The organism is Micromonospora andamanensis (assembly GCF_016863495.1).
GTDB classification, from domain to species: Bacteria; Actinomycetota; Actinomycetes; order Mycobacteriales; family Micromonosporaceae; genus Micromonospora; species Micromonospora andamanensis.
In genome coordinates this window covers 57672-152615 of the sequence record NZ_BOOZ01000023.1, presented here as the reverse complement: position 1 = coordinate 152615, position 94944 = coordinate 57672, and the positions used below count along the sequence as shown (strand labels likewise).

The following is a 94944-nucleotide window of genomic DNA, read 5'->3' as shown; positions in this document are numbered from 1 at the left end:
CTAGACCTGTAGCCTTCTTTGTAGGGCGGGAAGCCCTTGTCGAGCGGATGATCGTCAGGAGTCGAGTCGTAGCAGACTCGGCACCGGTCGTTCATCTGATCGACGGGATGGCGGGAAGCGGCAAGACGACCCTCGCCGTGCATGTCGCCAGACGGCTGGCGACTTCGCACCCGGATGGCCAACTCTTCATCGACCTGCGTGGTCACGACGAGGGCAACGTGATGGATCCGGCGACCGCCCTCGTGGTGCTACTCCGCCAGTTGGGTGTGCCGGCAGCCCGAATTCCAGTGGATTTGGACGAGCGACGAGGGCTGTGGCGCAGGGAACTGTCCGTACGCCGTGCGGTCGTCGTTCTCGACAATGCGGCTGACAGTGAGCAGGTGACTCCACTGTTGCCGGTCACGGCGTCGTCGGTCATTCTGATCAGTTCCCGTCGGCGACTTCTCGACCTTGATGTGGGGCCTCCTGAATCCCTGTCCGTGCTGTCGTCCGAAGAGGCTGTCCGGCTGCTCGCGGTCAGCGCTGGGGAGGAGCGGGTGCACGCAGACCCTGAATCCGCCGCAGAGATCGTGCACAGCTGTGGTTACCTGCCGCTGGCCATCCGGCTGGTCGGGTCGCGACTAGCTCACCGGCGCAACCGCCGACTGGTTGACGTAGCCGCGCGTTTGGCCGCGAACGAGTCAGGGTTGGCCAGCTTCGGAACAGGTGAGCGCAGCGTCGCTGCGGCCTTCGCCGCCTCGTATGAGCCGTTGAACGAGGTGAGTAAGCGGGTGTTCCGCTTACTTGGTCTACATTCTGGGCACTACTGCATCAGCATGGTAGCGGCGATGTCCGGGTTGTCATACGCGAAAGCTGCTCAAACTCTCGACGAGCTGGTCGACCGTCATCTGATCGAAGAATCGGAGGTCGGTCGTTACCGGATGCACGATCTGGTTCGACAATACGCTCGCGAAAAGTGCCTGGAGACAGATTCGGACAAGGTGCGAGGTGCTGCGCTTGCCAATTTGCTTGACCAGGTCATGCAACTGTCGATCGTCGCTACGAAATCATTGAACAGACTCGTCGACATCTACGGCGACATTGGCGACGTGGTACCGGAGCGGCCCGATCTCGTGCCCGGACCCGAGGCGGTCGACGTCGATTGGGTCGAGCGGGAGCGTGGTAACTTAAATCTCTTCATCGAACTGGCTGCGAAGGACTCTTTTCATGGGTACACCTGGAAGATGGCCCGCGTACTTTGGCGCTTCTACTACGTGCGGGGTTATTTTGAGGATATTCAGCTTACGCACGAATTGGGGCTTGCTGCCGCACAACAGTCGGGGAACGGCCGGGCGACCGGCATCATGAACAATTATCTCGCCTCGGCGCTGACCAAGACCGGATCACATCAACAGGCGGTGCAGTGCTTGAAGGCTGCGCTGGCGGTGGCCGAGGCGAGCGGAGCCCGTGGTGACATCGCCAGGATTCGAGGAAACCTGAGCGTGGTCTATTGCGTGAGAGGCGATTTTCAGCAGTCCGCTGATCTTGCCATCGCCGCCCTCCGTGATCTTCCGAGGCGTCTGATCGGTCAGGTTCGGGTACACCTGCCGAACGTCGGTATAGCCCTCAACTGGTTGGGCCGCTACGAGGAAGCGCTGCGAACGCACCGCCTTCATCTGCTCTGGGCCCGGGTGGAAGACGATCGCTATCAGATCGCCAACGCGTTGAGCCACATCGCCGCCGTACGGGTGCGCTTAGGGGAGCACGCTCAGGCGCTGCGGCTGCTGCGGTCCGCCATGGTGCTATACGCACAGACCGGTCACCGGCACGGAGAAGGGGACGCACGTAATGCCATGGCCGTTGCGTACCGGGGTGCAGGCCAACTTGCGGAAGCCCGGCGGCAGCACGAGCTTGCGCTGGAACTTACCTCCCTTTCGGCCGAGATGCAGGCGGAGTGCAGTGCGCTGAACGAGTTTGGCCTGACGCTGGCGGCTGACGGCGACATCGACGCTGCTGTGCGGGCACACAAGCGAGCACTTGATCTATCGGTCCGGATCGACAACAGGTACGAGCAGGCCCGGGCGCTTGCCGGTTTGGCCGAGCACCTGCTGAGCACGGACCCGACCGAGGCTCGCCGGCACCTGGAGCGCGCACTTGTGCTCATCGTGCCAACCGGCGCACCGGAGCGGTTCGAGATCGAGCGCCGTCTCGCCACGCTGAAGCAGAGCACACCGACTTGTTGAGGTGCATGCCTCCCCGGCCGGACAGGATCTGACAACAGTCATCGGCCCATCGGATTGGTTCCTTATCGACTTCTTATCGCCGGGCTCGCTAGCGTCCGGGACGTTCGCCGACGGGGGGAGATCCGACAGTTGCCGGATCTCGTCGCGACCCCTGCCCCCGGGTCTACCCCAGCAGCCCGAGGCAGGCTGGTGAGGAAGGAGCGGCGTCCCCGCGCCGCTCCTTCCGAGCTACGGAACCGTCCCGTCACACCGCAGCGATAGGCTCGCGACCGTGACCGAACCCGCCCAGCTCACCCACGTGGACACCGCCGGCGCGGCGCGCATGGTCGATGTTTCCGCCAAACAGGTCACCGGTCGTGCGGCGACGGCCGCCGGCCGGTTACGGACCACCCGCGCGGTGATCGACCTGCTACGCGGGGAGGGTCTGCCGAAGGGCGATGCCCTGGCGGTCGGGCGGCTGGCCGGCATCATGGGCGCCAAGCGCACCCCCGACCTGATTCCGCTGTGCCATCCGATCGCCCTGCACGGCGTCACTGTCGACCTGACGCTCACCGCCGACACCGTCGAGATCACCGCGACCGCCCGCACCGCCGACCGCACCGGGGTGGAGATGGAGGCCCTGACCGCGGTCGCGGTCGCCGGACTCGCTCTTGTCGACATGGTCAAGGCCGTTGATCCGGCGGCCAGCGTCGACGCGGTCCGGGTGCTCCGGAAGGAAGGCGGCAAGACCGGTCTGTGGGAACGCCCGGAGGATCGACAGTGATCCGCGCCCGGGTGGTGGTGGCTTCCAACCGGGCCGCAGCCGGTGTCTACGCCGACACCAGCGGCCCGCTCCTCGTCGCCGGCCTGCGCGAGTTGGGCTGCACGGTCGACGAACCGGTGGTCGTACCGGACGGCGAGCCGGTCGGCCGGGCAGTCGCGGCGGCGGTCGCGGACGGCGTCGACGTGGTGCTGACCAGCGGCGGCACCGGGGTCACCCCCACCGATCGCACGCCTGACGTGACCCGGGCACTACTCGACTACGAGGTGCCCGGCATCGCCGAGGCGATCCGCGCGCACAGTCGCGACAAGGTGCCCACCGCCATGCTCTCCCGCGGGGTGGCCGGGGTGGCCGACCGTACGCTCGTGGTCAACCTGCCCGGCTCGACCGGCGGGGCGCGGGACGGCCTAGCCGTGCTGGGGCCGATTCTGGCTCACACCGTCGACCAGTTGCGCGGTGGCGACCACCCGGCGGCCGGTTAGGCTCGGCCGGTGAGAACGGAAACCGCCTCCACCGACGAGGTCTCCGCGTCACCACCGGCCGACTGGGCGCAGGCGCGCTCCCGGGTGTACGCGGCCGGCCTGGCCGCCGCGCTGCCCGCTGTCGAGCGGCCGGTCGCCGAGACCGACGGGCACACCCTCGCCGCACCGCTCACCCCTCGGACGGACCTGCCGGCGTTTCCGACGTCGAGTGTGGACGGCTGGGCGGTGCGTGGCGGCGGCCCGTGGCAGGTCGTCGGGCGGGTCCTCGCGGGCGGTGAGGCCGCCCCGTTGACCGAGGACGGGACGACTGTCGAGATCGCCACCGGGGCGATGGTGCCGGCGGGTGCCTCGGCGGTGCTGCGGGTGGAGGAGTCGAGACGTACCCCGGAAGGGTTTGTCGACGGCGTGCCGCGCGCCACGCCGGAGTGGCGACAGCCCGGCGAGGAGGCGGTCGCGGGTGAGGAACTGCTGCCGGCCGGGACGCCTATCGACCCGGGCGTCATCGGCCTGGCCGCCTCGTGCGGTTACGACACCCTGCGGGTTCGCCGGCAGCCCCGGGCCGCGCTGCTGGTCTTCGGCGACGAACTCCTCACGGCGGGTCCGCCGGGTGCCGGGCGGGTCCGGGACGCGCTGGGCCCGGCGGTGCCGGGCTGGCTGCGCCGATACGGCTGCCGGATGGATTCGAACGCGGTGGTGGGCCCGGTCGCCGACACGCTGCCTGCCCACCTGGCCGCGCTGCGTGCTGCCCTGGCCGACGCGGACCTGGTCTGCACCACGGGTGGCACCATGCACGGCCCGGTCGACCACCTGCACCCGGCGCTGGCGGCGTTGGACGCCGACTACGTGGTCAACACGGTAGCGGTGCGTCCCGGCTTCCCGATGCTGCTGGCCCGGCTGGTCGGTGCCGACGGGCAGGTCCGGTTCGTCGCCGGGCTGCCAGGTAATCCGCAGTCCGCCGTCATCGCGATGGTGTCTCTTGTCGCCCCGCTGCTGGCCGGGCTCGCCGGTCGGCCGTTGCCGGTGCTGCCGCACGCCGTCCTCACCGAGCCCGTCCCCGGTCGTGGCGACCACACCCACCTGGCGCTGGTCCGACTCGACCGGGTCGCCGGAACGGCTCATCCGGTCCGGCACGTCGGCTCGGCCATGTTGCGGGGGCTCGCCAACGCGGACGGGTTCGCCGTGATCAGTCCGGGCACCACCGGCTCGGTGGGTGACCGGGTGCCGATCGTGCCGTTGCCGTTGCTACCTGGGGAGCGGGCATGGTGACAGTCGTCAGCACCGTCACTGACCAGCCGTTGGATCTCGCCGCGCACGAGGCGGCGGTCGCCGACAGCCGGGCCGGTGCGGTGGTGTCGTTCGCCGGGGTGGTGCGCGACCACGACCACGGACGGTCCGTGACCAGCCTGGAGTACGAAGGCCACCCGAACGCCGGCAAGGTGCTCCAGGAGGTCGCCGACGAGATCGCCGCCGACCCGGACGTGTACGCCGTGGCGGTGTCGCACCGGATCGGCCCACTGGCCATCGGCGACGTGGCTCTGGCAGCGGCGGTCAGCACCGCCCACCGGGCCGCCGCGTTCGCTGCCTGCGCACGTCTGGTGGACGAGGCGAAAGCCCGGCTGCCCATCTGGAAGCGGCAGGTCTTCGCCGACGGCACCGAGGAATGGGTCAACTGCCCCTGACCGGAGGGCCTAGCGCCGTCCGTACAGCATCGAGGCGCGAGCCGCCCGATCGGTGTGGAAGGCGGGTTCCGCGCCGGGCCGCCAGGGCAGGGCGGCGACCAGCACGATCAGCGCCAGCGCGAGGGAGTTCTCCATCAACGCGCCGAACAGCCCGTCCTCGTAGTGGGAGACCTCCGGCAACTGGTGTTCGTACGGCCAGATGGGGGAGATCAGGAAGAGCAGGTAGAGCCCGATGGCGGCGATGCCGTGGCGGAACCCGGTCAATGTCGGGTACCAGATCGGCGGCCGGAGGGTGGACACTGCCGGCGGCCCGCCGTAGGTCCCTGGCGTGGAGCGCAGCACCGGTCCCCGGCTGGCGTCATGCCGCCGGATCGCGGCGTCGGCCAGGATGATGATCGCCGGGATCACCCAGACGAGGTGATGCGTCCAGGAGATCGGGCTGATCACGTTGGCGGTCAGGCCGACGAGCGTGAAGGCGGTCAACTCGTCGCCGTCGGAGTGGGCGTTGGACGCCCGGGACAGGCCGAGCGCCAGCACCAGCACGGAGAAGGCGAGCCAGAGCAGGCCGGGGGTCTCGATCGAGTCGTAGAGCCGGGCCAGCAGGCCGGCCAGCGACTGGTTCGGCGTCATGTCGGCGGCACCCACCCGCTCGGTCTGCCACAACACGCTGCCGAAGTAGTCGCGGGACTCCGCACCGACGATGCCGAAGCTGCCGATGGTCACTGCGACGGCGGTGCCGATGGCAGTGCCGGCGACCCGCCACTGTCGAGTGATCATCAGATAGAAGATGAACAGTGCCGGGGTCAGCTTGACGGCGGTGGCCAGGCCGATGCCCACGCCGGCCCAGGCGCCGCCGTAGATGAACCGCAGCAGCGGGCCGTCGTTCTCGGCCTGATGGGTGCCCCGGCGGGACCGCCAGCGCAGGGCGATCAGGTCGGCCAGGATCAGCGCGAACAGCAGCAGATTGACCTGCCCGTAGCCGAGGGTTTCCCGGGTGGGTTCGATGGCGGCGGCGAGCGGCGTGGCGATGGCCACCGTGTACCACAGTGGCCAGCCCAACCGGTCGACGATCGGGCGCAGCAGCGCGGCCAGCACCACGGCCAGTGCGGCGATGCTGACCGTGGCGTTCACCAGCCCGGCCAGGGTGACCGGCAGGTGCGCCATCGGCAGCATGGCCAGCCCGGCGAAGGGCGGGTAGGTGAAACCCAGGGTCGTGTCGGGCGCGACGAACTCGTACAGCTCGTGACCGCTCGCCCACCAGACCACCGCGCCGTGGTAGATCTTCATGTCGAAGAAGTTGTACGGACGCCCGAACGCGCCGATGGCAAGCCATGCGGCGTAGGCGACGGCGGCGACGATGCCCGCCCGTACGACTGTCCTACGATCGATCCCACGCGTTACGCGACGGACTGTGGCGAGGCGGTCCAGCCCTCTACCGACGATCGTCGGCATGGCGTGGCCACCCCCGTACCAAGGTCGTCCTACCCGTCCAGGTCCAGTACGGAGCCTAGAACGGCGCCTCACGTCAGTGCCTCCCGCGTTATGCGACCGTGTCCGATCCCACACATTCTTTTGACATTTCCACCGCGTTAACGCCTACCGGGCGGTTCAGGTGATTCGCGGTTTTAGCGGGGGTGGGGATGGACGATCCGCAGCTCAGCCGGGGAGTCGCCGAGCGGTGGAGGCGGACCGCATGGCGATCCGGGCCTCCCGGCGTGCGGTCCGGACGGCACGGCGTACCGACCGTCGGGAGTGGCCGATCCGGTGACCGGCCCGCCAGCGTAGCCCTGGCTTACCCTCCGTGTCGGCCGCCGCGAGCAACAACCCACCGAAGAGACCCAGGTTCTTCAGGAAGTGCACCTGGTTGTTGTTCTTTGCGACCGGGTCGTCGTTGCGCCAGAAGGGGTGCCCGGCGAGGGTCACCGGGATCAGCGTGCCGGCCAGCACCAGCGCCGCCGGCCGGGTGAAGCGCCCGGTGGCCAGCATCAGCCCGGCACCGAACTGCACTGCCGAGTTGGCCCGGATCAGGGTTTCAGTGTCCGTGGGGATCCGCGGATCCGCGCGCTCCAGCAGCGGAGTCACCCGATCGGTGACTGGTTTCGCGGTGGGCACCAGGCGGCCGGGGTTGGCGAAGTTACGGGCGCCACTGACCACGAAGATGCCGCTCAACATGGCGCGGGCGAGGGATCGTACGGGCGTCATGGAACAGTCATACCCTGTCCGGGGCGTTGGTACGCCCCGCAACGGGGGATGTCGATCGATCGGGTGCTCGGCGACGCCGCGCCCGGGTTGCCCGACCGTCCCGGATGGACGTGCTGTCGGGTGTACCCTACGCCGCGTGACGACGCTGCGGCTGCGACCCGAGGACCCGGCTGACACCGGCGCGATCCGCCGGGTACTGGCTGCGGCCTTCGCCCGGCCCGACGTGGCGGTACCGCCTGAGGTACGCCTCGTGGACGAACTGCGCGGCAGCGAGGCGTGGCTGCCGGAGCTGGCGATGGTGGCCGAGTACGGCGGTGAGATCGTCGGGTGCGCCCTGCTCACCCGGGTGCATGTGACCTCGGGCGCGACCAGCACACCGGCACTGGCGATGGGCCCGGTGGCGGTGGCGCCGCACCGGCAACGGATCGGGCTCGGCGCCTCGGTGGTGCAGGCCGCGCTGGAGGCGGCGACGGAGCTCGGCGAGCGGCTGGTGGTGGTGCTCGGCGACCCGGCCTACTACCGGCGCTTCGGCTTCAGCCGAGCGGACCAGTTGGGCCTGACCAGCCCCTGGTCCGGCCTTGGGGAGCCCTGGCAGGCGCTGGTCCTGCCGCCGGCGACAAGCGGCGAGCCGCCACCGCCGCAGGGTGAGGTGGTCTTCCCGCCGCCCTGGTCCAAGGTCTGACTGCCTCAGGTGGTGCCCGGTTCGGAAACGTGGACAGTTCCCGTTGACGACGAACGCGAACTGTCCAAGATTTAGTGGGGTTGCCCGCTCCGTCTACGTTGACCGGGCGCTTATGCGGGAGCAGTGCGCGCACCTGGTGGCGTGCGCCGCGCAGCCCACCACGTCGATCCACGTCGTGCCCGCGTCGGTGGGGATGTACCCAGGTCTGGGCGGGCCCTTCACCCTCGCCGAGCTGGACGACGGCAGCGTGCTCGGTCACGCCGACAGCCAGGCGGAGGCGAAGATCATCGATCAGCCTGCGGAAGTTGCTACCCTGGCCCGCAGGTGGGAACGCATCCGTGGTGAGGCGCTGTCACGGGCGCAGTCCCTGGCACTCCTCAGGGAAGCGGCAGCAGCATGGACATGACCGGCGCGCAGTGGCGCAAGAGCAGCAAGAGCGGCAACAACGGCGGAAACTGTGTCGAGGTCGCCGACAACCTTCCCGGCGTCGTCCTCGTCCGGGACACGAAGGACCGTGACGGCGGGACGCTCAGCTTCCAGCCGGCGGCGTGGCGCGGCTTCGTCGAGGCGGCGAAGACCGGCCGCCCGACCGCCTGACGCACCTCACCAGCAGCCCTCGGTCACCGGCCGAGGGCTGCTGTCTGCGCCGACCGCCAGTCAGCCCGTGCCGCCAGTCGGATCTGTGGCAGCGGAGCAACCCCAGCCCCGGCGTGTCGGACACCTGCACTGTCACAGATCGGGCGGCTCACGGCCCGGGTCAGGCGGGTTGGGTGCGCAGGTAGCGGCCGAAGTGCGGGACAGTGAAGGCGACAGTGCCGCGCTCACCGGAGTAGATCAAGCCCTTCTTGATCAACGCATCCCGGGCCGGTGAGAGGCTGGCGGGCTTACGGCCCAGCGCCCGGGCGATCTCGGCGGTCGGCACCGCCGCATCCATGTCGTCCCGGCCGCCGCCGTCGGTCTCCCCTTCGACGAGCGACAGCATCGCCATCGCCCGCATGTACTCCCGCTCGGCGGGAGTGGCCCGCTCGAAGCGGGAACCGAAGAAGCCGACAGCCAACTCCGCCTCGGCCTCCGGTGCGGCGACGCGTACGTCGGCCGGGGTGATCGGTGACCTGGGGGCGTGGTCCCAGGTGGCCTTCCCGTACGCCTGCACGAAGTACGGATAGCCGCCGGACTTCTCGTAGAGCAGGTCGAGCGCTTTCGCCTCGTACTCGACGTCCTCCCGCTCGGCCGGCGCGCAGAGCGCGTGGTCGGCGGCGATCCGGTCGAGACGGTCGATGCGCTGGTAGCGGAAGAGCCGCTCGGAGTACGACTTGGCGGCGCTCAGCACCGCCGGCAGGTGTGGCAGGCCGGCGCCGACCACGATCAGCGGCGCGCCGAGCTGGGAAAGCTCGTGGCAGGCGGCGCAGAGCGCGGAGACATCCTCCGGCCCGAGGTCCTGCATCTCGTCGATGAAGATGGCCACGCCGGTGCCGACGTCGCTGGCGACCGATGCGGCATCGGTGAGGAGTTCGACCAGGTCGATCTCGATGTCGCCGGAGTCGGCCCGCCCACTTGCCGCCGGAACGTCGATGCCGGGCTGCCAACGGTCACGCAGTTTTGGGGCGGCCCCACCGCGCCCGGTCGGAGCACCCCGTTGGGCGAAGGCCTTGAGCACCCCGAGGAAGGCGTCGATCCGCTCCGGTGCGCGGTGCCTCGGTGCCAACTCCCGAACGGCCATGTGCAGCGCGGCTGCGATCGGCCGGCGTAGCGACTGGTCCGGCCGTGCCTCGATCTTGCCGCTGCCCCAGAGCCTGTTGATCGCCTGGGAGCGCAGCGTGTTCAGCAGGACGGTCTTGCCGACGCCGCGCAGGCCGGTGAGCATCAGGCTGCGCTCCGGTCGACCCCGCGCGATGCGTTCCAACACGATGTCGAAGACGTCCAGTTCCCGCCCCCGCCCGGCAAGCTCGGGCGGACGCTGGCCGGCGCCCGGCGCGTACGGGTTGCGGACCGGATCCACGCATCGCAGAGTATCGGGCCGTCTAGAGGAGAGGCTAGACATGGATAGACGGCGGTACCGGCGTGTTGCCCTCGACCAAAAACTAGTGCTGTCTAGCCTCCAGGCTAGACAGCACTAGTTTTGGTAATCGGTGGTCAGCCGCGCTGCTTCAGGCAGAGTACGAAGTCCAGGGAGTCCAGCTCGCTGTCGTAGAAGTACCAGTTGGTGTAGCCGTCCACAGCGGCGCACTTCTCCTCGGCATCACGCTCGCCGCTGGTCTTGCCGTCGAAGCGCCGCAGCACCTCGTAAGACCGTGGCTCACACTCACTGAGCAGCAACTTGGGCTTGCCGCCGGCGGCGGCGTCGTTGCGTACGCACTGCCCGGCCTCCACGAAGCGAGGATCGGTGGACGATGCGGGGGCCGGATCGTCCGACGGGGTCTCCGCGTCCTGCGCGTCAGGTGCGGGTGCCGCCTCGTTCGTCGGCGCGGACACTGGGGTCGGTGTCTCGTCGTCCTGCCCGACCAGGTAGAACGCTGTCGCACCGCCCAGCACCAGCACCAGCGCTGCGGTCAGGACGAGGAGCATCCGTCCGCGTCGGCGCTCCGACGGCGGCGTGGGTGTCCCTGCGTACCCGGTCTCGGTGGCGTGCTGCTCGGTGTGCTGCGGCCACGAGTCCGGTGCCTGTGGGACGTGTCCCGGCCCGGTCGTGTCGTACCGACCGCCGCCCTGACCCCCAGGCTCGTAGGACTCGCCGCCCCGGTAGCCCCGCCCGGGCCCGTATTCCTGCCCGGGCCCGTAGCCCTGCCCGGCCCCGTATTCCTGCCCCGCCCCGTAGCCCTGCCCGGGGCCGTAGCCCTGGCCGGGCCCGTGGACCGGCCCTGAGGTGTGACCATGGGACGGGTCACCGTAGGGATGGGCGGACTCGTAGCTCCAGCGCGGATCGTGCGGCGGCTGCGCCTCGGGCGGCTGACCGTGACCGTGCCACTGGCCGGCCTGCGGCTCGTGCCACGGCTGCTCACCGGGCTGCGGCTCGTGCCACGGCTGCGAGCCTGAACCCGATGGTCCGTAGTTCGCCATGCACGCCCTCCTGAGCCTTCGGGTGGAACCGGGTGACCTCGCGCCTGCCGGAAGGGTAGCGGGCACCGATGTGACCCACAGTGGTTACCGGTGAACAGGGCCCGTCGTGCCGACCGTACCGTTCGGCCGACCGTCAGATGAGGCGTAGCTGACGGTCCTTGGGTCGTCGGGGGCCCTCGCTGTCGCCGAGCCGTTCGAACAGGCCCGGGTCCACCACGTCGAGGAACGGCGACGGACGGCAGTCCCGCTCCGAGCCGTGCCGGAACCGGCGGGCGGCGTGACTGACGTAGAGCCGGTCCTGGGCGCGGGTCAACCCGACGAAGAAGAGCCGCCGCTCCTCGGCCACTGCCGCCTCGTCGGGCGCGGTGCCGGGCCAGCGCAGTGGCAGCAGGCCGTCCTCGACACCGACCAGGAAGACCACTGGAAACTCCAGCCCCTTCGCGGCGTGCAGGGTCAACAGGGTGACCGCCTCGGCACGCGGGTCGAGCGCGTCCACCTCCGCGCCGGTGGCGAGCTGCGACAGGAACGTCTCCAGGTCGTCACCGCAGCGACGGGCCAGCGGCGTCAACAGGTCGACGGCGGTCCGGACATCCTCCGGGCGTACCCCGCCGGAACCGTCCAGGGTCGGTGTGGCGAACCGGTCCGCGAGCACCTGGCCGGCGAGGCGTACCCGTGCGGGCAGGGCACCCTCGACACCGGGGGCGTGCCGCAGCTCGCGAGCGATGGCGGCCACCCCGGGACGGTCCCGCAGCCGGTCGTGCGAGCGTTTCTGCACCGGGATGTTGGCCCGGGCCAGGGCGTCCACTATCGGCGCGGCCTGCGAGTCGGTGCGGTACAACACGGCGATGTCCGAGAAGGACAGCGTTGTCGACCGTCCGTCGATCCGCCCGGAGTCCAGCGACCTGTGGGACAGACCGCCGACCAGCTCGTCAACTGTGCGTACCACGAAGTCGGCCTCGTCGGCGACGGCGGCCGCGGCGTACCGGCCGACGAGCGCCGCCTCCGGGTCCAGGCGGGCCGGATCCAACCGGCGGCCCCGCACCAGCGACGACGGCGCGATGGCCTGCACCGCAGCGGCCAGGATCGGCGCGGAGGACCGGTAGTTGCGGTTGAGCCGGACCAGCCGGGCGTCGGTGAAGTCCTGGGAGAAGCGCAGGAAGTATCCGACGTCGGCGCCCCGGAACGAGTAGATCGCCTGGTCCGGGTCGCCGATCGCGCACAGGTTCCCGTCGGCCGGACTGAGCAGGCGCAGCAACTCGTACTGCACCGCGTCGACGTCCTGGTACTCGTCCACGAAGATCCACCGCCACCGCTGCCGGTACCTGTCGACTAGCCTGCGGTCCTCCCGCAGCAACGCCACCGGCAGGGTGAGCAGCTCGTCCAGGTCCACCAGACCCTGCTTGCGCAGCAGCGCGGTGTAGCGGGCCGGGTCGTCCCCGGCATCGGTTCGCGCGGTCGTCCGCTCAGTGTCGTCGGCGATCCGGAAGCTCTCGGTCAGCCCGGCGGCCTCTGCGTTCTCACGCAGGATTGTCAACCCGAGGGAGTGGAAGGTGCCGACTGTGACATCCTCGGCGACCGGGCCGAGTAGTCCGTCGAGGCGGTGACGCAGTTCCTCCGCGGCCCGCCGGGTGAACGTGATGGCCAGACACTGCTCAGGAAAGACGTTCAGCTCGGCGCAGAGGTACGCGATGCGGTGGGTCAGGGTCCGCGTCTTGCCGGTGCCCGGACCGGCGACGATAAGCAGCGGGCCACCCGGCGCCGAGGCGGCCACCCGCTGCATCGCGTCGAGCCGGTCGAGCAGGCCGGTGCCGACCTCCTCCATGCCGGCGAGCATCGGTTCGAAGGGCTCGTGCGGCGAGGGCGCCGGCGCGATCGGTGGTGCCGGGGCCGCCGGCTTGCGCTTCGGCTCGGGCTTCGCCGACGAGCGCTTCGCCCCGGCCTCCGCCTTCACCGCAGTCTCCGGCGCGCGTCGCTGAGCGGGCACCGGTACGTCGAACAGCGTCTCCTGACCGGCGGAGACTCCCGCCCCAGCCAGTTCGGTCGGGTCGAACAGGGTGATCACGCCGTACTCGCCGTCGTAGCCCGGCACCCGGCGGACCTCGCCGCGACGGAGCCGACCGATGCCCTCGGCGAGCAGCTCGCCGCCGACCCGGCCGATCTCGTCAAGCGGTACCCGGGTCAGGATCTCCAACTCGGGGCCGAGCGCGGCGACCAGTTCGGTGAGCTTCCCCTCGACCCGCTTGGATCGCGGACCGACCTTGTTGAGCTCGCCGAGAATCTCGGCGAGCTGGATCAGGTGGGTGACCTCGGGCGCGTGCTGCGGCCGGTACCCGTCGGGCCGGTCGGCCAGATCCTCGACCCGGCTCAGTACCCCCACCGTCAACGGCTTGCCGCACTCCGGGCAGCGTCCGCCGGCCTCCCGGGTGCGCTCCGGAGCCCAGTTCACCCCGCAGAGCCGGTGGCCGTCGGCGTGGTACTTCCCCTCCTCCGGGAAGAACTCGATGGTCCCGGCCAGCCCGTCACCGGTACGCAGCGCCTCCCGGATGCCGAAGTAGTCCCGGGCCGAGGCGAAGACGGTGGCCTCGCGGGCGAGCGCGGGCGGCGAGTGCGCGTCGGAGTTGGAGACCAGCCGGTAGCGGTCCAGGCTGCCCACCCGCCAGTTCATCTCGGGGTCCGAGGAGAGCCCGGTCTCCACCGCGAAGATGTGGTCGGCGAGGTCGGCGTAACAGTCGGCGATCGCGTCGAAGCCGGACTTCGAGCCGAGGGCCGAGAACCACGGGGTCCAGATGTGCGCCGGTACGAGGTACCCGTCGCTGCTCGCCTCCAACGTGATCTCCAGCAGATCGCGCGAGTCCAGGCCGAGGATGGGGCGGCCGTCCGAGCCGAGGTTGCCGATCCGGCCGAGCGCGGCGTTGAACCGGCCCACCGCGTCCAGGTCCGGCAGGTAGATCAGGTGGTGGACCTTGCGCGTCCGGTCGTCCCGTTTGTAGATCGTGGAGATCTCCACGCTGAGCATGAACCGGACCGGATCGTTCTCCGCCTCGCTGGCCAGCCTGGGCGGCAGTCGACGGGCGATGTCCCGTTCCGCCTCCGGAGACAGCCGGTACAGGCCCGGCTCGGCGGGGTGCAGTGTCTCCCGCAGGTGGTCGTACCAGGCGGGATGGGTGAAGTCGCCGGTGCCGAGGACGGCGATGCCCTTGCGGCGCGCCCACCAGCCGAGGTTGGGCAGGGTCAGATCGCGGCTACAGGCCCGCGAGTACTTCGAGTGGATGTGCAGGTCCGCGACGAAGGGCGGAAGGCCACCGGGGGGTACGACGCTGAACGGGGGCACGCCGCATCCTGCCACGACCGGCCGCGCTCCCGCTCGGCGCCACGCACGGAGGTGAGCTGCGCTATGCCGAGCGGCGGAGTTCGACGAGGGTGACCTGAGGCTCCGCACCGACCCGTACCGGCGGCCCCCAGAAGCCGGCGCCGTTCGTCACGTAGACCTTCGTCCCGTCCACCTCACCGAGCCCGGAGACCACCGGCTGTTCGAGCCGGACCAGCAGGTTGAACGGGACGATCTGGCCGCCGTGGGTGTGGCCGGACAGTTGCAGGTCGACCCCGTACCTCGCCGCCTCCAGCGCGGCCACCGGCTGGTGGGCCAGCAGGACCACCGGCCGGGACGGGTCCCGGTCGCCGAGCGCGGCGTCGTAGTCCGGCGGAGCGGAGACGCCGCTGCCGACGGCGGAGACGTCGTTGACGCCGGCCAGGTCGATCACTCCACCGGGAGTGATGATCTCCAGCCGTTGATTCTGGAGCACCCGCAGCCCGAGCCGGTCGACCTCGGCCACCCACTCCTCCACGCCGGAGTAGTACTCGTGGTTGCCGGTGACGAAGTAGCTGCCGTACCGCGAGCGCAGGCCGCGCAGCGGTGCCGCGTCGTCGCCCAACTCGGCGACCGTGCCGTCGACCAGGTCGCCGACGACGGCGACGAGGTCGGCGTCCAGCCGGTTGATGGCGGCCACGATCCGCTCGGTGTGCGCCCGGCCGGTCAGCGGCCCGATGTGGATGTCCGACACGGTGGCGATGCGCAGACCGTCCATGCCGCGGGGCAGCTTGGCCAGCGGGATCTGTACCCGGTCCAGCCGGGGCGGGCCCATCGCGGTGCGTACGCCGTAGCCGACCAGGCCGGTGGCGGTGAGCCCGGCGAAGATCGCGGCACCACGGGCGAGCAGCAGGCGGCGGCCCGGATCGTGGTCGGGACCGACGGCACCGGCGGCCGGCGGAGTCGCCGGAGTGTCGCCGGCCGGCTGGGGTGGCTCGGCCGACTCGTCGATACCGGTCGCCCGCTCCGTCGACGCGCCGGGCCCGGCCGGGCCGACGAGTACGGGCTCCGGGGCGGCCAGTCCCGACCGACGGCGCAGCACCAGCCGCGTCACAAGCATCGGGACTTCCAGTACCACGAGGAGCACCAGCAGGTAGAACATCAGCGCGAGCCACAGGTAGCCCGGCCAGGCGAGCCAGTACATGCCGGCCCGCGTGCCGATCATCGTCGCCGGCACCAACAGGGCCAGCACCACTGCGGTGACCGTGCCGGCCCGCCGCCACCCTCCGGCGGCTGTGGTGTCCTTCACCAGGCGTTTCCACAGGTAGAGGTGGATCAACCCGGTGATCACGGCCAGGGTGGCGACGAAACCGAGAACCGCGAACACGTATGGATCCCCCTCAGCCGCCGGCGAAGGGAGGCAGGACGTCGATCGTCGCCCCAGCCGGCAGCGGCTTCTGCCGATCATGACAGGTCACGCCGTCGATCAGAAAACTCGACACCGCCAGCACCGACACCAACCGCCCGCCGTGCCGCTCGGCCAGCTCGGCAAGTAACTGGTCAAGTGAACGGCCCGCTGGGGTGACCTCCTCGGCGCGACCGGCCGCGGCCCGAGCACCGGCGAAGTAGCGGACGGTGACGTGCGCCATTGTCAGCCTCCGATGGCCGACATCGGCCGGGTCGGTTGCAGGAAGGACGGATCGTCGATGCCGTGCCCGGCCCGCTTGCTCAACGTCGCGGCCCGCCAGCGGCGAGCAAGCTCCTCGTCGTCGGCTCCGGCCCGCAACGCGCCGCGCAGGTCCGACTCCTCGGTGGCGAACAGGCAGTTGCGGATCTGCCCGTCGGCGGTGAGCCGGGTCCGGTCGCAGTCACCGCAGAACGGTCTCGTCACAGTGCCGATGACGCCGACCCGGGCCGGGCCGCCGTCGACCAGCCAGGTCTCGGCGGGAGCGGTGCCGCGTTCGGTCGGGTCCGGACTGAGGGCGTACGCGGCCCGCAACTCGGCCAGGATCTCGTCGGCGGTGACCATGGCAGCGCGATCCCAGCCGTGCTGTGCGTCAAGCGGCATCTGCTCGATGAACCGCAGCTCGTAGCCGTGGTCGAGGGCGAAACGCAGCAGCGCCGGTGCCTCGTCGTCGTTGACGCCGCGCATCAGCACAGCGTTGATCTTCACCGGGGTGAGCCCGGCGGTGGCCGCGCCGGCCAGGCCGGCCAGCACGTCGGCCAACCGGTCCCGGCGGGTGAGCCGGGTGAAGCGCTCCCGGTCCAGCGTGTCGAGTGAGACGTTGACCCGGTCGAGGCCGGCGGCGCGGAGCGCGGGGGCGAGCCGGTCCAGACCGATGCCGTTTGTGGTGAGCGAGATCCGGGGCCGCGGGTCGAGGGCCGCGACGGCTTCGACGATGCCGACCAGGCCGGGACGGATGAGCGGTTCGCCGCCGGTGAACCGCACCTCGTCGACCCCGAGCCGGCCCACCGCGACCCGGATCAGCCGGACCACCTCGTCGTCGGTGAGCAGTTGCGGCCCGGCCAGCCAGGGCAGGCCCTCGGCAGGCATGCAGTAGGTGCAGCGCAGGTTGCACTTGTCGGTCAGGGACACCCGCAGGTCCCGGGCGACGCGGCCGTACCTGTCGACGAGGCCGGTAGGCGGGGGCAGGCTCACCGCTCGACGGTAGCGCGGCAGGTCCCGTTCAGGGCGTCCCGGGCACTCCTGGTTACCAAATCGCGGTATGCGGCGCCGAAGAGCGCGGTGTGCACGAGCAGCAGGTGCAGCTGGTGCAGCGGCACCCGCTCCCGCCACCCGTCGGCAAGTGGCCAGCTCTCCTGGTACGCCGCCATGATCCGATCCTGGTGCGGAGGGCCACCGAAGAGCGCCAACTGGGCCAGGTCGGTCTCGCGGTGCCCACCGTGCGCCGCCGGGTCGACAAGCCAGACCCGGCCGTCACCGCCCCAGAGCAGGTTGCCCGGCCAGAGGTCGCCGTGGACGCGGGCGGGCGGCTCGTCGCCACCGAACTCGCCGATCCGGTCGATCACCTGCTCGACCAGGATGGCGTCGGCGCTGGTGAGGGCACCACCGTCGACCGACAGGCGCAGGTACGGCAGCAACCTTGCCCGGGCGAACCAGTCCGACCACGGGCCGTCATCCGGGGTGTTGTCCGCCGGCAGCGCACCGATGAACCCCGGCCACTGGGCGCCGAACGCCGACGCGCCCGTCCGGTGCAGCTCGGCCAACTCCCGCCCGAAACGGTCGGCCGCCTCGGGACTCGCTTCCCCCGGCTCGACCCACTCCAACGCCAGCAGTTCCGGCAACGCGACAAGCACCTCCGGTACGGCCACGGCACCGGCCTCGCGTAGCCAGCGCAGCCCGGCCGCCTCGGTGGCGAAGAACCCCTCCGGCACCGCCCGCCCCGCGTGCTCCGGCCAGGTCTTCGCGAACACCGAGTGACCGTCGTCAAGGGTCAGCCGGGAAGCCGCGCAGATGTCGCCGCCCGAGACCGGCGTCTCCCTGATCCGCTGATGGGTCAGGAAGGTGGGCAACTGCTCGGGATGCGCCCGCAGGTACGCCAGATCCATGCCCGCAAGGTATCGCTACCGGACTGCTCACCGGCTCCTGGACGGTCGCCGATTGGCCGTAAGCTGCGAAACTACGCCCGGTAACTGTGGATAACCCGCGTGTCGTCCACAGGGGCAGCGGGTCGCACCCGACGGCTCGCAGGCTGCCTGCATGAACTCGACAGACCTGCCCCGACTGTCCGTACGCTCTCCCGCCGACCTCATCGCCGCCGTGCCGTACCTGCTCGGCTTCCATCCTGCCGACAGCATCGTGGTGGTGGCGTTGTCCGGTAAGCGGATCGTCTTCGCCGCGCGCGGTGACCTGCCCGGCGACGCCGACCCCTATGAGCCAGGCCAGCACATCGCGGCGGTGACTGCCAGGCAGGGCGCCGACGCGGCCACGGTGATCGGCTACGGTCCGGCCGCCCGGGTGACCCCGGCGGTGGACGCGGTCCGGGCCGCGCTGGCTGAGGCAGGGCTGGCCGTGCTCGACGCGTTGCGGGTCACCGACGGGCGGTGGTGGTCCTACCTCTGCGACGAGCCGGAGTGCTGCCCGCCGGAGGGCACCCGCTACGACCCGGAGGCCAGCGCGGTGCCGGCGGCGGCGGTCTTCGCCGGCCAGGTGGCCCTGCCCGACCGGGCGGCCCTCGCCGCGCGGGTGGCTCCGGTCGGTGGGGAGGCGATGCGGCGGGCGGTCGAGCGGGCGGAGCAGCGGCTCACCGAGCTACTGGCCGGCGCGCCCGCCCCCGACCTGCTCGGCGCTCGGGCGCTACGGGCCGCCGGCACGGCGGCGGTACGGGCCACGATGCGGCGTCACCGGGACGGCGAACGGCTGACCGACGACGAACTGGCCTGGCTGGGCCTGCTTCTGACCCACCTTCCGGTGCGCGACCACGCCTGGGAGCGCACCGACGGCCGGGACGAGGACGTCGCATTCTGGGCCGAGGTGTTGCGTCGGGCCGAGCCGGAGCTGATCGCCGCGCCGGGCTCGCTGCTCGCGTTCGCCGCATGGCGGGACGGGCAGGGTGCGTTGGCGGCGGTGGCCCTGGAACGGGTGCTGGCCGAGCATCCGGACTACTCACTCGCCCTGCTGCTGGACGATCTGCTCCGTCGGGGAGTGCCCCCGTCCCGGCTGGACGGCTGGCCGGCCACCGGCCTGCCGAGAGCACGTCGTCGGGCGAGGCGGCGGGCGCGACGACGTCCCTGACGCCGGTTCTCCGAGCCCAGCCCAGTCGGCAGGTGTCGATGGCCGCTGCTCCGATGCCGGCGTCACGCCAGACCTGCGAGGCGGTGCGGGCGACCGGCGGGGTCACGGCCAGCAGGCGGCTGGCGGATAATCGCCGCATGTCCGAGCTCGGCCCTGGTGCGGCATGAGCGTTGCCCTGCTGCTGTCCCTGGCCGGGCTGGCGCTCGTGGACAGCACCAGCATCGGCACCCTGTTCATCCCGGTGTGGCTGCTGCTCGCCGCCGGGCCGGTGAGTGTCCGACGGGTCCTGACCTACCTCGGCACCATCGCCGGCTTCTACTTCGTGGTCGGGTTGCTGCTGTACTTCGGCGGCAGTGGCCTGGCCGAGTCGTTGGGCGGTGCGCTGGACAACCGGCCGGTGCTCTGGGGTCAACTGGCGCTCGGGGTCGGTCTGTTCGTGCTGAGCTTCCGTTACGACGGCAAGCGCGGTGCCGGTACGGGTCGGGTGCTCCGGTGGCGGGACCGGGTGACCACCGGTGACTCGTCGTCGCGTTGGCTGGTCGGGCTGGCGCTGTTCGCCGCGCTCGCCGAGGTGGCGACGATGCTGCCGTATCTCGGCGCGTTGGGCCTGCTCACCAACTCCGGACTGGCCGCGTCGACAAGCGTGGCGTTGCTCGCCGGCTACTGCTTGATCATGGTGCTTCCGGCGATGTTCCTGCTGGGCGCGCGGGTGGCCTGGCCGGGGCGGGTCGAGCCGGTGCTCGCCCGGCTCAACGCGTGGATCGTCCGCTCCTCGGGCAGCATGCTCGGCTGGGTTCTGGGCATCGCCGGCTTCCTGATCGCCCGCGACGCCGCGGTCCGGCTGGAACTGTTCGAGCTGCTGGCCCGCCGCTGACCGGTGGGTTCGGGGCGATCTCAGCTGGTGACCCGGTGCCCACCGGTGTAGACGTTCATCGTCCGTCCCCGGAGGAACCCGACAAGGGTCAGCCCTGCCTCGGTGGCCACGTCGACCGCGAGGGTGCTCGGCGCGGAAACCGCAGCGAGCAGCGGCACACCCGCCATCCACGCCTTCTGGGTCAGCTCGAAGCTTGCCCGACCCGACACGAGCAGCACGTGCCCGGCCAGCGGCAGTCGGTGTTCGCGTACCGCCCAGCCCACCACCTTGTCGACCGCGTTGTGTCGACCCACGTCCTCGCGTAGCACCACCAGTTCGCCGTCCGCGTCGAACAGGCCGGCGGCGTGCAGTCCGCCGGTGCGGTCGAAGCCCCGCTGCTCGGCCCGCAGTCGCTGGGGCAGCTCGGCCAACAGCTCCGCGGGCACGCTGAGCGGATCTTCGCTGACATCGAATAGCGACCGGGTACGCACCGCGTCGATGCTCGCCTTGCCGCACACCCCACAGGCGCTTGTGGTGTGGAAGTGCCGGGTCACGTCGCTGACCGGATCCGGCACTCCGGGAGCGAGGGTCACATCGACGACGTTGTAGGTGTTCGGGGTTTCCGTCCCGGCACACAACTGCGCGGTCGACACGTCGTCCGCCGAGCGGATCAGTCCCTCGGTGACGAGGAAGCCGATGGCCAGGTCGAGGTCGGCTCCGGGGGTACGCATGGTGACGGTCAGCGGCGGACGTCGCCCGGGTCCGGCGGGGCCGACCCGGATCTCCAACGGCTCCTCGGCGGCGAGCGTGTCCGGCCGCCGGACCCGGCGCCGGCCGGCCTCCGCCGCCTCCAGGTCCACCCGCACCACACCACGCCGCTCTGAAGCCCGTCCCACGTCCTCCATCCTGCCCCGCGTCGCCGGAATCGCCCCACGCCGCCCCCAACTCCCGCCCGCCCGGTGTTTCCGCGCTGCCCGGTGCTCCCGGGCAGCCCGGTCTCCCGCACCGGCCGGTCGGTGCTTGCAACTCGTCCTGTTGCCCGGCAGGGGGTCCCGCCCCACGCGGGCCCGTCGATCTGCCAACCTGACCGTCGTGGCCTGCCGAACCGCCTGCCGAACCGCCGGCCGCCTGACGTCCGTGCCATGTGGCACCCGGATACTCTCGGCGCACGCTGTCGAGCTGACCCACCTGTGCCGTCAGCCAAGCTGATCCACCTGTTCGTCAGCCGAGCGTTCGAGGCGCGATCCGTCTGTGCGCTCAGCTCGACAGGGCCCGGCGCCATGGTTGCCCGCCGCTGTCGTTGTCGGGGCGGTGCGGGCGGCTAACGTGGCGCAGATGACGGCGTACGCGGCGGTGGTGCTCTCGGGCGGTGCGGGACGCCGGATGGGCGGGCGGGACAAGCCGGTTTTGCCGGTGGGTGGGGTGCCGATGCGTGAGCGGGTGCTGGCCGCAGTGGCCGATGCGTCGCCTCGAATCCTGGTCGGCCCCGGACCGGCGATCACCGGCGTACGACTGACCCGGGAGGTGCCGCCGGGCGGTGGACCGGTGGCCGCCGTCGCGGCCGGGCTGGCCCTGCTCGACACCGACGTACCCGCCGTCGCCCTGCTCGCCGCCGATCTGCCCCTGCTGACCCGGTCAGCCATCGGTGAGCTGCTGGACCATCTGCACCGCCTCGACGGGGTCTGTTACGTGGACCGGTCGGGGCGGCGGCAGACCCTGTGCGGGGTGTGGCGGCCGGCCGCACTGCGGGCCGCTCTGGATCGCCTCAGCGTTCGGCGCGGCGGTGACGTTGCCGGTGCACCGTTGCGTGAGTTGGTCGCCGGCCTGGCCGTGCGTGACGTGACGTGGCGCGGTGACGGCCCGGAGCCCTGGTTCGACTGCGACACTGAGCGTGACCTACGCCGGGCGGAGGAGTGGACGCGATGACGGTGATGGACGACTGGGTCACGGCCGCCTGCGCGGAACTGGATCTCGACCCGGCTCAGGTGCCGGTGCCAACCGTGCTCGACCTGGCCCGGGATGTTGCCCACCAGGTGCTGCGGCCCGGTGCGCCGGTCACCGCGTACCTGCTGGGGCTGGCCGTCGGGCGGGGCGCGGACCCGGCCGTGGCGGCGGCCCGGCTCTCCGGGTTGGCCGGCACCTGGCCTGTGGAACTGGGTGGCGACCGGCAGCCTCGTTCGAACCCGGCCGGACCGAATGGCGGGACCGACTGACGGCAGTTGTCTGATCACGGTCCGCGCTGATCCGCGCCGGCAGCGGGCTGGGTAGGGTGACCGGAACGGACGGAGGCGATCATGACGGCTGACCACCCCTCGGCACCGCCCGGCACGCCGGTGCACCACGAGTCGATCCTGCTCGACGAGCCGAGCACGGCCGACCTGCGGGCGAAGGTGACCCAGGCGTGGCGGGAGTTCGCCCGGGCCCTGGCGGAGCGGTTGTCCGCGTTGCCGCCGGGCGCGGAGGTGGCGTTGACCCTCGACCCGACCGCCTCCGGCACCGATGACGCCGTCTACTCCGTCTATGTCGAGGTACGTACCGACGGCCGGTTCGCCGCCCGGGCGGTGGGCAACGCCACCCTGCCGTCGGGTTACCGGCTGGATCGCGCGGCGGTCGCCGACATGGTCGCGCTGGGCTGGTCACCGCCGGGTGTGGTGGACGGTTCGGGGGACCAGTTCGGGTTGGATTCCCCCGCCGACGAGGCCCCCCGGTTGGCCGCGCTGCTCTCCCGCACCATGCGCGACGTCTACGGTGCCCCGCATCCCGCCTTCCTCGTCTACGCGATCGAGGACGGCAAGGGCGAGCCGATCCCCGGCGAGGCGCTGGGGACCGCCCGCAGCGAGACCAACCTGGCCCGGGAGATCGGCACCGAGTTGGAGAAGGCGCTGGCCGTCACCGACGAGGCTGGTGCGGACACCGAGGTGCTGGATCTGGCCGAGCGGGTCCGTACGGTCGTCTCGACAATGCTCAAGTCGGACTTGGACCGGCTCCAGGTCGACTCCGACGGCGACATCAACATCCGGGCCGGCTCCGCGATGGTCTTCGTCCGGGTGCGGGACAATCCGCCGCTTGTCGATGTCTTCTCGCCGGTGCTGACCGAGGTCGAGCCGACCGAGCGGCTGTACGTCAAGCTCTCCGAGTTGACCAACCGGATGCCTATCGGGCGCCTCTACTGCGCCGACGACACCGTGTGGGCGTCGATCCCGGTCTTCGGCCGCAACTTCCAGCCGACCCACCTGATGCTGGCCGTGCAGGTGATGACCGGGCTGGCGGACGAGTTGGACGACCGGTTGCACGGCGAGTTCGGCGGCAAGCGGTTCTTCGGTGAGGGAGACAAGCCAGGGCGCGGCGAGCACCGCACCGGCATGTACCTCTGACCGGGTCAGCGCACGTCCAGCAGGGTCTTGCCGATAGTCGAACGGGCCTCGATGGCCGCGTGCGCCTCGGCCGCCAGGGCCAACGGGAACCGCTGGCCGATCACCGCGCGTAGCCGACCGGCTGCTCCTTCCGCGAGCGCCCGCTCGGTGTACGCCCGCAGCTGGGCGGGCGTCGGTGCCGGCCGGACCACTGTCACGCCACGCTCGGCGGCGGACTCCGCGTCGATGCCGGCCCACTCGCCGCTGGACAGCCCGAAGCTGAGCATCCGACCGCCCCGGTCGAGCAGCTCGAACGCGTCCCGCCCGGTCGCGCCCCCGACCCCGTCGAAGACCACGTCGACCGCGCCGACTGCCGACCGTACCCGCCCGACCCAGTCCGGCTGCCGGTAGTCCACGGCGACCTCGGCGCCCATCGAGGGCAACTGAGCCACCTTGCGCGTACCGCCGGCCAGTCCGACCACCCGCGCTCCGGCGCGTGCCGCGAGTTGGACGAGCAGGCTACCCACCCCGCCGGCGGCGGCCTCGACCAGCACCCGGTCGCCGGGCCGCAGTTCGGCCGCCTCGGCCAGCATCAACGCCGTACGCCCGTCGGCGAGCAGGGCCACCGCCTGGTCGAGCGGCAACCCGTCCGGCACCGCCACCGGCAGCGTCGCGTCCACGACGACCCGCTCGGCGTACGCACCGGAGCCACCGGTGCTGCTGACCACCCGTCGGCCGACCAGTCCCGGGTCGACGTCCGGACCGACCGCGCTGATCAGTCCGCCGACACCGTTGCCCGGGATCACCGGCAGTGTCGCGCCCGACGGGCCGAAGCCGGTCGCCCGGAACTGGGTCTCCACGAACGTGATGTTTGCCAGCAGCACGTCGATCAGCACCTGCCCCGGCGCGGGTACGGGATCAGGCGCGGTGCCCGGCACCAACTTCTCCGGACCGCCGAACTCGTGGATCCACACCGCCCGCACGTCTCCCCCTCACCGCCGCTTCCCGCCGAGTCGATCACTTGAAGCGTGGTTGAGGTCAAGGCGGGTGGGGCCCGGAAACCCCGAGAAACCGGGCCCCACCCGCGGGGAGGAAGGTTCAGGTGGCGGCGATCCAGGCCAGGCTCCGGGCCGAGGCGGGATCGGTGGCGCGCAGGCCCGCCTCGGAGACCGTCCAGAGCACATCGCCTATCACGAGTGACCGCCGTACCGATGGCCCCCACTGCCGTCGGCTGCTGTCGTTCCCGACCGGGTGGGTCACCTCGCCGATCTCACTTATGGCGTCGCCGCTGACGCGCAACAGCCGGACACCGGCGTCGACCGGCAACGCCACCAGGCCGGTGTCCGGGCGGTACAGGAAGGCGTGCGGGTCGTGCTCGGCCTGGGTCCACCCGCCGGGCAGGTGCCACTGGTCCAGCCGGGCCGGCCGGCCGGGGTCGCGGACGTCGAAGAGGGAGACCTGCACGCCCTCGGTACGTCCCTGACTGTCGGCCTCCTGGCCGACGCCCAGCAGGCGTTGATCGGGCAGCGGGTGCAGGTACGCGGAGTATCCGGTGATCTTCAGCTCGCCGGTGACCGCGGGCGCTGTCGGATCGGCGAGATCGAGGGCGTAGAGCGGGTCGGTCTGCCGGAAGGTGACGACGTAGGCGACAGGCCCGAGGTAGCGCACCGAGTAGATGCGTTCGCCCCGCCCGAGGCCGCCGACCATGCCGACAGGCACCAGCGACCCGTCGTCGCGACGTAGTACCCGAACCGCCGACTCGGAGGCCGTGCCCTCAGACCAGGTGTCGCCTGTGGTGGTGGCCACCCGCAGGTGCCCGGCCCACTCGGAGAGCGCGTACTGGTTGATCAGCCAGCCGGGCACCGAGCCGGCGGCCAGGAAGCGGGGACGACCCGGCGCGGCGGTGTCGAACTGGTAGATGTCGGTGATCTGCTCGGCCGACGACGGCCGCCAGCGGGGCTTGCTGCCGGTGACCGGCACCGGACGCTGCCCGGCCAGGTAGAGGCTGGTCGCCGTGCCGTAGACGGTGTCGGCGTCGGCGGCCACCGATACCGGGTCGCCGTCGCCGAGCCGGTCGGCGGTGAGGTCGAAGCTGAGCACGGTGAGGGTGGACGAGCCGGTCATCCGGTCGGGCCGGCTGAGCCGGTCGCAACCGACCCGCCCGGTGTGCCGTTCCGGTCCGGCGGTCCACTCGTACTCCGGCAGCCACGCCTCGACCCCGGCCCGGGCGATCACCTTGCGGTTCCGTTCGGTCCGCACCTGGTCGTTGCCCTCGGACGCCAGCGGGAACTCCAGCCGGGCCGACGCGCGGACCGCCACCCGGACTGTCTCACCTGTCAACCGGGCGTCGACGGTGCTGCCCTCGATCCGGTACGTGCCGAGCACCAGGGGACGGCCGGCCAGGTCGACAAGCAGCAGGCGGGTCGCGCCGGGGGGCCTGATCGAGCGGAGTGCGTCGGCTGGGCGCGGCGGGTCCTCGCTGAGCACCAGCGCGCGGTCGCCGAGCAGCAGCAGTCGATGCTCCTGCCAGCGCAGCTCCTCCCGGTCACCGGCCAGGTCGAGTCGCCCGGTGACGCGCCGGCTCACCGGATCGACCACCCGCAGCACGCCGCCGGTGACCGTGACGATCCGTCGGCCGTCGGTCTTGACCAGGTCGGGTTCGTCCGCGCCGGCCTCGTGGTTGTTTGTTGTCGAGTGACCGGCGCCGGTGTCCCGGCCGGCGGCGTCACCCGGCGCTCCGGCGAACGTACGGGCCATCGACTCCGCGCCACCGGCTGCCGCCACCCGGTCGCCGAAGAGCACCGCGTCCCCGGCGAAACCGTACGGGCCGACTGATGCTCTGGCCGCTGCGCGCAGCTCCGCCAGAGCGTCGGCACAGGAGTCGAAGGAGACCAGGCCGACCGGCACCATCGGTGCTTCGGTGGTGCCGGGCCCGGCCGGCGGAGACTGTGACACGGCCATGCTGCCGGCGAGTAGCGCGAGCGCGACAAGCGAACCGCCGGTCGTTGCGACCTTGGTGCCCCGTTTCATGGCCGGTTCGACGCGGTGGCTCCGGGTCCGGTTCCACCCCTCGGGGGAATGGTTCCGGGTTCAGCCGGTGGAGGGGCCCACGCCTGGGGACTCGACCAGCCGGGAGAGCACGATGGTGCTGCGGCTGGAGGTCACGAACGTCTCGGCCCGCAGCCGCTCCAGCGCCTCTTCCAGATGCGCGATGTCGGCGGCCCGCAGGTGCACCAACGCGTCGGCCTCGCCGGAGACGGTGTACGCACCGACCACCTCGGGATGGCGGCGCACGGCGGCGCTGATCTGGGCCGGGGTGGTCCGGCCGGCGCAGAACAGCTCCACGAAGGCCTCGGTGGTCCAGCCGACCGAGGCCGGGTCCACGATGGCCGTGAATCCCCGGATCACCCCGGCGGACCGCAGTCGATCGACCCGCCGCTTCACCGCCGGAGCGGAGAGCGACACCCGGGTGCCGATGTCGGCGTACGACGCCCGAGCGTCGGCAACGAGCAGCGCAATGATTCGCTGGTCAACGGCGTCGATCTGCAATGTTCCGCCTCTGGGAAGCAATGTTTGCGGCTGTTACCAAAGTTCTACCGTACCTACCCTTGGTCACCGTGAACCAGCAGCGAGTGCCGCGAAAGCGGACATATCTCATGTGCTCCCCCGAGCACTTCGCGGTCGAGTACGCGATCAACCCGTGGATGGACGTGACCGCCCCGGTCGACGCGGAGCTGGCGGTCAAGCAGTGGGACCGGCTACGGGAGACCCTGGTCGGCCTCGGCCACGAGGTGCATCTGCTGGTGCCCGAGCCCGGCCTGCCCGACATGGTCTACGCGGCCAACGGGGCGTTCATGGTCGACGGCACGGTCTACGGGGCCCGGTTCAAGCACGAGCAGCGGGCCGCGGAGGCGGCCACGCACCGGGCCTTCCACGAGTCGCAGGGCTGGCGGTTCATCGCGCCGAACGAGACGAACGAGGGCGAGGGTGACTTCGCGTACCTGCCCGAGGCGCACGGCGGGCTGGTCCTGGCCGGGTACGGCTTCCGGACGGAGTTGCCGGCGCACGCCGAGGCGCAGGAGGCGCTCGGCCGGCCGGTGGTCTCACTGCGGCTGGTCGACCCCCGCTTCTACCACCTGGACGTGGCGCTCGCCTCGATCGACGACGGCAACGTCGTCTACTACCCCGGCGCCTTCTCCTCCGCCAGCCAGCGGGTGCTCAACCAACTTTTCCCGGACGCGGTGCTGGCGGACGACGAGGACGCCCTCGCCTTCGGGCTGAACCTGGTCAGCGACGGCGCCAACGTGGTGCTCAACAGCGAGGCCACCCGGCTCGCCGGTCGACTCAAGGCGGCCGGCTACACCCCGGTGCCTGTGGAACTGGCCGAGCTGAAGAAGGGCGGTGGCAGCGTGAAGTGCTGCATCGCCGAACTGCGTTACTGAGACCCGCCGAGCGACGGGGCCGCTCCCACCCCGAGGCCGGCCCCTGCCCGGGGCCGGCCTCGCTGCTCGACTCAGCCGAGCGTGGCCAACTCGTTGACAAGCACGTTCGACACCACCTGACCGTCGCGCTGCACCTCGCGCAGGTACCACTTCTGCTGGGGCGTACGCGGCTGGTTGAACTGCCAGGCACCGCGGGGGCTGTCGATCTGCCCGATCCGGCCCAGGGCGAGGTTCACCTGCTGCGCGGTGGGGGCCGAGCCGGCGAGCCTGATCGCCTGGTCGAGCACCTTTGCCGCGTCGTACGAGGCCATCGCGTACGTGGTCGGCGAGGTGTTGTGCTTCTTGCGGTACGCCGAGGCGAACCGGCGGTTGGCCGCGTTGTTGAGGTCGGCGGAGTAGTTCAGCGCGGTGCGGATGCCCAGTGCGTCGGTTGCCGGCCGGATGTCCTCCAGCACGGAACCCTCGGTGAGGAAACCGGGGGCGTAGATCCGGCCCCGGAACCCGGCGTCGCGCAGTTGCATGATGAACTCCACTGCCGCCGCGCCGGAGTAGAAGCAGAAGACGACAGCCGGGTTGCCGACGAGCGCGCGGTTGATGTCCGAGACGTAGGCGGTCCTGCCGGGGCTGCTGCTGCCGGAGGTCCAGACCACCTGGCTGGCGATGCGCGGGTCGGCCTCGCCGAACTCCTCGCGGAAGCCCCGCAGCACATCCTCGACACCGACGACCCCTTCCGGCAGGATCGTCGCGATCTTGTCGGTGGGGGCGAGTTCGTCCTTCAGGTAGCGACCGAGCGCCCGGCCAGCCTCGTCGAGCACATACGACGTACGCCAGATGTAGACGACGCTCTGCAGGCTCGCGGGGGAGGCGTTGGAGCCGATCAACGGAACCCGGGCCTGTTCCACGATGTCCTTGATGCCGAACATGACCGACGAGTTAGCCACCCCGGTCAGGGCGAGCACGCCCTGCTTGAGCAGTCCCTCGACGGCGGCCTGACCGGACTTGACGTTGTCACCCTCGTCGGCCGTGATCAGGTCGACCGGGTGGCCGCCGAGACGCCTCTCGTTGAGGTCGAGGTACAGCTCGAAGCCGTTGCTGAGTTCGTCGCCGATGGCCTTGCTCGCACCCGACTGTGGCGCGATGAGCCCGATCTTGATCGGACTCTCCGTGCCGGTGACCTCCGGCTCGGCGTCGGAGCCGCACGCGGCGACGAGTCCGCCCGTACCGAGCGCGGCCAGCAGCTGGAGTGCCCGCCTGCGGTTCATCTGCGACACCGGGTTCCCTTCGAATGTGTTGCCGGGCGCATCCGCCCCTCCGGCGTTCTACCTGCTCGGCGACGCTGCGTCAATGGCTAATGATCTTCGTGCAGAGACCGCAACGCGCTGGTTACCTCCGGCCATGCCGAGGAGTCCGGCGCGATTAGCCCGAAATGCTCGCATTCTGGCAGCTCAATAAGGCGGATATCGGCACCCGCGGCGCGGGCGAGGGCGACGTAATTTCGAGAGATGTCGATGGGGACCTGCTGATCCAGCGTGCCGTGCATCACTACCGTCCGTGGCCGCAGCGGGACCAGTGACCGTGGATCCGTGGCCGCGTACCGCTCCGGGACGTCGGCCGGTCCACCGCCGAGCAGCGCGGCCACGGCCCCGGCGTCCAGATCCAGCCGGTACGCCTCGGCCAGGTCGGCGACAGGTGCGAGGGCCAGCACCCCGGCGACCGCGCCGGGTGCGTGGGCCGCCGCGTACAGCGCGAGGTGCCCGCCGGCCGAGTGGCCGACAAGCACCGGCGGCGTCGAGGTGACCTGCCCCGGCAGGGCGGCCTCGGCCAACCCGGGCAGCGCGGAGACCCCGGCCAGTACATCGGTCAGGGTGCCCGGCCAGCCACCACCCGGCTGCCCGGTACGCCGGTACTCCAGCTGGGCTACCGGGTACCCGAGCGCGGCCAGCGCGCTCGCCAGCGGCCCGGTGTGCCGCCTGTCGTACTCCGCCCGCCAGAAGCCTCCGTGCACCACGACCACCAGCGGCTGGGGCGGCCCGGAACCGGCCGGACGGCGCAGATCGGCGATCTGGTCCGGGTGTTCGCCGTAGGCGACTGTCGCGTCCGGTTCGGGCGCGGGGCGGGTCAGCACCGCCCGGGGATCGGAGGGCATCCGGCGACGGTAGCGCGGTTCACCGACCTCCGGGGGGTGGGCATCGGCCCGGGGAGTACCGGACCAGCGGGCCGGCGGGCGCTCACCGGTACCGCTGGGTAAAGATGGAGGGCATGACCGAAGCGCGCTCCGCTGGAGAGAACGACGAGCCCGGCCGGGACGGTGCCGGGCACTCCGGAACCGTGGTGGTGGTCGGGCCGGACGGCCGCCCCGTCGGCACCGTGCAGACCGACGACGGGCCTGGTGAGGATCCGTCGCGCCTGGTCGAGCAGCCGGCCAAGGTGATGCGGATCGGCAGCATGATCAAACAGCTGCTGGAAGAGGTCAAGGCGGCTCCCCTGGACGACGCCAGCCGGCACCGGATGCGGGAGATCCACCAGCGGTCGATCGTCGAGCTGAAGGAGGGGCTCGCCCCCGAGCTGCGTGAGGAACTGGAGCGGATCTCGCTGCCGTTCTCCGAGGACCAGGCACCGAGCGAGGGCGAGCTGCGGATCGCGCACGCCCAACTGGTCGGCTGGCTGGAGGGGCTGTTCCACGGCATCCAGGCGGCCCTGGTCGCGCAACAGATGGCGGCCCGGGTGCAGTTGGAGCAGATGCGCTCCGGCCGGCAGGCGCTGCCCAGCGGACCAGCCGGCCCGGTGCTGCCGGGGATGCCCGGCATGGGACAGCCGAGTGGTGAAGGACACAGCACCGGTCAGTACCTCTGATCACCCGGTCCGGGGTGCGGCGCGCTCGTCGCGCCGCCTCCGAACGGGCTCAGTCCGCCCCGAAGACCTTCTCCAGGTACGCGGCGACGCCGTCGGCCGAGTTCGGCGGGGCCACCTCGTCGGCGATCGCCAGCACCTCCGGATGTGCGTTCGCGACCGCCACTGCCCGCCCCGCCCAGGTGAGCATCGGCAGGTCGTTTGGCATGTCGCCGAAGGCGAGCACGTCCGGGGCGGCGACGCCGATGCGGTGGCAGTACCAGGCCAGGCCGGCGGCCTTCGTCACCCCCGCCGCGGAGATCTCCACCAGCCCGGAGTGTGAGGAGTGGGTGGCCTCCGCGAGCCCGGTGAGGGCGGCGGCGACCAGTCGGGTGAACCGGTCCGGGTCCTGCTCACCGGCGCGCGCCAGCAGCTTGACCGCTGGTGCCGACAGCAGCTCCTCGGCGGTCTCCACGGCCCGGATGGCCGCCTCGTCGGCGTCCCAGCGCAACGGGTAGTGCGCCTCGTGGCGCATCTGCCGGCCGTCGACGATCTCCACGGCCAGGCTCACGTCGGGAATCTCGGCCCGCAGGCGTCGGACCACCTCGGCGAGCAGCTCCGGGGCCAGCGGGTCGGCCCGCAGCACCTCGTCATTGGTCGGGTCGTAGACCACCGCGCCGTTCGCGCAGACCGCCGGCAGCGGCTCGGCCAGCTGTTCGTACACGAGCCGGAGCCAGCGGATCGGCCGGCCGGTGACAAGCACCACAGGCGTGCCCTGGGCGGAGATCCGGGCGAGCACGGCGGCGGTCCGAGGGCTCAGGGTGCGGTCGTCGCGCAGCAGCGTCCCGTCGATGTCGCTGGCGACCAGGTGCGGCGTGGAATCCATCACCGGGACAGTAGCCGGTCGAGGTAGACAGCCACCCCGTCGTCGTCGTTGCGCAGAGTCACCTCGTCGGCGACCGCGCGCAGGCTCGGATGGGCGTTTGCCACGGCCACCCGCCCCCAGCCGGCCCACCGGAACATCGGCAGGTCGTTAGGCATGTCACCGAAGACCAGCACGTCGGCCGGGTCTACGCCGAGGGTCTGCGCGATCACGCTGAGCCCGGAGGCCTTGTCCACCCCGGGCGGGCAGATCTCGATGAAGCCCAGACCCGCCTGCGTGAGCGTGGCCAGGTGCGGCGGGACGATCTCCAGGGCGGCGGCCAGCAGCTCGTCCACGTGGTGGTCGGCGGTACGCGCGAACGCCTTGATCACGTCACCGGCGAGGCACTCGGCGCGGCTACGTACCTCGAAAGCGTCCTGGTAGGGCCACTCGGGGTGGTAGTCGCCCCAGAGTGGGGCGTCGTGTTCGTCAGACGCCTCGACCATGACCGTCAGTGGGCCGACCGCAACCTCCAGCTCGGCCAGCAGGACGGCGAGCACCTCACTGGAGAGACGCTCGTCCCGCAGCACCACAGGTCCCTCGGGGTCGCTCTGGTCGACCACCCGGCCGCCACCGGCCAGGACCAGGAAGTCGGCGGCGCGGATGTCGTTGCGGGTCAGCTCGGTCAGCCGGGGACCGCGCCCGGTGGCGCCGACCACCGGGATACCGGCGGCGCGTACCCGGTCGAGAACCTCGTGGGTGAAGGCCGACACGGTGTCGTCGCTGCGGACGAGTGTCCCGTCGAGGTCGGTGGCGATCAGCTTGGGCAGGCCCGGGCGGTTCATCGTTCCTCCTTCGCCCGCCGCCGTCGCGACCAGCCGTTCACCTTGTCGAGCGGTGACCCGGGTGACGGCGGGCAGCAACCGTACCTCGCAGAACCGGTCGCAACCATGGCTTCCAGGCGAATCGGGTGCCAACGGGCGACGCACCGGAGGTGACCGCAGGGCCGGCGGATCAGTCGGGCGGTGCCTCCCGGGCGAAGGGCACCGTCGGCGTGACGGTGATGTCCGCGGGTGGGCGGTCCCCCTCCGGCTCCGCCTCCTCCGACGGTCGTCGGCTGCGCCGTCGCGACCCGTCCGACACCTGTCGTGCCTCGGCCGCTCCGGGCGAGGTCCGGGCGAGCGCGGCGGCGAACAGTCCGACGGCGACGAAGGCGACGATCAGTCCGCGCTCGTACTCGACGACGAAGGTCAACTCCGGGTTGAAGTACATGCTCCGCCGCATCGTGTCGCCGAGGGACACGGCTGTCGTCGCGAGGAGCGCGAGCATGCCGGCGACCAGCGCCAGGCCGGCCACCCGGGCATTCGCCCGGACCGGGTCCGTACCGCGTAGCGCGAGCGCCACCGCGACACCGAGGGCGAGGAGCCCGACCAGGTACGCGGGCCCCAACCCGAGGTTGGCGACTCCGCTCGTCACCTGGAGCGAGGTCTCCGGGTCGGGCCCGCCGTTGGGAATGGTGATCGTCGACCACTCGCCCAGCAACGAGGCCAGGGCCGCCACCGCGCCGAGCCCGGCCAGCAGCACCGGAATCCGATGGTCCCGACCGAGACCACCGAGAGACCGACGGAACCGGCCCGCCGCCGGTGACTCGTCCTCCGTACCCCACTCGATGACGCTGGCGCCGTCGGAGCGGTCGTCCTGACGGGGAATGGGGAGGTCGTGGGTCATCACTCACCCTCTCCTGGTGGCCGGGACGCCGTGCGTCCGCCGCGCCGTGGGGTCCGGTCGCATCATGACACAACCGGCTGGTGACGCCGAGGAACAGCACGGCGCCGGGGCGGTCGGTCGCCTGCCGGCTTCCGGTGGACTAGCGTCAGGTCCATGCCTATCCGTACCGCTTCCGCACTCTGGCAGGGCAACCTGACCGAGGGGTCCGGCACCATCCGCACCGGCAAGGGCGGGCTCCAGGGGAACTACTCCTTCAAGTCGCGCTTCGAGGAGGGTGAGGGCACCAACCCTGAGGAGTTGATCGGTGCCGCGCACGCCGGCTGCTTCTCGATGGCCTTCTCCAAGGCGCTCGCCGACGCCGGCACGACGCCCACCTCCGTCGAGACCACCGCGAAGGTGCACCTCGACAAGACCGACGCCGGGATGACCGTGACCCGGATCGAGCTGGACACCGTCGGTGAGGTGCCCGGCATCGACGAGGCGCAGTTCGCCAAGCTTGCCGAGACCGCCAAGCAGAACTGCCCGATCTCCCGCCTGCTCTCCCCCGGCGCCGAGATCACCCTCACCACCCGCCTCACCTCCTGACCCACCACCTCAACCTCACGCCGATCTTGCACTTTCGGTCTCCGCTATGGGGCTTCTGTCCTGGTTCGCGGCGACCGGAGGTGCAAGATCGCGGGTGGGGTGGGGGAGAATGGGGGTGTGGCGGTGGAGATGGGGCGGGAGCGGTTCGAGGAACTCGTGGGGGAGGCGCTGGACGAGGTTCCGGAGGAGCTGCTGGCGCTGATGAGCAACGTGGTGATCCTGGTTGAGGACGATCCGCCGCCGGGTGAGGATCTGCTCGGGCTCTACGAGGGACACGCGTTGACCGACCGGGGCTGGGACTACGCGGGTGTGCTGCCGGACCGCATCCTCATCTACCGCAACCCCATCCTGCGCATCTGTCACAGCGAGGAGGACGTCGTCGACGAGGTGGCGGTGACGGTGGTGCACGAGATCGCCCACCACTTCGGCATCGACGACGCGCGCCTGCACGAACTGGGCTGGGGCTGAGGGCTCCCGCCGTCATGTCGTCTGCGGGCCGGTTGCGGGCTGGCCCTACCGTCTCGGCCAGGTACGGCGAGTACGGGAGGAACCCATGCGCAGTGAGCTGTTCTCGGCGGAGAATCTGGAGCGTGAGTCGGCGCAGCCCGGCATGCGGTTGCAGAACGCCAAGATGTTGAAGATCGAACTCGCCGGCGAGGCGATGGCCCGGGTCGGTTCGATGGTCGCGTACCAGGGGCAGGTGCAGTTCCAGGCGCTGGGCTCCGGCGGACTGGGCAACTTCCTCAAGCAGAAGCTCACCGGCGAGGGCGTACCGCTGATGAAACTCACCGGACGCGGTGACGTGTTTCTCGCCGACTTCGCCAAGGACGTGCACCTCATCGACCTGGAGCCGGGCGACGCCCTGTCCATAAACGGCTCCAGCGTGCTGGCCTTCGACAGCACCCTGCGCTACGACATCAAGATGGTCGGCGGCGCGGGCATGGCCTCCACCGGCCTCTTCAACTGCGTCTTCACCGGCCACGGCAGGATCGCCGTCACCACCCGGGGCACCCCGGTCGTGCTCAACGTGGATGCGCCCACCTACGTCGACCCGCAGGCTGCCGTCTGCTGGTCGGCGAGCCTCCAGACCGGCTACCACCGGGCCGACCAGATCGGGCTCGGCACGCTGCTGGGCCGGACCACAGGTGAGGCGTACACGATGAGCTTCGCCGGCCACGGCTTCGTCGTCGTACAGCCCTCCGAGGAACCGCCGATCATGGGCAGCGGGCAGCAGGACCAGGGCGGCGTGCTCGGCGGCCTGTTCCGGTAGGTCGCGCGCCGGGGGCCGGCGCAGCCGCGCCGGCCCGCTCAGGTCAGCTCGCCCGCGCGCAGGCGGGCGAGCCAGGCGGCGGCGTCGGTGTAGTCGGCGTCGGAGAGGCCCGCCGGGGCGGCCACCGGCCGTTCCCTGGTCGGCCCGTCCCACCGGTGCCGGGGGTACGAGCCGAGGAAGCGCACGTCGGCGCAGACCCGGCGCAGCCCCTGCAACGCCTCGCCGAGGCGGACGTCGGCAACGTGACCTGTGCAGTCGAGGAAGAACACGTAGCGGCCGAGCGCCTCGCCCGTCGGTCGGGACTCGATCCGGGTCAGGTTGACTCCCCGGACCGCCAGTTCCATGAGCACGGACAGCAGCGCACCCACCCGGTCGTGCGCGATGTAGACGGCGAGCGACGTCACGTCGTCGCCGGTGGGCGGCGGAGGCGGACCGGGCCGCGACAGCAGGGCGAAGCGGGTCACCGCGTCGGGGTGATCGGCGATCTTGTCGGCCAGCACGGCGAGCCGGTGCCGGGTCGCACCGATCGGGGCGCAGATCGCCGCGTCGTACTCACCGTTGGCCGCGCCGGCCGCCGCCGCGCCGTTGGACAGCACGTCCACCACGACCGCGTCGGGCAGGTGTGCCCGCAGCCAGCCCCGGCACTGGGTGGACGCCTGCGGGTGTGCGGCGATGCTGCGGATCGACGGCAGCGGGGTGCCCGCCCGCGCCCCGAGCACGAACTCCACCGCAAGGATGACCTCCCGGGTGATGACGAGCGGTTCCCCCTCGGCCAGCTCGTCGAGGGTCACCCCGACCGCGCCGCCTATCGAGTTCTCCAATGGCACCAGGGCCGCGTCGGCCTCCCCGGCGCGGACGGCCTCCAACGCCTCGCCGACGCTGCGGGCCGGCGTACGGCTGCCCCGCTCGGCTGCGGACACCGTACGCAGTGCCTGCTCAGCGAAGGTGCCCTCGGGCCCGAGGTAGACGAAACGAGTCGGCGGCGTTCCCGGCATGCGCCAAGCCTACGCACCCGGAGTTGGCGATGAGCCCGACGGCGAGGGCGAGGGTGTCGGCACCACGGGCGACGGGGTCGGTACCGGCACCGGTACGCCGCCGCCGTCACTGCCACAGGCAAGCGTCTGGATGCCGGCGGGACTGGCGACCCGCACCTCGGCCGTGCACACGTCCGTCCCGGCGGTCACCAGACGCAGGGTCCCGGCCCGGTCCCGGGTCACCACCTGAAGCGGCTCGTACCCGGCCACGTCGAGGGTGGTCAACTGCCAACCGGCGGCACACAACGGGCCGTTGCGGACGCTGACCCGGGCGTTGCCGGGCAGCAACCCACGACGGCCCCGCACCAGCTCGATGATCTGCTTCGCCGACGGCTCGCCGGTGCAGGCAACCGCGACCAGCCCCGGGTCGGCCGACGGAAGGGTCGGACCGGCACTCGGCAGTGCGCCGAACGACGGTGTGGCGGGACTGGCCGGGCTGCTCGGCGTCGTGGTGGCCGCCCGGGTCGGCAGACCGCCGCTGTCCCGCGCCTCCGGGGGCGCGCCGCACCCGACCATCAGCAGCGCGGTCAGCACGGCAACACCTACCAGCCGGCCGTAGCGCCGGCAGGTGACGTCGCCACCGGACCAGGAGCCAGCGGTCGGGCGGTCGGGGTCGGCGGGGGGCGGCGAGGTGGACGGCACGGGGTGGTCCTCGGGGCGGGTGACTCGCGGGTGGCAGGTGGCCGAGCCAATGGTAGGAGGAAGTCAGACCTCGGAGAAGAAGGTGAGGGAGCCGGCCACCTCGCCGTCGGCGAGCACGGGTGTGGAGATGGCGTCCACTGTCGCGTCGGGCGCGTCTTCCGTGGCCGCCTCGATCCGGAGCAGACCACGGGCCAGCCGCCCGGAGGTGAGCGCCAGCAGCGGCGGGATCTTGTCGACCTCGGGCTCGGCCAGCTCGCCCCGGTAGGCGGTGAAGTCCAGGAGTCGCAACCCGCCGTCGAGCAGCGGCAGACCTATCACGTCCTCCGGCGCGCCGAGTTGCAGCAGTTCGCACCCGGCCGTGGAGACCGCCAGCACCCGGGTCTCGGCGTCGATCAGCAGGCACGGCTCATGGGCGCTGGAAACCGTGGCCGACCAGCGGCCGATGTTGTCGCACCCAGGCTCTGTCGGTGTCCCCCCGGAGGGCGCGAACACTTCCGAGAGCGAGAGTTCGACGTGGGCCACCGAGCCTCCTATGCACACCGACGGTACGTCCACGCTAGCCGGTCGCGGTAGCGACCGCCGACCGTGTTGGGCGTACGGTGCCGTCGGTGTTGATAGGTGCCCGGTCGGCGACGGCGCGGGCCGGCGGGAGCTGAGCCGTGCCCGGCCGCGTGGCGTCGCCGCTGACGTTACCGGCGGCCGGCCGGCTTGTCAGCGGCCATTCGGCCGTCCTCGTACCACCGGTAGTCGGCGGCCGGCGGGTAGCTGCCGTTTCCCCAGGTGCCGGGGTGCTGCGCGACCCGGGACAACTTTTCGGCGGTGGCCGGGCTGATCCGGTTGCCGCCGGCCACGAGCAGCCGGTCGAGCTCCCGGTGGGTGGCCATGAGGCAGTCCTTGGGCAGGCCGTAAACGCTGATGACCCCCGAGCCGACAAAGGTGAGCACCGGAGTCACCGGGATCGGGTGGCCGACGGCAGCGGTCAGTGCCTTGCTCGCTCGCCGGGCGTCGCGGCGGGCTTCGGCCACGTACGGCGGGCGCTTGCCGTTGATCTGCACCACGTCACCGGCGACCAGGACGCGGGCGCGGCCGTGGTCGGCGATGGTGACGGCGAAGAGCCCGCTCGGACCGATGGCCAGGAAGCCGGCCCGGTTGTCCGCGTGGTCGTCGAGCAGGACGTCAGCCGCGTCGGTGCGGGGCCAGTCGATGACGTGCCACGCCGGCCCGAGATGGTCGAGCTGACCGAGTGCGCGGGCACCTGCCGCCTCCAGCCGCCGTGCGCCCCGCTCCGCCCGGCGACGGCGGGCCCACTCCAACGGCGATGGGCGAGGTGTCGCGACCACCCCTGGCGACTCGACCCGAGGGTGCGGTACCGCCACTGGCGGCAGCGCCCGGGCGGACGGTACGGCTCGACGAGCGGGGAAGACAGTCATCGCGACCTCCGGCAAAAGGTCCCTCGAAGTTACGTTCTCACTACCCTACGTTGCTAGTCCCGGTGGTCGGCAAGCCGGAGCGCCGGAATGACTGTGGATGAATGCCATATTCACCCACGGTTGTTTTACCGGATACCGCCAAACCCTGCCCTACGCTGCGAGGGTGAGCCACTACGTGGACAGTGAGGTCGGCCGGCTCGGCACCGTCCTGTTGCACCGCCCGGGGCCGGAACTCGCCCGGCTCACCCCCCGCAACAACGACTCGCTGCTCTTCGACGCCATCCCGTGGGTGGGCCGGGCCCAGGAGGAGCACGACGCCTTCGCGGCGGCGCTGCGCGAACGCGGTGTCGAGGTGCTCTACCTGACCGACCTGCTCACCGAGACGCTTGCCGTGTCGGACGCCCGGACGGAGCTGACCGACGAGGTGCTCAACTCGCCCCGGCTCGGCGACACCCTGCGCGCCCGGGTCGCCGGGCACCTGGCGTACCTCGATCCGGCCGCGTTGGCCGGCGTCCTCGTGGCCGGCCTGGCCCACGAGGAGCTGCGGCTCGGTCGGGACCGCCGGGGTGGTCTCGTCTACACCCTGATGGACAGACACGACTTCATCATCGACCCGCTGCCCAACCTGTTGTTCACCCGTGACTCGTCACTGTGGATCGGTGACCGGGTCGGGGTGACGAGTCTGGCGATGCCGGCCCGGCGGCGGGAGACCACCCTCACCGACGCGATCTACCGTCACCATCCCCGGTTCGCCGGCACCGAGTTCGTCTACCGACCGGGCCTGGAGCCGCTGGAAGGTGGCGACGTACTGCTGCTGGCACCCGGCGTGCTGGCCGTCGGTGTCGGCGAGCGGACGACACCCGCCGGTGCCGAGCGGCTCGCCCGCCGGGTCGTCGCGGCCGGTCTGGCGCACACCATCCTCGTCGTACCGATCGCCCAGGAGCGGGCGACAATGCACCTGGACACGATCTGCACGATGGTCGACGTCGACGCGGTGCTGATGTATCCGAACGTGGCCAGCACGCTGTCGGCGTACACAGTCATCGCCGGTGCCGACGGCGAGGATCCGCGGGTCGACGGGCCGGCACCGTTCCTGCGCGCCGCCGCCGACGCGATGGACCTGGACCGGCTACGGGTGATCGACACCGGGCTCGACCCGGTGACCGCCGAGCGGGAACAGTGGGACGACGGCAACAACACCCTGGCGCTCGCGCCCCGCCTCTGCGTCGGCTACGAGCGCAACGTCGAGACCAACGCCCAGTTGGAGCGGGCCGGGATCGAACTCATCCCGATCGCCGGCTCGGAGCTGGGCTCGGGGCGGGGCGGCCCCCGCTGCATGTCCTGCCCGCTGCTGCGGGAGCGGGAGCGTAGCCGCTCCGCCTGACCGGCGTGGATCAGCGCAGGGTGAGTTGGCGGCCCAGCAGTCCCTGCCGGGACCGGCGGGCGGCGGCGTCGAGAGGGCCGGTCTCGGCCAGGGCGTCGGCGTACCGCTTGGCGAAGTCGGCGACCTGCTGCTCCCAGTCGTCGGCCGGGGTCTCCTCGGGCAGGTCCCAGACCGGCACCAGCCGCCCGTGGGCGCGGAACATACCGGCGAACCTGGTCTCCTCGCCGAGGGTCAGCGAGCCGGCCGCGCCGAGCCGGGCCAGCGCGTCCAGGGCGGCCTCCTCGGCCTCGGGCAGCACCCAGCGGACGTGTGCCTTGCCCGTCACCTGGCACCAGTACGCGGCCCGCGCGGCAGTCAGCCGCACCGTCGGGTAGATCGCCGCGTTGGCCCGCTCCAGGGAGGCCCGCACGGTCGGGTCCTCGGCGGCTTCCGGGGACAGCCAGAACTCGAAGCCCTCGTGCAGGCTGACCTCCAACGGGCCGTCGACCAGGATGTCCTGCAACCGGGGACCGGGGCCGGGCAGCGGCGGCACCGCGACCTGGGCGCCCGGGTCGGTGCGCAGTGCGCAGAGCAGCGACTCGGCCAGGTCGCGAGAGACGTCACCGGACTGAAGGTGGCGCTGGAGCCCGATGAAGATGTGACCGTCGTCCCGGCTCATCGCGGGAGCGGCCATCGGCAGCACGGTGGCCAGGGTGACCGGCCGGTCGCCGTACTCGTCGACGAGTGCCGGGGTGAGCCGCAGCGGTGCGGAGGCGGCTGGCACCAGCTCCCGCAGAGCGATCCACTCGGGCTCGTCGACAAGCCCTTCGAAGGGCCGGGGTACGAAGACGTCCCGGATACGCTCCCGCCTGCCGGAGGGAGTGGCGGCTCGCTGGTTCTTTCGACGCTTGCTCACGGCGACACAGCCTAGAGTGCTCCGGCGGCCGGTGGGGGCCGGACCCGCCCTTGCCGCGCCAGTCGGTGGACCGAGTGGTTCAGCCTGCCGGCACCAGCGCCGGCCGGTCACCGGCCGGGTCGAAGTCGGCCCAGACGCTCTGCCCGAGGCCGTCGCGCTCCACCCCCCAGCTGGTTGCCAGGCCGGAGACGATGTGCAGGCCACGGCCGTCGGCCGCGTCCAGGTCCGGTGGCCGGATCCGGGGGCTGCACGCGGCACCGCCGTCGGTCACCCGCAGCCGGAGCTGTGGCCCCCCGGCCGTGGACCGCAGCCGCCAGGCGACCCGGACCACGCCGCCCGGCAGCGGGTCGGCGTGCCGGACCGCGTTACCGACCAGCTCGGCCAGGACCGCCACCAGATCCGCCAGCATCGGCGGCGAGACGGCCCCGCCGAGTTCGGCGGCGAGCCGGTGCCGGGCGATCCGCGCCCCACTGGCATGGTGCGGCACCACCACGCACCACGACCGTTCGACAGCTGTCGTCGCCACCTCTGCCCCTCTTTCGCCCCGTGACCCCCACTGTCACCTGCGGGGCAGCCGCACCTCTGCGACCGTACCCCCACCACTTCTCGGTCGAAGGGATACCCACCCATTCTGTTGTTCAACGATCCGGCGGACGAGATAGAGGCCGAGACCGGTGCCGGGATAGCGACGCCGGTCGCCGGAGTCACCCTGCCAGAACCGGTCGAAGGCCCGTTCCACGTGCTCCGGGCGTACGCCGATGCCCCGGTCACTGACCCGGAAGCAGACGGTCTGGCCGTCGGCACCGGCGGCGACGTCGATAGGCGAATCGGGTGGCGAGTACTTGCCGGCGTTCGTGACGAGTTCGGTGAGCACGGTGGCCAGGCTCTGCCGATGCCCGATCGCCCGGGGCAGCTCGGCCGGCACCTGGAGGCTGGTTCGCCGACGCAGATCCGTGGGCAGGTCGTCGATCGCGACCCGCAGCGTCGTGGTGAGGTCGAAGGCGGCCGGGGGCCCGTCGCCCGGCCATGCCTCGGCCGCGGAGGAGAGCAGCCGGTCGAGCAGCCGGGCCAGCTCGTTGGCCCGCTGGCCGATCACCCGGGCCGCCTGCCGCCGGTCGGGCTCGCTCAGCGACTCCCAGTGGTCGGTGAGGGTGTCCGCGTAGCCCTTGATGACCGTCACCGGGGTACGCAGTTCGTGACTGGTGACCGCGACGAAGAGGTCCCGTTCGTGGTCGTGCCGCTGCTGGTCGGTGGTGTCCCGGAAGGTGACCACCCGCAGGGCGCCGGGTCCGGGCAGCTCACCCGAGGTGATCCGCAGCCAGCGCCCGCTCGGCAGGCGGTGGTCGAGGACCTGCCCGGACGGGGGGAGTGGAAAGGGCAGCGGCTTGTTGATCGCCTCTTCGGTGGACCGACCGGTCACCTGCGCGGCGGCCGGATTCCAGAGCCGTACGTGGGCGTCCCGGTCGACCACGGCCAGCCCGTCGGCGAGCGCCGCGACCACCGGACCGTCGCCGTGCACCGGCAGGCCGCTCTGGTCGCCGTACATGTGGGCGATGCAGGAGCCGAGGTACCCGATCACGCCGCGTTGCTCGGCACCGGGCTCCTCGTCCTCGGCGGGGTAGAGGGCGTGCAGGCTGCCGACGGTGTGGCCACCGATCTCGGCCCGGGAGACGACCATCCGACCCAGGCCGCGCTGGGCCAGCTCGCTGGCGAGCGGGTTGGTGAACCGGTCGGTGCGTACGCACTGCACCCGGGGACCGGCGAGCAGGCAGATGGTGACCGGATCGTTAGCGGGCAGCGGTCGGCCCACTGTCCACTCGGCGGCCCCGGTGGCGGCGATCACCCGGCCGCCGCTGGGCGCGAACTCCACGAATGCCATCCCGGCGGCCCCGAGCGCGGGCTGGGCAACCCGGAGCAGCTGGGTCAGGACCGGCAGACCCGCGTCACCGGAGTTGATCATCTCGATGACGGCGGTGTGCCCGGCGATGAGAGCCGAGTAGTCGGTGCGGTCCGGCATGACCCGAGTGTGCCTGCCGTCGGCGTTTCCGGGCACCCCCGAGTGGCCCAGGGCCGCCTCGAAGTCCCCGACCCGCACCGCCGACACCGACGGTGACCAGTCGTCCTACCTGTGCAACCGGGCGAGCGTGTGTGCCGGGCGGTCGGTGATCACCCCGTCCACCCCCGTCGCCAGTACCAGGTCGAGGTCGGCCGGCTCGTTCACGGTCCACACGTAGACCTGGTTGCCGGCCGCCCGCAGCGCCGGCACCAGGGCGGGACGGGCGCGGACCAGTGCGATCCCCGGTCCGGCGATGCCGGCGCCGAACGGTAGCCGCCCCATGGGCAGCCAGCGTGGCAGCACCTCCAGCAGGAGCACGGTCGGCAGCGCGGGCGCCAGCATCCGGATCCGCCGTACCGCGAGCGGGGAGAAGGACATCACGGTGACCTGTACGGGGGTGTCCGGGCCGGGCTCGGCCAGGCCGTACCGGCGCAGCAGGGCGACCAGGCGGCGCTCCACGTTGCCGCCGTAGCGGGACGGATGCTTGGTCTCCACCAGCAGCCGGACGGAGCGACCGGCGGCGAGCACGGCCTCCAGCAGCCGTTCGAGGGTGAGCAGCCGGGTGTGCGAGTCGTCGAGCACCTCGTTGCCGTTGGCCGGAACACCCCCCGGGTGCCAGGAACCGAAGTCCAACTGCTCCAACTCGGCGAGCGTACGGGCGCTGACCAGGCCGCGGCCGTTGCTGGTCCGGTCCAGCCGTCGATCGTGTACGCAGACGAGATGCCCGTCGCGGGTCAGCCGGACGTCGCACTCCAGCCCGTCGGCGCCCTCGTCGAGGGCGCGCAGGTAGGCGGCGAGAGTGTGCTCCGGAAGGTCGTACGAGGCGCCACGGTGGGCGAATACGAGGGGGCCGTCCACCGCTCGCCGCCTACAGGACCCGGCCGGGCTGCCCGTCCGAGCCGACCACCTGTCGGCCGGCCGCCGCCCAGTCGCCCATCCCGCCGGCGACATTGCTCACCTGCTCCCAACCGTTGCGCAGCAGGTAGGCGACGACCTGGGCGGAGCGACCGCCGGAGCGGCAGATGACCGCCACGTCCCGGTCCGTCGGCACCTCGGCCAGGCGGGCGGGTAGTTCCATCATCGGCAGGTGGTGGGCGCCGGGGGCGTGACCGGCGGTCCACTCGTCGTCCTCCCGGACGTCGAGCAGGTACGTCTCGTCGCTGATCTCGGAAACGGTCACTGTGGGTATCTGAGGTCCGAACACGGGTACCAAGCCTAGAACCTCGTCGCGCGGCTGCCCGAGACCTCCCGCCGGGACGGCTGCCGGCAGGTCTTACAACCGGGTCACCCAGCGCGGATGGGCACCGGCCCAGCCCGGCATCCGGCTGCCGCGTACCGCCGCGAACAACCCGTCACTTTCGGTGTCGAGCCGGACGTAGGAGACCTGGTCGATCATCTGGGGGTAGGACGGCACCTGCACTCCCCGTAGCCCGTCGGTGGCCAGGCCGTGCAGCGCGAGCAGCAGTTCCTCCACCGGCACCCCGTTGGTGTCGACGGTCAGCGAGTCGCCGACGGCCCCGATCAGCCGGTGCAGCCGTACCGGGTCGGTGCGCAGCCGGGTTTCACCTGCCTGCGCCAGCATGGCTCCCAGCAACTGCTGCTGGTGGGTCTGCCTGTCGTAGTCGCCGCCGGGCAGGTCGTAGCGCTGGCGCACGTAGTCCAGCGCCTGCGCGCCGTCCATCCGCTGGCAGCCGGGATGGAAGACCCGGTCGGTGTGGATCGACCGCACCTCGGTGCGTACGCACATGTCGACGCCGCCGAGCAGGTCGATCACGTTCCGGAGGCCGGCGAAGTCGACGAGGGCGGCACCGTCGAAGCGGATGCCGGTGAGCCGGGCCAGGGTGGCCGAGAGCAGGTGTGCGCCGGCCTGGCCGCCGCCACCGTACTCGTACGCCGTATTGATCTTGTCTTCGCCGCCCGGGTAGCCGCCGCCGGGCGGGATGGTCACCAGCAGGTCGCGCGGCACCGAGACCAGATAGCCCTCGCGCAGCCCGGGCGGCACGTGCACGATCAGGATGGTGTCGGTGCGCTGCTCGGTGCCGGCGTCACCGGGCCGCCGATCCGAGCCGACGAGCAGGTAGTTGAGCGGGCCGTCCAGGTCGGTGCGGTCGACCCGGGCGCTCGGGTCGAGCAGTTCCGCCCGGGTCATCGTGCGTTCGTACCTGTCGGTGAGCACCCGGAGGCCGACCACGGCGAGCGTGGCCAGCAGCATCGCCGTCAGTCCGATGCCGAGCAGTACGCGCGGCCATCGCGGTCTCCGGGTGCTCCCGCCCGGTGCCCGCTTTCCGCCCGTACGCCGCGTCCTGGCCGTGACGTCCCTCCCGTGCACCTGACATGAATACGACTCACATCAGGTTACGAAAGTTGTACGAAGCGTGATGGCAGTTCCGGCTACCGCGACCCGCTGCCCCGTCACTTCCGTGAGGAGATCACTTCGGGGTTGTAGAAGACGAACTCGCCGAGCTTGTCCTTCCGGACCGCCTGGAACATGTCGAGGGTCTGCTCGCTGAGCGCCTCGTTGCCGTTGCCCTTGGCGTTGTACGTGCCGCCGTTGGTCTTCAGCATGATCAGTTCGTTCCCGGTGACCCCGCGCATGGTGAACACGAAGTCCTCGATCGAGACCCCGCCGGTGTCCAGGATGAACGCCTTGCCGGCCGCCTTGATCAACTCGTTGAGCTTCGTCAGGTTGGTCAGGCTGCCGTTCTGGGTGGCCTTCTTGGCCATCGCCTTGATCAGCTGCTGCTGGTTCTGCTGGCGGTCGTAGTCGCTGTTCTTGAGGCCGTACCGCTGGCGGGAGAAGTCGAGGGCCGCCCAGCCCTCCATCTCCTGGCAGCCCTTCTTGTGCACCACAGGGGTACGGGGCTTGCCGGTCTTCCGGGCGTCCGCGTTCCACATCGGCTTGCCGTCGACGTACGACATGTGGATCGACTTGACGTCCTGCTTCGGGCAGATCCGCACCGAACCCAGGGAATCGATCACGTTCTTGAAGCCGCCGAAGTTGATGATCGCCGCACCGTCGAAGCTGACCCCGGTCATGCCCTTGATGGTCTGCGCCATCAGTTGGGCGCCACCCTCCCAGCCGCCACCGTTCTGCGCGCCCGCCTGGAAGGCGGAGTTGATCTTGCCGACCCCACCCGGGTAGCCGGTCTTGTCGAAGGCCGGGATACGCGCCTCGGTGTCCCGGGGGATCGAGATCAGGTACGCCTGGTCGTGGGTGGCCGGGATGTGCAGCACGATGATGCTGTCCGCGCGTACGTCGTCGGCCGCCCACCGCTCCCGGGCGTCGACGCCCAGCAGCAGCATGTCGATCGGGCCCTTGAGGTCGGCGCCACCCTCCGCGGAGGTCTTACCCGCGTCGCCGAGCAGGTTGCGCTGGGCGATGCTGCCGGTGGCCTGACTGATCACCGCCTTGCTGCCGACGATCGCCACACCGCTCGTCATCATCAGCGCGGCACCGAAGATCACGGTGAGCCGGGCCCAGAGCGGGTCCTTGCGTCGGTTGCGCTTCTTGCCGGACTTGCCGGAACCGCCGTTGTTCTGGGTGGGCGGGCCGGCGGACGCGCGCGGCGGCTCAAGCAGGGAGGGGCTGTGAACCGGCATGCGTGCTCCAGCTCGTGTTCGCAGAAGGGGGCGGGAACACTTTACGTTCGCATTCCCGTGGTGGCGAGTTCGTATGGTGTCCGGTTCACGTTCTCTGCCACGTCATCCTGCTGAAATGGCCGATCGTCCAGAACAAAGTAGACGATCGGCCGTTCCCCGTCGTTCGGCTGTGATCAGCCGTTACCTGTGGTCGACGGCTTGTTCGCCTGCATCCAGTCCGCCATCGTGTCCGCGCTCATCGCCCGGTACATGGTCAGCGCCTTCTCCCGGTCGGAGACCACCACCGACTCGCCGTTGATGGTCTGACTGCCCAGGTGTGGGCTGGTGACGAAGGTCAGATTCTCGCCTCGCAGGTTGCGGAACTGCACGGCCATGTCGGTCAGCGAGAAGCCCTGGTCGACGGTGACCGCGTCGGTGACCGACCTGAGGAAGGCGTTCAGCTTCTTCGGGTTGGTAAGCGTGCCCGTGCTGGCCGCCTTGTCCATCAGCGCTCGCAGGAAATCCTGCTGGTGGCGCATCCGGGCAAAGTCACCGTCCGGGAACTGCTTACGCTGCCGGATCCAGTCCAGCGCCTCGGTGCCGTTCATGTGGTTGGTGCCCTTTGTGAACTTCCGGTACGGCTTGTGGATCGAGGTGATGGTCCGCTCCACCTTCAGGTCCACCCCGTCGAGGGCGTCGGTGACCTGCTTGAACCCGGCGAAGTCGATAGCCATCACGTGATCGATGTGCACGTCGGTGAAGCACTCCACGGTGCGTACCGCAAGTGGCAGCCCACCGAAGGCGAAGGCAGCGTTGATCTTGCGACGTTGGCCCGTCTCACACCCGGCGCCGGCGCTCTCCGGAATCGGCACGTACAGATCCCGGGGGATGGAGACGAGGTACGCCTGCTTGTGGTCGGCCGGGATGTGCATGACGATGATCGTGTCGGCCCGCCATTCGCCGGCCTGGTCCATCGGCGCGTCCGGATCCCGCGAGTCGGTGCCGACCAGCAGGATGTTCAGCGCGCCGTTCACCGCCTTGGCCGGCCGCCCGCCGGTGATCTCCGAGAACGGGTCGGTGCGGGCCATGTTGTTGTCGAGGCTGCGGGCGTAGAACCAGGCACCGAGGCCGCCGACCAGCGCCAGCACCAGCACGGCCACACCCGCCACCAGCGCGATACGGCGCCAGTGCGGACGCCGCCGCGGCGGTGGGCCGCCACCGGGCCCACCCGGACCCACCGGTCCACGCGGTCCGCCCGGGCCGCCCGCCGGATTCGGCTCGTCGTCGTACGCCGGGTACCACCGGGTGTCGGCCGGCTCGCCGGCTCGGCCCCCGCGTCCCGGCCCCGGCACGGCCGCCCGGCCGGTGCCACGGTGCAGACGAAGCGCCGGCAGCGCGGCGGGAATGGTCGCTGACATGCAACTCAATGTACGCAGCGCGAGCCACCATTGCCCCTAGGCGGTGACGGCGGCGGCTAGCCGAGCCGCTGGCGGAAGTGCTCGATGGTGCGCCGGAGCCCCTCCTCGGGAGCTACCGTCGGCTCGTAGCCGAGCGCTTCCCGGGCGAGGGTGAGATCCGGTCGGCGCATCTCCGGGTCGTCGGCACTGCGCGTGACGTATGTCACCTCGGAGCTGCTGCCGCAGAGCGACACGATCGTCTCGGCCAGCTCCCGCATGCTCATCTCGTGCTCGGTGCCGCAGTTCACCGGCCCGCTCTCGGTGGAGTCCAGCAGCAGGAGGATGCCCCGGACCAGGTCGGCGACGTAACAGATGGAGCGGGTCTGGTTGCCGGTGCCGTGCACGGTGATCGGCTCACCACGCAGCGCCTGGGAGATGAAGGTCGGGATGGCCCGCCCGTCGTCCGGCCGCATCCTCGGTCCGTACGTGTTGAAGATGCGCACGATCGCGGTGTCCACGCCGCGACTGCGGCGGTACGCCATCGTCGCGGCCTCCGAGAAGCGCTTGGCCTCGTCGTAGACGCTACGGATGCCGATCGGGTTGACGTTGCCCCAGTAGGTCTCCCGCTGCGGGTGCTCCTTCGGGTCGCCGTACGCCTCAGAGGTGGACGTCATCAGGAACCGGGCGCCGTCGGCGGCGGCCCGCTCCAGCAGGTGCAGGGTGGCCACCGAGCCGACCCGCAGGATCTCCACCGGCAGCTTCTCGAAGTCGGTGGGGCTGGCCGGTGAGGCCATGTGCAGGATCGCGTCGAACCGCTCCGCAAGGGCGGGGTGGGCCGGCAGCCCGTCGGAGACGTCCGCCTCCACCAGAGTGAAGTTCGGTGTGTCGAGCAGGTGTGCGACGTTCTCCTTGGACCCGGTGACGAAGTTGTCGAGCGCGACGACGGTGCAGCCGCGTCCGACAAGCGAATCCACCAGGTGCGACGGAACGAAACCGGCACCGCCGGTGACCAGGACGCGGTGACCGGGACCGAAGCGCTGCTCAACCTTCATGACCGGTCAGCCTATAAGGAGTGCGAGGTCGATCCGTCGCGACGGGTCACGCCAGCTCCCGGTAACGCCCCCGGTGGTGCAGCAGCGGCTCGACCTCGCCGGACAGTTCCACCCGCTCGATCGTCGCCTCCACGAGCAGGCCCCAGCCGTAGTCCCGGGCACCGTCGAGGCGGCAGCCGGCCCAGCCGCCGGCGTCGTCCGGGACCGGACCGTAGGGCGTGTCGAGCCACGCACCAGTGGCGAAGAGGCCCCCCGGCGACGGGAACAGGCCGGCGAACCGGTCGGCGAGCTGCCGGTGTGGTGGGCCCAGCGGCGTCACGGCGAAGCGGCCGGCCTCCTCAACCGCCGCCCACAGGTCCGACTCGGCGTCGACAAGTCCGAGCAGGCGCCCCGGATCGCCCTCGGCGACGATTGTCGACGACACGGTCAGCCCGGCCGGGCCGGGTGCCGTCCAGAGTGTCACCGGCGCGGCGAGCCGACCCCGCAGCCGGCGTACGGGCGACCGTTGCGCGGCCGGCGCGGCGAACGGGTCGGTGTGGTGGATCTGCGCACCCGGCTCATGATTCACGTGAAACATTGTGACCCGTCTGCCCGGTTCAGGGGCCTCGGCTGCAGCTAGCGAGATGCGGCATGTTGGGGTACCTCCCGGTAGGGATACCGCTACATGCCGCATCTGGTGCAACGGTCAACGTCGGCGGGTGAAGGCGCGCCCGGCGAGCGGGAACAACGACAGGCTGATCCCCGCGACGAACAGCCGCACTGTCGGGTCGAAGCTCAGTGCCGAGCCGAGTCCAGGGGAGACGTTCGTGCCGACGAAGGCCGGCACCGCAGGCCACACCGTGGCCGCCAGCAGCAGCAGAGCGGCGATCGCGATGAGGCCGGCGAGCAGGCACTGGCGCACGTACCGAGCGGATTGTCTGCTGCGCGCCCAGAGCCGGCCGAGCGCAGACGTCGGTGGTCGACGCCAGCTGCCATGGAGGATCCACCCCTCCTCGTGGCTGGTGAGCGGATAACGGTTGACGATCGCCTGGATCAGCTCGTAGGTGCACAGGAGCAGGGCGACCCTCTGCGGGGTGCCGGACGCGCACAGGCGCTGCAACTCCCGCGTCTCCGCGCGGATCCGGCCAGCCCACCCGCGCAACTGCCGGTCGGTGATGTCGACGCCGGTCCGGTTGACGCGCGGCCACGCCAGCTCGAACCGCTCCGCGGCTCGGTCGAGTTCCGTCACCGCGCGACGTCGGTCAGCCGGCAGAGGATCCGACTCGACACGTTCTCCGAACTCCAGCAGAGCGGCGACCAGAGCCAGGTCGGGTTCGCTCCACCGGAGTCTCTCGGCGCGCCAGGCCCGCGCGTACGGCCACAGTGCGGCAGCGACCAGACCGGCACCGGCGAACGCGACTCCGACCAGGAGGTCGTACCACCGCGTCCCGTGAACCGCGGGCGCGGTCGACGCCGCGACACACGCCACGGTCGGGACAGTGGCGCCGAGGGCGGCGGTGCGGGAGGCAACGGCGAAGTGCAGGACGAGCGTGGCGAGGATGACCCCGACGATCAGGGTCGTGGCGGCGGCCACCAGCCCGGCGACGGAGGGGCCACCGACGATGCCGAAAGCGGCTGCGGCGGCCACGACGACGCCGACCATGAGCGGACGTGGGCGTGGTCCGTCGAGTGGCTGGGCGGCAGCGGCCTGCCGGAGCAGGATCGCGGTCCGGACCGTCGGCAGCACCGACACCGGTTCGGTGTCCACGAAACCCCAGAACGTGTCGTAGCCTGCCGGCCCACCGAGCCGCCTGAACCGCTCCCGCAGGGTCTGCTGGTTTTCCAGCGCGGTCGCGTCGATCTGCTCGCCGCGGCTGATCCACCAGGGGATCCGATCCGGAGGGCCGGCGAGTTCCTCGTCGCTCAGCGGCTCGCTGGCGGAGGGCAGGTCGTCGTCGTACCAGGGGACGAACTCGCCATTCAGGAACAGTCCCCGGCCGTCGGTCCCGCCGGTGAAGTCGATCGGATCCGGTTCGGGTCCGGGCGCGGCGGCCGTCCGGGGTCGAGGTCGAGGTCCTGCGTCGTCCACGCGATCACCACCAGGTCGCGGTTGTGCCTCCATGTGGTAGCACGGCAGGGCAACCTCGACGCGGTGCGCCGCCGGAGAGTCGGCGTGGCCGGCGCACCGCCGTCAGCGGCGAGGGGTGACCAGGGCGAGGAGTTCGGGTTGGCGGCGGTCCAGCACGTCGCCGGCCAGGTACGCGCCGAGCAGCGCCGCGCCCACGCCGTACGCCACGCCCAGCGGCAGACCCAGCCAGAGCCAGGCGTCGCCGAGCAGTGCCGCGGCGAGCACCATCGGTGTGGCGAGCGCGCCGGTGGCCACCATGGCCAGCAGCGTCAGCATCCCCTTCACCACCCCGGCACCGCTGTTCATCGCGAACGGGTTGCTCGTCTCCGGCAGCGAGTACGCGCCCAGCACCGAGACGAACGAGTTGACCGCCAGCCCGGCACCGTAGGTGGCGACCAGGGCACCCGCCATGAACCCGATCCACGTCGGCTCGCCGATCACGATCGCGATCACCACGGCGACCACGGCCAGCATCGGCAGCACGTACAGCGAGAACGCGGTGATCCGGGCGCGCAGCTCAAGCCGCCCCGGCACGCCGGCCACCACGTTTGCCGCGTACGCGCTGCCGTCGAAGCCGAACTGGTTGGCCAGGGTCACCGCGGCGAGCAGCCCGACGAAGAGCATCGAGAGGCTGACCAGGACCGGCGAGGAGTTCCCGGCAGCGCTGAAGCCCTGTTCGCTGTCGAACGTGAAGCCACCAAAGTTGACCATCACCGGCACGAAGAGACCGACCACCGCGATGGTGATCAGGTTGGCGCGTCGTCGCGCGTCCCGCCACCAGTAGCGGGCCTCCCGGGCGACCAGGGCGCCGAACCGGTCGCGGCGCAGCCAACCCGCGGCCCGGGGGAAGAGCTGGGCCACCACACCGCCGGTGAGCCTGGGCCTTGCCCTGGCCGGGCCGGCGGTGGCCGCCCCCACCATCGCCGACTCCAGCGAGCGCGACCACCAGGCCAGCAGCGCGACGATCGTCGCCACGGTGATCAGCAGCTTCACGGGTGCGGCCCAGGCCCGGCCCTGCGCCACGTCGATGCCGGCCGTCCACGGGGCACCGAGGGGGGTCCAGCCGATCACCGTCGCCAGGCCGCCGAGCCGGTCCCAGTTGGTGTCCTGGATCGCGGCCAGGCCGGCGATCTGCAACGGACCGAGCAGCGCGGCGACCACCGCGAGCAGGACAGCGGCCAGGTCACGAACCCGGCGGGAGCGGAGCATGGAAGCGAATGCGCTTGTCACCGCACGGGCACCGGCGACGCAGAGCAGCAGCCCGCAGACCACCCCGACGGCGCTGACCAGGGCGGCCGACCAGCCGCCGAAGACGCCTGCGGTGACCACCAGGCCGGAGAGCGCCAGCAGCACGGCGATCGCGGGCACACTCACCAGCGCAGCCGCGAACAACCCGGTCACCAGGGTGCGTCGGGACAGTGGCAGCAGCGCGAAACGGGCCGGGTCGAGGGTCTCGTCGACGCCGAAGAAGACCAGGGGCAGCAGCAGCCAACCGAGCACCGTCAGCCCGCCGGCGAAGGCGGCGATCATCAGCGCGTATTTGTCGTCGCCGATCAGCCCGGGAGCCGCCAGGCCGAAGAAGGCGCCGACCGCGAACCAGAGCCCGATAAGCGAGCCGACCAGGAACAGCGCCACCCGCCAGCCCTGACCACGGAAGTTGTTGGCCATCACCCGCAGCTTGAGCCGGACGAAGTGACGCGCCGACACCTGCCGCGCCTGCTCGGCCGGTGCGGTCACCGGGACAGCCACGCCAGCTCCTCACCCGTGGCGGTACGTCCGCCGACCACCTCGACGAAGACGTCTTCCAGCGAGCGGTCGCCGCGTACCTGCTCAAGCGTGCCGACCCGTTTGATGGTGCCCCCGGCGAGGATCGCCACGTGCGAGCAGAGCCGTTGCACCACCTCCATCACGTGGCTGGAGAAGATCACAGTCCCGCCGCCGGCCACGTACCGCTGGAGAATGTCCCGGATCAGCGCCGCCGAGACCGGGTCGACCGCCTCGAACGGTTCGTCCAGTACGAGCAGCCGGGGCCCGTGCAACAGCGCGCAGGCCAGACCGATCTTCTTCTTCATGCCGGCGGAGTAGTCCACCACCATGGTCCGGCCGGCGTCGGCGAGGGCCAGCACGTCGAGCAGCTCCGCCGACCGCTTGTCGACCACCGCCGGGTCCATGCCGCGCAGCAGCCCGTGGTACGCCAGCAGCTCGCCCCCGCTGAGCCTGTCGAACAGGCGTACCCCGTCCGGCAGGACGCCGAGCATCTGCTTCGCGGTGACCGGGTCGGCCCACACGTCCTGGCCGAGTACCCGGGCGCCGCCGGCGTCAGGCCGCAGCAGCCCGACCGCCATCGACAGGGTGGTGGTCTTGCCGGCACCGTTCGGGCCGAGCAGCCCGTAGAAGGAGCCGGCCGGGACGTCGAGATCCACGCCAGCCACCGCGACCTTGCCGTCGAAGCTCTTGGCCAGGCCGCGTAGCTCCAGTGCCGGATGCTCACCAGTCATGCGCCCGACCGTATCCGGTTCCGACCAGCCCGCCGCCCGACCGGAGGAGGATCCACAGGTCATCCCCGAGTCGGACACCGGAGCTGGACCGGGCCGGGAGCACGACCGACGAGTGAGCCGGCACCCGCGTCGGCACCGGGCCGTCACTCATGAGCGCAGGGCGTCGGGAGCGTGCAGTCGGAGCATCGTGCGGCCGATGTCGGCCGGAGCGCGACGCCGGGTGGCGAGGGAGACCGCGATCATCACGGTGAAGGCCAGCGGCACCGTCCAGGCGGCCGGCTGGGCGATGAGGGTGGCCGGCCAGCCGGTCAGGCCCGGGCCGAGGACGGTGATCAGGACCGACGTCACGGCGGCGCCGCCGCCGACGAGGATCCCGGCGGCGGCGCCCGCGTCGGTCAGGCCCCGCCACCAGATGCCGAGCACCAGCAGCGGACAGAAGCTGGATGCGGCGACCGCGAACGCCAGCCCCACCACCTGCGAGACGTCCATCCCCGAGACGTTGAGAGCGAGAACCGTCGGTACCACTCCGGCGATCACCGTGGCCAGCCGGAAGCCGCGCACCGAGCCCCGACCGAGCACGTCTGTGGAGATCACGCCGGCGACGCTCGTGAGCAGCCCGGACGAGGTGGACAGGAACGCCGCGAACGCCCCGGCGGCGACGAGCGCGGCCAGCAGGCGTCCGGTGGTGCCGGCGCCGAGCGCCGCCTCGGGCAGCAGCACCACCACCGCGTCGGTCTGCCCGGTGACCAGCAGTTGCGGTGTGTAGATCCGGCCCAGCACGCCGTAGATCGTGGGTAACAGGTAGAAGACCCCGACCAGGGCCAGCACCACGAGGGTGGTCCGGCGGGCCGAGGCCCCGTCGGGGTTGGTGTAGAAGCGCACCAGGACGTGCGGCAACCCCATGGTGCCCAGGAAGGTGGCCAGGATCAGCGAGTACGTGCCGAACAGCCCTCGGTCGTCGGAACCCGCGGCGCTGGGCAGCAGCCAGTCGGTGGCCCCGTTCGCCACGCCGGAGACCTCCGGGACCGGTTCCCCCTCGGCGAAGCTCAGCTCGTCGCCGGGGCGTACCTCAACGGTCTGGCCGTCGGCGAGGGTGAGCACCGCCCGCTGCTCGACCACGACTGTGGTCGCGGTCCGGAAGGTGGAGCCGTCCGGTGGGGTCACCGCGGATCGCCCGTCGGCCTGCCACTGCAGGGCCAGGAAGATCGCCGGTACGGCCAGCGCGGTCAGTTTGAGCCAGTACTGGAACGCCTGCACGAAGGTGACCGCCCGCATCCCACCCAGCGCCACGTTCGCGGTCACGACGGCGGCCACCACGAGCGCGCCGACCGGGTACGGGGAACCGGCCAGGGTGGCCAGCGTCAGGCCGGCGCCCTGGAGCTGCGGCACCAGGTAGAGCCAACCGATGAAGATCACGAAAATGGTGGCAAGCGTCCGTAGCCGGCGGGAGCCGAGTCGCAGCTCGCAGAAGTCGGGCAGGGTGAACGCGCCGGAGCGGCGCAGCGGCGCGGCCACGAACAGCAGAAGTGCGAGATAGCCGGCAGCGAACCCGACCGGATACCAGAGCACGTCCACGCCGTACTTGAGGATCAACCCGGCGACGCCGAGGAAGCTCGCGGCCGACAGGTACTCGCCGCCGATCGCGGCAGCGTTCCAGGTGGGGCTGACCACCCGGGAGGCGACCAGGAAGTCGGAGGTGGTGCGGGCCAGCCGCAGCCCGTAGAAGCCGATGGCAACGGTGACCAGGGTGACCGCCACGATCGCCGGTACGACGAAATCGTTGCCCACGTCAGCGCTCCGGCCGCTGGACCAGGTCGGTGAAGTCCTGCTCGTTGCGCTCGGCCAGCCGGACGTACGTCCACCCGACGGCGACCAGGAACGGGAAGGAGAGCACCCCGAGCAGCAACCACGGCAGGTTGACGCCGAGCACCGTCATCCGGCCGACCGAGGGGGCGATGGCGAACAGCCAGGGCAGCCCGCCCAGCCCGACCATCACCACCGCCGACAGTTGCAGGGCCAGCGCCAGCTGAGCGCGGACCAGACCGCGGACGAGTGCCTCACCGACCCGGGTCTGCTGGGTGAGTTCGGTGTGGGTGCCGGCGGGCCAGTGCGGCCGACGGGACACCTCGGCCAACACCACCCGGGTACGCGCGGGAGGTCCGGAACCGACGGGCCCGTCGGAGGCCCCGGCCGGATCGGGTCGGCGGGGTGCTGGCAGTGCATCCTCGGCGGCCATCCCGGCAGTCTCGTCTGCCGGACGGGAATGTCAAGAGGGCTGTGGACAACATGTGGACAACGGGTCGGAGCTGTGGACAACCCGGTGGACGACGCCGCCGATCAGCGGCTCCACTCCTGCTTGGCGGCCCGGACCAGCTTGTCCTTCAGCTCCCGGGTGTGTCGGCGGCTCACCGGCAGCTCCGTGCCGTCGATGACCACCACGTAGCCGGAGTTGACCAGGCGGAGTTCGGCGATCAGCCGCAGCTGTACCAGGTACGAGCGGTGGATCCGGACGAACCCGGCGTCGGCCCACCGCTCGGCGAGCGTCGCCAGCGACACCCGCACCAGGTGCGACCTGTCGGCGGTGTGCAGTCGGGCGTAGTCGCCCTGCGCCTCGACCCACCGCACCGCCGACCGGGGCAGCATCCGGGTGGTGCCGGCCAGTTCCACCGGGATGGTGGGGTCCTCCTCGGCCCGGGCCAGCGCGGCGGGATGGGTGGGCACCACCCGCGAGCCGACCACCCGGCGCAGCGCCTCGGCCAGCCGCTCCGCGCGTACCGGCTTGCGCACGTAGTCGGTGGCGCCCATGTCGAAGGCGTCCGCCGCCCCGTCGTCGTACGCGGTCACGAAGACGATCGCCGGCGGCCGGGCGAAGCGGCGCAGCACCCGAGCCAGTTCCATGCCGTCCAGGCCGGGCATCCGGATGTCCAGGAAGACCACGTCCACGTCGTCGTCGCGGAGCACCCGCAACGCCTCGGTGGCGTCACCGGCCGTGTGCAGCCGGGCCACCCGTGGGTCGGCCCGCAGGTGGTACGCCAGCTCGTCGAGCGCCGGTGGTTCGTCGTCGACAGCCAACACCCGCAGGAAGCCGGTGCCGGGTGCCGGGCCGGTGCCGGTCACGAGCCCGCCCGTACGCCGGGGTGGAACTTCGGCACCCGCATGCTCACCTTCGTACCCGAGCCGACGCCTGTCTCGACGACCAGGCCGAAGCCGTCGCCGAAGACCGACCGCAGGCGCTCGTCGACGTTCGACAGCCCGACGTGCTGGCCCGGATCGTCCCCCGGGTCGCCGGTGGACCCGGCCAGCTCGGCGATTCCCGCGGTAAGCGTGGCCGGATCCATCCCCACTCCGTCGTCCTCCACCGTTATGTGGCATTCCGCGCCCGCATCCCGGGCCTCGATGCTCACCATGCCCGTGCCCGGCTTGCGCGACAACCCGTGGCGTACCGCGTTCTCGACGAGAGGTTGGAGGCACAGGAACGGCAGGGTCACCGGCAGCACCTCGGGGGCGATCTGAAGCCGCACCTGAAGCCGGTCGCCGAACCGGGCCCGCTCGATGGTCAGGTAGCGGTCGATCGAGCGCAGTTCCTCCGCCAACGTGGTGAACTCGCCGTGCGCCCGGAACGAGTACCTGGTGAACTCGGCGAACTCCAGGATCAGCTCCCGGGCGCGCTCGGGATCGGTCCGGACGAAGGAACCGATGGCGGTGAGCGCGTTGTAGATGAAGTGCGGGCTGATCTGGGCACGCAACGCGCGCACCTCGGCCCGGGCCAACCGTTCCCGGGACGAGTCCAGCTCCGCCAGCGCCACCTGGCTACCGGCCCAGTGGGCGGTCTCCAGGGCGGCCTGGACCAGACCGGGTGCCGGTGCGCCGTCGGTGACGGCGACAAGCGCACCCGCGATCCGGCCTGACGCCCCACCCAGCGGGGCCACCACCGCACCCCGGACCGGGCAGTCGATCCGGTCGCAGGTCAGCTCCGCCTCACCCAGCACGGTGGACCGCTCTGACGCGATCACCCGACGGGCGGCGGTCCGCAACTGCTCCCGGTGGTGCGCGCCGCGTCCGTCCAGCGCCAGCAGGTCGTCGGTGTCGGTGAGCGCCAGCCCATCCGCGCCGACCAGGGTGCGCAGGTGGCGGGCGGCCTTCGCCGCGCCAGCCGGGTTCAGGCCGGCCCGCAGCGGCTCGGCCGCCAGCCCGGCGGTGTGCAGCACCTCGTACGTGGCCCGCTGCCCGGGCGTGGCGATGCCGCGTCGCCCACGCAGCCGGCCGACCGCGTACAGCGCCCCGGCCAGCACACTGACCAGGGAGAAAACGCCGATCACGGCGGAGATGTTGCCACCCACGTCGATGATCCTGCTGGTTGGGGGCGCTGCGGGAAAGGGGTGGGCGCCGGTCAGTACGCGCCCTTGCGCGCCACCACCACACCCACAGTGCGCCACAGGATGCTCAGGTCGTACGCGAGCGACCAGTTGTCGACGTAGTACAGGTCCAGCCGGACGGCCTCGTCCCAGGAGAGGTCGGAGCGGCCCGACACCTGCCACAACCCGGTCATACCGGGACGGACCAGCAGTCGACGCCGCACATCACCCAGGAAGTCACCGTCGTCGGCCGGCAGCGGACGCGGCCCGACAAGCGACATCTCACCCTTGAGCACGTTTATCAGCTGCGGCAGCTCGTCAAGCGACGAGGCACGCAGGAAGCGGCCCACCGGGAAGACCCGGGGATCCTGCTTCATCTTGAACAGCATGCCGTCGGTCTCGTTCTGGTCGACCAGACTGGCCAGCCGGTCCTCCGCGTCGACGTACATGGTCCGGAACTTCCACACCCGGAACGTGCGCCCCTCGTGCCCCACCCGGGGTTGCCGGAAGAACACCGGACCCGGGTCGGAGATCCGGATCGCGATGGCGATCGCGACGAAGACCGGGATCAGCGCGAGCAGCCCGAGCCCGGCGGCGACCCGGTCCATCATGTTCTTGGCCAGCAGCGCCGGCCCGGACAGCGTGGGCTCCTCGACGTGCAGCAGCGGCAGGCCCTCGATCGGGCGGATGTGCACCCGGGGACCGGCGATGTCGGTCAGCTGCGGGGCAACCACCAGGTCGACGCCGGAGCCCTCCAGCTGCCAGGCCAGCCGGCGCAGCTCGCCGGGCTCGGCGCTGGCGGAGCCACAGACCGCGATGGTGTCCGCGCCCACCTCGCGCACCAGGGCCAGCACGTCGCGGCCCGCGTACACCGGCACCGGGGTCTGCACGCCCTTGGCCGCCGCGTACCCGTCGGTGATGTGGATGGCCACCGGGACGAGCCCGGCGGCCGGGGTGCGGGTGACAGCCGTGTACACCTCCAGGCACTCCGGCAGGGTGCCGACAAGCACCATCCGGTGCGCCGCCTGCTGGATGTTGCGCCGGACGGTGTGCAGCACGAAGCGGGCCAGGATCCGGCCCAGCAGGATCAGCAGCAGCGCCAGCAGCAGCGCCGTGCCGACGGTGAACCGGGACAGATCGGTCTTGGTGGCGAAGGCGAGGAAGGACACCGCCGCGCAGACGGTCACCCCGGCCCGGATCACCCGCTTGAACTCGTCCGGCCCGAGTCCGAGACAGCGCCTGTCGTACGCGCCGTTGAACCAGAGGATGACCAGCCAGCCGAGCGGCAGCAGCAGGAACGCGACGGTGTAGAACCAGGTCGGGTCGTTCTGCGCCTCGTGGAAACCGGCTGTGGCCTGATCGAAGGTGCGGATCGCGGTGTAGCTGGCGAAGGCCGCCGCGGCGAAGTCGAGCAGCAGCAGGATCGCGGTGTAGGGCCGGTGCCAGCGCGACACGCGCCGTCGGGCGCGGGCCCACGCCGATCGGGGTACGCCGTTCGGGGACGGCGGGTTCGGCGGCTGGATCTCGAAGCTGTCGACGTGCCGCACGAGTCTGCTCCGGCCTTCGTTGGTCACCGGGCGCTGGAGGCTAGCCGTCACCTCACCCATGTCCTCCCGCATGACCCGTCGCGTTCACTCGCCGTGACCGCCCGGGTCGCCCACCGTTCCAGTTTCCCACGCGAGTTCCGTTCCGTCGCCGACCCGAGGGACATTGCGCGGCGGCCACCTACCGCCTGGGATCTGGCCGGCCTCATGCCATTCGGAGGCCGGGGACCGGGCCACTATACCGATGGATGGCGGCCCGGGTAGAGCGCCGGACCGGTGGTTGCGCACCGCGCGTCCGATTCCGCTCCGTAATCAGCGAGTGGTGTTACTCACCGTACGAGTCGGGACAACCGTCGGTCAGCAAGGGGCTTTCCGCCGGTCTGGCAGGTGGGGCAGTACTGGAGGCTGGAGTCGGCGAACGAGACCTCCCGGACCGTGTCGCCGCAGACCGGACAGGGCAGCCCGGTCCGCGCGTGCACCTTGAGCCCCGAGCGCTTCTCGCCCTTCAACTCCGCGGCCCGCTGCCCCAGCGACCGGGTCACCGCGTCACCGAGCACCCGGCGGGTCGCCGCGTGCAGGGTCGCCATCTGGTCGTCGGTCAGCCGGTCGGTCAACGCGAACGGCGAGAGCTTCGCGGCGTGCAGGATCTCGTCGGAGTACGCGTTGCCGACCCCGCCGAGCACCGACTGGTCGGTGAGCACCCCCTTGACCTGGCCCCGGCGGCCACGCAGCGCGCTGGCGAAGGTGGCGAGGTCGGCCGAGAGCGCGTCCGGCCCGAGCTTGGCCACCCCTGGCACCGCCTGCGGGTTCGTCACCAGGTAGGCGGCGAGTTTCTTCTGCGTACCGGCCTCGGTCAGGTCGAAGCCGGAGCCGTCGTCGAGGCGTACCCGGATCGCTATCGGTCCCTTGCCCGGCCGTAACGGAACGGTCGAGGCGAACGCCTCCCGGTAGTGCAGCCAGCCGGCGCGGGCCAGGTGGACCACCAGGTGCAGACCGCCGTCGAAGACCACGTCGAGGAACTTGCCGTGCCGCCGGGCGTCGGTCACCGCCCGGCCCCCGACCACTGTCGGCGCCGGGTCGTACGTCTTCAGGGCGCTTATCGCGGCGACCTCCAGACGGTCGACACGCCGGCCCACCGCGCGCTGTCGCAGGTAACCGGCGAGCGCCTCCACCTCCGGTAGTTCGGGCATCGTCCAACGGTAGCCTTCTTTCCCGTGAGAATCGTGGTGGCGCACAACCGGTATCGGGAAGCTCAGCCTTCCGGCGAGAACACAATCGTCGACGCGGAGATCGCCCAGCTCACCGCCGCCGGGGTGGAGGTGCTGCCGTTCCTGCGCAGCTCCGACGAGATCCCGTCGATGCCGAAGGCGGCGAAGGCGCTGCTACCGATCTCCCCGATCTACGCGCCCCGCGCCCAGCAGGAGCTGGGCCGCCTGCTCGCCGAGCACCGCCCGGACGTGCTGCACCTGCACAATCCGTACCCCCTGCTGTCGCCCTGGGTGGTGCGGACCGCGCACCGGCACGGCGTGCCCGTGGTGCAGACGGTGCACAACTACCGCCAGGTCTGCTCGTCGGGGCTGTACTTCCGGGACGGCATGATCTGCCAGGACTGCCGGGGCCGGGCACTGGGTGTGCCGGCGGTGGTGCATCGCTGCTACCGGGGGTCGCGGGCGCAGAGCGCGCTGATGGCCACCACGCTGGCCGTGCACCGGGGCACCTGGAAGTCGGTGGACAGGTTCATCGCGCTGACCACAGCGGTCGCCGATCACCTGCGCGACTACGGCATCCCCGATTCGCGAATCGTCGTGAAGCCGAACGGAATTCCCGACCCGGGCGCGCCCGCACCGCTGGGCCAGGGTTTCCTGTTCCTCGGCCGGCTCTCTCCCGAGAAGGGCCTCGACCTGCTGATGGAGGCCTGGCGGCGACACCCGGACGGCGCCCTGGGCCCGCTCCGCGTCGCCGGAGACGGTGAACTGCGCCCGCTTGTCGAAGCGGTGGCGGCAGAGCGCTCCGACGTCGCCTACCTCGGCCCGCTGGACCGGGCCGGCGTCCGGCAGGCGCTTGCCGACAGCGCCGTGGTGCTGGCGACGTCCACCTGGCACGACGTGCTGCCGACCGTGATCATCGAGGCGTTGGCCAGCGGCCGGCCGGTGCTCGGCACCGCACTCGGCGGCATTCCCTACCTGGTTGGCGCGGACACCCCTCGGGAGCCCGCCGGCACCGGCCCGGCCGCTGTCGCCTCAGCGCCCGCCCCGGCCGGTCCGGGTGGCCCGGCGGGTTCCGGTGGCCGGGTCGAGGGCGCCGGAGCGGGCGCACTGCCGGCCGGGATCGTGGTCGGTGAGGCCGGTTGGGTGGTGCCTCCGGAGCCGGCCGCGCTGGCCGCCGCGCTGCCGACGGCTGCGGCGGGGGCCGCCGCACTCTCCGCCCCCGCTCGGTCCCGCTACGAGCGCACCTTCCACCCCGACCTGGTCACCAAGCGCCTCCTCGACATCTACGCCTCCCTCACCCGCTCTTGATCGACCCGTTCCGCCGAAACGGGCCTATCCCACCCGCCGAGCCGTGGATAGACCTTGGACTGAAACGGCCCCCTGAGGGGCTGAATTCGTCCAAGATCGACGACGGCTCGTGGTCAGCGGAGGCTGGCGCGGGCGGAGAAGGCGATGCTGGCCAGGAGGAAGCCGCCGTTGACTGCGGTGAAGGCGATCATGACCCAGAGGGTGAGCGCCGGAGCGAACGCCAGCACCAGGGCGGCCACGAAGATGACCGCACCGTAGTCGCGGACCAGCTTGACCAGGCGTACCGGCAGGCTGGTGGAGGTGACCATGCTGGCGGCGTTCGGACCGGCCTGCATGACCGAGGTGACCAGGTTGACCATCCAGGTGCCGGCGAACGCCGCCACCAACCAGGTAGGCGTCTCCGGCTGCTGCGCCAGGGCGGTGGCTGACAGGGCAGCGACCAGTGCGATCTGGGCGGCCACGTCACAGAGCACGTCGACCCGGGCACCGGCCGCGCTGCCCTGCCCGGTCACCCGGGCCAGTTGACCGTCGGCGCAGTCCAGGGCGTACGCGATCTGCCAGCCGACGAGCGCGACGAGCCCGACCACCACTGCCGGCACGTCCCCGGCGGCGACCGGACCGGCGAGGGCCACCACGGTGACCGAGGTGGCCAGCCCGAGCAGCAGGTTGGTGATGGTCAGCGCGGTCGGCCGGAGCCCGAGACGCTGGGCGACGAGCGCGAAGACCGCGCCGATCCACTGGCTTACCGACTCGCTGAACAGGCCACCGCCCCGGTTCACCCGGTGGAAGTCGGCGACCGTGGGGTGGGACGGCTCAGCCAAGGTGCTCACGAAGGGCGTCAACGTAGTCTCCCAGCCGGGTACGAAGGTCATCGGCGGACAGCGCCAGGTGTTCGAGGATCGTGTAGCGGTCGGGCCGGGTGTGCGGGGCGAAGGCCACCGCCTCGACGAACTGGTCGTCGGTGAGCCCGAGATCGGCCGGTCGGGTGGACAGCCCGTGCCGGTGCAGGCAGCGGGCGAGCTGACCGAACCGTTCCAGGTCGCCCCGGAGGAAGGTGCAGAACAGCGCGCCCAGCCCGACCTGCTCCCCATGCGAGGCGGTGCCGGGGAAGAGGCGGTCGATGGCGTGCGAGATCTCGTGGTCACCGCCGCTCGCCGGCCGGCTGGAACCGCATATCGACATCGAGATGCCGCCCAGGATCAGAGCCTCGGCGAGCGTGGTCAGGAACCCGTCGTCGGTGATCTTTCCGGGATGGTTGACCAACGCCTCCGCCCCGGTGCGGGCCAGCGTCACAGCCAGGCCGTCGATCGGCTCACCGCGAACCTCGTGGGCCAGCTCCCAGTCGGCGCAGGCGCTGAGATTGCTCACCGCGTCGCCGATGCCGGCCTGGGTCTGCCGGTCCGGTCCGTTCTCCACGAAGTCGAGATCGACAAGTACGGCGATCGGGATGTGCACCCCGTACGAGCCTTTGCCGCCCTCGTGGGTCAGCGACGCCACCGGAGACGCGATCCCGTCGTTGGCGAGGCTTGTCGCCACGGTGACCATCGGGATGCCGTAGCGGGTGGCGGCGTACTTGGCGGTGTCGATCGTCTTGCCGCCGCCGATCCCGACGACTGCGTCGTAGCTGCGGCGACGCAACTGGTCGCCGAGCTCGTTCGCGGAGTCGACGGTGCCACCGGCGACGGTGAACACGTCGGCCGACCCGAGCGACGGCCGACACAGCTCGACGATCTTCTCGCCCTGACCGGGGCCGACCACCACCGCGACGTCGCCGCCGCTGGAGATCCGGCGGTCGGCCAGCAGCGTGCCGAGGTCGGCCACCGCGCCCCGGCGGACCTCGATCGACAGCGGCGTCGCGACGGTACGGGCTAGTAACGGCACGCGATCTCCCGCGCCCGGGTCAGGTCGGCGTGGTTGTCGACCTCGACCCACGCCACGTCGCCGATCGGCGCGGCCCGGACCTCGCCGCCCCGGTCGGCGAACTCCTGGTACCCGTCCTCGTAGTACAGGTTCGGATCGCGTCGCCAGGTCGCCTCCAGGGCGTCGGCGAGCGCCTCGGCCACCTGCGGCTCGATGAGAGTGGCCCCGATGTACTCGCCGTACGCCTCGCCCGGGTCCATCAGCTTGGTGATCCGGGTGAGCTGGCCGGCGGCGTCGAAGGTGGTCTTCATCTCCTCCTCGGCCAGGGGCTTGAGGGTGTCGATCGCCAGCAGCACGCCGGGCCCCCGCTCGGCCAGCAGGGTCTTCTCGATGCTCACCGGGTGCACGGTGTCCCCGTTGACCAGCAGGACGCCCCGGGAGAACCAGTCACGCGCCAGCCAGAGGGAGTAAGCGTTGTTCCACTCCTCGGCCTTGTCGTTGGCGACCAGGGTGATCGTGACGCCGTACCGGCGCTCCAGGTCGGCCTGCCGTTCCCGGACCGCGTCAGCGGCGTAACCGACCACCACCACGACCTCGGTGAGCCCCACCTCGGCCAGGTTGCGCAGCGCGATGTCGAGGATGGTGATCTCGCCATCCACCGGCACCAGGGCCTTGGGCAGCGTGTCGGTGTACGGGCGCAACCGGCGGCCGGCGCCAGCTGCCAGCACCATTCCGACCATGCCGGCATCAGTTTCTGTTCTCGCGGCGTTCACCGAAGGAGGATAGCGCCGCCCGGGACAGCGCTGCGCCCGGTCAGTCGGCCAACGGCCGGCGGGAGCATCGGTCAGCCGGGCAGCGCCGCCAGGTCGGCGAGCATCGTCAGCCGCTCCTCGGCGGTCAGCACGGTGTACGGCCCGGCCGCTCGGCGGTCGGTCTCCAGCTCGATGGCCTGGTGCTGCGGTCCGTCGGGCAGCGCCACGATGCTGGTCGCGGTGTGCCCGGCGGCCTGCCAGGCGTCGGCGTGCGCGTCGGCACGGTGGTACCGCAGGGCGCCGAGCCGGTTGAGCAGCAGCACACCGGGTGGGGTGCCGTCCGGCTCGTACGGGGGCGCCACCGCCTGGAACGCCCGGCCACCGTGCGCGACGGCCAGCAGCCGGCCGGCGACCTGCACCAGTCGCCGTACCCGGTCGTGGTGGCCGGCCCACAACTCGTCGGTCACCTCGGCGTGCACCTGGTACAACTCGGCGAGGAAGGCCGTGCCCCGCTCGGTGGCGGTCAGCCCGCCGTCCGGCCGGCGGTGGATCATGCCGTACGCGACGTGCCGGTCAAGACTGCGCCGGCAGGCGACCGGGTCGCGGTAGCGGGTCACCGCGGCGAACCCCGTGCCCTCGACGGTGCCACCTGCTGCGGCCAGCCGGGTGCGCAGTTCCACCAGGAAGCCGGTGGCCGGCGGTCCGCCGTACCGCTGGCTCAGCTCGGCCCCGCCACCGTGCCGACCGGCCTGCATGGCCGCGATGAAGACCCGGTCCACGGCAGGTGCCACCAACGCCGCGTACCGGTGCGGAGAAAGACCTATCGTGTCGCTCACGAACCGATGGACCGCAGCATGGCGAAGGCCCGCTCGGCGAGGTGCCGGACCAGTCCGTCGTTGACGTCACGGTGCTCGTCCAGCAGGTCGAGGTCTTCCGGGCCGAGCCAGCGGTACTCGGTGTGCTTGCCCTCCTCCAGCACGGGTGCCGCCAGGTCTCCGTCGACCCGGACCAGCCAGTCGCTCTCGATCCGGGCCAGGCCGTCGTCGCCGACGTACTGGTACTCACCGATCTCTGCGAGCACCTCGGACACCCGCCAGCCGGTCTCCTCGGTGACCTCCCGATGCAGCGCCTCGGTCACCGACTCGCCCGGTTCGAGGTGGCCGCCGACGATGTCCCAGCAGTTGGGGAAGAGCCGCCGGTGCGGCGAGCGGCGTTGGAAGAACAGGCGTCCGTCGGGGGCGACGATCAGCGCTCCCGCGCAGCGCAGCGGCTCGGTGGACACGTCAAGAACAGTAGCCGCGACCGTCCCGCCGCGACGATGTCCGGTCTTGTCCTGGAAACCTACGGGGCTCACCATTGCGGGTAACCGGGTGCAGCCGTCCCAAAGGGGTGATGTGTCATGCAGGTTCGGGAAGCCATGTCCAGCGAGATCCTCGTGGTCGGTCCGGAGCACACGCTCCGCCAGGCGGCGCGGATGATGTCGGAGCGCGGCATCGGGTCGGCGGTGGTGATCGATCCGGATTCCGAGGGCATCGGGATCATGACCGAGCGCGACGTGCTCAACGCGATCGGAGCTGGTCTTGACTGCGATGTCGAACGGACGGGGGCCCACCTGACCTGGGACGTCGTCTACGCGGGGCCGGAGTGGACGATCGAGGAAGCGGCGGCGGCGATGGCCCGGGGCGGCTTCCGGCACCTCGTGGTGCTCGACGGTCGTGAGGTCGCCGGCGTCATCTCGGTACGCGACATCATGCGGGTGTGGGCGGCCAACCGGATGGTCGGCACCGGCTGACGCCACGTCGTCAGCCGGGCTGTCGCCCGGCTGGCCATGTCGTCGGCCGAATCGTCCCTGGTTGGTCGGTCTGGTCGGCGGGTACTGCCCTGGTGTGGGCGCGGGCGGATCGCGCCCCGCGGGGAGGCGTGATGCGCGGCGCGGACTGGTTGATCCAGCAGCAGTACGAGATGCTCCTACGGCGGGACGTGGCCCGCCTGCCGGAGCTGTACGCGACGGACGCCCGTTACGCCATGCCCGGCGTGACGGTGCGTCCTACCGAGTTGCCGGCCCTGCTGCGTACCTGGACCGGCGCCTTTCCCGACCTGCGCGTCGATCCGCTCGGCGCGGTACGTACCGCCGGTGGCGCGGCTGTCGAGCACCTGCTGACCGGCACCCACACAGGTGTGCTGCACACCCCCTTCGGCACCGTCGCGCCCACCGGACGGGACGTCTCCTGGGAGGTGGTGGATGTGGTGCGGGTGCGCCGGGGCCGGATCGCCGGCTGGCGGTCCTACTTCGACTGGGGACAGTTGATGACTCTCCTCGGCCTTCGGGTGGCGGGGACCTCGCGACGGCCGATGGACGAACCGGTGAGCCTGCCCGCCTGATCTGCCACACAGCCGGTGCGAGCGGGTGGTCCACCGGGACGCAGCCGTTCACCCGACCCGGTGGCTCAGGATGCGGACATCGCCGTGCCGTCCGCGTACGGCCCACCACCGCCCGTACGCTGAACAGCCATGACCGCCGAGCAGCTGATCTCCTTTGCCCGTGGCGCCCCCTCGTTGGACATCGTCGATGTCGAGGGGCTCAAGGCCGCCGCCGTCCGCGCCTTCGACGCCGACCCCGCCGGGGTGACCGCGTACGGCACCTCCGTCGGTTACCTCCCGCTCCGGAAGTGGATCGCCGAGAAGCATGGCGTCGCGGCGGAGCAGGTGCTGGTCACGAATGGCTCGTTGCAGGCCGACGCCTTCCTCTTCGATCACCTGGTCCGACCCGGTGACGCGGTGGTGGTGGAGCGTCCCACCTACGACCGCACCCTGCTCAATCTGCGGAACATGGGCAGTGAGCTGCACGCCGTCACGATCCAGCCGGACGGTCTCGACACTGCCGAGCTGCGCAAGCTGCTGGAGTCCGGGGTGCGCCCCCGGCTGGCCCACGTCATCCCGAACTACCAGAACCCGGCCGGTGTGACGTTGTCCCTGGAGAAGCGTCGCGAGCTGCTCGACCTGGCTGCGGAGTTCGGTTTCACGATCTTCGAGGACGACCCGTACGCGGACATCAGGTTCCGGGGCGAGGCGCTGCCGTCGATGCTGTCGTTGGACACCCGCGACGTGGTGGTGCACGCCTCCAGCTTCACCAAGACCGTATGCCCCGGGGTCCGGGTGGGATACCTGGTCGGCCCGGCGGACCTGATCGGCGACATCGCGAAGCGGGCGACGAGCCTCTACATCTCTCCCGGCATGGTGTCGCAGGCCATCGTGCACCAGTTCTGTGTGTCGGGGGACATCGGGCGTTCGATCGATACGGTCCGGGCGGCCCTCGGCGAGCGCGCCACGGTGCTCGCCGAGTCGCTGCGCCGGCACATTCCGGAGGCCCGGTTCGTGGAGCCGGACGGCGGCTACTTCCTCTGGGTCGAGTTGCCGGCGGACGTCGAGGTCGACCGGCTCGCCCCGGCAGCGGCCGAGCGCGGAGTCGCGGTGGTCAAGGGCAGCGATTTCGTGATCGACGGTGGTCGGCACGCGTTGCGGTTGGCCTTCTCGGCGGTCACTGCGGATCGGATCGACGAGGGCGTTCGACGGCTGGCCGAGGCGATGACTGCGGTGCGGGGCTGAAATTCTGTCGGCTTTCCGACAGAACGGCGATACCGGCCGGCCCGGGTCTCCCGCTGGAGCGACCAGGGGCCCACAATGCTGCGAGCGTCACTCACCACGCGTACCGGAAGTCGGGGCGGCCGCACCCGTCACGTTTTCGGTACCGGTGCGGCCCGGCCGACCACGCGCTGGTGTGACGCGGCCAGCACAACCCCCCGCCCCCACGGCGCCGGGCGGGCCGGATCGCCCCTTCACCCCCCGATGCGGTCCGGTCCGTCCGGCGCCACCCCTGCCGCTCGGCCATGATCGCTGCGGCGGCGTAACCTGCAAGCCGCAGCCGGCGGGGGGAGGGCGTGATGACTGAGCGGACGCAGCGTCCGGGGACGACTCCCCCGGACGGCCCGGCCACCGAGGGCAACCGGACCGCGAGCGCCAACGGCGGCCGTACCCTGCGCCCCCGGAACTGGTCGCCGATGCGGGCCGTGACGCGTCGACTCAGCCCGGACGGATCGCAGCCCGGCCGGACGCCGGCCGACGAGCGCCGCAGCGCGGTGGTCGACTGCGCGCTCTACCTCGACGGTAAGCGGCAGGCCGGCGACTGGGACTACGCCGACGCGCTGGCTGCGGCCCGAGGCGTCGAGTCAGGTTTCGTGTGGCTCGGCCTGCACGAGCCGGAGCTGGCCGAGATGACCGCCATCGCCACCACCTACGGGCTGCACGAGCTGGCTGTCGAGGACGCGGTGAAGGCCCAGCAGCGGCCGAAGCTGGAACGTTTCGGCGAGGTCAGCTTCCTGGTGCTGCGCACCGCCCGGTACTGCGAGCACACCGAGCTGACGGAGAACTCCGAGGTGGTGGAGACCGGGCAGGTGATGCTCTTCATCGGTCCGCAGTTCGTGATCAGTGTCCGGCACGGCGACGCCTGCCGGTTGGCACCCGTCCGCGAGGAGTTGGAAGCTCGCCGGGAACTGCTGCTGAACGGTCCCTGGGCCGTCGCGTATGCGATCACGGACCGGGTCGTGGACCTCTACCTGGAGGTCGCCGACCAGCTTGAGGACGACATGGACGTGCTGGAGACGGAGGTGTTCGACCGCCAGACCAGCGGCCGGATCCAGCGGATCTACCAGATGAAGCGGGAACTCGTCGAGTTCAAGCGGGCCGTGATGCCGTTGCAGCGCCCGCTACTGTCGCTGACCACCCAGATGAACCGGGACGTGCCCAAGGAGGTACGCCGCTACTTCCGGGACGTGCAGGACCACCTCAGCCGCACCGTCGAGCAGGTCAACTCCTACGACGACCTGCTGAACTCGATCCTGCAGGCGCGGCTGGCGCAGGTGACAGTCGACCAGAACAACGACATGCGCAAGATCGCCGCGTGGGCTGCCATCGCTGCGGTGTGGACGGCGATAGCCGGCGTGTACGGCATGAACTTCGATTTCATGCCGGAGCTGAAGTGGACCTACGGCTATCCAGGGGTGCTGGCCCTGATGCTCGCCACGTCCCTGGCCCTCTACCGCTGGTTCCGCCGCAACGACTGGCTCTGACCCCCACCACCCACCCACCCTCCCGCTGTCGGCGTCGACCATGAAGTTGTTGCCGCGACACGCAGGTGAACGCGGCAACAACTTCATGATCAACCCGGGTGGGGGTGGGGGATGGGAGGGGAACGGTCAGGAGCGGGTGTTGGACTTGTGGTTGGTGGCCTTGCTGAGGTCGTCGGCGGGGCGGCCGGTGGTGGTGCGGGCACCCTCGGCGACCGAGGGGACCTTGCCGGTGGGGGTGACCGTGGACGGCGCGGTCGCGGTGGGGGTGGTGGAGGCGCTGTCGCCACCGGCCACCGCCGAGCTGCCCGCTCCGGTCGAGACCTTGCCGGCGCCGGCCGGGCCGGACGTACGCACCTCGATGGTCTCCACCTCCTGGTGCATCGGCTCAAGCGCGGCACCCGCGTCGTACTCGGCCCACTCCTGCTGCTCGCGGTGCCGCCGCAGGGCCATCGCACCGGCCAGTCCGGCCACCACGCCGGCGGCCAGCAGGCCCACCATGGTCCCGCTCCGGCGGGACTTCTTCTTCGCCTTCATCTTCTTCGCCTTCCTACTGACCGCGGCCTGCTTGGCAACTGCGGCCTTCTTCCCCTTGGCGGCCCGATCGGCCGCGTCGGACTGCGCATGACGGACGGCCAGCGCGAGCGGCGCGAGAGCTGCGGCCGTCGTCGCGAGGCCGCTCGATGCCCGGTCCCGGACGACGACGGCGGTCGGTGCCACAGCGCCGCGGGCTGCGTGGAATCGTGGGCCGACCGTGTCGCCGGCTCCCCTCGCGGCGTGCGTGGCGGCCTGCCTCAGGTGACCGATGCTGCGGTTCAGTTCGGCCCTGGCCAACTGCGCCTGGGTCTTTCGCCGCCAAGTTCCAAACACGGTCCCACCTCCTGGGAGTTGCTCTGTCTCATCCTCCACCTTCGGATGCCTCCGCATGTCCAGATCGGGCACATGGGAGGATCCGCATGGAACTGACCAACGAGTGAGGAGTACCCGTGGCCGAGGCTGTCTACGCCACCCTGCACACCAATGCCGGCCCGATCCGGCTGGAGCTCTTCGGCAACCACGCCCCGAAGACCGTCCGCAACTTCGTCGAGTTGGCCGAGGGCACCCGCGAGTACACCGACCCGCGTACCGGCCAGCCGGGCAACGGCCCGTACTACGACGGCACCATCTCGCACCGGGTGATCAGCGGCTTCATGGTCCAGATGGGCGACCCGACCGGGACCGGCCGGGGCGGTCCGGGCTACACCTTCGCCGACGAGTTCCACCCCGAGCTGCGCTTCGACCGGCCGTACCTGCTGGCGATGGCGAACGCCGGGCCGGGCACCAACGGCTCGCAGTTCTTCATCACCGTCTCGCCGACGCCGCACCTGAACAACCGGCACACCATCTTCGGGCAGGTCGCCGACGAGCAGTCCGCGAAGATCGTCGAGGCGATCGCGAACACGCCGACCGGCCCCAGCGACCGGCCGCTGCAGGACGTCGTCATCGAGCGCGTCGAGATCGAGCGTTCCGCCTGACCTGGCGCCCGGGACCGGCGTCACGCGGGGCGGCGGCGGGACCAGGCGACAGCCGCCACAGTTGGTGATCGGTCCGGACACCGATGTCGTGTCCGGACCGATCACTGACCGGGGCACGCCTCGGCCCGCCTGAGTGGTGGCTCGGGGTACCTTTGCTCGCATGACTGAGCGCTCGGGCATCTGGGGCCAGCGATGAGCGAGTCCCCGCCGACCACGCCGGCCTGCTACCGCCACCCCGGACGGGAGACGTACGTCCGTTGCACCCGGTGCGACAGGTCGATCTGCCCGGACTGCATGAACGAAGCCTCGGTCGGGTTCCAGTGCCCGGAGTGCGTGTCGGAGGGCCGCCGCAGCGTACGGCCGGCGCGTACCGCCTTCGGTGGCGGTGTCGTCGGCCGACACGGCTACGTGACCAAGACCCTGATCGCCCTCAACCTGCTGGTGATGCTTGTCTCGATCGCCTCCGACCGGGGCGGGGACGCGGCGGCCGGCGGCAACGGTTTCGGCGGGCTGATGGGCGGCAGCACCCCGTTGACCGAGTGGGGTGCGGTGCTGGGTCGGGCGATGTTCCTCGACGGCACCGTCGGCGGCGTCGCCGAGGGCCAGTGGTACCGCCTGATCACCGCGATGTTCCTGCACTACGGCGTGGTGCACCTGCTGCTGAACATGTGGGCGCTGTGGGTGCTCGGCCGCTCGCTGGAGGCGGTGCTCGGGCCGCTGCGTTTCGCCGCGCTCTACTTCATCGCCGGCTTCGGCGGCAACGTCGCGGTCTACGTGTTCAGCGCGCCCAACCAGATGTCGGCGGGAGCGTCGACCGCCATCTTCGGCCTCTTCGCGGCGATCTTCGTGATCATGCGACGGCTCGGGCGGGACACCTCGGCCATCCTGCCCATCCTGGTGATCAACCTGATCTTCACCTTCACCGTGCCGCAGATCTCGATCGCCGGTCACCTGGGTGGCCTGGTGTTCGGCGCGCTGATGGCCCTGGTGCTGGCGTACGCGCCGCGGTCGCGCCGCACACTTGTGCAGTTCGGCGGTGGCGCGATCATCGTGGTGGTGCTGCTCGGGATGGCCCTGGTCCGGACCGCCGCGCTGCTGGGCTGACCACCGTCGCCCCGGGCCGCGCTTGACGGTAGGTCACGTCGCCTGCCCCGGGCGGGGGATCAGCCGGTGCCGTCGGGCTTCCCGGCCCGGGCGGCGTACAATGCGTCGGCGACCTCGGCCGGATCGGCACCGAGATCGAGCCGGCTGAACAGGTGCAGTGACTCGCCCGCGTCGATCTCCAGCGTCGGCCCGGCGAGCGCCCGCCCGGACCGTTGCACCTCGATGGTCTGCACTGCGGGCCAGGGCAGATGCCGTCGGTTCAGCAGCCCGGCCGGCACGGTGATGCCTGTGGCGTCCACCGCCAGCCGGACCGGCGCGACCAGGTCCCGCAGGCCCCACCCGGTGAGGATCGCCGCGGCCAACCCGCCGAGCACCGGCCGGAGCGGGTCGCCCTCGGCGAGCAGAACCCCCAGGGTGAGCAGGGCCGCTGCCGCAGCCAGTTTGAGCACCGGCAGGGCCGGGGGCACCCGCCACTGCTGTGCGATCGTGTCGTACGCCACCGCACCAGCATGCCAGCGCCGCCGCGCACCGGCAGCCACCCGGAGGTGCCGACCGGCGAGGCGGGGGCGGGGCGGTCGGACCGGGTGGGCGTAGGATCGGGAGCAGCCCAAGTTACCGGGGAGTAGACATGAGTGACGCGGTTATCGTCGGTGCGGTGCGCACCCCGGTCGGGCGGCGCAAGGGCAGCCTGGCCACGGTGCACCCGGTGGATCTGTCCGCGCACGTGCTGCGCGCCCTCGCCGAACGCACCGGGATCGATCCGGCCCAGGTGGACGACGTGATCTGGGGCTGCGTCTCGCAGGTCGGTGAGCAGTCGTGGAACATCGCCCGGAACGGCGTACTGGCCGCCGGCTGGCCCGAGTCGGTGCCCGGCACCACGCTGGACCGGCAGTGCGGGTCCAGCCAGCAGGCACTGCACTTCGCCGCGGCCACCGTGCTCTCCGGGCAGGCGGACCTGGTCGTCGCGGGGGGCGTGGAGTCGATGACCCGGGTGCCGATGGGCTCCAGTGTGGCCGGTGGAATGCCGTTCAGCGAGCAGATCCTGGCCCGCTACCGGGGGGTCGAGGGAGTCGCCGAGGACTCCGCGCTCCCCTTCAACCAGGGCGTGGGCGCGGAGCTGATCGCCAGACGATGGCGGCTGTCCCGCACTCAGCTCGACGAGTTCGCCCTGGCCAGCCACGAGAAGGCCGCCGCCGCGCAGGACGCGGGCGCCTTCGAGGCCGAACTCGCCCCGGTGGCGCTCGCCGACGGCGGCAAGTTCGCGGTGGACGAGGGCATCAGGCGGGACACCTCACTGGAGAAGCTGGGCGAGCTGCCCACTCCGTTCCGCCCCGACGGTGTGGTCACCGCCGGTTCGGCCTCGCAGATCTCCGACGGTGCCGCCGCGCTCGCGGTCACCACGAGCGAGTGGGCCAGCCGGCACGGGCTGCGCCCGCTGGCCCGCATCCACACCGCAGTGGTGGCGGCCGACGATCCGGTCGCCATGCTCACCGCGCCGATCCCGGCGACCGCGAAGGCGCTGCGCCGCGCGGGGCTGGGCATCGAGGAGATCGGGGTGTACGAGGTGAACGAGGCGTTCGCCCCGGTACCGCTGGCCTGGTTGGCGGAGACCGAGGCGGACCCGGAGCGGCTCAATCCGCGCGGCGGAGCGATCGCCCTCGGCCATCCACTCGGCGGCTCCGGTGCCCGGATCATGACCACGATGCTCGCCCACATGCGCGACAACAACATCCGCTACGGCCTACAGACCATGTGCGAAGGCGGCGGCATGGCCAACGCCACGATCCTCGAACTCCTCTGACCCACCCCACCCCAGCCGGAGAGGCGGTGGGCGGGTAGGTGGGTGTGGAAATTGCAGAAAGCATGTTCGTTGGGCATGTCACGGTGCGGGCAGGGTCGTTGGGCAGGGCATGGACGTCTTCTCCCGAACGTTCCTTCCGGCCGCCGCCGAGGCCGGCCTGGCGGTGCAGACCGCCAGCCGGCACATGCCGGTGTTCCGTCGCTGCGTGGGCTCCGGCGACGCCACCATCCTGGTCACCCGGTGCAGCCGGCCCGACCGGCCGGTCAACGGGGAGTATCTGCTGCTGCTCACCCATCGACGGCTCGTCGTCACCCGGCAGACCCGCGTGTTGCACCGGCTCCGCCTGCACCTCAACACGGAGCTGCGCGAGCTGAGCCACGTCACCTGGAGCCCCGACCCGCGACTGCACTGCGTGGAGCTGGCCGCCACCGCGATCGACGGCATCCGGGAGCGCTTCCTGATCCGCACCCAGCAGCCGAAGCAGGTGTGGCAGCTGGACGCGTTGCTCAATCACGCCTTCCGCACCCGGGTACGCAGAGCACAGCCACGGATCGTGGCCACCGTCGCCGAAGCGCCCGCCGCCCGACCTGTCGCCTTCCAGCCCGTCGTGGCCGGCTGACCGGGTCTTCTTACCGAATCCGAACACAGCCTGACGCTGCCGGGTCCCGTCGATCGGCAATCATGGCCCAGTGACCACCGAGAACCCGCAACGCGGGCTGGTCCTCGTGGTGGAGGACGAACCGAGCATCGCCGACCTGGTCCGGCTCTACCTCAGCCGGGACGGTTTCGGCGTCCACGTCGAACGGGACGGCAGCGCCGGTCTCGCGGCGGCCCGCCGGTTGCGCCCGGTGGCCTGCGTACTCGACATCGCCCTGCCGGGGCTGCCCGGCACCGAGATCTGCCGCCGGCTGCGCGAGGCGGGTGACTGGACGCCTGTCATCTTCCTCACCGCGCGCGACGACGAGGTGGACCGCGTGGTCGGCCTGGAGCTGGGGGCCGACGACTACGTCACCAAGCCGTTCAGCCCTCGCGAACTCGTGGCCCGACTGCGGGCGGTGTTGCGCCGGGCCGCCGGCCCACCGGTCGGTGCCGGGCAGCCCGTCGTGCTCGGCCGGGTCACCGTCGACCCGGACCGCAGGTCGGTCACCGCCGACGGTGCCCCGGTGCAACTCACCTCCACCGAGTTCGATCTGCTGGCCCACCTGATGAGCCGGCCGGGCCGGGTCTTCTCGCGGGAGGAGCTGCTGGCCGCGGTCTGGGGATACGCGGCGCACGCCGGCACCCGTACCGTCGACGTGCACGTGGCGCAGGTCCGGGCGAAGCTCGGCGCGGCCAGCGTGATCCGGACCCATCGTGGCGTCGGGTACGCCGCCGATGGCTGACCGTCCGGGCCGTACGCTCACCGCTCGTGCGGTGCTTGTGACCTGCGCGGTGGCGCTGGTGTCGGTGCTTGTCACCGCAGTGGTCGCGGTGCCGGTGGCGGTCCGGGCCGCCGAGCGGCGGGACCGGCAGGCGCTCGCCGCGCAGGCGCAGCTCGCCGCCGAGCTGCTGCGGGCAAGGCCCGGCCGGATCCGCGGGCTGGCCAGCGAGCGGTTGATCCGCCAGCTCGGCAACCAGGGCACCACCATCTACCTGATCTCCGGCGGCGATGTGGACCGGGCCGGGTTGCCTCCCCAGGTGGTGAACCGGGTGTCCAACGGCCGGAACGTCTCCGGCCGGCGACTGGTCGACGGGAAACGGGCGCTCGTCGAGGGCCGGGCACTGCCGGGCGGCGACGGCGTGGTGCTGACCCGCCCGCTCGGTGCCGGAGTGTGGCGTCAGGTGCTGCGCGGCCTCTGGCTGCCGTTGCTCGCGGGGCTCGCCGCGGGCGCGGTCGCGGGCCTGCTGCTCGCCCGGCGGCTGGCCCGACCGATCCGCCGGGCGGCCCTCGTCGCGGCCCGGCTGCGGGCCGGCGACCGCACCGTCCGGGTGCCTGTCGAGTCGCCGGCCGAGGTGGCCGACCTGGCGTACGCGCTGAACGGGCTGGCTGCCGCACTGGCCACGAGCGAGGGACGACAGCGGGAGTTCCTGCTCTCCGTCTCGCACGAACTGCGTACCCCGCTTACCGCGATCCGCGGCTACGCCGAGGCGCTTGCCGACGGGGTGGTCGAGCCGTCGGCAGCGGCCGAGACCGGTCGGACCATGCTCGCCGAGGCGCAGCACCTGGACCGGCTGGTCGCCGACCTGCTCGCCCTGGCCCGTCTGGAGGCCGTCGATTTCCCGCTCGAACCGGTGCCTGTGGACCTTGCCGCGCTGGCCGCCGACGCCGGCCGGACCTGGGCTGACAGGTGCTCGTCGGTAGGGGTGACGTTCTCCACCGAGCTGCCGGGGCAGCCGGTGCCGGCGTACACCGACCCGGGCAGGATCCGGCAGGTGCTCGACGGCCTCCTGGAGAACGCGTTGCGGGTGGTGCCGCCGGGGTCACCTGTGGTGCTGGCGGTTCGGCCGGCCGGCGTCGACCCGAGCACCGGCGGGGTGGTCGAGGTCCGCGACGGTGGGCCGGGACTGACCGACGACGACCTGACCGTGGCCTTCGAACGCGGCGCGCTGCACCAGCGCTACCGGGGGTTGCGCAAGGTCGGCAGTGGGCTCGGGCTCGCGCTCGCCGCCGGTCTGGTCCGCCGGCTCGGCGGTGAGATAACCGCCGGGCACGCTCCGGAGGGCGGGGCCGCGTTCACCATCCGGCTGCCGGGAATCCTTACCTGACCCGTACCTCGGCCTGACGGTCGGCACATCCGGCTGGTCCAGGCTTGGGGCACGGATCCACACCGGCCGTGACGCGGTGCGACGAGATCCGGCAGTCCAGCACCGACGAGAGGACGAGGCATGGCACGCAGGGGATCCTTCATCGCCACCGGCGCGTTGCTGGTGACTGTGGCGTTTGCCGCCGCCGGCTGCGCAGTGGGCCGGGCCGAGCGGAACGCGACGCAGGAGAGCGCCGTGGAGGTGGTCGCCGCGATGGGTGCGGAGGGCCAGGCACTTGCCGCGCTCGGTCTCGACCCGGCAGAGCTGGATCCCGACGCGACAGTGGCCACGCCTGTGGAGGCGACCCCGAGCGCGGGCACCAAGCGCCAGGAGCGGGCCGAGGAGTGGCGGAAGCGCAAGGCGGCCCGGGTGCTGCTGCGCCGGAACACGCTGCACGGCGAGGTGGTGGTGAAGACCAGGGATGGCGGTACGAAGACCGTCGCGGTGCAGCGCGGCAAGGTGACAGCCCTCGCCGATGACAAGATCACGGTCAGGTCGACCGACGGCTTCACCCGGACCTGGACCTTCGCCGACGACCTGCGGGTGGTCGAACGGCGGAAGTCGATCGAGTCCACGGACATCAAGGTCGGCACCAAGCTGGGCGTGGCCGGTGCCCTGAACGGCGAGCAGGCGCAGGCCCGCCTGATCGTCGTTCCGGTCAACCAGAAGTGACAGTGGGCCCGCCGGGCCCGACGCGCTGATCACCATCGATCTTCGCGTCGGGCTCGGCGGGCCCCAGCCGTCTGGGTCAGTAGACCCGGGAGCCGATGAAGTCATCCCGTCCGTAGCCGACAGGCTGGGCGAACGACCGCGACTCGAACGACCACTGCTGCCGGGAACTGCTGGAACAGGTGGCCAGCCGCAGTCGGGGCGTGCCGAGCAGCGGGTTGTCGAAGGCCAGGCAGAGGTTCGTGTTGCCGGCGGCGCGGAGCTGGTTGCCGGAGATGGTGAACTTCTGGTTGGTGCCGCCGTGGCAGTTGTAGATGTTGACCGCGGTGCCCGAACTCAGCGAACCACCGGCGACGTCCAGACAGCGGTCGTGGGATAGCTCGGAATGCAGCGACTGCCGGGCCGGGTCGTACCAGAAGCCCTGGTTACGCCCGCCGTGGCAGCGGTACGACTGCTGAACCGTGCCGTTGCGCGAGTCGTACCCCTTGCCGTCCACGCAGGTGCCGGTGGCGGCGTTGCGGAGCTGCCGGAACTCCATGAGTCCGGAGTAGAGCTGGCCGTTGCCGGTACTGGCCGGGTCGACGCAGGTGCCCCGCTGCTGGCCGGAGGCGTAGAACTGGGTGATGCACTGGGCGAACATGCCGTGCCCCCGGTAGTTCGGGTGGAACGACTGCCGGGCCGCGTTCTCGTCCCAGACACCCAACTCGATGTAGAGCCCGCGTACCGAGGTGTTGTCGGTGCACACCTCGTGGCCGTGGAAGAGGCGGCTGGCGTCGAGGTAGCGGGTGCCGGTGTTGGCCGCCGCCGCCCGCAGCGCCGACTCGAACAGCGGCACCGCCTTGTTCCTGGCGAACGCGGCGTCGGCGAGGTACAGCAGGCAGCCGCCGGCGTACCAGCCCGGGAAGTTCGGGTTGTCCTCGACGTCCGGGCTGGCCGGGCTGGAGTACGACATGAACACCAGCTCGTAGTCGGAGTTGAGGTAGCCGGCGCTTGTCATCGTGCGGCGGATGTCGGTGAGGGCCTCCTCGACGGCCCGGCGGCTGCCGTCGGTGCGTACCGTCCACTGATCGGTGTAGGTGGGCCAGCAGGGGCCCTGGAAGAGCACCCGGCGCAGTGCGCAGTCGGTGGCGACCGGGCCGAACTGGATCGTGCCGTCACCGTTGGCCCCGGCCACCACCCAGATCAGCTTGATGTGCGTGTTGCGTGCCTTGATCGCCAGGTGGTCACCCTGGTTCAACTCGTTGTGCTGGGTGGGGCCGCCGGCGATCAGGTTCCACGGGGTGGCGCCCGAGCAGGCGATGTTGTAGCGCTCGTCGGCGGCGATACCGGTGCGGAAGACCGCCTGGTCGTACGAGCGGTCACACCAGTTGCCCGGCTGGTGGGTGCCGGGCACGTAGTTGCCCACCCCCTCGCCGGAGATCTGGCTGTCGCCCATGGTGATCAGCGCGCTGCGGCGCTGGTCCAGCGGGCGGATGCCGGGGGCGCCGTAGAGCGCGGTGGCCTCGGCGGCGCGGATGGTTTCGAGGTGGGCAGGGAGCGGCTGGACGGCGGGACGGTCGGCCGCGGCGGCGGGTGAGGCCGTGGCCAGCATCGGCAGGACGAGAGCGGTGGCGAGGACGGCGACCTCGGCAAGGCGCCGTCGGGGCGTCCGTTCACGCCTGGTTTGGGTACCAGACATCGACGCACTCCTTCCGGCTCGATCGCGGGACGTCGATCGAGTTACCGGACGGTAACGCCTGTGATGCAGGTATGTGAATACGTCTCGGAATACTTGCGTGCTGCGCTGAACCGGGCCAATGGCCCCTTTTCCGGCTGGACCAGACGACGGGCAGCCGCGCCAGGATCACTGCTGCCCGGGCAGGGCGTACCCGACGTAGCTACGGAACTCCAGCCGCCAGCCGGCCGGCAGCAGGTCGGCGCAGAGTTTCCGGCTACCGACACAGAGGATCGCGTCGACCGAGGCCGGGTCGGCCGGTGGCCGATCGTCAAGCACCGACTGGAGTGCCAGCAGGTCAGGTGGCCTACCGTCCGCGTCGCGGAGCAGCAACCACCAGGGGTACTCCCAGTCGTCGTTGCGCTGGGACAGCCCGATCCGGCGCGCGTCGGCGGCCCGGACCGCGTCGGCCGCCCAGCGGTACTCCTCCGCCCACTGCGGACGCCTGATGAAGCGGCTCTCCCAGTCGGAGGTGGTGAATACCGAACCCGCGCCGACCAGCCGGCGCGGGAAGCCGTACGACACCGACAGCACCCCGGCCAGCGCACAGGTGGCCAGCACCGTCACCGCGAGCCCGGCGGCGACGGGTCGTCGGCCACCGCTGCCCGCCGGACCACCGTGTCCCGCGCCGACGCCGGACGCGACCCGACCCGAGCGGCGGAAGAAGGCGTCGAGCCAGAGCCCGGCAAGCGGCACCGAAGCCGCCAGGGCGTAGAGGATCAGACGGTTCCCCCACGGCTGCCACTTGATCATCGCGGTGTGCAGCACCACGGCGACGACCACCACCAGGGCGTACGCGCGCAGCGCTCCCGCCGCGCCCGGACTGACCCGGGCCGGGCGACGCAGCGCCGCCACCGCACCGATGAGCGCCAGCACACCGGCCAGCGGGAAGGCCACCCGGTCCTCGTCGGGATACCAGGACGCGACCGGGAAGATCTCCCGCCCGAACGTGATCGCGCGGTCCTGCGGGTCGACTCCGATCAGCCCGGACAGCCCGATGATCGCCTCGGCGGACACCTCACGCAGCGGTGCCAGCGGCGTGTCAAGCGCGGTGTGCCCGATCCGGAGCGCGTTCACCAGCACCGACTGTGGGTCGTGCCGTTCCATCGGCACCGACTCGCGCAGCCGCTCCGGTCCGAGCGGATGGCCGAACTCGGCGTACACCCGGCCCAGGAAGGGGCCGACCACCGCGGCGGCGACCAGCAGGATCAGGACCGACGCGCCGACCGTACGAGCGATCCCGGCGACCGGGGCCCGGCGGCTCGTGGCCGCCCGCCCGAGGTACGCCAGGCGAAGCTGGCCCAGCCCCCAGAGCACCAGCAGCGGACCGACCGCGAGCAGCCCACTGGTCTTGGTGACGGCGGTCAACCCGGTGGCCGCACCGAGGGCGAGCAGGTCACCCAGGTGCGCCCGTCGACGCAGCCCGTCCAGCGCGAGGGTGCCAGCACAGAGCACCCAGGCGGCGCAGACCAGGTCGGTCTGGGTGCTCGTCGCCTGGAGGGTGACCATCGGGGTGGTGGCCAGTATGAACACGGTGAGCAACTGGGCCCGCCGGCCACCGCCGAGTTGCGCGGTCACCCGGGCGACCGCGAGCAGGCACACCACCCCGGCGGCCCACTGGACCAGGTGGTGCAAGGCGTCGCCGCCGGTGAACAGCCGCAGGTGCAGCAGCAGGTACTCGGCACCCGGCGGAATCGTGACCTGCCGGTGGATCGCGGTCGCCCAGAACGTCAGGTCGCCCTGCGCCACCCAGCGCTCCACCTTGGGCAGGTGGTACGTCTGCGAGTCGAAGTTGTTCGGCGCGGCCAGCAGGGCGATCAGCAGCTCGACCAGGAGCAGCCCGGCGACCGTACCGGCGAGCAGCCGCTCGCCCCGACTCGCCGTACGCCAGAAATCGCCTGCGACGCTGCGCCAGCCGCCGGTCGCGGGGGTGTCCGAAGCGGAAGGTGCCGCCGGACGATCCGGCCCCACGGCGACCGTCGCGGTGGCCGCTCCCCCCGACGCTTCACCGAGGACACCAGTCGTCGGTTCCGGCGCGTCGGCGCGGACGGTGCCGGGCAGCGACTGTGACGTGGGACCACCGACCGCCACGGTGGCCAGGCGCCCGGTCGCGTCCGGCTCGCGGATCCGGGCGTCGACCCGCCGCCGCCACGCCGCCGCCAGCGCCGCCACGGCGAGGAAGAGCAGCCAGGCCAGGCCGAAGGCGGGCGCGGTGAGCAGCCGCAGCGCGCCCAGCACCTCTACCGTCGCCACCGCGAAGGCGCCGACGGCCACTGTCGCCCGGACCAGCGCGAGTCGCCGTGGTGCCACGGTGTCCACCACGCGTGGTCGTAGCGCCACGCTGAGCAGAGCGAGCGCGGCGACGGGAACCAGGACGAACGGGAAGCCGGCGGCCGACATGGCCGGAAGTAAACACCATCAGCCTGGATGCCCGACGATGCATCACCGTCGGTGGTCGTCACCACCCGGCTGACCTGCCGGGCTAGGCTATGGCCGACACATTGCCCGCCCTCGTGGAGATTCCCGTGAAGCTGTCGATCCTCATGCCGGTCTACAACGAGGAAGAACGCATCGCGGATGCCCTCAAGCAGGCGCTGGCGGTCGAGTACCCGTGCGAGATCGAACTCGTGGTGGTCGACGACGGCAGCCGCGACGGCACCGGGGAGATCCTCGGCCGCGCCGACGACGCCCGCCTGCGGGTCATCACGCACCAGCGCAACGCGGGCAAGGGCGCGGCGATCCGCACGGCGGTGGCAAACGCCGACGGCGAGTACATGGTCATCCTCGACGCCGACCTGGAGTACGACCCACAGGACATCCCCAAGCTGCTGGCCCCGGTGCTGGACGGCCGGGCGACAGTGGTCTACGGCAACCGCACCTTCGGCAGCCACAGTGCCTACAGCTTCTGGTACGTGATGGGCAACAAGGGCGTCACCATGGCGGCGAACGTGCTGTTCAACTCCTACATCGGAGACCTGGAGACCTGCTTCAAGCTGATGCCTGTCGCGCTCTACCGCTCGCTGGACGTCCGGTCCCGCGGCTTCGGCATGGAGGCCGAGGTGACAGGCAAGCTGCTGCGTCGCCGCATCCGGCCGTACGAGGTGCCGATCAGCTACCGGGCCCGGGGCCGCGAGGAAGGCAAGAAGATCACCTGGCGGGACGGCGTCGAGGCGCTGTGGATCCTCGGCCGCGAACGCACCCGCCGCAACCGCGACGCCGCCCCCCGCTGACCACCCGGCGTCCGCTCTGCGCGAACGGCCGCGCGCGTGGTGCGCGAACGCCCGTGCAGGTTGCGGCATGTCGGGGCGTACGACCGGCCTGAGACCGCGACATGCCGTGAACCGGGGGCAGCGCTCAGACAAGCGCCGGTGACAGGAAGCCGGTGATCGAGCGGCGCAGACCGCTCGCGTCCAAGCCGTGCCAACGGGTGTGGTCCTCGGCCGAGCCGTAGCGCCGCAACTCCTCCCGCGCCACTCCGAGCGCCAACAGCCGGTGCGGCCGGTCGGACAGCGCCGCCGAGACCACCCGGGCCGAGGTGCCGACCAGACAGGGCTCGACCAGGATCACCTCACTGTCGACGAGCGCTCGCAGGCCGGCGGTGTCGAACGGGCGGGGCCGATGGGTGTACGCGACGGTGACCGGCAGGTCCGAGGTGGCGGCGAGGGCCGCGTCCAACGTGGGTCCGACCGCGACCAGCAGCGCCGCGCCCGGCCCCGCGTCCCGCACCACCACGAGCGCGCCGTCGCCGCCGTGCGGTCTCGCGTTGCTCAGCGTCGACAGCCGCAGGTACGCGGACTCCTCGGCGGCGACCGCCGCACGCAGCAACGCCGGTACCTCGTCGGGGTGACCCGGTACGTGCACCGTCCACCCGTGCAGCGTGTCGATGAGCGAGACGTCGGCCGGGCTGAGGTGGGTGCGGCCCGCCGCCGCCCGGTCGTAGGAAGCACCCACGCTCACCAGGACCGCACTCGCGTCCTGGTGGTCGAGGTCCAGCTTGATCTGCTCGTACGCCCGCTCGACCAGGAACGGCGCGTAGCTGTGCACGATCGGCCGCAGCCCGGTCAACGCCAGCCCGCCGGCCACGCCCAGCATCAACTGCTCCCGGATGCCGACGTTGAGCACCCGGTCCGGGTGCCGTCGGGCGGCCGGGGCGAACGCGGCGGCGGAAATGTCGGCGAGTACCAGCGCGGTACGCGGGTCCTCGGCCAGCAGCGCGGTGGTGGTCTCCACGAACCTGTCCCGCATCGTCACTTCCCCTCCTCGATGACCGCGACCACCAGGTGCGGCCGGTGCCCGTGGTGCCCGGTGAGCGCCGTGTGCAGGGCGTCGTGGTCCCGCCCGTCGACTGTCGCGGCGGTCCACCCGTTGGCGGTGAACCGGGTGGCCAGGCCACCCGGCCAGCCGTGGGTGGCGGAGAAGTTGTCCACCACGATCGCGGTCAGGTTGGCCAGACCTACCGCTCCGGCGTACGCGATCGCCTCGTGGTTCGAGCCCTCGTCCAGTTCGGCGTCGCCGAGCAGCACGTACACCCGGGGGTCGAGCAGACCCTGGGCGCGCAACCCGAGCGCGGTGCCGACACCCAGACCCAGGCCGTGCCCGAGCGAGCCCGAGCCGATCTCCACGCCGGGGATCAGGGTGCGGTCCGGATGATCACCGAGCCGATTCGCCGGCCCGCCCTGGTCGTCCAGCCAGTCGGGCGGGATGAAGCCCTTCGCGGCGAGCAGCGCGTAGTAGCCGGCCACCGCGTGCCCCTTGGAGAGCAGAAACCTGTCGCGGTCCGGGTCGTCGACGGTCGCGGGGGTGATCCGTAGCACCCGGTCGTAGAGCACCTGGAGCACGTCGACCGTCGACAGGACGTTCGGACTGAACTGCCGGCCGGCGCGTACCCGTTCCAGCAGCGGGGCGATCGGCTGGCGCCCGTCGAGCGGTGCGGCGGCGTCGGTGACGCGGGTCGTGGTGGCGAGTGTGGTCATACGGATAGCCTGCAAGTTGAAGCGAGGTTCAACTCAAGGGCGACGTGATGCAGGAAGCTCTGACGATCGGCCAACTCTCCGCCCGCAGTGGGGTGGCGCAGTCAGCCCTGCGCTACTACGAGCGGCTGGGGCTCATCCGGGCCGAGCGGACCAGCGGCAACCAGCGCCGCTACCACCGTGGTGAGCTGCGCCGGGTGGCGTTCATCCGGATCGCCCAACAGGTGGGCATCTCGCTTGAGGAGATCCGGGCCGCGCTCGACTCACTGCCCGCCGGCCGCACCCCCACCGCGGAGGACTGGGCCGAGCTCTCCACCGCCTGGCGGGCCAGACTGGACGAGAAGATCCGGCTGATGAGCCGACTCCGCGACGACCTGGACGCCTGCATCGGCTGCGGCTGCCTCTCGCTGCGCCGCTGCACCCTCTACAACCCGGAGGACAACCTGGGCGGCGAGGGCCCCGGAGCCCGCCTGGTGCTCCCCGGCTAACTGCCCGCCCGCCTCCCCGGCCGCCCGGCCGCCCGGCCGCCCGGCTGCCGCTGGCGGGCATCCGCCAGCTCAGCCGACGGTGAGCAGCACCTTGCCGACGTGCTCGTTCGACTCGACGAGCCGGTGCGCCTGCGCCGCGTCGGTGATCGGCAGCCGCTTGTCGATCACCGGACGTACCCGCCCCGCCTCGACGAGCGGCCAGACCTGCTCGCGTACCCCGCGCACGATCGCGGCCTTCTGCTCCAGCGGCCGGGAGCGCAACGCGGTGGCCGCGACCGTGCCCCGCTTGGCCAGCAGCGCACCCAGGTCCAACTCACCCTTACGGCCGCCCTGCATGCCGATCACCACCAGCCGTCCGTCGGCGGCGAGGGCGGCGACGTTACGACCCAGGTAGGACGCGCCCATGATGTCAAGCACGACATCCGCGCCCCGGCCGTCGGTGACCCGCCGGACCTCGTCGACGAAGTCCTGCTCCCGGTAGTCGACAAGCAGGTCGGCACCCAGCTCCCGCAGCCGGTCGTGCTTGCTGCCCCGAGCGGTCGCGACCACTGTCGCGCCGAGCGCCGCCCCGAGCTGGATCGCGAAGGTGCCGATCCCGCTGCCGCCGCCGTGCACCAGCAGCGTCTCTCCCGCCGCCAGGCGGGCCACCCGCACCACGTTCGACCAGACAGTGCACGCCACCTCCGGCAACGCGGCGGCGTCGACCAGGTCGACGCCGGCCGGCACCGGCAACAGCTGCCCGGCGGGGACGGCCACCCGTTCGGCGTACCCACCGCCGGCCAGCAACGCGCAGACCTGGTCACCCACCCGCACGCCGGCCACCTCGGCGCCTGTCGCGCTGACCACCCCCGAACATTCCAACCCGGGGTACGCGGGCGCGCCCGGCGGAGGCGGGTAGTGCCCCTGCCGCTGCAACAGGTCGGCCCGGTTGACAGCGGTGGCCCGTACGTCCACGACCACCTCACCCGGACCCGGCTGCGGGTCCGGCACCTCACTCCAGGTCAGCACCTCAGGTCCGCCCGGCTCGACAATGGTGATCGCTCGCATGGCCCAGTCTTACCCGATCCCGGGCCGGCTCCACGTCCGCACCCCGGTCCAGCACGCAGCGTCAGTGGTCACGGCGCACCGGGTAGCTCGGCCGCTCACCGATGTACCCGCCGTGGCAGACTAGGCACGGCCGCGTACCGCGTGGCCCAGGAGGGTTCGCCTAGTGGCCGATGGCGCTGGTCTTGAAAACCGGTAAGGCAGCAATGTCTTCGTGGGTTCGAATCCCACACCCTCCGCGCTTACGGGCAGCGCACCTGACCCGGTGGCTATGCCTGTCCGGGATTCCGGCCGCTGTAGGGCGATCCTGTCGCTGGGAGCGGCAACTCACTGCGGCGGAGACGCTACGAAGCTTCCCTTGCCCTGGTGGGTCTCGATCAGGCCGCGTTCGCCCAGGATCCGCAGAGCGAATTTGATCATCGTGTTGGAGATGCCGTACTGGACGGTGAGCTGGGCGATCGACGGCAGTTTGTCGCCGGGCTTGAGTGTCCCGGCCTGGATCGACGTGGTGATGTCGTCCACGACCTGTTCGTACAGCGGCTTGCGGCGGTGGTTCATGGCGGGCCACCTCTCGTCGGCCCTTTCAGGTTGCCAGCCCAACACGCGCACTATGACGCCTGTGTTGACTGAGGTTGCTAAGTAACCTAAGTTCGCTCCATCGGGGCTGCTCGTCGGCTAGCGAGGCCCCGGCCGGTGCGGAGGTGGTCCCCCTTCCGTCTCCGCACCGGCACCCCCTCCTGCCGCTGCGGAGGCACCGATGCGAGACAAGTGCAGACCCGACGGTACGCATCCGATCTATGGTGGCCGGCCACCTATCCCGGACGGCGATCGCTACCCGATTCCAGCCCCACCTCAACTCGTCGCACGTAGCCAACTCGTTGCCGGCTGGATTGCCGCCGGCATCGTTCTAGTCATGCTGGTGGCCGGAATCGCTGGGTGTATCCCGTGACGTCCATGTATGACGAGGTGGAGATGCGGGAGGTGGCAGTGGCGGCGGGCGTCGTCCTGAGCCGCCATCGCGACGGTCCGTGCGAGGTATGCGGGCCGGCCGGCTGCCCGGATCTGGAGTGGGCAGGGCCGGTGATGGAGGCGTGGGAGCGGGAGTGGGCGACGGTAGCCGACGAGGCGGCGCGATCGACCTGACTGCCGCCCGCCTAGGTGCTTTCCGGCGGGCGCTTCTCCTTCTCCTCGCGGATCTTCTCGTCGGCGAGCCGGTCCACTGCCCGGCGGCGTTCGTCGCTGAGGGCCGCCTCGTCGCGTCGACGTACGGCATCGATGACGGCGGTGATGAAGTCACGCCAGACTCCGGCCAAGAGACTCCTTCGCTAGCTGTTGCAGGGTGACAACCGCCGTGAGGGTCGCTCGGTTACGGCGGACTTGGGGCCGGTTCTGTCGAATGTCAGCGCGTCACAGGGTAAGAAAAGGGGCGCACAACACCGCTTCCACCGGAAGGACCTGTGTCGATGACCCTGGAACGTCCCATCGCCCCGGACCCGTACGAGCTGCTGCCGACCGTCGCCTCCTTCACGCTGACCAGTGACGATGTACAGAACGGTGAGCCGATGGATGCGGCCCACGCGCACGGCAGCACCGGTGGTGACAACGTCTCGCCGCACCTGGCCTGGTCGGGCTTCCCGGCGGAGACCAAGAGTTTCGTGGTCACCTGTTTCGATCCGGACGCGCCGACCGGCAGTGGTTTCTGGCACTGGGTGCTTGTCAACCTGCCGGCCGACGTGACGGAGCTGCCGCGCGGCGCCACCGACGATGACCTGAAGGGCGGGTTCACCGTCCGCAACGACTACGGGGAGCACGGTTTCGGCGGTGCCGCGCCGCCGCCAGGTGACCGCCCGCACCGCTATGTCTTCGCGGTGCACGCCCTCGACGTCGACGGTCTCGACGTCACGCCGGAGGCGACCCCCGCCTACGTCGGCTTCAATCTCGCCTTCCACACCCTGGCCCGAGCCACCACCCGCCCCACCTACCAGATCGCCGGCTGACCCGCCGCCATCCTCGGTTGATCATGAGGTTAGCGGCGGACTCGATCTCCAAGAGTGCCGCTAACCTCATGATCAACGGGGCATGGGGTAGGGCCGGAGGGGCCCAGGGGTGGGTTAGGCGGGGGTGCGGGCTACGGCGAAGACGGACTGCCCGAAGGGGGGTCGGACCAGTTGCTCGGCGGCCTTGGTGGCGGGGAGGACGAGGGTGTCGTAGACCTTGACCATCGGGCCTTCCTTGGGCATCAGGCGGAAGACCTTGGTGGCCATGAAGTAGCCGATCAGGCCGAGCGCGTTGGCGTAGTGGATCGTCTCCACCCGCAGGCCCGCCTCGGTCATCGCGTCGGCCAGGGTCTTCTTCGTGTAACGCCGGACGTGGCCGGTGGCGATGTCCGCCGGGCTCATCGCGAACTGGAACGCCGGCACGATGATGACCACGGCGCCGCCGGGCCGGACCAGCTGGCCCATGCTGCGCAGCGCTCCGACGTGGTCCTCGATGTGCTCCAGGACGTTGTACGAGACCGCGGCGCTGTAGTCGCCCTGCTCCGAGTGGGGCAGCAGCATCTGGCGCACCTCGATGGCGGGCCGGTCGGCGAGGCGCTCCTTGAGCGCGACCAGGCGGTCCGGATCCGCCTCGGTGGCGGTGAACCGGGGGAAGTTCTCGCTCCACTCCAGGGCGTAGTCGCCGAGGCCGCTACCGATCTCGATGGGGTTGTCACCCAGGTAGGGCACGGCCAGCTCAACGAACCAGCGCCGGTGATTGACCGCCGTGGCGAGGCCCTCCAGGACCTCGGACTGCACGCGCTGATCCCCAGTGATTTCTGCCATGCGTCGATTCCTCACGATGCGACTCGACCCGTGCCGGGACCGACAGAGTGAACCATCCGCCCGGACGGCGGGGATATCGGGGCCCGCGATGGCCGATTAACGGTCGGGGGTAGGTGCACGATCGGTGTGGCCAGCGAACCCTGCCGATACTACGCGAGTGCCTTGAACCCTGCACGCTGGCCGCTTAGGCCGACTACGCTCTGAATTGTTATGACTACTCCCGATTCGGACGGACCTGGCGCGCAGTCCGAGGCGGGAAAGGCTGCGGGCCGGGCGGCGCGCGGGCGTGGTGGAGCCGGCTCGCGGTGGCGGAACGACGTCGTGGCCGTGGCGAGCTTCGCCGCACTCGGATTCTGGGTCACCGGGCGAATGTGGCTGAATCCGCGTGACGGCATTCGCGACAATCCAACCGATATGGCCCAGTTCGAATGGATGATGGCGCACGGGGCCCGGGTCGTCACCGAATTCGCCTATCCGTTCTCGTCAGACCGGATGAATGCGCCGGAATCAGTCAATTTGATGGCGAACACGTCGGTTCTGTCCGTCTCATTGCCGATGACACCGATAACCCTGCTGTTCGGCACCCGGGCCGCGTTCCTGCTCTTCCTCACCCTTGGCATGATCGCCACCGCCACCGCCTGGTACTTCCTGCTCTCCCGGGTGGTGCTACCCGACGCACGAGGTCCGGCCTGGCTGGGCGCCACGTTCTGTGCGTACGCGCCAGCCATGGTCTCCCACGCCAACGCCCATCCGAACATCGTGTCGCAGTACGTCGTGCCGTTGATCATCTGGCGTACCCTGCGGCTCGCCGAACCGGGGCGATGGCTGCGCAACGGCCTGCTGCTCGCCCTCATGATCATCTGGCAGGCGTTTCTGAACCTGGAGATCCTGCTGATGACCGCGATCGGCCTCGGCGTGGTGATCGTCGCGATGGCGCTCGGTCGGCCCGAGCTGCGGGCCCGGATCCGGCCGTTCGTCAGCGGGCTCGGGGTGGCCGCGGTGGTCTCCGTCGCGCTGCTGGCCTACCCGCTCTACGTGCAGTTCTTCGGCCCCGGCGCCTACCACGGGCTGCCCTGGCTGATCCGGGGCTACTCCACCGACCTGGCCTCCTTTGTCGCCTACTCCCGCGAGTCACTGGCCGGTGACGCCCGCAGCGCCACCGGGCTGGCCAAGAACCCGACCGAGGAGAACGCCTTCTTCGGTTGGCCACTCGTGATCCTCGTGGCGGCACTCGTGTGGTGGCTGCGACGCAACGCCGTGGTGATCGGCCTGGCCGTGCTCGGTCTGCTCTTCGCGGTGCTCTCGCTCGGCCGGGAGATCCGCTTCGACAGGCGCGGGACCGGCGTACCCGGGCCGTGGGCGCTGCTGGAGGACCTGCCGGTCCTGCACTCGGTGGTGCCGACCCGCTGGGCGCTGGCCATCACGCCGATCATCGGCCTGCTCCTGGCGTACGGCGCGGCGACGGTCCGCGACCTGGCGTCCCGATACCCGGACCGGCGGTCCCAGATCCGCTTCGCCACGGTGACCGGGCTGGCGATGGCGCTGGTGCCGGTGCTGCCCACGCCACTGCCGACGAAGCGGCTCGAACCGACACCCGAGTTCGTCACCTCCGGCGCCTGGCGTCCCTACCTGGCCGGCGGGCGCAGCGTGGTGACCCTGCCGCTGCCCGACACCGAGTACGCCGAACCGCTGCGCTGGTCCGCCCACACCCGGCAGGAGATGCCGATCGCCCGTGGCTACTTCCTCGGCCCGGACACCCGACCGGGCCGGGACCGGGTCGCCCTGTTCTCTGCACCACCGCGGCCCACCAGCACCTTCTTCGGCACCATCCGACGCACCGGCGAGGTGCCGCCGGTCACCGAGCAGGCCCGCCGGGAGGCGGTGCAGGACCTGCGGTACTGGCGGGCGGGTGTGGTGATCCTGGGCCCACACGAGCACGCCGACGCGCTGCGAACCGGAATGACGGAGCTGACCGGCATCGAACCCGGGTACGCCGGCGGCGTCTGGATCTGGGACGTGCGCCCGCTGACCGGGTGAGCGGCGGGGCGGTTCAGCTGCGAATGCAGCAGCCCTGGCAGACCTTCGGTTGGGGCAGGGTGAAGGCCAGGCAGCAGGTGCGGCGCTGCACGGTCGGCTCGCCGTTCGGCCCCGGAACCAATTCCACCAGGTCGGCCAGGTTGAGTGCGTCGAGCAGCGTGTCGATCGCCTCGACCGTGGAACCGGGCAATCCGTCGGCGGCGCGCAGCAGCGCGTGCGCGACGCCTGAGGCCACCGAGCCGAGGAGGGTGCGGGCGCCGATGCGCACCTCGCCCTGGATCGCGGCGATCAGCGGCGACAGGTGGGCGTCAAGCAACGAGGCGCGCAGCGTGGCGAGCAACTCCTGCTCGTCGGCCACCACCTGGACCTGAGGCAGCCCGGAGAGGGCCAGCGGATCGCTGGGCAGCACCGCCACCGGGATCGACTCACGCAGCCCCACGGTGACCAGAGCCCGCTGGTCGGCGAAGTGGATCAGCGCCGAGGTGTGGTCCAGCAGCGGCACCCGCCGGGCGGCGGCCCAGCCGAGCACCACCGGCAGCGCCGCCCAGTAGCTGTACGCCTTCCAGGCGAGCGCGGCGGAGGCGTGCGGGGTGCCACCCCAGAGTCGGACGGCCGAGTTGAGCAGCTCCGGCAGGCGTGCGCCGGTGAGTGTGGTCGCCGGAACCCACCCGGCCTCGTCGACGACGAGCAGGCCCGGGGCCAGCCCGGGAAGGTCGTCGGTGCCGAACATGGCCCGCAGGGTCGCGGTGACCGGAGCCAGGGGCGCGGTGGCCGGGTCCTGGAGGGGCAGCACCGCTGTCACCTGATCCACCCCCGCGTCATCCAGCCCACCCGATTCGAAGCGTTCATCGTCGTACTAAGGCTAGCCTAACCACACTTTCGGGCGCAGGGGAACCCGACGGCGGGGTGAATGCAGCGGCGCAGGTCACGTGTCGGATGAAGATCACGCACCGTGTCGGCTGGAGGACTCCGCGCAGTATCGGTAGGAACCGCTCATTAGTCAAGGTTCTTGTCGACTAGGTGCCAGATGTGTGTGCGGCCGGCGACTCAACGTGAAACTTGGTACTCCCGGCCACGAGGAAGCTGATGACGACCTCACCGCTCGATCGGGCTGCCGACTCCTTCGCCGCCGAACTCGCACGGCATCGGACGGAGCGGGGGCTGTCCAAGAAACAGCTAGCCACCCTGATGGGATTCGACCCCTCGTACGTCAGTCACGTCGAGGGACGCCGCCACCGACCGACTGAGGACTTCGCCCGCCGCGCCGAGGCCGTCCTGGAGGCCAGCGGCGCGATCTGGCAGCGCTTCCGGGAGTACGACGACCTTCGCCACGCCCGCAGCGACCGTACCCACCGGGAATCCGGCCTGCCCGGCCAGTGGATGCCCCCCGGCACCGGCCTGATCGTCGAACGCGAGTCGGCCACCCTCACCCACACCGACGACGCCTACCGCTGTGTCATCCGCCGTGAGCTGTACAACGCAGGTGTCGAGCCGGTCACCCGTTACCTGATCCGTGTCGCCGTGGACCGCTACCCCAGTGACCCGGGCCGCTCCAACCGGCACCACCGGGAACACCCGCTCAGCTTCGCCGAGCTGCAACTTGTCGCCTGCCGCGAGGAGTCCGGCGAGCGGGAGACCATGCACTGGCGCGCGAAACACGACCGGGACGCGTTCAAGGAGATCTGGCTGCTCTTCGAGAACGGCGAACGACGCTTCCCGCTCTACCCCGGTCGCCGTGCCACGATCGAGTACGCGTACACCGTGGGTCAGGACAAGTGGGGGCCGTGGTTCCAGCGCGCGGTCCGCGTACCGACCCGGCACCTTGCCGTACGCCTGGATCTGCCGGCGGCGCTGGACCCGCAGGTCTGGGGCGCGGAAACCTCGCTCTCGGCGGAGGAGGGCCCGCTGCGGACGGCGGTGACCCGCAGCGACGAGGGCGACCGGGCGATCTTCGACTGGGCGACCGACGAGCCTCCGCTGAACGCCAGGTACCGGTTGCAGTGGCGGTTCCGGGCGCAACCGGAACCTGACGTGGACGGTGGGCGGGTCCGGCCCTCCGACCGGATGCGCGGGCTCGGCATCGTTCAGCGCGGTGCCGACCTGCTGCGGCAGCCGGCCCGCCCGTTCGACCTGCCGCGCGAGGAACCGGTAGCCCGGGAGATCGTCGACCGGCTGCTCACCGCGCTGGCCCGGCTGGACGAACTGCACCCCTTCACCAAGGGGGTGGGCATCGCCGCTCCACAGCTTGACCTCGACCGGGCCGTGGCGGTGGTCCGCCCGCCGGACCGCACAGCCGAGCCGGTCGTGCTGCTCAACCCCCGGGTGGTCGACGCGGCACCCCACACCGACGAACAGTACGAGGGGTGCCTCTCCTTCTTCGATCATCGCGGCCTGGTCCCGCGACCGCTGCGACTTGACGTGGAACACGCGCAGTTCGACGGCGGACGGATCATCACGTCCTTCGAATTCGGCATGGCCCGGCTGGTCGCGCACGAGATCGACCACCTGGACGGCCGGCTCTACGTCGACCGGATGGCACCAGGCGTGCCGCTGGTGCCGATCGAGGAGTACCGGGAGTCCGGCCACCCGTGGCGTTACTGACCCTCGCGGTGAAGCACCACTGACCGGGCGCGACCCCGCCCGCCCGGGTGGGAACGACGGCCGGACGGGCGAGGTGGCGCGGGGCGGTGCCGGTCCGCCCGATCGGGGGACCGGGGCGCGTGCCCCAGGGGGCAGGGGCACGCGCCCCGGTTCGGGGGGAGGAAAGCTCTACAGGTTGCCGAACGTGTCGTAGCGGGTCCGCTGGGGCGGTACGTTGTCCGCGGCGAGCACCCGGAGGGTGGAACGCACCATCGGTGCCGACCCGGAGACGAAGCAGTCGTGCGTCGTCCACGGCCCGTACCGGGCCACCACGTCGGAGATGTCACCCTGCTCGCCGTCGAAGTCCGGATCGTCGCTGCACGCCGGCGTCACCGAAAGCCACGGGTGGGCGGCGACCAGATCCCGCAGCCGGTCCAGACCGTAGAGGTCCGCCTCGGTCCGGGCACCGTAGAAGACGTGCACCCAGCGGGCCCGGTTGTAACCGGCCAACTCCTCGACGAGCGCCTTGATCGGGGCCAGTCCGACGCCACCGGCGACGCAGAGGATGTCCCGCTCGGACGAGCGGTCGACAGTCATCGAACCCATCGGCGCGGCCACCCGCAGCAGGTCGCCCGGCCCGGTCCGGCGGACCAACGCGCCGGAAACCCAACCGGCGGCGTCGGTCGGCGTACGGACGTGGAACTCCAGCACGTTGTCCTCGTTCGGCGCGTTGGCTATCGAGTACGTCCGCCACACCCGTGGGTGATGGCGGGGCACCTCCACGCTCACGTACTGACCCGCCTGCCAGGTCAACGGATACTGCAACGCCCGACAGGTGAGCACCGCCGTGTCCGGGCCGTACCGTTCGTGGGTCAGCACCTCGGCGTGCCAGAACGGCGGGTCGTCGTCCGCCGCCGCCCCGCCGAGCATCTTCTCGGCGATGGCCGCGTACGCGTCCCGCCACGCCTGGTCGTACTCCAGGTTCCAGCCGTCGCCGGCGATGCTGCGCAACGCGTCGAGCAGCGCCACGCCCATCGTGTCGTAGTGGGCCGCCTCGACGTGGTACTTGCGGTGGTCCCGGCCGAGCGCACGGAGGAACTCGTCGAAGCCCTCTGGGTCGTCCACCGTGTGGATCGCCGCGATTATCGCCTCGAGCAGCCGGTCACCCTGGCCGGTCATCTGCACCGGAAAGAGCTTGCGCAGCTCGGGGTCGAGGAGGAAGAGCCGGGCGTAGAAGTGACCGCTCAGCCGGCCCCGGTCCTCCTCGACAAGGGTCCAGCTCTCCTTCAGCAGCCGCGCGAAGTTGTCCACCGGGGGCGCTCCTTCTTCTGACGGCGGATCGGGCCCAGACAGAATCTCCACGGAGCGTGTATGAAGGTCGCACAGAATGTGCGATCGCATCGTGAGGTCTGCTCGCCGGAGGGCGGATGCCGCAAGCGGGCGTCCGGTCGGGCAGAGTGGTCCGGTGACCGTTGAGCTCACCCGCCCGGTGTCCCGCCGGCTGCTCGGCACCGAGACGATGCTGGTACTCGGCCTCTCCCTCGGTCAGTCGGCCGTCTACGCCGTCGTGTCGATCATCGCGAAGCTGACGGCGGAGGGCGGCCTGTCGCGGCAGACCGCAGCGCTGAACACCTCCGCGTCGGCCCGCCCCTACCTGGACCTGACGTACCAGCTGCTCGGCATCGTCTTCGCGCTGCTGCCGGTGCTGCTCGCCGTACACCTGCTGGCGCGGAACCCGGGCGACCCGGTGCGGACCCTCGGCCTGGATGCCGGCCGACCCGGGTCCGACCTGGCCCGGGGCGCCGGACTGGCGGCACTCATCGGACTCCCCGGCCTGGCGCTGTTCTGGGCGGCGGCCCAGCTCGGTATCAACGCCACAGTGGTGCCGGCCGCCCTGCCCGACCTGTGGTGGACGGTGCCGGTGCTGATCCTCGCCGCCTTCCAGAACAGCATCCTGGAGGAGGTGATCGTGGTCGGCTACCTGATGACCCGACTGCGCCAGCTCCAGTGGCGGGTCGGCGCGATCATCGCGACGAGTGCGCTGCTACGCGCCTCGTACCACCTCTACCAGGGGTTCGGCGCGTTCGTCGGCAACGCGGTGATGGGTGTGGTATTCAGCCTTTT

General features: G+C 71.2%; 94 protein-coding genes, 1 tRNA gene and 2 pseudogenes (1 of these 97 cut by a window edge). 39 read left to right on the top strand and 58 right to left on the bottom strand.

Annotation, left to right across the window (positions count from 1 at the left end; genetic code table 11):
* From Van01_RS19510 to Van01_RS19490, 5 genes are all read left to right on the top strand, one after another.
* A partial coding sequence (locus Van01_RS19510; RefSeq protein ID WP_204009234.1) for an ATP-binding protein occupies positions 1-2222 on the top strand: 2222 nt, incomplete at its 5' end.
* Between the two features lie 271 nt (positions 2223-2493).
* On the top strand, positions 2494-2985 hold the full coding sequence (gene moaC / locus Van01_RS19505; protein ID WP_204009232.1) for a cyclic pyranopterin monophosphate synthase MoaC: 492 nt from the start codon (positions 2494-2496) through the stop codon (positions 2983-2985).
* Entirely contained in the window at positions 2982-3464 is a 483-nt protein-coding gene (locus Van01_RS19500; RefSeq protein WP_204009222.1) for a MogA/MoaB family molybdenum cofactor biosynthesis protein, read from the top strand. The genes moaC and Van01_RS19500 overlap by 4 nt, the downstream gene beginning before the upstream one ends.
* Positions 3465-3473: 9 nt before the next feature.
* A complete protein-coding gene (locus Van01_RS19495) occupies positions 3474-4730 on the top strand; it encodes a molybdopterin molybdotransferase MoeA (protein ID WP_204009220.1) in 1257 nt (418 codons plus the stop codon).
* Entirely contained in the window at positions 4724-5143 is a 420-nt protein-coding gene (locus Van01_RS19490) for a molybdenum cofactor biosynthesis protein MoaE (protein WP_204009218.1), read from the top strand. The genes Van01_RS19495 and Van01_RS19490 overlap by 7 nt, the downstream gene beginning before the upstream one ends.
* Positions 5144-5152: 9 nt before the next feature.
* Here Van01_RS19490 and Van01_RS19485 read toward each other — a convergent pair whose 3' ends face one another.
* A complete protein-coding gene (locus Van01_RS19485; protein WP_204009216.1) occupies positions 5153-6595 on the bottom strand; it encodes a glycosyltransferase 87 family protein in 1443 nt (480 codons plus the stop codon).
* Between the two features lie 204 nt (positions 6596-6799).
* Positions 6800-7345, bottom strand: a complete 546-nt coding sequence (locus Van01_RS19480) for a DoxX family protein (protein ID WP_204009207.1) — start codon at positions 7343-7345, stop codon at positions 6800-6802.
* A 136-nt stretch (positions 7346-7481) separates the two neighbouring features.
* Here Van01_RS19480 and Van01_RS19475 point away from each other — a divergent pair, with 136 nt between their 5' ends.
* The 3 genes and pseudogenes from Van01_RS19475 (at position 7482) to Van01_RS19465 (ending at position 8624) form a co-directional block, all read left to right on the top strand.
* Complete coding sequence (locus Van01_RS19475) at positions 7482-8027, top strand: GNAT family N-acetyltransferase (protein ID WP_239099170.1); 546 nt, start codon at positions 7482-7484, stop codon at positions 8025-8027.
* A gap of 85 nt (positions 8028-8112) precedes the next feature.
* Positions 8113-8433: pseudogene (locus Van01_RS19470) on the top strand (Scr1 family TA system antitoxin-like transcriptional regulator); the annotation flags it as partial.
* Complete coding sequence (locus Van01_RS19465; protein WP_204009202.1) at positions 8430-8624, top strand: DUF397 domain-containing protein; 195 nt, start codon at positions 8430-8432, stop codon at positions 8622-8624. The pseudogene Van01_RS19470 and the gene Van01_RS19465, both read left to right, overlap by 4 nt.
* 160 nt (positions 8625-8784) lie before the next feature.
* Here Van01_RS19465 and Van01_RS19460 read toward each other — a convergent pair whose 3' ends face one another.
* From Van01_RS19460 to Van01_RS19430, 7 genes are all read right to left on the bottom strand, one after another.
* On the bottom strand, positions 8785-10026 hold the full coding sequence (locus tag Van01_RS19460; RefSeq protein ID WP_204009200.1) for an ATP-binding protein: 1242 nt from the start codon (positions 10024-10026) through the stop codon (positions 8785-8787).
* Between the two features lie 134 nt (positions 10027-10160).
* Complete coding sequence (locus tag Van01_RS19455; protein ID WP_204009191.1) at positions 10161-11084, bottom strand: LppU/SCO3897 family protein; 924 nt, start codon at positions 11082-11084, stop codon at positions 10161-10163.
* Between the two features lie 133 nt (positions 11085-11217).
* Positions 11218-14415, bottom strand: a complete 3198-nt coding sequence (locus Van01_RS19450) for a UvrD-helicase domain-containing protein (protein ID WP_204009190.1) — start codon at positions 14413-14415, stop codon at positions 11218-11220.
* Between the two features lie 61 nt (positions 14416-14476).
* Positions 14477-15778 (bottom strand): metallophosphoesterase, encoded by a 1302-nt coding sequence (locus Van01_RS19445; RefSeq protein ID WP_204009188.1) that lies wholly within the window; start codon positions 15776-15778, stop codon positions 14477-14479.
* Positions 15779-15791: 13 nt separating this feature from the next.
* Positions 15792-16040: a MoaD/ThiS family protein gene (locus Van01_RS19440; protein WP_204009186.1), complete on the bottom strand. Its 249-nt coding sequence runs from the start codon at positions 16038-16040 to the stop codon at positions 15792-15794.
* 2 nt (positions 16041-16042) lie between these two features.
* Positions 16043-17050 carry a GTP 3',8-cyclase MoaA gene (moaA, locus tag Van01_RS19435; protein WP_204009184.1) on the bottom strand — a complete coding sequence of 336 codons (1008 nt, stop codon included), beginning with the start codon at positions 17048-17050 and terminating at the stop codon, positions 16043-16045.
* On the bottom strand, positions 17047-17961 hold the full coding sequence (locus Van01_RS19430) for a fructosamine kinase family protein (RefSeq protein WP_204009182.1): 915 nt from the start codon (positions 17959-17961) through the stop codon (positions 17047-17049). Before Van01_RS19430 ends, moaA begins: the two co-directional genes overlap by 4 nt.
* Positions 17962-18112: 151 nt before the next feature.
* On the opposite strand from Van01_RS19430, the gene Van01_RS19425 reads away from it, so the two are divergent.
* Entirely contained in the window at positions 18113-19147 is a 1035-nt protein-coding gene (locus tag Van01_RS19425; protein WP_204009180.1) for a DUF4192 domain-containing protein, read from the top strand.
* Between the two features lie 163 nt (positions 19148-19310).
* On the top strand, positions 19311-20021 hold the full coding sequence (locus tag Van01_RS19420) for a GAP family protein (RefSeq protein ID WP_204009178.1): 711 nt from the start codon (positions 19311-19313) through the stop codon (positions 20019-20021).
* 20 nt (positions 20022-20041) lie between these two features.
* Here the strand turns inward: Van01_RS19420 and fdhD are convergent, their stop codons facing one another.
* Positions 20042-20896 (bottom strand): formate dehydrogenase accessory sulfurtransferase FdhD, encoded by an 855-nt coding sequence (fdhD, locus tag Van01_RS19415; protein WP_204009176.1) that lies wholly within the window; start codon positions 20894-20896, stop codon positions 20042-20044.
* Between the two features lie 439 nt (positions 20897-21335).
* Between fdhD and mobA the strand changes: the two genes are divergently transcribed.
* The 3 genes from mobA (at position 21336) to Van01_RS19400 (ending at position 23374) form a co-directional block, all read left to right on the top strand.
* A complete protein-coding gene (gene mobA / locus Van01_RS19410; RefSeq protein ID WP_204009174.1) occupies positions 21336-21926 on the top strand; it encodes a molybdenum cofactor guanylyltransferase in 591 nt (196 codons plus the stop codon).
* Positions 21923-22213, top strand: a complete 291-nt coding sequence (locus Van01_RS19405) for a DUF6457 domain-containing protein (RefSeq protein ID WP_204009172.1) — start codon at positions 21923-21925, stop codon at positions 22211-22213. Before mobA ends, Van01_RS19405 begins: the two co-directional genes overlap by 4 nt.
* Before the next feature lie 81 nt (positions 22214-22294).
* On the top strand, positions 22295-23374 hold the full coding sequence (locus Van01_RS19400; RefSeq protein WP_204009170.1) for a T3SS (YopN, CesT) and YbjN peptide-binding chaperone 1: 1080 nt from the start codon (positions 22295-22297) through the stop codon (positions 23372-23374).
* Positions 23375-23379: 5 nt separating this feature from the next.
* Here the strand turns inward: Van01_RS19400 and Van01_RS19395 are convergent, their stop codons facing one another.
* The 3 genes from Van01_RS19395 to Van01_RS19385 form a co-directional block, all read right to left on the bottom strand.
* Complete coding sequence (locus Van01_RS19395; RefSeq protein ID WP_204009169.1) at positions 23380-24336, bottom strand: zinc-binding dehydrogenase; 957 nt, start codon at positions 24334-24336, stop codon at positions 23380-23382.
* Positions 24337-24451: 115 nt separating this feature from the next.
* The gene (locus tag Van01_RS19390; protein WP_204009167.1) at positions 24452-26383 is read right to left on the bottom strand and encodes a beta-propeller domain-containing protein; all 1932 of its coding nucleotides are present in this window, start codon (positions 26381-26383) and stop codon (positions 24452-24454) included.
* A 60-nt stretch (positions 26384-26443) separates the two neighbouring features.
* Positions 26444-26902: an Lrp/AsnC family transcriptional regulator gene (locus Van01_RS19385; protein ID WP_204009165.1), complete on the bottom strand. Its 459-nt coding sequence runs from the start codon at positions 26900-26902 to the stop codon at positions 26444-26446.
* Positions 26903-26961: 59 nt separating this feature from the next.
* On the opposite strand from Van01_RS19385, the gene ddaH reads away from it, so the two are divergent.
* On the top strand, positions 26962-27795 hold the full coding sequence (gene ddaH, locus Van01_RS19380) for a dimethylargininase (protein WP_373306271.1): 834 nt from the start codon (positions 26962-26964) through the stop codon (positions 27793-27795).
* Positions 27796-27866: 71 nt separating this feature from the next.
* Here the strand turns inward: ddaH and Van01_RS19375 are convergent, their stop codons facing one another.
* Both Van01_RS19375 and Van01_RS19370 read right to left on the bottom strand, forming a co-directional pair.
* Positions 27867-29066 (bottom strand): ABC transporter substrate-binding protein, encoded by a 1200-nt coding sequence (locus Van01_RS19375; protein ID WP_204009163.1) that lies wholly within the window; start codon positions 29064-29066, stop codon positions 27867-27869.
* Positions 29067-29143: 77 nt separating this feature from the next.
* Complete coding sequence (locus Van01_RS19370; RefSeq protein WP_204009161.1) at positions 29144-29941, bottom strand: alpha/beta hydrolase family protein; 798 nt, start codon at positions 29939-29941, stop codon at positions 29144-29146.
* Positions 29942-30045: 104 nt separating this feature from the next.
* Between Van01_RS19370 and Van01_RS19365 the strand changes: the two genes are divergently transcribed.
* Complete coding sequence (locus Van01_RS19365) at positions 30046-30648, top strand: bacterial proteasome activator family protein (RefSeq protein ID WP_204009159.1); 603 nt, start codon at positions 30046-30048, stop codon at positions 30646-30648.
* Positions 30649-30697: 49 nt separating this feature from the next.
* Here the strand turns inward: Van01_RS19365 and Van01_RS19360 are convergent, their stop codons facing one another.
* The 3 genes from Van01_RS19360 to Van01_RS19350 all read right to left on the bottom strand — a co-directional run bounded on the left by Van01_RS19360 (position 30698) and on the right by Van01_RS19350 (position 33214).
* On the bottom strand, positions 30698-31510 hold the full coding sequence (locus Van01_RS19360; RefSeq protein ID WP_204009156.1) for an HAD family hydrolase: 813 nt from the start codon (positions 31508-31510) through the stop codon (positions 30698-30700).
* Entirely contained in the window at positions 31510-32331 is an 822-nt protein-coding gene (locus tag Van01_RS19355; RefSeq protein ID WP_204009154.1) for an HAD family hydrolase, read from the bottom strand. The genes Van01_RS19360 and Van01_RS19355 overlap by 1 nt, the downstream gene beginning before the upstream one ends.
* Positions 32332-32500: 169 nt before the next feature.
* Positions 32501-33214: a hypothetical protein gene (locus tag Van01_RS19350; RefSeq protein WP_204009152.1), complete on the bottom strand. Its 714-nt coding sequence runs from the start codon at positions 33212-33214 to the stop codon at positions 32501-32503.
* 153 nt (positions 33215-33367) lie between these two features.
* Here Van01_RS19350 and Van01_RS19345 point away from each other — a divergent pair, with 153 nt between their 5' ends.
* The 3 genes from Van01_RS19345 (at position 33368) to Van01_RS19335 (ending at position 35069) form a co-directional block, all read left to right on the top strand.
* On the top strand, positions 33368-33799 hold the full coding sequence (locus Van01_RS19345) for an OsmC family protein (protein WP_204009150.1): 432 nt from the start codon (positions 33368-33370) through the stop codon (positions 33797-33799).
* 123 nt (positions 33800-33922) lie between these two features.
* Positions 33923-34267: a metallopeptidase family protein gene (locus Van01_RS19340; RefSeq protein ID WP_199172412.1), complete on the top strand. Its 345-nt coding sequence runs from the start codon at positions 33923-33925 to the stop codon at positions 34265-34267.
* An 85-nt stretch (positions 34268-34352) separates the two neighbouring features.
* Positions 34353-35069 carry an AIM24 family protein gene (locus Van01_RS19335; protein ID WP_204009147.1) on the top strand — a complete coding sequence of 239 codons (717 nt, stop codon included), beginning with the start codon at positions 34353-34355 and terminating at the stop codon, positions 35067-35069.
* A gap of 38 nt (positions 35070-35107) precedes the next feature.
* Here the strand turns inward: Van01_RS19335 and pheA are convergent, their stop codons facing one another.
* From pheA to Van01_RS19315, 4 genes are all read right to left on the bottom strand, one after another.
* Positions 35108-36064: a prephenate dehydratase gene (pheA, locus tag Van01_RS19330; protein WP_204009145.1), complete on the bottom strand. Its 957-nt coding sequence runs from the start codon at positions 36062-36064 to the stop codon at positions 35108-35110.
* A 9-nt stretch (positions 36065-36073) separates the two neighbouring features.
* Complete coding sequence (locus Van01_RS19325) at positions 36074-36745, bottom strand: hypothetical protein (protein WP_308442410.1); 672 nt, start codon at positions 36743-36745, stop codon at positions 36074-36076.
* Positions 36746-36808: 63 nt separating this feature from the next.
* Positions 36809-37267 (bottom strand): PAS domain-containing protein, encoded by a 459-nt coding sequence (locus tag Van01_RS19320; RefSeq protein ID WP_204009137.1) that lies wholly within the window; start codon positions 37265-37267, stop codon positions 36809-36811.
* A gap of 167 nt (positions 37268-37434) precedes the next feature.
* Positions 37435-38175 (bottom strand): hypothetical protein, encoded by a 741-nt coding sequence (locus Van01_RS19315; RefSeq protein WP_204009127.1) that lies wholly within the window; start codon positions 38173-38175, stop codon positions 37435-37437.
* Between the two features lie 163 nt (positions 38176-38338).
* Between Van01_RS19315 and Van01_RS19310 the strand changes: the two genes are divergently transcribed.
* Positions 38339-39559: an arginine deiminase gene (locus Van01_RS19310; protein ID WP_204009125.1), complete on the top strand. Its 1221-nt coding sequence runs from the start codon at positions 38339-38341 to the stop codon at positions 39557-39559.
* Between the two features lie 10 nt (positions 39560-39569).
* Here the strand turns inward: Van01_RS19310 and Van01_RS19305 are convergent, their stop codons facing one another.
* The 19 genes from Van01_RS19305 to Van01_RS19215 all read right to left on the bottom strand — a co-directional run bounded on the left by Van01_RS19305 (position 39570) and on the right by Van01_RS19215 (position 60232).
* The gene (locus Van01_RS19305) at positions 39570-40454 is read right to left on the bottom strand and encodes a DUF5926 family protein (protein WP_204009123.1); all 885 of its coding nucleotides are present in this window, start codon (positions 40452-40454) and stop codon (positions 39570-39572) included.
* Between the two features lie 79 nt (positions 40455-40533).
* The gene (locus Van01_RS19300; protein ID WP_204009277.1) at positions 40534-40947 is read right to left on the bottom strand and encodes an ATP-binding protein; all 414 of its coding nucleotides are present in this window, start codon (positions 40945-40947) and stop codon (positions 40534-40536) included.
* A 66-nt stretch (positions 40948-41013) separates the two neighbouring features.
* The gene (locus tag Van01_RS19295) at positions 41014-42471 is read right to left on the bottom strand and encodes a sensor histidine kinase (protein WP_204009121.1); all 1458 of its coding nucleotides are present in this window, start codon (positions 42469-42471) and stop codon (positions 41014-41016) included.
* Between the two features lie 105 nt (positions 42472-42576).
* Entirely contained in the window at positions 42577-43368 is a 792-nt protein-coding gene (locus Van01_RS19290) for a glycerophosphodiester phosphodiesterase (protein ID WP_204009113.1), read from the bottom strand.
* Positions 43369-43378: 10 nt separating this feature from the next.
* On the bottom strand, positions 43379-43714 hold the full coding sequence (locus Van01_RS19285) for a rhodanese-like domain-containing protein (RefSeq protein WP_204009111.1): 336 nt from the start codon (positions 43712-43714) through the stop codon (positions 43379-43381).
* Between the two features lie 69 nt (positions 43715-43783).
* Positions 43784-44722 (bottom strand): LCP family protein, encoded by a 939-nt coding sequence (locus Van01_RS19280; protein ID WP_204009109.1) that lies wholly within the window; start codon positions 44720-44722, stop codon positions 43784-43786.
* A 200-nt stretch (positions 44723-44922) separates the two neighbouring features.
* Positions 44923-46110 (bottom strand): LCP family protein, encoded by a 1188-nt coding sequence (locus tag Van01_RS19275; protein WP_239099168.1) that lies wholly within the window; start codon positions 46108-46110, stop codon positions 44923-44925.
* 173 nt (positions 46111-46283) lie between these two features.
* Positions 46284-47507, bottom strand: a complete 1224-nt coding sequence (locus tag Van01_RS19270) for an LCP family protein (RefSeq protein ID WP_204009106.1) — start codon at positions 47505-47507, stop codon at positions 46284-46286.
* Between the two features lie 56 nt (positions 47508-47563).
* Positions 47564-48538 carry an NAD-dependent epimerase/dehydratase family protein gene (locus Van01_RS19265; protein WP_204009104.1) on the bottom strand — a complete coding sequence of 325 codons (975 nt, stop codon included), beginning with the start codon at positions 48536-48538 and terminating at the stop codon, positions 47564-47566.
* 46 nt (positions 48539-48584) lie between these two features.
* Positions 48585-49115 (bottom strand): flavin reductase family protein, encoded by a 531-nt coding sequence (locus Van01_RS19260; protein WP_204009102.1) that lies wholly within the window; start codon positions 49113-49115, stop codon positions 48585-48587.
* A 108-nt stretch (positions 49116-49223) separates the two neighbouring features.
* Positions 49224-50606 carry a hypothetical protein gene (locus Van01_RS19255; protein ID WP_204009100.1) on the bottom strand — a complete coding sequence of 461 codons (1383 nt, stop codon included), beginning with the start codon at positions 50604-50606 and terminating at the stop codon, positions 49224-49226.
* A gap of 102 nt (positions 50607-50708) precedes the next feature.
* Positions 50709-52394, bottom strand: coding sequence for an ABC transporter permease (locus Van01_RS19250; RefSeq protein WP_204009097.1), 1686 nt, complete (start codon positions 52392-52394; stop codon positions 50709-50711).
* A complete protein-coding gene (locus Van01_RS19245) occupies positions 52379-53143 on the bottom strand; it encodes an ABC transporter ATP-binding protein (RefSeq protein ID WP_204009095.1) in 765 nt (254 codons plus the stop codon). The genes Van01_RS19250 and Van01_RS19245 overlap by 16 nt, the downstream gene beginning before the upstream one ends.
* Positions 53144-53290: 147 nt before the next feature.
* Positions 53291-54931, bottom strand: coding sequence for a sodium/solute symporter (locus Van01_RS19240; RefSeq protein ID WP_204009093.1), 1641 nt, complete (start codon positions 54929-54931; stop codon positions 53291-53293).
* A 1-nt stretch (position 54932) separates the two neighbouring features.
* Complete coding sequence (locus tag Van01_RS19235; protein ID WP_239093831.1) at positions 54933-55379, bottom strand: DUF485 domain-containing protein; 447 nt, start codon at positions 55377-55379, stop codon at positions 54933-54935.
* A 101-nt stretch (positions 55380-55480) separates the two neighbouring features.
* Positions 55481-56260 (bottom strand): LytR/AlgR family response regulator transcription factor, encoded by a 780-nt coding sequence (locus tag Van01_RS19230; protein ID WP_204009091.1) that lies wholly within the window; start codon positions 56258-56260, stop codon positions 55481-55483.
* Entirely contained in the window at positions 56257-57483 is a 1227-nt protein-coding gene (locus Van01_RS19225) for a sensor histidine kinase (protein ID WP_204009089.1), read from the bottom strand. The genes Van01_RS19230 and Van01_RS19225 overlap by 4 nt, the downstream gene beginning before the upstream one ends.
* A gap of 50 nt (positions 57484-57533) precedes the next feature.
* Entirely contained in the window at positions 57534-59105 is a 1572-nt protein-coding gene (locus Van01_RS19220; protein WP_204009273.1) for a sugar transferase, read from the bottom strand.
* A gap of 266 nt (positions 59106-59371) precedes the next feature.
* Complete coding sequence (locus Van01_RS19215) at positions 59372-60232, bottom strand: Fpg/Nei family DNA glycosylase (RefSeq protein WP_204009087.1); 861 nt, start codon at positions 60230-60232, stop codon at positions 59372-59374.
* A gap of 24 nt (positions 60233-60256) precedes the next feature.
* On the opposite strand from Van01_RS19215, the gene Van01_RS19210 reads away from it, so the two are divergent.
* Positions 60257-61558 carry a glycosyltransferase family 4 protein gene (locus Van01_RS19210; RefSeq protein ID WP_204009085.1) on the top strand — a complete coding sequence of 434 codons (1302 nt, stop codon included), beginning with the start codon at positions 60257-60259 and terminating at the stop codon, positions 61556-61558.
* A gap of 113 nt (positions 61559-61671) precedes the next feature.
* Here Van01_RS19210 and Van01_RS19205 read toward each other — a convergent pair whose 3' ends face one another.
* The 5 genes from Van01_RS19205 to Van01_RS19185 form a co-directional block, all read right to left on the bottom strand.
* Positions 61672-62388 (bottom strand): CDP-alcohol phosphatidyltransferase family protein, encoded by a 717-nt coding sequence (locus tag Van01_RS19205; RefSeq protein WP_204009083.1) that lies wholly within the window; start codon positions 62386-62388, stop codon positions 61672-61674.
* Positions 62372-63439, bottom strand: coding sequence for an iron-containing alcohol dehydrogenase family protein (locus tag Van01_RS19200; protein ID WP_204009081.1), 1068 nt, complete (start codon positions 63437-63439; stop codon positions 62372-62374). The genes Van01_RS19205 and Van01_RS19200 overlap by 17 nt, the downstream gene beginning before the upstream one ends.
* Positions 63427-64158, bottom strand: a complete 732-nt coding sequence (locus tag Van01_RS19195; RefSeq protein WP_204009271.1) for a phosphocholine cytidylyltransferase family protein — start codon at positions 64156-64158, stop codon at positions 63427-63429. Before Van01_RS19195 ends, Van01_RS19200 begins: the two co-directional genes overlap by 13 nt.
* A 104-nt stretch (positions 64159-64262) precedes the next feature.
* On the bottom strand, positions 64263-65006 hold the full coding sequence (locus Van01_RS19190; RefSeq protein WP_204009079.1) for a hypothetical protein: 744 nt from the start codon (positions 65004-65006) through the stop codon (positions 64263-64265).
* Positions 65003-65452, bottom strand: a complete 450-nt coding sequence (locus Van01_RS19185; protein ID WP_204009077.1) for an NUDIX domain-containing protein — start codon at positions 65450-65452, stop codon at positions 65003-65005. The genes Van01_RS19190 and Van01_RS19185 overlap by 4 nt, the downstream gene beginning before the upstream one ends.
* 117 nt (positions 65453-65569) lie before the next feature.
* Here Van01_RS19185 and Van01_RS19180 point away from each other — a divergent pair, with 117 nt between their 5' ends.
* The 4 genes from Van01_RS19180 (at position 65570) to corA (ending at position 69296) form a co-directional block, all read left to right on the top strand.
* A complete protein-coding gene (locus Van01_RS19180; RefSeq protein ID WP_099848568.1) occupies positions 65570-65962 on the top strand; it encodes a CBS domain-containing protein in 393 nt (130 codons plus the stop codon).
* A 131-nt stretch (positions 65963-66093) separates the two neighbouring features.
* Positions 66094-66552, top strand: a complete 459-nt coding sequence (locus tag Van01_RS19175; RefSeq protein WP_204009075.1) for an ester cyclase — start codon at positions 66094-66096, stop codon at positions 66550-66552.
* Positions 66553-66681: 129 nt separating this feature from the next.
* Entirely contained in the window at positions 66682-67776 is a 1095-nt protein-coding gene (locus tag Van01_RS19170; RefSeq protein ID WP_204009073.1) for an aminotransferase-like domain-containing protein, read from the top strand.
* A gap of 452 nt (positions 67777-68228) precedes the next feature.
* Positions 68229-69296 carry a magnesium/cobalt transporter CorA gene (gene corA / locus Van01_RS19165; protein WP_204009269.1) on the top strand — a complete coding sequence of 356 codons (1068 nt, stop codon included), beginning with the start codon at positions 68229-68231 and terminating at the stop codon, positions 69294-69296.
* Between the two features lie 126 nt (positions 69297-69422).
* Here corA and Van01_RS19160 read toward each other — a convergent pair whose 3' ends face one another.
* Positions 69423-70220, bottom strand: a complete 798-nt coding sequence (locus Van01_RS19160) for a hypothetical protein (protein ID WP_204009071.1) — start codon at positions 70218-70220, stop codon at positions 69423-69425.
* 59 nt (positions 70221-70279) lie between these two features.
* Here Van01_RS19160 and Van01_RS19155 point away from each other — a divergent pair, with 59 nt between their 5' ends.
* The gene (locus Van01_RS19155; protein ID WP_099848574.1) at positions 70280-70807 is read left to right on the top strand and encodes a peptidylprolyl isomerase; all 528 of its coding nucleotides are present in this window, start codon (positions 70280-70282) and stop codon (positions 70805-70807) included.
* Positions 70808-70999: 192 nt separating this feature from the next.
* Positions 71000-71911 carry a rhomboid family intramembrane serine protease gene (locus Van01_RS19150; RefSeq protein ID WP_099848576.1) on the top strand — a complete coding sequence of 304 codons (912 nt, stop codon included), beginning with the start codon at positions 71000-71002 and terminating at the stop codon, positions 71909-71911.
* A 59-nt stretch (positions 71912-71970) separates the two neighbouring features.
* Here the strand turns inward: Van01_RS19150 and Van01_RS19145 are convergent, their stop codons facing one another.
* Entirely contained in the window at positions 71971-72411 is a 441-nt protein-coding gene (locus tag Van01_RS19145; RefSeq protein ID WP_204009069.1) for a PH domain-containing protein, read from the bottom strand.
* Positions 72412-72539: 128 nt separating this feature from the next.
* Here Van01_RS19145 and Van01_RS19140 point away from each other — a divergent pair, with 128 nt between their 5' ends.
* From Van01_RS19140 to Van01_RS19120, 5 genes and pseudogenes are all read left to right on the top strand, one after another.
* A complete protein-coding gene (locus tag Van01_RS19140; RefSeq protein ID WP_204009066.1) occupies positions 72540-73712 on the top strand; it encodes a thiolase family protein in 1173 nt (390 codons plus the stop codon).
* A gap of 109 nt (positions 73713-73821) precedes the next feature.
* Entirely contained in the window at positions 73822-74331 is a 510-nt protein-coding gene (locus Van01_RS19135) for a hypothetical protein (RefSeq protein WP_204009064.1), read from the top strand.
* A 70-nt stretch (positions 74332-74401) separates the two neighbouring features.
* The gene (locus Van01_RS19130; RefSeq protein ID WP_204009062.1) at positions 74402-75094 is read left to right on the top strand and encodes a response regulator transcription factor; all 693 of its coding nucleotides are present in this window, start codon (positions 74402-74404) and stop codon (positions 75092-75094) included.
* Positions 75087-76474: pseudogene (locus tag Van01_RS19125) on the top strand (sensor histidine kinase). Before Van01_RS19130 ends, Van01_RS19125 begins: the two are co-directional and overlap by 8 nt.
* Positions 76475-76577: 103 nt before the next feature.
* Positions 76578-77168 (top strand): hypothetical protein, encoded by a 591-nt coding sequence (locus tag Van01_RS19120; RefSeq protein WP_204009053.1) that lies wholly within the window; start codon positions 76578-76580, stop codon positions 77166-77168.
* Positions 77169-77244: 76 nt separating this feature from the next.
* On the opposite strand, the gene Van01_RS19115 is transcribed toward Van01_RS19120, so the two are convergent.
* Together Van01_RS19115 and Van01_RS19110 are read right to left on the bottom strand one after the other, a co-directional pair.
* Positions 77245-78843 carry a ricin-type beta-trefoil lectin domain protein gene (locus tag Van01_RS19115; RefSeq protein WP_204009051.1) on the bottom strand — a complete coding sequence of 533 codons (1599 nt, stop codon included), beginning with the start codon at positions 78841-78843 and terminating at the stop codon, positions 77245-77247.
* A 165-nt stretch (positions 78844-79008) separates the two neighbouring features.
* Positions 79009-81279, bottom strand: a complete 2271-nt coding sequence (locus Van01_RS19110; protein WP_204009049.1) for a DUF2142 domain-containing protein — start codon at positions 81277-81279, stop codon at positions 79009-79011.
* Positions 81280-81404: 125 nt separating this feature from the next.
* Here Van01_RS19110 and Van01_RS19105 point away from each other — a divergent pair, with 125 nt between their 5' ends.
* Positions 81405-82109, top strand: a complete 705-nt coding sequence (locus Van01_RS19105; protein ID WP_204009047.1) for a glycosyltransferase family 2 protein — start codon at positions 81405-81407, stop codon at positions 82107-82109.
* 124 nt (positions 82110-82233) lie between these two features.
* On the opposite strand, the gene Van01_RS19100 is transcribed toward Van01_RS19105, so the two are convergent.
* Both Van01_RS19100 and Van01_RS19095 read right to left on the bottom strand, forming a co-directional pair.
* A complete protein-coding gene (locus Van01_RS19100; protein WP_204009261.1) occupies positions 82234-83124 on the bottom strand; it encodes a transketolase family protein in 891 nt (296 codons plus the stop codon).
* Positions 83125-83126: 2 nt separating this feature from the next.
* On the bottom strand, positions 83127-83852 hold the full coding sequence (locus Van01_RS19095; protein ID WP_204009045.1) for a thiamine pyrophosphate-binding protein: 726 nt from the start codon (positions 83850-83852) through the stop codon (positions 83127-83129).
* 47 nt (positions 83853-83899) lie between these two features.
* Here Van01_RS19095 and soxR point away from each other — a divergent pair, with 47 nt between their 5' ends.
* The gene (gene soxR / locus Van01_RS19090) at positions 83900-84337 is read left to right on the top strand and encodes a redox-sensitive transcriptional activator SoxR (protein ID WP_204009043.1); all 438 of its coding nucleotides are present in this window, start codon (positions 83900-83902) and stop codon (positions 84335-84337) included.
* 69 nt (positions 84338-84406) lie between these two features.
* Here the strand turns inward: soxR and Van01_RS19085 are convergent, their stop codons facing one another.
* Positions 84407-85384 carry an NAD(P)H-quinone oxidoreductase gene (locus Van01_RS19085; RefSeq protein ID WP_204009041.1) on the bottom strand — a complete coding sequence of 326 codons (978 nt, stop codon included), beginning with the start codon at positions 85382-85384 and terminating at the stop codon, positions 84407-84409.
* Between the two features lie 149 nt (positions 85385-85533).
* Between Van01_RS19085 and Van01_RS19080 the strand changes: the two genes are divergently transcribed.
* A tRNA-Ser gene (locus tag Van01_RS19080) sits at positions 85534-85620 on the top strand.
* An 88-nt stretch (positions 85621-85708) separates the two neighbouring features.
* On the opposite strand, the gene Van01_RS19075 is transcribed toward Van01_RS19080, so the two are convergent.
* Positions 85709-85939 carry a GntR family transcriptional regulator gene (locus Van01_RS19075; protein WP_204009039.1) on the bottom strand — a complete coding sequence of 77 codons (231 nt, stop codon included), beginning with the start codon at positions 85937-85939 and terminating at the stop codon, positions 85709-85711.
* Between the two features lie 387 nt (positions 85940-86326).
* Here Van01_RS19075 and Van01_RS19070 point away from each other — a divergent pair, with 387 nt between their 5' ends.
* Positions 86327-86524, top strand: a complete 198-nt coding sequence (locus Van01_RS19070) for a hypothetical protein (RefSeq protein WP_204009036.1) — start codon at positions 86327-86329, stop codon at positions 86522-86524.
* 11 nt (positions 86525-86535) lie between these two features.
* Here Van01_RS19070 and Van01_RS19065 read toward each other — a convergent pair whose 3' ends face one another.
* Positions 86536-86694 (bottom strand): hypothetical protein, encoded by a 159-nt coding sequence (locus Van01_RS19065; RefSeq protein WP_158240286.1) that lies wholly within the window; start codon positions 86692-86694, stop codon positions 86536-86538.
* A gap of 150 nt (positions 86695-86844) precedes the next feature.
* On the opposite strand from Van01_RS19065, the gene Van01_RS19060 reads away from it, so the two are divergent.
* Positions 86845-87378 (top strand): YbhB/YbcL family Raf kinase inhibitor-like protein, encoded by a 534-nt coding sequence (locus tag Van01_RS19060; protein ID WP_204009034.1) that lies wholly within the window; start codon positions 86845-86847, stop codon positions 87376-87378.
* 114 nt (positions 87379-87492) lie between these two features.
* Here the strand turns inward: Van01_RS19060 and Van01_RS19055 are convergent, their stop codons facing one another.
* On the bottom strand, positions 87493-88203 hold the full coding sequence (locus Van01_RS19055) for a class I SAM-dependent methyltransferase (protein WP_204009032.1): 711 nt from the start codon (positions 88201-88203) through the stop codon (positions 87493-87495).
* Between the two features lie 210 nt (positions 88204-88413).
* Here Van01_RS19055 and Van01_RS19050 point away from each other — a divergent pair, with 210 nt between their 5' ends.
* Positions 88414-90240, top strand: coding sequence for a DUF6311 domain-containing protein (locus Van01_RS19050; protein ID WP_373306270.1), 1827 nt, complete (start codon positions 88414-88416; stop codon positions 90238-90240).
* 13 nt (positions 90241-90253) lie between these two features.
* On the opposite strand, the gene Van01_RS19045 is transcribed toward Van01_RS19050, so the two are convergent.
* Positions 90254-90970: an IucA/IucC family C-terminal-domain containing protein gene (locus Van01_RS19045; protein WP_373306272.1), complete on the bottom strand. Its 717-nt coding sequence runs from the start codon at positions 90968-90970 to the stop codon at positions 90254-90256.
* 356 nt (positions 90971-91326) lie between these two features.
* Here Van01_RS19045 and Van01_RS19040 point away from each other — a divergent pair, with 356 nt between their 5' ends.
* A complete protein-coding gene (locus tag Van01_RS19040; protein WP_204009028.1) occupies positions 91327-92841 on the top strand; it encodes a peptide deformylase in 1515 nt (504 codons plus the stop codon).
* A gap of 168 nt (positions 92842-93009) precedes the next feature.
* On the opposite strand, the gene Van01_RS19035 is transcribed toward Van01_RS19040, so the two are convergent.
* Positions 93010-94131, bottom strand: coding sequence for a globin domain-containing protein (locus tag Van01_RS19035; RefSeq protein ID WP_204009026.1), 1122 nt, complete (start codon positions 94129-94131; stop codon positions 93010-93012).
* 154 nt (positions 94132-94285) lie between these two features.
* Here Van01_RS19035 and Van01_RS19030 point away from each other — a divergent pair, with 154 nt between their 5' ends.
* A protein-coding gene (locus Van01_RS19030; RefSeq protein ID WP_204009024.1) for a CPBP family intramembrane glutamic endopeptidase crosses the window boundary here: on the top strand, positions 94286-94944 show its 5' portion. 112 nt of this gene lie beyond the right edge of the window; the window shows 659 of its 771 coding nt (coding positions 1-659); it begins with the start codon at positions 94286-94288; its stop codon lies beyond the right edge, outside the window.

Excerpts from the sequence above, each read along its gene's own strand:
- Van01_RS19490 (WP_204009218.1), top strand. The coding sequence starts at position 4,724 with ATGGTGACAGTCGTCAGCACCGTCACTGACCAGCCGTTGGATCTCGCC.
- Van01_RS19485 (WP_204009216.1), bottom strand. The coding sequence starts at position 6,595 with ATGCCGACGATCGTCGGTAGAGGGCTGGACCGCCTCGCCACAGTCCGT.
- Van01_RS19480 (WP_204009207.1), bottom strand. The coding sequence starts at position 7,345 with ATGACGCCCGTACGATCCCTCGCCCGCGCCATGTTGAGCGGCATCTTC.
- Van01_RS19465 (WP_204009202.1), top strand. The coding sequence starts at position 8,430 with ATGACCGGCGCGCAGTGGCGCAAGAGCAGCAAGAGCGGCAACAACGGC.
- Van01_RS19455 (WP_204009191.1), bottom strand. The coding sequence starts at position 11,084 with ATGGCGAACTACGGACCATCGGGTTCAGGCTCGCAGCCGTGGCACGAG.
- Van01_RS19440 (WP_204009186.1), bottom strand. The coding sequence starts at position 16,040 with ATGGCGCACGTCACCGTCCGCTACTTCGCCGGTGCTCGGGCCGCGGCC.
- Van01_RS19430 (WP_204009182.1), bottom strand. The coding sequence starts at position 17,961 with ATGGATCTGGCGTACCTGCGGGCGCATCCCGAGCAGTTGCCCACCTTC.
- Van01_RS19425 (WP_204009180.1), top strand. The coding sequence starts at position 18,113 with ATGAACTCGACAGACCTGCCCCGACTGTCCGTACGCTCTCCCGCCGAC.
- Van01_RS19420 (WP_204009178.1), top strand. The coding sequence starts at position 19,311 with ATGAGCGTTGCCCTGCTGCTGTCCCTGGCCGGGCTGGCGCTCGTGGAC.
- mobA (WP_204009174.1), top strand. The coding sequence starts at position 21,336 with ATGACGGCGTACGCGGCGGTGGTGCTCTCGGGCGGTGCGGGACGCCGG.
- Van01_RS19405 (WP_204009172.1), top strand. The coding sequence starts at position 21,923 with ATGACGGTGATGGACGACTGGGTCACGGCCGCCTGCGCGGAACTGGAT.
- Van01_RS19400 (WP_204009170.1), top strand. The coding sequence starts at position 22,295 with ATGACGGCTGACCACCCCTCGGCACCGCCCGGCACGCCGGTGCACCAC.
- Van01_RS19390 (WP_204009167.1), bottom strand. The coding sequence starts at position 26,383 with ATGAAACGGGGCACCAAGGTCGCAACGACCGGCGGTTCGCTTGTCGCG.
- Van01_RS19370 (WP_204009161.1), bottom strand. The coding sequence starts at position 29,941 with ATGCCCTCCGATCCCCGGGCGGTGCTGACCCGCCCCGCGCCCGAACCG.
- Van01_RS19365 (WP_204009159.1), top strand. The coding sequence starts at position 30,046 with ATGGAGGGCATGACCGAAGCGCGCTCCGCTGGAGAGAACGACGAGCCC.
- Van01_RS19360 (WP_204009156.1), bottom strand. The coding sequence starts at position 31,510 with ATGGATTCCACGCCGCACCTGGTCGCCAGCGACATCGACGGGACGCTG.
- Van01_RS19355 (WP_204009154.1), bottom strand. The coding sequence starts at position 32,331 with ATGAACCGCCCGGGCCTGCCCAAGCTGATCGCCACCGACCTCGACGGG.
- Van01_RS19350 (WP_204009152.1), bottom strand. The coding sequence starts at position 33,214 with ATGACCCACGACCTCCCCATTCCCCGTCAGGACGACCGCTCCGACGGC.
- Van01_RS19345 (WP_204009150.1), top strand. The coding sequence starts at position 33,368 with ATGCCTATCCGTACCGCTTCCGCACTCTGGCAGGGCAACCTGACCGAG.
- Van01_RS19335 (WP_204009147.1), top strand. The coding sequence starts at position 34,353 with ATGCGCAGTGAGCTGTTCTCGGCGGAGAATCTGGAGCGTGAGTCGGCG.
- pheA (WP_204009145.1), bottom strand. The coding sequence starts at position 36,064 with ATGCCGGGAACGCCGCCGACTCGTTTCGTCTACCTCGGGCCCGAGGGC.
- Van01_RS19315 (WP_204009127.1), bottom strand. The coding sequence starts at position 38,175 with ATGACTGTCTTCCCCGCTCGTCGAGCCGTACCGTCCGCCCGGGCGCTG.
- Van01_RS19295 (WP_204009121.1), bottom strand. The coding sequence starts at position 42,471 with ATGCCGGACCGCACCGACTACTCGGCTCTCATCGCCGGGCACACCGCC.
- Van01_RS19280 (WP_204009109.1), bottom strand. The coding sequence starts at position 44,722 with ATGCTGCTGGCCACGCTCGCCGTGGTCGGCCTCCGGGTGCTCACCGAC.
- Van01_RS19275 (WP_239099168.1), bottom strand. The coding sequence starts at position 46,110 with ATGCCGGTTCACAGCCCCTCCCTGCTTGAGCCGCCGCGCGCGTCCGCC.
- Van01_RS19270 (WP_204009106.1), bottom strand. The coding sequence starts at position 47,507 with ATGTCAGCGACCATTCCCGCCGCGCTGCCGGCGCTTCGTCTGCACCGT.
- Van01_RS19265 (WP_204009104.1), bottom strand. The coding sequence starts at position 48,538 with ATGAAGGTTGAGCAGCGCTTCGGTCCCGGTCACCGCGTCCTGGTCACC.
- Van01_RS19260 (WP_204009102.1), bottom strand. The coding sequence starts at position 49,115 with ATGTTTCACGTGAATCATGAGCCGGGTGCGCAGATCCACCACACCGAC.
- Van01_RS19245 (WP_204009095.1), bottom strand. The coding sequence starts at position 53,143 with ATGACTGGTGAGCATCCGGCACTGGAGCTACGCGGCCTGGCCAAGAGC.
- Van01_RS19235 (WP_239093831.1), bottom strand. The coding sequence starts at position 55,379 with ATGGCCGCCGAGGATGCACTGCCAGCACCCCGCCGACCCGATCCGGCC.
- Van01_RS19220 (WP_204009273.1), bottom strand. The coding sequence starts at position 59,105 with ATGGGTGAGGTGACGGCTAGCCTCCAGCGCCCGGTGACCAACGAAGGC.
- Van01_RS19215 (WP_204009087.1), bottom strand. The coding sequence starts at position 60,232 with ATGCCCGAACTACCGGAGGTGGAGGCGCTCGCCGGTTACCTGCGACAG.
- Van01_RS19195 (WP_204009271.1), bottom strand. The coding sequence starts at position 64,158 with ATGGTCGGAATGGTGCTGGCAGCTGGCGCCGGCCGCCGGTTGCGCCCG.
- Van01_RS19180 (WP_099848568.1), top strand. The coding sequence starts at position 65,570 with ATGCAGGTTCGGGAAGCCATGTCCAGCGAGATCCTCGTGGTCGGTCCG.
- Van01_RS19175 (WP_204009075.1), top strand. The coding sequence starts at position 66,094 with ATGCGCGGCGCGGACTGGTTGATCCAGCAGCAGTACGAGATGCTCCTA.
- Van01_RS19170 (WP_204009073.1), top strand. The coding sequence starts at position 66,682 with ATGACCGCCGAGCAGCTGATCTCCTTTGCCCGTGGCGCCCCCTCGTTG.
- corA (WP_204009269.1), top strand. The coding sequence starts at position 68,229 with ATGCGGGCCGTGACGCGTCGACTCAGCCCGGACGGATCGCAGCCCGGC.
- Van01_RS19160 (WP_204009071.1), bottom strand. The coding sequence starts at position 70,220 with ATGCGGAGGCATCCGAAGGTGGAGGATGAGACAGAGCAACTCCCAGGA.
- Van01_RS19150 (WP_099848576.1), top strand. The coding sequence starts at position 71,000 with ATGAGCGAGTCCCCGCCGACCACGCCGGCCTGCTACCGCCACCCCGGA.
- Van01_RS19140 (WP_204009066.1), top strand. The coding sequence starts at position 72,540 with ATGAGTGACGCGGTTATCGTCGGTGCGGTGCGCACCCCGGTCGGGCGG.
- Van01_RS19135 (WP_204009064.1), top strand. The coding sequence starts at position 73,822 with ATGGACGTCTTCTCCCGAACGTTCCTTCCGGCCGCCGCCGAGGCCGGC.
- Van01_RS19120 (WP_204009053.1), top strand. The coding sequence starts at position 76,578 with ATGGCACGCAGGGGATCCTTCATCGCCACCGGCGCGTTGCTGGTGACT.
- Van01_RS19115 (WP_204009051.1), bottom strand. The coding sequence starts at position 78,843 with ATGTCTGGTACCCAAACCAGGCGTGAACGGACGCCCCGACGGCGCCTT.
- Van01_RS19110 (WP_204009049.1), bottom strand. The coding sequence starts at position 81,279 with ATGTCGGCCGCCGGCTTCCCGTTCGTCCTGGTTCCCGTCGCCGCGCTC.
- Van01_RS19100 (WP_204009261.1), bottom strand. The coding sequence starts at position 83,124 with ATGCGGGACAGGTTCGTGGAGACCACCACCGCGCTGCTGGCCGAGGAC.
- Van01_RS19095 (WP_204009045.1), bottom strand. The coding sequence starts at position 83,852 with ATGACCACACTCGCCACCACGACCCGCGTCACCGACGCCGCCGCACCG.
- soxR (WP_204009043.1), top strand. The coding sequence starts at position 83,900 with ATGCAGGAAGCTCTGACGATCGGCCAACTCTCCGCCCGCAGTGGGGTG.
- Van01_RS19085 (WP_204009041.1), bottom strand. The coding sequence starts at position 85,384 with ATGCGAGCGATCACCATTGTCGAGCCGGGCGGACCTGAGGTGCTGACC.
- Van01_RS19075 (WP_204009039.1), bottom strand. The coding sequence starts at position 85,939 with ATGAACCACCGCCGCAAGCCGCTGTACGAACAGGTCGTGGACGACATC.
- Van01_RS19060 (WP_204009034.1), top strand. The coding sequence starts at position 86,845 with ATGACCCTGGAACGTCCCATCGCCCCGGACCCGTACGAGCTGCTGCCG.
- Van01_RS19055 (WP_204009032.1), bottom strand. The coding sequence starts at position 88,203 with ATGGCAGAAATCACTGGGGATCAGCGCGTGCAGTCCGAGGTCCTGGAG.
- Van01_RS19050 (WP_373306270.1), top strand. The coding sequence starts at position 88,414 with ATGACTACTCCCGATTCGGACGGACCTGGCGCGCAGTCCGAGGCGGGA.
- Van01_RS19045 (WP_373306272.1), bottom strand. The coding sequence starts at position 90,970 with ATGTTCGGCACCGACGACCTTCCCGGGCTGGCCCCGGGCCTGCTCGTC.
- Van01_RS19040 (WP_204009028.1), top strand. The coding sequence starts at position 91,327 with ATGACGACCTCACCGCTCGATCGGGCTGCCGACTCCTTCGCCGCCGAA.